Genomic DNA, 115,343 nt, shown 5'->3' with positions numbered 1-115,343 from the left:
ATTCACATAAGCCTGGATTTACGATTGATTATGAAAATGAATTTCCAGGGCAAGTCACTAAAAATGAAGATGAGTTAATTAAAGCAATAATAGCTGTTAATGGTGAAACAGAGAGTGATGATTTGAAACGGCAATTATTTACTGATAAAATATATAAATTTAGAGATGGAAAATCAACGGACCGAGTCTTAGATTTGATTGAGTCAATTATAAGAGGTTAAGGAGAATAAAATGGTTAAATCTAGAGTGGCAGAAGATGGAAGGCAAATAAAACGTGGAAACAAAAAGAAGAAGAGAAAAGTTTTAAAAATATTTTTATTTGTACTTTTGTTTTTTATCATAATTTTAGGAGCTGTTGGTGGAAAAGTTTATTTTGATTTGAAAACAGCCGTAACGAAGGCTTATGTGAATCCGCCAACGCAAATGACCTCTATTTCCTTAAAAAAGAAAGAGCCATTTACGACGGCAATTCTTGGAATAAGTAAAATTGATGGGAAAGATGTATTGGTGTCGGCAAATTTGGCAGCAACAAACCCTCGTTTACAACAAACAACCGTTATCAATCTTTCTACAAGTGCCATACTTCCAGACAAACAAACCTTATTAACTCTCTATAATTCTAAGGGAGAAGCTGCGGTTATTAAAGAAATGGAAAAACTACTTCAGGTTAAAATTAATAAATTTGTAGGAATGAATTTCGATCAAATGGGAGAATTAGTTCAAGCGATTGGTGGCGTATCCATTCAAAATGCTAATGAATTTTCGGCACAAGGATTTAAATTTCCTCAAGGGACAGTTGCTTTAAATAAAGCAGAGGAAGTGGCAGCATATTTTACTTTGTTAAATGCTGGAGATACTAAAAAAGCTTTTGCACGTCAGCAAGAAGTAGTGATGGCAGTCGTTAGCAAACTCAAAAGTCCACGTGTTTTAATTAGACATTATGGTCAAATTTTGACGGCATTCCCTAAGGTTTTTAAAACAAGTTTTAACTTTGGAAATGTTAAGGCTTTAGCATTAAATTACCATGGAGCAATAAGGATTAAAAAAATTAATATCCATAGCGATAAAGTGGAGGGACAGTCAGAAGTGACGACAATTTCACAAGCTAATCTTGATTTGGCGAAAATACAATTTCAAGAAAGTTTAAAATAAAAAGAAAAAAATCATTGGACAAACATCTAATGATTTTTTTATGACATCTATTTAGTAGAAAATGCAATTTTTGACAAAAAAATTGTATTTTTTTAACAGCTTTGACTGCCCTTTTTGGAAGAGTTTATGTATAATAGAATTAGTTAGTTTTGCTATTGATATAGCAGCAGAAATGGAGAGATATAATGCCTAAAAAATTTGGTCGTATTCATCTTGTTGTAATGGACTCTGTCGGAATTGGTGCTGCACCAGATGCTGACAAATTCTTTAATCATGACGTTGAAACGCATGAAGCAATTAATGATGTGAACTCAGACACGATTGGTCATATTTCAGAAATTCGTGGGCTTGATGTGCCTAACCTTCAAAAATTGGGTTGGGGAAATATCCCGCGCGAAAGTCCGCTCAAAACGGTTCCAAAAGCTGATAAACCAGCAGCATATGTCACTAAACTAGAAGAAATTTCAAAAGGTAAGGATACAATGACTGGGCACTGGGAAATTATGGGCTTAAATATTCAAACGCCATTCCCAACTTATCCAGAAGGTTATCCAGAGGATTTACTTGAAAAAATTGAAGAATTTTCTGGCCGTAAAATCATTCGTGAAGCAAATAAACCTTATTCTGGAACAGCAGTCATTGAAGATTTTGGTCCTCGTCAATTGGAAACTGGTGAGTTGATTATTTATACTTCAGCAGACCCTGTTTTGCAAATTGCGGCACATGAAGATGTCATTTCTCGTGAAGAACTTTATAAAATTTGTGAATATGTTCGTTCAATTACCCTTGAAGGGTCTGGAATCATGATTGGCCGAATCATCGCTCGCCCTTATGTTGGAGAAGCTGGAAACTTTGAACGAACTGATGGACGTCGTGACTATGCTTTGTCACCATTTGCTGAAACAGTTTTGGAAAAACTTTATAAGGCTGGAATTGATACTTATTCAGTTGGGAAAATTTCAGATATTTTCAACACAGTAGGTGTGAAATATGATATGGGGCATAATCATAACGATATGGACGGGGTTGACCGTCTGCTTAAAGCAATGACAAAAGCTGAGTTTACCGAAGGATTTTCTTTCACAAACTTAGTTGACTTCGATGCTAAATATGGACATCGTCGCGATGTTGAAGGTTACGGAAAAGCAATTGAAGACTTTGACGGTCGTTTGCCAGAAATCATTGATGCAATGAAAGAAGATGATTTGTTGATGATTACTGCTGACCACGGAAATGACCCTTCATACGTAGGAACTGACCATACTCGTGAATATATTCCACTCGTGATTTTCTCTAAATCATTGAAAGACCCTAAAGTTTTACCAGTGGGACATTTTGCTGATATTTCAGCAACTGTTGCCGAAAACTTCTCTGTTAAGAAGGCTCAAACTGGTGAATCATTCTTGGATGCTTTGGTTTAATAGGAAAAAATTTCTGTCAGTAAATTTTACTGACAGAGTTTAGAAAGATTTATTTATGGCTAAGAAAGCATTTTGTCAGTCGTGTGGAATGCCAATTGCTGATGATTCTTATAAGGGAACGCAAGCAAATGGAGAGTTTTCAACAGACTATTGTATCTATTGCTATATGCAAGGACGATTTGTCCAACCAGAACTTACTTTTGCTGAAATGGTTGAAATTGGGCGAAAAGGTTTAGATAATAATTCAATGCCCAAAATGCAAAAATGGCTTTTCAAAAAGCTTTATCCAATGCAACTCAAAGGTTTGAAACGCTGGAAAAATTAAGTTCTTAACTTACTGATGGAAATTCTGTCAGTAAATTTGATAATTATATTAAAAGAAAAGGAAATTAAAAATGCCAACACCACATATCGAAGCTCAAAAAGGCGAAATCGCAGATAAAATTCTCTTACCAGGAGATCCACTTCGCGCAAAATTTATCGCAGAAAACTTCCTTGAAGATGCTGTGCAATTTAACCAAGTTCGCGGAATGCTTGGCTTTACTGGAACTTACAAGGGCCATCGTGTTTCTGTTATGGGAACAGGAATGGGAATTCCTTCAATCTCAATCTATGCTAATGAATTAATTACAGAATACGGTGTAAAAAGATTAATTCGTGTTGGGACTGCTGGTTCTGTAAATGAAGATGTTCATATTCGTGACCTTGTCATTGGGCAAGCAGCTGCGACAACTTCAGCGATTATTCGTAATGATTTCCCTGATTTTGATTTCCCCCAAATTGCTGATTTTGATTTGCTTGATAAAGCATATCATATTGCAAAAGACCTTGGAATTACAACTCACGTTGGAAATATTCTCAGCTCTGATTTGTTCTACGGTGGACCAGATGCAGTTAAAGTTGGAAAACTTGGTGTGAAGGCTGTTGAAATGGAAGCTGCTGGCCTTTATTATCTTGGGGCAAAATATAAAGTTCAAACTTTGGGAATTATGACAATCTCTGACCATATTTTGACTGGAGAATCAACAACTTCTGAAGAGCGTCAATTGACTTTCACAGATATGATGAAAGTTGGTTTGGAAACTTTGATTTCTGAATAATTAGTTAAAGTTCTGTCTTAATGACAGGACTTTTTTATTTATTATCAATAAAAATGCATTTAATCATCTGTGCTTAAAAAATTTTGATATGATGGAATAAACTAGGAAATTAAATTTTCCTTCAAACAAAGGAGAAAAGATGACTTACGAAGATTTTATCAAAGAAGCAGGATTGGCAAGAGAAAATTTTAGGTGGGCTTGGGCATTTTGTAATGAGGTTGATGGTCCAATAACTGAGCCAGAATTGGCTGATAAACTTTTAGATTTAGTATTAGAAGGAAAGAAAAGTGCGACGGCTAGCGCTGTAGCTGAATATGGTGAAGATGAACCATTCCCTTCAGTTGATGGAAAATTTGATATTTTACTAGATGGAAAAGGTCAACCAAGAGCTGCTATTACAACTTCTAAAGTTTATGTGCGAAATTTTTTTGATGTCAGCGCTGAGCATGCTTTTAAAGAAGGAGAAGGGGATCAAAGTTTAGACTACTGGCGGAAAGTGCATAAAGACTTTTGGAGTGACTTAAAAGTATATAGTCCTAATATGGAAGTGCTTTGCGAAGAATTTGAAGTTCTTTACCAAAACTAAAAGTAGTAAATAAAAATTGTTGACTATTTTTTTAGTCATGCTATAATTATTTTAAAATTATGCTTTATGAAAAGAGAAATAAAATGGAAGAAATACTTATTGTGACTACAAATGAAGTGGCTGGTTATCGAATTACTGAAGTATATGGTGAAGTTTTCGGATTAACAACGCGTTCAAGAAATTTATTTTCAAGTGCCGGTCAACAGATGAAAACTGTTGTAGGTGGCGAAATAAATGGTTATACAAAACTTCAACATGAAACCCGTGAAACTTCGATTGATCGTATGAGAGAGGAAGCTAAAGCCAAAGGAGCAAATGCAATTGTTGCGATGCGTTTTGACTCATCGACTTTCCAAAATATTGATTCTGTCGCTGCTTATGGAACAGCTGTTAAAATTGAAAAAATCTAAAGGCTAGCGAAAGCTAGTTTTTTTATTTCCGAACAATTTTTAGTTAAGCCTGCCAAAAGAAATACTATTAAGGGAAAATTCCTTCATTTTTTGTTAGAATAATATTAAAATTAGTATAATTAAACTCAAATATGAGAAGCCTTTAGAGGAGAATTATGAAAACGGATATTGAAATTGCTCAAGCTGCTGACATTCAACCTATTACCAAAATTGCTGAAAAGATTGGACTATCATTTGATGATATCGAACTTTATGGTAAATACAAAGCTAAAATTCCTTTAGAGGTTTTAGATAAATTTGACCAACAGTCTGAAGGAAAACTTGTTTTGGTGACATCAATTAATCCCACACCTGCTGGTGAAGGAAAATCGACAGTTACTGTCGGTTTGGCTGATGCATTTGCAAGACAAGGTGAAAATGTAATGGTGGCCTTGCGTGAACCTTCTTTAGGGCCCGTTATGGGAATTAAGGGTGGAGCTGCTGGTGGTGGTTTTGCACAGGTATTACCAATGGAAGATATTAATCTTCATTTTACAGGGGATATTCATGCGATTACAACTGCCAATAATGCTATTTCGGCATTTCTTGATAATTCGCTTCATCAAGGAAATCCGTTAAATATCGACCCAAGAAGAATCATTTGGAAACGTGTTGTTGATTTGAATGACCGTGCCCTTCGTCATGTCACTGTTGGACTTGGTGGCCCTTTAAATGGTGTGCCCCGTGAAGATGGTTTTGATATTACAGTAGCCAGTGAAATTATGGCGGTTTTATGTTTGGCAACTTCAATCAGCGATTTGAAAGAACGTTTAGGAAAAATTGTTCTGGCTCAGTCTTATGACCGTAAACCTGTAACCCTTGGTGATTTAGGGGTTCAAGGGGCTATTGCGATGCTCCTGAAAGATGCACTGAAACCAAACCTTGTTCAGACAATTGAGGGAACGCCAGCTTTGATTCACGGTGGGCCTTTTGCCAATATTGCACATGGTTGTAATTCTGTTTTGGCAACGAAAACAGCCTTAAAACTATCGGATATTGTCATTACAGAAGCTGGGTTTGGAGCTGACCTTGGTGGTGAGAAATTTTTAGATATCAAAACTCGTCAGCTCGGAAAACAACCTGATGCGGTAGTAATTGTGGCTACACTTCGTGCACTTAAAATGCATGGTGGCCTTGATAAAAAAGAATTGACTAAGGAAAACGTAGAGGCTGTTAAAAAGGGCTTTGCTAATTTAGAACGTCATATTAAAAATATGCAGAGTTACGGTTTGCCAGTAATTGTGGCAATTAATGAGTTTGCATCAGATACTAAATCTGAAATTTCAGCATTAAAAGAGCTGACAGAAGCATTGGGAGTTCCAGTTTCATTGACCCAAGTCTTTGCTAAGGGTGGTGAAGGTGGTTTAGATTTGGCCGAAAAACTGTCAGGAATGTTACAAGAAAAATCTGATTTTAGCTATCTTTATGACCTAAAAGAGCCATTATCAGCTAAAATTGACAAAGTTGTGACAGAAATTTATGGCGGTTCCAAAGTCAATTATTCACCAAAGGCTAAGCGTCAGATGAGAGAAATTGAAGAAAATGGTTGGAATGATTTGCCAGTATGCATGGCTAAAACTCAATATTCATTTTCAGACCAACCAAATCTTTTAGCGGCGCCAGAAGGCTTTGAAGTTACAGTTCGTGAACTACTTCCAAAAATTGGAGCTGGATTTATCGTTGCTCTTTTGGGGGACGTGATGACAATGCCAGGGCTTCCTAAAAATCCAGCAGCTTTAAAAATGGATGTCACTGATGATGGAAAAATCTCAGGATTATTTTAGAAATGAGTTTAAGTGGTTTTGTTACGTAAAGATTAAATGTAAATTTTTTCGGTAACAAATTTACAAAAAATTAAAAGCTTGTAAAACCGCTTGTCAGGCGGTTTTTTTGTGTTATACTTGCTAACAATGTTGAAAAAAATAATTATTTCTGCAGCGCTTCTTACAAGTTTTAGTGCTGCCCTGATTGCGAATCCTGCAAAAGCAGATTCAGTATTTGATGATAATAAGGCACAAAGTTCACTGACAGATTTGGCAGCAGCAACAAATTCACTTGATGTTTTAACAAAAACAATGAATGATACTGTCAGTGCCGTTTCAAAAGTAGAAAAAACACAAAGTGCTGCTAAAGAAGTTCAGACACGAGCTGACAAACTTGTCAGTACAGCCAAAAAATATTTAGGTGTTCCCTATGTTTGGGGTGGAACTACACCAGCTGGCTTTGACTGTTCAGGATTCACAAGTTACGTCTACAGAGAAGTTTTAGGTAAAGAAATTGGTCGTACAACTTGGGACCAAATTGCAAGTGGAAAACAAGTCGGACTTGACCAAGCCAAAATTGGAGATTTGATTATCTTTTATGGTGGAGACCATGTGGGAATTTATCTTGGAAATGGCCAAGTGATTCATGCACCACAACCTGGTGAGTCAGTTAAAATCAGTTCAGTTACTGATATGTCGGCTGATTTTGCATTAGAGTATTAAATATAATAGAAGGAAATAGCATTTATTGCTATTTTTTTGTTATTCTTATAGCTAAATCTGGCTATAAGTTTTTTTTATGGCAAAGGACTTAAGTTCGTGTTAAGATAGGTCTATCAAATTTTTAAAGGGGAACTTTTATGAGAACATCACTAAAGGTCACATTTGCCGCTCTTTCACTTATCGCTGCTGGAACTTTGGTTGCATGCTCATCAGGTTCAAAAGATTCATCAGATAAAGCAACATCTGTTGTGATTGCGACAGATGGGGCAACAAAGCCATTTACTTATTCAGATAGTCAAGGAAATTTAACGGGTTACGATATTGAGGTTGCTCGTGCGGTTTTCAAGAAATTGCCACAGTATAAAGTGAAATTTCAAGTGACAGATTTTTCTGGGATTTCACCAGGGATTGATTCTGGCCGTTACCAAATGGGTGCTAATGATTTTGGTTGGGAAAAAAGTAGAGCTGAAAAATATTATTTCTCATCACCACTTTCAAAATCAAACAATGCAGTTCTTGTGAAATCTGGGACTTATAAAACTTTGGCAGATTTGGCTGGGAAATCGACAATTGGTAATCCAGCATCAAATTATACAAAGTCAATTCAAGATTGGAACAAAGCCAATCCAGATAAAGAAATCAAAATTAGTTACTCAGCAGATTCTACTTCAATTAACACAAGATTCACGCAAGTTGAATCAGGAAAAATTGATTTCATGCTTTATGATAAGATTTCTTTAGAGTCTGCAGTTAAAGAACAAGGTTTTGACAATCTAAAAATTGAAGATATCAGTATGGATACTGGTGATGCTGAACATGACGGTTATGAATATTTCCTCTTTGGCAAAGATTCGCAAGGTAAAAAACTTCAAAAAGATGTGAATGGAGTTTTGGCAAAAATGCAGGCTGATGGTAGTTTGGCGAAAATTTCCAAGAAATATCTTGGTGGGGATTTCGTGCCAAAAGCAGAAATGTTTAAGTAAATTTTACTGACAAGAAATTTAACCTAAAATCGAAGAGCTGTCAGTAAAATATTTGTCTCTTGACCAATCAAAATTTACTGACAGTTCAGTTCGTAAAAAATAGGAGAAAAAAAGACCAAAATTTTGTATAATAGTAGAAGTGATGGTCAGGTAAAAAATCGAACTTATAAGTAAATGTAAAAATATTAAATAATAAGTTCAATAAATCCGAATAAACTCTGTCACTTTTTTACTGACAGAGTTTTCCCTATTAGAAAAATAAAAAATATGAAAAAAAATAAAAAAATAATTCTTGGGATTGTCTTGCTTTTGGCTTTAATTATTTTGCCAGCTCTTCCCTTTCTCTTAATCAAAGGTCAGTATAATTTTCATGACTTTTGGACCATGTTTTTCACAAAGATTTTTAGTTGGTCAGCATTTGTAGATGCCTTTTTACCAATTATAAAAATGATTTTGTCGTCTCTTGAAATGACAATAATTGCCATGGTCTTTGGGTTACTTTTAGGACTCATTCTTGCTTTGGTTCGTATTAATAAAATTCCAATTTTGAATCAATTGCGTGCTTTGTTTGTTAGTTTCATTCGTGGAACCCCTATTTTGGTACAATTATACCTTTCATATACAGGGATTCCATTGATTTTAAAAGCAATCAATATGAATTATGGAACGAATTTTAATGTCAATACAATTCCAGCTATGCTTTTTGTCATTGTTGCTTTCGCACTCAATGAAGGAGCTTATAACTCGGAAACAATTCGTGCTGCAATTCAATCCGTTGATAAAGGACAAATCGAAGCAGCCAAATCACTCGGAATGACAAACTTCCAAGTTTTTATGCGTGTGACTTTACCTGAAGCAGCAACCGTTGCAACGGCTCCTTTAGGAAACGCTCTGATTGGACTTTTGAAATCAACTTCACTTGCCTTCGTTGCAGGTGTGGTAGAAATGACAGCTCGTGCTCAAATTATTGGGGGCTCAACCTTCCGTTTATTTGAAACTTATTTAGCCTTAGCTTTAGTTTACTGGCCAATTTGTATTATTTTTGAACTCTTAATTCGTGGATTAGAGCGTAAATTAGACGTAAGAATGCCAAATGACAAACGTAAAAATCGTGCACAAATTTCATTGAGCAAAAACCCATTTAACCAAGCCTAAGGAGGACGATAATGATTAAAATTACAAATATAAGTAAAACATTTTCGGGTAATCAAGTTCTCAATGACATTAGCTTGGAAATTGAAGAAGGAGATGTTGTTGCCCTTATTGGCGCTTCTGGTGCTGGTAAATCAACCTTTCTCCGGGCTTTAAATGATCTTGAAAGACCAGATAGTGGTCAAATTGAAATTGATGACTTAAAGATTGATTATTCGATAATCACAAAGCAAGAAGTACTTGAACTTCGCAGAAAGACTGGAATGGTTTTTCAACAATTTAATCTTTTTGAACGTCGGACTGCCCTTGAAAATGTAATGGAAGGGTTGATTCAGGTTAAAAAATTATCTAAGGCGCAAGCAAAAGAGATTGCCGAAGCTGAATTAGATAAGGTTGGTCTAACTGACCGGAAAGATTACTATCCAAAATTTTTATCAGGTGGTCAAAAACAAAGGGTTGGAATCGCTCGTGCTTTAGCGATGCAACCAAAACTTTTACTTTTAGATGAACCGACATCTGCCCTTGACCCTGAATTAGTTGGTGAAGTTCAAGAAGTAATTTTAAATGCAGCTCAAAATAAACAAACAATGGTTCTTGTCAGTCATGAAATGGACTTTGTTTATAATGTTGCAACAAAAGTGCTTTTTCTTGAACAAGGGAAAATCATTGAAGCGGGAACTCCTCAAGAAGTTTTCTACTCACCAAAAAATCCTCGTACACGAGAGTTTTTATCACGTCATGTCAAGAATTTAGAGGTTAATAACTAAAATGATGATTTTACAGTTTTATTTAAAAGGTCTATTAATTTCAGCTATCTTTGTTTTATTGGTAGGTGGATTATATGCGTTCACTTACCTTGTGCGAAATACGAAAAAACCGTGGACTGAAAGAAGAAATCGAATTTTTGATTTAATTTTAGTTGGTATTTTAACGACGCCTATCCTGAGTTTTGCTGTTTTAGGAGTACTTGTAATACTAAGAATTCGTGGACTTTGATTTTTATTTATGCTTTAAATAAATCTAATTAATGGAAAAATATCGTTTGACAATGTAAAATGGTGCTATAAGATTTTAGATATTAGAAAAAAGAGTTTTTAGAACTAATAAAAAAGGGCTCAAGTTTGCTGAAATGCTAGCTTGAGTTTATGAATTTAAGGGGAGTTCTTTAGCTCTTAGAAAAGGGATTAAAAATGACAGAAAAGAAATATGATGTTGTCATCATTGGTTCAGGCCCTGCGGGAATGACTGCAGCGATGTATACTGCACGTTCTGAAATGAAAACTTTGCTTTTAGAACGTGGTGTTCCTGGTGGTCAAATGAATAACACAGCTGAGATTGAAAATTATCCTGGCTATGAAACAATCATGGGTCCTGAACTTTCAATGAAAATGGCTGAACCTTTGGAAGGTTTAGGCGTAGAAAATGCTTATGGTTTTGTGACGGCTATTGAAGACCATGGGGATTACAAAAAAATTATCACAGAAGATGATGAGTTTGTCACTAAATCAATTATTATTGCGACAGGAGCTAATCACCGTAAGCTTGAAATTCCCGGTGAGGAAGAATATGGAGCTCGCGGAGTTTCCTACTGTGCCGTTTGTGATGGTGCTTTCTTTAGAAACCAAGAAATTTTAGTTATTGGTGGTGGTGACTCTGCTGTTGAAGAAGCTCTCTACTTGACTCGTTTTGGTCAATCAGTAACAATTATGCATCGTCGTGATAAATTGCGTGCACAAGAAATTATCCAACAAAGAGCTTTCAAAGAAGAAAAAATCAACTTTATTTGGGATTCTGTTCCTATGGAAATTAAAGGGGATTACAAAAAAGTTCAATCCGTTGTTTATAAAAACGTTAAAACGGGTGAAGTAACTGAAAAAGCTTTTGGTGGAATCTTCATTTATGTGGGACTTGACCCAGTTGCTGAATTTGCTGGTAATCTTGGAATTACTGATGAAGCCGGTTGGATTATTACCGATGACCATATGAGAACAAGTCTACCTGGTATTTTTGCCGTAGGTGATGTTCGTCAAAAAGATTTCCGTCAAATCACTACAGCTATTGGTGATGGAGCGCAAGCAGCTCAAGAAGCTTATAAATTTGTAGCTGAACTTGATTAAAATAAAAAAATTACTGACAAAATCGTCAGTAATTTTTTATTAAAGGATTCGGAATGACTTTTAATCGAAAATATGGTAAAATGTAAGTAACGCAATTTTGAAAAAGGAGATTAGGTTTATCGCCTAAGTAATTTATAAGACTATGGAAAAAGTAATTTATGACATTTTGCTTGTTGCAATGCTTGTAGTTTCAGCATTTATTATTGTAGCGATTTTCATGCAACCTTCAAAACAAGATGGAGCAGCAGATGCTTTTTCGGGTGGAACAGGTGAATTGTTTGAACGTCGTAAAGCGCGCGGTTTTGAGGCAGTGATGCAGCGTTTTACAGCAATCATGATTGGCTTATGGCTAGTTATTGGATTTGCTCTTGTTGTTTTATCAACACGTTAAAATTGCGGGCTGAAAACAGTCCGTATTTTATTTTCTTATAAATGTTTTTCTAATTGCGTCAAATGTTTAGTTGTCCAAATTGTCAGTGGTAGAATTGATTCTATCAGTCAAAAATGTCTGATAAAATGATTAATACCACTGATAATCTCTTAAAATATTAGCTAAAAAATCAAGTTAATATTTGAAACAAAAAAAGAAAGGGGCTTTTTGTCCAATTTTTGTGGTCAAAAAGTTCATTGAGAGAATATAATGAGTATTAGAGAAGTAATCATGGACTATCTTGAGAATAGTTCAAAAAAAGCACTGTCAGTAGAAGAATTGTCAGTTGCGTTACATATGAATAAGGCTAAAGATTACAAAGTATTTGTCAAAACTTTAGCTTCACTAGAAGCCAAGCATTTGCTTAATTTTACTGCAAAAGGTAAAGTTGAACTAGCCAAAAAAGAAGAGGCAAAAGTTGTAATCAGCGGAATTTTCCGGGCCAATGCAGCTGGCTTTGGTTTTGTCAGCATTGATGCTGAAGAACCAGACGTTTTTGTCGCAAGAGGCCAAACGGCTTTCGCCCTTGATGGTGACGAAGTTTTTATTGAAATTGATAAAAATGCCAATGCGCTCAAAGGAACTTCTGCTGAAGGGCATGTTGTCGAAATCATTCGCCATGACGTCCATCAGGTTGTTGGAACTTTTGTAGCTTTGAATTATGATGAAAAAGAGCAAACAGGACTGATTGGTTTTGTTAAATCTCGGAATAAAAAAATCCCTTATCGTGTTTATTTAGGAAATGAAGGATTAATTCCTGAAAATAAAGCGATTGTTCGTGTTGAAATCACTCATTATCCAGATAAGGAATTTCCACAGACAATGCAAGGATTAGTCACTGAAATTATTGGTCAAGCAGATGACCAAGGAATTGACGTTTTGGAAGTTTTGGCTTCAATGGATATTGTTTCTGAATTTCCAAAAGAAGTTTTAGACCAAGCTGAAGCTGTTCCAGAAGAAGTTCCAGAAAATGAAATTGTGGGACGGGTCGATTATCGTAATGAAATCACTTTTACAATTGATGGAGCAGACGCAAAAGACCTTGATGATGCTGTGCATGCTAAACGTTTGGAAAATGGAAACTATGAATTAGGAGTACATATTGCGGACGTTTCACACTACGTCACTGAAAATTCTCCATTAGATAAAGAAGCTTACGAACGTGGAACTTCTGTTTATGTGACGGATCGAGTAGTTCCAATGCTGCCCGAACGTCTCTCTAATGGAATTTGTTCATTGAATCCTCGAATCAATCGTCTAACACAGTCTTGTGTCATGGAAATTAGTCCTGAAGGTCGAGTGATCAACTATCAAATTTCTCAATCAATTATTAAAACGACAGAAAGAATGACTTATGATGCCGTTAATCAAATGATTGCAGGAGATGAGGCAGCACTTGAAAAATATGCTAAAATTGCAGATTCTGTAAAAATAATGGTTGAACTTCACCATATTTTAGAAGCCATGCGTAAAAGACGCGGGGCCATTGATTTTGATACAGTAGAAGCTAAAATCATTGTCAATGAAAAAGGACTGCCAATTGAAATTAGAAAACGAACACGTGGCATTGCTGAGCGAATGATTGAATCATTCATGCTTGAAGCGAATGAAACAGTCGCGACACATTTTGAAGCGCATGGTCTGCCTTTTATCTATCGGATTCATGAACAACCAAAAGCTGATAGATTGCAACGTTTTATTGATTTTGCAGCAACTTTTGGAATGCAGATTGAAGGAACTTCAAATGGTATTGATCAGAAGGTTTTACAAGCTTTCATGAAGAAAATTAAAGGTCAGCCTGGAGAAATGGTCTTGTCAACTATGTTGTTACGGAGTATGCAACAAGCGCGTTATTCAGAAAACAATGAGGGGCACTTTGGTTTAGCTGCGGAAAATTATACGCACTTTACTTCACCAATTCGTCGTTATCCCGATTTGTTGGTTCATCGATTGATTCGTGAAATTGGTGAGGGAAAAACATCAGCTAATATTTTACAAAAATGGGAAGATAAAATTCCTGAAATTGCAGAACATTCTAGTCATCGTGAACGCCGGGCGGTTGATGCTGAACGTGAAGTTGAAAAAATGAAAAAAGCCGAATTCATGGAAGAACATGTGGGTGAAGAGTATGAAGGGATTATTGCTTCAGTTACCCGTTTTGGAATGTTTATTGAACTTGAAAATACGATTGAAGGTTTAGTTCATATTTCAACCCTTAAAGGTGATTATTTTAATTATCAAGAAAGAATGTTGGCGCTTATTGGCGAACGAAGTGGACTTACCTTTAAAATTGGTCAGCCTATTAAAATAAAAGTTGTCAAAGCTGATAGAATGACTGGGGAGATTGATTTTGAATATCTACCCTCAGAATTAGATTTGATTGATAAAGCAGCGAAAGCGAAGAAAAAACCTGATCATAAAGGTCGCAAAAAATCAAATCAATCTCTTAAGGTTAAATCAGTAGCGCCAAAATCTACTGACAAATCTGCTAATAAATCAAAAAATGGCAGAAGAGCTGACGAGAAATCTGAATTTGATAAAAAGAAAAAGAAATTAGCCAAGAAACCATTTTACAGTAAAGCTGCTAAGGGCAAATTTACTGACAAAAAAGATAATGGCAAAAAATTTACTGACGGAAGAAAAAAGCCACATAAAAGAGGCTAAAATTTGAGAGAAAAAAATATGACAACTTTGAATTTAGAAAAAACAGCCTTGGTTATTATTGACCTACAAAAAGGAATTGCAGGGCGTGAGGGATTTGCTCCTTATTCTGCACAAGAGGTTTTAGCTAAAAATAAAGAACTTGTAACAAGTTTAAAAAATACAGGCGCTTTAATTGTTTTTGTTCACGTCAAAAACTACGGTGGCGAAACTTTAAAACCAAAAACTGACAATCCAGCTGTTGCACAAGGACAAATTCCGACAGATTTTGCTGATTTTGTCATGCCTGAAGCTTATGATAAAGAATATAATAATGTCATTCATGTCGCTAAACATAACTGGGGCGCATTTTACGGCACGGATTTAGATGTCCAATTACGTCATCGTGGAATTGATGAAATCCTCTTGACTGGAATTGCTACAACGATCGGTTGTGATACTACGGCCCGTGAAGCTTTCCAGCATGGTTATCAAGTTATTGCTATTGAAGATGCAATGACAGATTTTAATGGGCAACTCCATCAAGGAATTGTTGAGGGAATTTTCCCACGCCTTGGACGAGTTCGCTCAACACAAGAAGTTTTAAAAATGATTGAAGAAAGTAAATAAGTTTGGGACAAATATTTTACTGACAGACTGTTTAGGAGTGGCTGTCAGTAAATTTTCCTAGAATTATTTAGTGAATAATATGAAAAATCGCTTAAAGTTAATTGGAAAAATCCTTGTCAGCATTATTTTAGTATTTGCTCTGATTATTGGGTCTTATATCATCTATGTTTATGCACAATATCATCGCCTTCCTAATGATATGAAGCAGACAATTAAAAATCCTCAAACTCAGCAAGTTGAGCTGGGGCAAACCTATAAAATGATGACTTTTAATATCGGTTATGGGTCTTACCCTCCTTCTTTCAATTTTTTCATGGATGGTGGGGATGATGTGCGAGCTTATAGTAAATCTGCTGTCAAATCTGCAATTCAAGAAGATATCAGACTTATTAATAAAGAGAAGCCAGACTTTGGAAATATTCAAGAAATTGATTGGCAAGGAGATCGCAGCCAACAAGTAAATGAACCTCAAATGGTTCGTGCTGTCCTTCCCGATTATACCAGTGTTCTGACACAGAATTACGATTCAGCCTTTCTTTTTTATCCGGTGACCAAGCCAATTGGAAAAGCTAAATCTGGAATTATGACTTATTCTAAATATGAAATTGAAAGTTCAACAAGATATAAGTTGCCTATCGAAACTAATTTTAATAAATTTTTTGATTTAGACCGAGCTTTTTCTGTCAGTATTTTGCCAATTAAGAATTCAGATAAAAAATTCGTCATCTTTAATACACATCTGTCAGCATTTATCACTGACCAAAAAATTCAAAAACAACAATTATTGACTTTATTTGATGAGATGAAAAAGTATGTTTCTAAAGGAGATTATGTCATTTGTGGGGCTGATTATAACCATGCCCTAGCTGGTAAAGCTCATCCAGAATTAACATGGATGAAGGAATTTCCCACGGAAAATTTGACAAAAGGAATGCGAGTGGTCGCACCAACCAATGCCCCAACTGTTCGTTCACTTGATTATGCCTATGATAAGAAAAATCCCAAAAATACATTTGGAATTATTGACGGATTTCTTGTTTCAAATAATATAAAAGACTTAAAAATACAAACCATTGATAACCAATTCAAATCATCGGACCACCAGCCGGTCGTCATGGATTTCTCTTTGGAAAAGTAAAAAAAGCGCTAAGCGCTTTTTTATTTTACTTAAACATAATTCCCAGTAACAACGTAAGGGCAAGAGAAGCATTAAATAACATCAGATTGTCAATTTGAAGGTGGAAAGTCTCTGATTTACTTTGTTTGGCTCTAAATTTTTTAATATTAGGAATAACTTTCAGGGCAATGACGCTCATTAATAATGACCAAATTGGTAAAATTCCCAAAGCAATGGCAATTAAAATACAAAGTCCAGCAAATAAATATAGTCCAGTAAATACTTTTAAACTGAGTGGAATCTTTAGATAATAAGGTAAAGTATAACGCTCATTGCGAATGTCCTGTTCTAAATCGCAAATATTATCAGAAAACATAATATTAAAATTTTGAACGAAACACATCAGACCGACTAGAAGGATTGGTAAAAGAATTTTAAAGTCCCAAGTCCATGTCATGGACCAATTCCTGTCAAAATTAATGAAAAAATAGCCTTTATCATAAGAATTAATATAGACAGCAAGGAAAAAACCAAAGAACCCTTCGCAAAGACCCGCTAAAATTTCGCCCAAAGGAAAACGAGAAAAAGCAAAAGGACCATAAGTATAGAAAATAGCAATTAAGAAACAAAGTCCACCAATTGGTAAAATCGCAAGATTAGTCAAGGAAAGAACAATGAGTCCAACGACTACATCAATCGCTAAAAGTGCCAAACAAATGTTTAAAGCAAGTTTAGGATTAATCGATTTAGCAACGATAATATTCCATTTCTTATACTCAGGATCAAGTGCTTTTTGATAATCCATCAGATTATTCCAAGCCGAAACAAAAAGATTAATGCTTGCTAAACCAATAAAAAATAGAAGCGTAGGCCAAAAATGAAAACTTCCAAAGTACCAAAAGGCAAAAAGACAGCCAGCAATCGGTGATAATAATGCTGCGGGTAAGGTTTGAATACGTGTAAAATTAAAAAAAGTTTTTAAAGTCATGATAAGCTGATTATAGCAAAAACTAGCCAATAAATCATGAATGATTTTGACTGACAGAGCTGTCAGCAAAAGTTTATTTTACTGACAAGAAAATTGACTGAAAATTTAAATAAAAATGTTATAATAGGATAAAAATTTGAATGGAGAAACAAAATGCGCGCAGTTGTAACAGTAGTAGGAGCAGATAAAATTGGGATTGTTGCTGGAGTCACAGCAACATTGGCAGAACTTGAAGCAAATATCATTGAAATTTCACAAACCTTGATGAGTGGAGCTTTTACCATGATGATGGTAGTTGAAACACAAAATAGTGATTTTTCAGCCTTTCAAGCAGAACTTTCAAGAAAAGGTGAAGCCTTGGGTGTCAATATTCATGTTCAAAATGAAGCAATTTTTAACGCCATGCACAAATTATAATTTACTGACAGAAAAAAATTAGCCAATAAATGACTTTTATTTAAAAGTATTTTTACTGACAGCACGAAAAAAATTTCTGTCAGTAAAATTTTAATCAAAACTAAGGAAATTAAATAATGGATATTCAAAATATCAAAGAAACAATTGCGATGATTGAAGAACAAAATTTCGACATTCGCACAATAACAATGGGAATCAGTCTTCTTGATTGTATCGATGCTGATATTGATAAAGCAGCTGAAAAAATCTATCAAAAAATTGTCAAAAAAGCAGGAAAACTTGTTGAAGTAGGTAACGAGATTGGACATGAACTCGGTATTAAAATTGTTAATAAACGTGTTTCTGTAACACCCATTGCAATTATTGGAGCAGCAACAGCTGCTGATGATTACACACCACTTGCTCTTGCGATGGACCGTGCAGCAAAAGAGATTGGCATTGACTTTATTGGTGGCTATTCTGCTCTTGTGCAAAAAGGTTATCAAAAAGGTGATGAAATTTTGATTAAATCAATGCCTAAAGCCCTAGCAGCAACTGAGCGCGTCTGTGCTTCGGTAAATGTTGGTTCAACTAAAACAGGTATTAATATGACAGCAGTTCGAGATATGGGTGAAACCATTAAAATCATGTCTAAAGGTGATAAATGGCTCAATGCCAAACTTGTTGTCTTTGCTAATGCCGTTGAAGACAATCCATTTATGGCAGGAGCTTTTCATGGAGTTGGGGAAGCAGATACGATTATCAATGTTGGAGTTTCAGGACCTGGTGTAGTTAAACGTGCTCTTGAAAAAGTCCGCGGAGAATCTTTTGATATTTTAGCTGAAACCATTAAAAAGACAGCTTTTAAAATTACAAGAATTGGTCAACTTGTTGGTCAAATGACTTCAGAAAGACTTAATGTTGAATTTGGAATAGTTGATTTATCACTTGCACCTACACCAGCAATTGGCGATTCGGTTGCACGCGTTTTGGAAGAAATGGGACTTGAAACTGTTGGGACTCATGGAACAACAGCCGCCCTAGCCATGCTTAATGACGCTGTGAAAAAAGGCGGAGTTATGGCAGCTGAACGTGTTGGTGGACTTTCAGGCGCCTTTATCCCAGTTTCAGAAGACGAAGGAATGATTGCCGCTGTCAATTCTGGGGCATTGAATATTGAAAAATTAGAGGCCATGACTTGTGTTTGTTCAGTTGGCTTGGATATGATTGCAATTCCTGAAGAAACACCGGCATCTACCATTGCAGCAATGATTGCTGACGAAGCCGCCATCGGGGTCATTAATCAAAAAACGACAGCAGTACGGATTATTCCAATGGGCAAAGAAGGCGAACAAATTGAATTTGGTGGACTTTTCGGTGTAGCACCAGTTATGAAAGTAAACAAAGCGTCGTCAGCAGATTTTATTGCTCGTGGCGGTCAAATTCCAGCACCAATTCATTCATTTAAAAACTAAAAATACTTTTAAAATTTAGCTCCTAAACATTTCTAAAAAATGATGAGCGCTTCCAAAAATGATATAATGGAAGAAGTGAAAAAATACGGAGGTTATTTTATGGCTTACAAAGTGAATTTTAAAGATTTAGAAACAGTTGGCTTGGAAACTTCGCCGGTAGCCGATTCTTTAGCAGGTTTACGAGCTAATGAAGCACGTTATTTTTGGAATAAGTATAAATTTGAGTATCTCACATATCCAGCTCATGAAAAAGCCGACGAAGTCGCTTTGTTTGAGAAAATTTTACTTGAAGAACGTAATTTAAAATTTTCAGCAAAAATACTCGAAGTTGCTATCTATGAAAATGATGAACTCTATTGGCCTGAATTCTATTACGAAGACGGTATGGTTTTAAATCTGCTCTATGAAAAAGTTGGACAAGAGGGCAAGAAACCAAAACGGGCAGTTGGAATAAAGTTGTCAGTGGGTATGGAAATCCCCAAAGAACTTGAGGGAAAATTCAAATTTGCACGCCAACGTTCAAAACTCGCAGGTGAGATAAGAGGTTCCTACTTTACAATTAAACAGGAATGGCTGTAATTTTCTATATAGATAGAAATATCCTATCGTAATTTTTTTGTTAGAATCAATAAAAAGGGAGTAGAAATGGTAAATATTTATTTAGTTCGACATGGGAAGACAATGTTTAATACAATTGGCAGAGCGCAAGGTTGGTCTGATACACCTTTAACTGCGGCAGGAGAACAAGGAATTATTGAACTTGGTCTAGGCTTCAAAGAAAAAGGCATTAAATTTGACCGAGCTTATTCATCTGATTCTGGACGTACAATCCAGACAATGGGTTTTATCTTGGCTAATTCTGATAATGAAGGAATTCCATACACTTATGATAAAAGAATCCGTGAGTGGTGTTTTGGTTCATTTGATGGTGGCTATGACGGAGAACTTTTTGATGGCGTTTTACCAAGAATATTTACCGAAACTGGAAATCATCATACCGACGAATTTCCTCCAGATGAAGTAATTGCTAATGCGATTTTTGAAGTTGATACTGCTGGCTGGGCTGAACCATGGGAAAAACTTTCAGGACGTATCATGGATGGTTTTACAGATATTGCCAAGGAATCTGAAGCAAAAGGGGCTAAAAATATTGTTATTGTCAGCCATGGAATGACCATTGGAACTTTTGTAAAACTCGCTCACCCAGAACTCCCTCGTCCACATGGTCTTGATAATGGTTCTGTCACTCATTTAAGTTTTGAGGATGGAAAATTTACCATTGGAAAAGTTGGAGACATGTCTTATCGAGAAATAGGGAGTGAAAAGTTAGCTAAAAAATGAAAAGAAGAATAACATTTAGTTTAATCGTGCTTGTTCTTTTGATCGTTTGTGCTTTGGGATTTATTTTTATCACCAATGATAAGTCAAATTCAACAAACGAATCATCTAAAAAAACAAGTATTTCGTCATCTAAAGAGGCGGCAAAGAAAAAGGATTTACCTGACGCTAAACAATCAGATTGGGATTTAGTATTGGTGAGTCGAAAATCACCTAAAGATGAAATGAACCCAACACTGGCAACCGTAAATGGGATTCAAGTTGATCAAAGGATAGCATCAGCGGTTCAACAATTTTTAGCAGCAGCCCAACAAATATCACCAGCTGAACATTTAATCTCAGGTTATCGGTCAGTCTCATATCAAGAAGGGCTTTATCAATCTTATGTCCAAGCAGAAATGAATGGTCAAGGAACAGTAAATTCAAGTGGAAATCCAATTTCAGAAGAAGAAGCGATAAAAAATGTACAAACTTATTCTCAGCCGCCAAGAAGTTCAGAACATCAAACAGGATTAGCGATTGATATGAGTAATATTGATAGCCTAAATGAGAGTCAATATGCAAAACAAGTTGCAGCAATTGCTCCCAAATATGGATTTGTTCTTCGTTTTCCAGAAGGGAAAAAGGCAGAGACAGGAATTGGTTATGAAGACTGGCATTTTAGATATGTTGGTTTAGAAAATGCTAAATATATGACCGAACACAATCTTACTTTAGAAGAATATCTAAAACTATTACCAGCATAAAGGAAATGAAATCATGCTAAACCGAACCAGACTTCTACTCTATGTTAATGTTGCTCTATTTATTTACAGTGTCTCGGAAATGATTAAAGTTCTCCTTGTTCATAATAATTTCTTTAGTCAATTTTTTAATAACTTATCGACAAATATAAAAACATTAACGACTAAAATTTCGTCAACAATTACGAGTTGGCAAAGTTTAATCTATTTATTGATTTTTGCTTTATTAATCTTTCTATTATTGAAATTTTGGCGTTTTACTTTTATACTTTTAGAAATTATTTCGGCACTTTTGATTATAGATTATGCCATACTTTTCATTCAACATGAAGTAAAGTATGAAAGCCTCTTTGTCATTGCTGTAATGGTAATTACAGTCATGAATATTTGGCAAACATCCAAAGATTCCAATCTTTTATAAATGAAATTAGCACTCTAATAAAAAGAGTGCTAATTTTTATGTCTTTTTGCTTGACAAGGTATAAACAAAGGGTTATAATAAATTTGTTAGCACTTAGAGATGAAGAGTGCTAAAACAGAAAAAAGCTTGTAGATACTAAACAGAAGTCAAAGGCTCAAGAAATTTTTGAGCTTGCGAAAGAAGTTTTGCCGAACTTCTTATCTGTGGAGAAAGGAGTAGTCATGATTACAGAACGTCAAAGACAAATTTTAAATTTGATTGTTTCTCTTTATGCCAAAGAGCATACGCCAATCGGTTCAAAGTCGCTCCTTGATAGTATTCAAGCTTCTAGCGCTACAATCCGAAACGACATGAAAGTTTTGGAAAAACTAGGCTTGATTCAAAAAGAACACACCTCAAGTGGACGTGTTCCAAGTGTTTCAGGTTATAAGTATTTTGTAGAAAATGTCATCCAGTTAGATGAATTTAGTCAAAATGACTTATTTAAAGTGATGAAAGCTTTTGATGGTGATTTTTATCGCCTATCTGACCTGTTTAAAACAGCAGCTAAAAGTTTATCAGGACTCACTGGTTTGACAAGCTTTGTTCTTAATGCTCCCCAACGTGACCAACAATTAGTTTCATTTGAAATGGTCATGCTGGATAGTCATTCAGTACTTTCAGTTATAACATTAGGGACTGGTGAAGTAAGAACAAATCAATTTATTCTTCCAAAATCGATGACCGAAGCTGATTTAGCAGTCTTTAGTAATCTAGTTAAAGAACGTCTGGTTGGTAAAAAAGTGATTGATATTCACTATACTTTACGAACAGAGATTCCACAGATTGTTCAACGTTATTTCAAAGTTACGAGTGAAGTTCTCCAACTCTTTGTATCAATTTTTGATGATTTGTTCAAAGAACGGCTGACCGTCGCTGGGCGTAAAAATATCTTTGATTATGCAACTGACAATCTTGCAGAATTATATAAACTCTTTAGCGATGATGAACGGATGCTTCATGAAATTCGCGAGATCACTAATAACGATGAAATGCGTGCCGTTAAATTTGACAATGACGAAAAATACATGAAAAATTTAACGATTATTTCGCAAAAATTTGTTATTCCATATCGCGGTTTTGGTACTCTAACAGTCGTTGGACCTGTAGAAATGGATTATCAAAGGACGTTATCAGTTCTTGACTTAGTTGCTAAAGTTTTAACTATGAAGCTGAGTGACTATTATCGTTATCTTGATGGTAACCATTATGAAATTAGTAAATGATAAAAAAGTTATTTAAAAAAGGAGGGCCTATGTCCGAAGAAACTAAAGAAGAAATCAAAAATGAAAAAGTTGATGAAGAAGTGACTGAGGAGTTAACAGAGGAAGCACTTGAGGATATTGTTGAAGAAGAAATCAACGAACTTGATGAAGCACAAAAGTTAGCGACTGAGTGGGAAAATAAATTCCTTCGCGTTTCTGCAGAAATGCAAAACGTACAACGTCGTGGAAATGAAGAACGTTTGCAACTTATCAAATATCGTTCACAAGATTTAGCAAAAAAAATCTTATCTTCACTAGATAATCTTGAACGTGCACTTGCTGTTGAAGGATTAACGGATGATGTAAAAAAAGGCCTTGAAATGGTCCAAGAAAGCTTGATTTCAGCGCTTAAAGAAGAAGGCGTTGAAGAAGTTTCTTATGAAAGTTTCGACCATAATCTTCATATGGCTGTTCAAACTGTTCCAGCTGATGATGAACATCCAGCTGACAGCATCGTGCAAGTTTTCCAAAAAGGTTACCAACTTCACGAACGTTTACTTCGTCCAGCAATGGTTGTCGTAGCACAGTAAATTAAAAAATAAATTGACCGCAAAGTCTTTAAACTATTCATAAGTAATAAGAAATAAAGGAGATTTAATAATATGTCTAAAATTATCGGTATTGACCTTGGTACAACAAACTCAGCAGTAGCAGTTCTTGAAGGAACTGAATCAAAAATTATTCCAAATCCAGAAGGAAATCGTACAACACCTTCAGTTGTAGCTTTCAAAAATGGTGAAATCATTGTCGGTGACGCTGCAAAACGTCAAGCGGTAACTAACCCAGAAACAATTATTTCTATTAAATCAAAAATGGGAACATCTGAAAAAGTTTCTGCAAATGGTAAAGAATATACACCACAAGAAATTTCAGCAATGATTCTTCAAAACTTGAAAGCTACAGCAGAAGCTTATCTTGGAGAAAAAGTAGAAAAAGCAGTTATCACTGTACCTGCATACTTTAATGACGCTCAACGTCAAGCAACTAAAGATGCTGGTAAAATTGCTGGTCTTGAAGTAGAACGTATCGTTAACGAACCAACAGCAGCAGCTCTTGCTTATGGTCTTGATAAAACAGATAAAGATGAAAAGATTCTTGTATTTGACCTTGGTGGTGGTACATTCGACGTTTCAATTCTTGAACTAGGTGATGGTGTCTTTGATGTTCTTGCAACTGCTGGTAACAACAAACTCGGTGGTGATGATTTTGACCAAAAAATCATTGATTGGATGGTTGCCGAATTCAAGAAAGAAAACGGAATTGACCTTGCCCAAGATAAAATGGCTTTGCAACGTTTGAAAGATGCCGCTGAAAAAGCGAAAAAAGACCTTTCAGGTGTAACAACTACTCAAATCAGCTTGCCATTCATCACAGCTGGTGCTGCTGGCCCTCTTCACTTGGAAATGGCTTTGACTCGTGCTAAATTTGATGAATTGACACATGATCTTGTTGAAGCGACACGTCAACCAGTTCGCCAAGCCCTTTCTGATGCTGGCTTGTCAACTTCTGATATTGACGAAGTTCTCTTGGTTGGTGGTTCAACTCGTATCCCTGCTGTTGTTGAACTTGTTCGTCACGAAACAAACAAAGAACCAAATAAATCAGTAAACCCTGATGAAGTTGTTGCTATGGGTGCAGCAATTCAGGGTGGTGTGATTACTGGTGACGTTAAAGATGTTGTTCTCCTTGACGTTACTCCACTTTCACTTGGTATTGAAACAATGGGTGGTGTCTTCACAAAATTGATTGACCGTAACACAACTATCCCAACTTCTAAATCACAAGTCTTCTCAACTGCTGCTGATAATCAACCTGCTGTAGATATTCATGTCCTTCAAGGTGAACGTCCAATGGCAGCTGATAACAAAACTTTGGGTCGTTTCCAATTAACAGATATCCCTGCAGCACCACGTGGTATTCCACAAATCGAAGTAACATTTGATATTGATAAAAATGGTATTGTTTCTGTTAAAGCTAAAGACCTTGGTACACAAAAAGAACAAACAATCGTTATCAAATCAAACTCAGGTCTTTCTGATGAAGAAATTGATAAAATGATGAAAGATGCTGAAGCAAATGCTGACGCTGATGCAAAACGTAAAGAAGAAGTTGATACACGTAATGAAGCTGATGCTTTAGTTTTCCAAACTGAAAAAACTTTGAAAGACCTTGAAGGAAAAGTAGAAGAAGCTGAAGTTAAAAAAGCTGAAGAAGCTAAAGAAGAACTCAAAAAAGCGCTTGAAGGTGAAGATATTGATGATATCAAAGCTAAATCAGAAGCACTTTCTGAAATCGCTCAAAACCTCGCTGTAAAACTTTATGAACAAGCAAATGCAGCTCAAGGTGAAGCTGGACAAGCAACTGATGCTCAAGAAGCTCCAAAAGATGATAATACATTTGATGGTGACTTTGAAGAAAGCAAATAATAATTTATAAAAGCACTGATTCTTTTTTCAGTGCTTTTTTTTATAAAAATTGGACAAAATAGACATGTTGTCTAAAAACTATTTCAGATTCTTGCAATCATTTTCTTCTTGTACTATGATGAAATTAGTAAGAGATTGGAGGAGAATTAGAAGTAAAGAGACTAAAAAATTTAGTCAAACTGATGTTGTTTAGATTAGAGGAGGTTAATTATTATGCGTTATACAAATGGAAATTATGAAGCTTTCGTTCACCCAAGAAAACCAGAAAATGTTGATCAAAAATCAGCTTATATTATTGGGGCAGGCCTTGCAGGGCTTGCAACAGCAGTATTTTTAATTCGTGACGGTCAAATGTCAGGGGACCGTATTCATATTTTAGAAGAGTTACCGTTGTCAGGAGGTTCTCTTGACGGTTCCTTTATTCCACATGATGGTTTCGTTGTTCGTGGTGGACGTGAAATGGAAAACCATTTTGAATGTCTTTGGGACTTATTCCGAACAATTCCGTCATTAGAAGTGGACAATGCATCTGTTTTAGATGAATTTTATCGAATTGACCGGGATGACCCAAATTCATCTAACTGTCGTATTATCCATAATCGTGGTGAACGGGTTGATGATGATGGAAAATTTACCCTAAGTCCAAAAGCTCAAGAAGAAATAATCAAATTATTCATGACTAAAGAAGAACTACTTGTAGGTAAAACAATAGAAGTTTGCTTTACTGATGAGTTCTTCGAATCAAATTTTTGGCTTTATTGGTGTTCAATGTTTGCTTTTGAAAAATGGCATTCAGCTATTGAAATGCGTCGTTACATTATGCGTTTCATCCACCATATTGAGGGGTTACCTGATTTTTCTGCCCTAAAATTTACAAAATATAATCAATATGAATCGCTAGTAAAACCATTAATTTCATACTTAAAAGATCATGGAGTTGATTTTAAATATGGAGCACAGGTTGAAAATGTTGAAGTTGACTTTTCAAATGGCAAAAAGGTAGCAAAAGCTATTGTATTTGCTGACAAAAAAATAAAAGAACTGACAGAAAATGACTTAGTTTTTGTCACAAATGGTTCAATTACAGAAAGTTCAACTCAAGGTTCACCAACACAAGCCGCTCCGAAAACTAGTGAACTTGGTGGCTCTTGGAAACTTTGGCAAAATTTAGCTAAACAATCAGAAGAATTTGGACATCCAGATGTTTTTTGTAAGGACATTCCAAAAGAAGCTTGGGTTGTATCAGCAACTGTCACTTGGAAAAATTTAAAGATTCAACCTTATTTTGAAAAATTAACACATCGTCAATTGCGTTCAGGAAAAGTTGTCACAGGAGGAATTATTACTGTTAAAGATTCAAATTGGCTCCTTTCATTTACAACTCACCGCCAACCTCATTTTAAAGAACAAAATGACCAAGAAACAGTAACTTGGGTTTATGGTCTTCTTTCAAATACACCTGGGAACTATATCAAAAAACCAATTGAAGATTGTACAGGTGAAGAAATCACTCAAGAATTACTTTATCATTTAGGAATGCCAGAAGAAGAAATTGAAGTATTTGTTAAAGAAAATACTAATACAATCCCAGTATATATGCCCTTCATTACTTCTTATTTCATGCTTCGTGAACCAGGGGATCGCCCTCTTGTAGTACCTGAACAATCAATCAATTTAGCGTTTTTAGGAAATTTTGCGGAAACTGAGCGTGATACAGTCTTTACAACCGAGTATTCAGTCAGAACTGCGATGGAAGCTGTTTATCAATTATTAAATGTTGATCGCGGTGTTCCGGAAGTCTATGCTTCGGCTTATGATTTACGAACTTTAGCAAGTTCAGCCTACTATCTATCAGATAAGCAAAAATTAGAAGATTTAGAGCTCTCATTTATTAAAAAACAAGCGCTCAAAGTTGGACTTAAGAAAATCAAAGGAACATATATTGAAGAACTTCTAGAAGATGCGGGTCTGATTTAAAAATTAAATGAAGTCACAAGAAATAGCGAAGGAGCAACCTTCGCTATTTTTGATACAATTATTCTTATGATTGAAGAAAATTTATACCAAGAGCTTGTTGAAATTAGACATTATCTTCATGCCCATCCCGAAATATCAGAAAAAGAAGTTGAAACGACAAAATTTATTCGTCAAAAATTAGCAGATTGGCAAATTGAAATAATAGATAGTCAGCTTAAAACAGGACTTGTTGCAAAAATTGGCTCAGGAAAACCGATTATTGCGCTAAGAGCAGATATTGACGCCTTACCTATTCTAGAAGAAACAGGATTAGAATTTTCCTCTGTAAACAAAGGAGCAATGCGTGCTTGTGGTCATGACTTACATATGACTAGTCTTTTAGGAGCTGCTAAAATTCTAAAAGAGAAGGAAAGTCAGTTTAGTGGGACAATCAAACTTATATTTCAACCTGCCGAAGAAATTGGCGAAGGAGCCAAAGAAGTTCTAAAAACAGGATTAGTTTCAGATGTTCAAGCTTTCATTGGCTACCATAATATGCCTACTTTGTCAGCTGGAGTAATTGGCTTACGTGAGGGTGGAGTAATGGCAGCCGTTGAACGTTTTGAAATTTTAATAAGAGGTCAAGGAAGTCTTGCGGCATATCCGCAAGAAGGTCAAGATTTGATTTTAGCTAGTGCTGCGATCGTTCAAAATCTACAACAAATTGTTTCTAGAAATATTTCACCACTGAGAGCTGCTGTTGTATCTGTCACACACATTGAAGCCGGAAATACTTGGAATGTTTTACCAAACAATGCCCGCTTAGAAGGGACAATAAGAACTTTTGACAATGAAGTACGTTCCTTAACAAAGAGAAGATTCAGTCAAATTATCGAGGCCACTGCAAAAGCTTATGATGTTGAACTAGAGATTAAATGGTTAATGGAAGCGGACCTCACGTTCAACGATTTCGAGTTGACAGATGTTATCAGGAAAAGAACCGAGCAATGGCATGATAAAGTGGTATATCCAGAGCCATCAAGTGCGGGGGAAGACTTTGCTAATTATCAAAAGCGAGCTCCAAGTGTCTTTGCTTTTATAGGTTCAAATGAACAAGGGGCCTCTGGACTTCATTTTGCTGATATGGTCGTTCAAGATGAAACTCTAAAAGTTGCTGTTGACTACTATTTGGAAAGCGCTCATCAATTACTTGAACATTTTAAATAAAAACTATTATTAGATAGTTTTTTATTTTTGAGTTTTTTTGGAAGAAAATGATAGTTAATGATTGATTTTGAAAGATAAAGGTGTTATAATGATTTTTGTAAACGAATTCAGGAGATGGAAATGTTAGCAAATGAAAGAAAAAGACGGATTGTTGACTATCTAAAATTAAAAAGAAGAGCAACGATTGAAGAACTTCTTACGTTAATGGATTGCTCTATATCGACGCTTAGGCGAGATTTGAATGAATTGGAAAAAGAAAAATCTTTAAGACGAGTTCATGGTGGTGCAGAACTTACACAAGACTTATCGGAAGAATTAAGTATTTCCGAAAAAACTTCCAAAAACATTCAAGAAAAAGAAGAAATCGCTCAAAAAGCATTATCGAAAATTAAAGATGGGGATATTATTTTTTTAGATGCTGGGACTACAACTGGTATCTTAGCTGAACTTATCAATCAATCTCATCTTTATTTAACGATTGTAACCAACTCTGTCAGTCATTTGGCAAAATTAACAGATGACCGATTAATCGTCTATCTGCTCGGTGGACGAGTGAAAAAGGTAACAGATGCAATAATTGGGAGTCAGGCTTTAGAACAACTTTCTGCTTATCAATTCAATAGTGCTTTTGTTGGAGCTAACGGCTTTGACAATGAACACGGAGCAATGACGCCAGACCATGAAGAAGCAGCAATAAAAGGACTAGCAGTCAAACAAAGCCAGAATGCTTTCATATTAGCCGATTCTTCTAAATTAGGACAAATGAGTTTTGTCAAATTTGCTAATTCTGAAGAAGTTGAATTAATTACCGAGAACAATTAGCGTTTGTTTTTAAATGAATCGTGTGAAAAAAATTTCACTAAAAGTTAGTATTTGCAAACCTACGTCTTACATAAAGGAGAATTATGATTTATACAGTAACACTCAACCCAGCACTTGACTACTTCATGAATTATGAAGAGTTAGCACTTGGTGAGGTGAACCGAACAGGGAAAACACAGATTTCAGCAGGTGGTAAAGGAATTATGGAAAGTCGCATGCTAAGTCTTGTAGGTGCCAAAAGCAAGGCACTAGGCTTTCTAGGTGGATTTTCTGGTCAATATATTAAAGATTTCTTAAATGAGAATCAGATTGATTCGGATTTCACAGAAATAGAAGATTTGACAAGAATTAATGTCAAGCTGAAAAGTCAGGAAAACGAAACAAGTCTTGATGCGGCTGGACCAAAACTTCAAGAAAGTGAAATTAATCATTTTCTTGAAAAATTTGATCATTTGAAAGAAGATGATATCGTTGTCTTTGCAGGTACAATCCCTAAAAGTCTTGGTGAAGATTTCTATGAGCGTTTGATTGCTAAAGTCCAAAAGCAAAAAGCAACTTTTGTCATGGATGTTGATGGTCAAAAATTACTTGATTCGCTTCCTGCTCATCCCCTACTCATTAAACCAAACCGAGAAGAACTAGAAGCAATCTTTGAAACAAGCTTCAAAAATAATGAGCAAATCATTCCTTATGGTCAAAAACTTTTAGAAATGGGTGCTCAAAATGTTATCGTATCAATGGCTGGTGATGGAGCACTCCTCTTTACAAATGAGAAAGTTTATTTTGCTCAAGGGATTAAAGGAGAGTTAAAAAATTCTATTGGTGCTGGTGATTCGACCGTTGCAGGATTTTTAGCTGAATATAGCCAGTCTAAAGACCCGCTATTAGCATTTAGACAAGCAATCGCTTGTGGAACTTCAAAGGCATTCTCAGATGATATGCCAAGCCGAGCATTTTTGGAAGAAATTTATAAAAAAGTTAATATTTCAGAGGTGAAATGATGGAAATAAAAGATTTACTTAAAACAGAGGTTATGATTCTTGACCTCCAAGCAACTAGCAAAGAAGCCGTTATTGATGAAATGGTCAATAAATTAGTTTCTGAAGGTTATGTCAATGATTTCGCAACTTTTAAAGCAGGAATTATGGCCCGTGAGGCACAGACTTCAACCGGACTTGGCGACGGAATTGCAATGCCTCACAGTAAAAATACAGCGGTAAATGAGCCAGTCGTTCTTTTCGCAAAATCAAAAGTTGGTGTTGACTATGCCGCATTAGATGGACAACCTGTCAATCTTTTCTTCATGATAGCAGCACCAGATGGTGCTAATGATACTCACTTGGAAGCTTTAGCACAACTTTCAACTTATCTTCTTAAAGACGGTTTCCAAGATCGTTTGAGAAAAGTTGAGTATCCAAGAGAGGTCATTCAGCTTTTTTCTGAAAAACAAGAAGAAATTAAGACTGTTGAAAATGCTGAACATTATATTGTAGCTGTAACGGCTTGTACAACGGGTATTGCTCATACTTATATGGCTGAAGAAGCGCTTAAAAAACAAGCCTTGGAAATGGGCGTTGGAATTAAAGTTGAAACCAATGGTGCGCGTGGAATTGATAATAAATTAAGTGCAGCTGATATCCAAAAAGCAGATGCTGTTATTGTGGCTGCGGATAAGAAAGTTGAAATGAATCGTTTTGCTGGTAAAGAAATGGTTCAAGTTCCAGTTGCACATGCCATCCGAGATACGGAAGAATTAATTAATCGTGCACTTTCAGGTAAAGCACCAATCTATGAAGCAGACGGATCTGATGAAGTAAAAGAAGAATCATCTGGTGGATTAGGAAAAGCATTCTATAAACACTTAATGGGTGGGGTTTCTGCAATGCTTCCATTCGTTGTTGGTGGTGGGATACTTATTGCTCTTGCTTTCTTGATTGACCAAGCAATGGGAGTTCCTCAAAGTCAATTGGCTAATCTAGGAGTTTATCATCCTTTAGCAGCTTACTTTAAAAATGTTGGTGGTGCAGCTTTTGCCTTTATGTTACCTGTTCTAGCTGGTTTCATTGCCAACTCTATTGCTGATAAACCTGGTTTAGTTGCTGGTTTTGTCGCTGGTTCTATGGCATCTTCTGGTCTTGCATTTGGTCATTTAGATCCTGCTAAAATGATTCCGTCTGGTTTCTTAGGAGCCCTAGTTGGTGGTTTCCTTGCCGGTGGTGTCATTATCCTTTTACGTAAAGCTTTTGCAAAACTTCCTCGTTCACTTGATGGAATTAAAGCTATCTTGATTTATCCATTAGTTGGAACATTTATTACAGGTTTCCTAATGCTCTTTGTCAATATCCCAATGGCAGCAATTAATACCGGTCTCTCTAACTTCTTAGCGAGTCTATCAGGAGCATCTGCCCTTGTACTTGGTTTAGTTGTTGGTGGAATGATGGCTATTGACCTTGGGGGTCCAATTAACAAAGCTGCTTATATCTTTGCAACTGGTACTTTAGCAGCAACAGTTTCAACTGGTGGTTCAGTAACAATGGCTGCCGTTATGGCTGGTGGGATGGTTCCACCACTCGCAACTACAGTCGCTGTTATCTTGTTTAAAAATAAATTTACTAAAGAAGAACGCAATGCTGGTTTGACAAATATCGTTATGGGACTTTCATTCATCACTGAAGGGTCAATTCCGTTTGGTGCATCTGACCCCGCACGCGCAATTCCATCATTTATGATTGGAGCAGCAGTAGCCGGTGGTTTGACTGGTATGGCAAACATTAAATTGATGGCACCACATGGTGGAGTCTTCGTTCTCGCTTTGACAAACAATCCTTTACTTTATCTCTTGTTCATCTTGATTGGCGCAATTGTTTCAGGCCTATTATTTGGTGCATTGAAAAAAGCAAAATAAAAATGAATGAGAATAATAAGAGCGGTTTAATACCGCTTTTTTTGATATAATAGAGGAAGTAAACTGGGGGATTGGGAGAGATTATTTTGAGTTTTATTGCACTTTTTGAGCTGGCGCTTTTTTTCCTTAATGTTATATTATCCTTTGTCATTATTTTTAGGGAAAGAAAATCAACAGCGGCAACTTGGTCATGGCTCTTTGTAGTTAATTTACTGCCTATCATAGGCTTTATTTTATATTTACTCATTGGACGTGGCATTTCGCATTATCGTATTTTTAAAGACCGAAAAAGGTTTCAGTTGGGTTTTGAAAAACAATTAGAACATGCTGAAAAATCTTACACAGATCGATTATTTATTAAAAAAATGAGACAAAATCATGTAATTGGTCAGTTGATTCATATGCTTTATGTTGAAGAAAAATCAATTATTTCAACAAATACTGGTGTGAAAATCTTCAATGATGGACGTCAGAAATTTAATGCTCTGATTGAGGATATTAATAAAGCAAAACATCATGTTCATATGGAATATTATATTTTTCGGATGGATCGAATGGGTCATGAAATCTATGATGCTTTACTTGCAGCTGCAAAACGAGGAGTCGAAGTTAAACTTTTAATTGACGCTTGGGGTTCAAATAAATCAAAAATGTCTAATTTTAAAGAACTTCAGGAGGCTGGTGGGCATGTAGCGCAATTTTTTCCATTAATTATGCCTTTAGTTAATCCACGAACAAACTATCGTTTATACCGTAAAATTGTAGTTATTGATGGAATTATTGGATACACGGGTGGATTTAATGTTGGTGATGAATATGCTTCAATTACAAAGAAATTTGGCTATTGGCGTGACAATCATTTACGTTTGACTGGTGATATTGTTTATAGCCTACAACATCGTTTTATTTTAGACTGGAATTCTCAACATCATTTTGAAGTGACCGAGGGAGAGCCTTATTTCCCAGATTCGATTGTTGAAGGTCATGTAGCGACTCAACTTGTGACTTCGGGACCAGATGAGGACAAGGAGCAAATCAAATTAACTTACATGAAGATGATTTCGGGTGCAGAGCGAGAAATTATCATTCAAACCCCTTATTATATTCCGTCTGATGCTTTACATGAATCTATAAAATTAGCATTGTTATCGGGTGTACAGGTTAAATTATTGATTCCAAATAAGCCGGACCATCCACTGGTTTATTGGGCGACTTATTTCCATGCTGCTGATTTAGTTAAATATGGCGCGAAAGTTTATACTTACGAAAATGGATTTGTTCACTCTAAAACATTAATTATTGATGGAGAGTATGCCTCAGTTGGGTCAGCTAATTTAGATTATCGAAGTTTGCAATTATGTTTTGAAGCTAATGTTGTTATCTATGATTATGACATTTCTCAAAAATTACGAAATGATTTTATGAAGGATTTGAAATTGAGTCGTCCATTAACTTTAGAGCGTTATGAAGAACGTTCTAAGTTAGTTCGTTTTAAAGAAGGTTTAGCTCGTTTAATTGCACCAATGCTCTGATACCTATTATTAAAAATTGAAGTAGTAAGATTTATTGAAGAAAAAATTTAAAAGAGTAAGATGAAAATGGAGGAGAGAAATGGAGAATAAACTCAATATTGTGATTATTACAGGGATGTCTGGGGCAGGTAAAACGGTTGCCATTCAATCCTTTGAGGACATGGGTTATTTCACGGTAGATAATATGCCACCAAATTTAATTGAAAAATTTGTGGGCCTTTTGAATACACCAGATAATAAGATTGATAAAGTTGCCTTGGTTGTCGATATGCGTTCACGCGCTTTCTTTGAAGATATTCAAAGTATTGTGACTGAATTGACTGATAACGGGTCTGTTAATTTCAAACTTTTATTTTTAGATGCAAATGATACTGAATTGGTTTCAAGATATAAGGAAACTAGAAGAAGTCATCCTCTTGCTATTGATGGTAGAACGCTTGATGGAATTACTAAAGAACGTGAAATTTTAGCTGATTTAAAAAATCTTTCAGAAGTGGTTATTGATACAAGCGAATTGACTCCAAGAAATCTTCGAGCAAGAATTTTACAAAAATTTGCTTCTAGTACGGAATCTACATTTAGAATTGAAGTTATGTCATTTGGATTTAAGTATGGCTTGCCTTTAGATGCCGATTTAGTCTTTGACGTCCGTTTCTTGCCAAATCCGCATTATATTGCTGAATTACGTGATAAAAACGGAACAGATAAAGAAGTTTATGACTATGTTATGGAACATCCACAGTCGGAAGAATTTTATGAAAATTTGATGAAAATGTTAGTTCCAATTCTTCCAGCTTATAAAAAAGAAGGTAAATCAGTTTTAACAATCGCTTTTGGTTGTACGGGTGGTCAACACCGGTCGGTTGCTTTTGCTGAAAGAGTCTCTGCGGCTTTGAAGGATAAATGGCATCTCAATGTCAGTCATAGAGATAAAGACCGTAGAAAGGAAACGGTAAATCGTTCATGAGCAATCCAAAAGTTGTAGTTATTGGTGGAGGAACTGGAATTCCAGTTGTCTTAAAAGCACTTCGTAAAGAAAAAATTGATTTAACGGCTATTGTAACTGTGGCAGACGATGGTGGGTCTTCTGGGCGAATTCGTTCAGCGGTGAATATTGCACCGCCAGGTGATTTGCGTAATGTATTGATTGCCATGTCAGATATGCCCAAGTTTTATGCTGATATTTTACAATATCGTTTTGATAAATCTGATGGTGAATTAGCTGGTCATCCTCTGGGTAATCTAATTATTGCAGCAGTTTCTGAAATGCAGGGTTCAACTTATCGTGCAATTCAAACATTAGCTCAATTTTTTCATGTGGAAGGGAAAATTTATCCTTCGTCTGATGCCGCGTTGACCTTACATGCTGTTTTTAAGGATGGTCATGAGGTCTTAGGTGAAAGTCATATTGCTAGCTATAAGGGATTGATTGACCATGTTTATTTAACTCAAACAGCTAGTGGTGATAGTCCAGTTGCGTCCAAAAATGTAGTGAAATCAATTATGGAAGCAGATACCATTGTCTTGGGACCTGGCTCACTTTTTACTTCGATTTTACCTAATATCGTTATTCCAGAAATCTGCGAGGCTCTTTGGAAAACCTCGGCTAAAATTGTCTATGTTTGTAATATCATGACTCAGCGTGGGGAAACAGAACGTTTTTCAGATGCTGACCATGTTCGAGTATTAAATGAACATATTGGGGCAAAAGTGATTGATACTGTCTTGGTGAATATTCAAGAAGTTCCTGAAGAATACATGAATACGAATAAATTTGATGAATATCTGGTTCAAGTTGACCATGATTTTGAGGCATTAAAAGCAGAAGAGGTCAACGTTATCTCTAATAACTTCCTTGAACTTCGTGACGGCGGAGCCTTTCATAATGGTGAAGCTGTTGCTAAAGAAATTGTCGCAATTTCACAAAGGCAAGAGTTTAGACATTAAAAAATTTACTGACAGAGTGTTTGTCAGTAAATTTTTATAAGAAAAAAGTCTGACAGAAAGAATAGAGCAGGGAAAAAATATCCTGTCCTGTATAGAAAGAATTATGAGTTTCACAAGTGATGTAAAAAAAGAATTAACAAGTAATTTAGCAACAACTGGAGCACTTTTGGCACTTGTCAGAATGAATGGCTCTGTGGGTATTTTTAATGGATTAACTTTATCGATTACGACTGAAAATGCTGGAACTGCTAAATATATTTATCAAATGTTAAGAGAACTCTACGATGTTCATGCTGAAATTCGTGTTCATCAAAAGACTACGCTCTCTAAAAATCGGGTTTATACGGTTTTTATAACTGAGGGTGCGAGTGAATTATTAGATGAATTAAGTTTAGCAGATTCGTTGATGTTGGATAATGGTGTGCCAGAATTTGTTAAAAATGATGAATTTATCAAAAAGGACTATTTACGAGGAGCTTTTTTATCGGCAGGCTCTCTCCATAATCCTGAAAAAGGTGAGTATCAGTTATCAATTGCTAGTGTATATCAGGAACATGCGGAAGATTTACAAGAAATTTTTCGAGATTTTGGTTTAAATGCGCGCGTTATTGAAAGGAAAAATCGCTGGATACTCTATTTATCAAAAGCTGAAGAAATAATGGATTTCTTGACTTTAATTGGAGCGATGAAAGCAAGATTGAAATTTGAAGAGGCGAAGATTATGCGTGAAATGCGTGGTTTAGCTAATCGGCAGTCCAATTTTGAAAATGCTAATATTGCTAAATCAGTTATGGCGGCTCAAGAAGCAATTAATGCTATTCAATTTCTTAATGAGAGAAAAGAATTAGAACAACTTCCAGAGAATTTAAAGGAAATTGCTCGTGTACGTCTAGAAAATCCTGAAGCAACAATTAAAGAGTTGGGAGAGTTGCTTGAACCCCCTTTAGGGAAGTCTGGAGTAAATCACCGACTTAGAAAACTTGTTGAACAAGCTAATGAGTTAAGAAAAATTGAGAATTAAAAAAACTAGCTAGATATTCTTGCTAGTTTTTTTATACTTTGTCTTATTTCCACCCATTGAGGAAAAAACGAGAAACGATTTCAGCTTTTTCTATAAGTAAATTCATTGATAAACCTTTCATTCCTGAATTGAAAATACTTAAAATCAGAAGAAAATCTTCTTGGCTATAATCACTAGAAATTTTTCCTTCCGCCTGGCCTTTTTGAAAAAGTAATAGATAAATCTGCTTCTGTAAAGAAAGGGCATCATCATCTAGTAATTCAGGACGATTTGTATATTGAGTCATCATGTTTTCTGAAAAAATCGGCTGATAATGTTCAAGTTGCTGAATTTTTAATTGAAGAATTGCTTGATAAGTCTGATTAAAATCTAAATTACTTTCAATAAGAGTTTTAATTTCCATAGACAATTGATTGAGATTTTGCCTAATAACCTGGTTAATCAATTGATTTTTGCTATGAAAATATTTAAAGAGTGTCACTTTTGAAACGTCTGCTTTGTGGGCAATTTCGTCAACGGTAATTTCTCTAATTGTTTTTTGGTTTAATAAGTGAAAAGTGGTTTCTAGAATCGCTTTTTTCTTTTTTTCTGTTTGATTCATAAAAGTTCCTTTCAACTTGATTGGATTGGGTATTTACTATCAAAAATTATAGCTTTTTTCTTGAACTATTTCAAATGTAAGCGTACAATATGAACTATAAGTAATAATTCAGTACATTTTATGATAATAGAGGATAAAATTCAGGAGGAAGAAAGATGGATAAGTTAGTTGAGGTAAAAGGACTTCAAAAAAACTTTGGTCAATTTCAAGCCTTAAAAGATGTTTCTTTTGAGGTAAATGCTGGAGAAGTTCTTGGCTATATTGGCCCTAATGGTGCTGGGAAATCAACAACAATTAGAATTTTGCTTGGAATCATTCGAGCGACCCAAGGAAAAGTTCAAATTTTTGGTAAGGATGTCTGGCAAGATTCAATTGAGATTCATAAAAAAATTGCTTATGTTCCAGGGGATGTTTACCTTTGGCCAAATTTATCTGGCGGAGAAACGATTGATTTATTTTTAAAACTTCATGGAGCAATCAATCAAGAAAAACGAGACCAATTAATTAAAAAGTTTGATTTAAATCCTAAGAAAAAAGTTCGTTCTTATTCTAAAGGAAATCGACAAAAGATTGCGCTCATTGCTGCTTTAGCAACTGAGGCTGAGCTCTATATTTTTGATGAGCCAACGAGTGGTTTGGATCCACTTATGGAAGCCGTTTTTCAAGAAGAAGTAAAAGCACTAAAAGCTGCTGGCAAAGCAATTATTTTATCAAGTCATATTTTATCAGAAGTTGAAAAATTAGCTGATAGGGTAGCGGTGATCCGAAAAGGAGAGATTGTTGAAACAGGCACACTTGATGACTTGCGACATTTGACCAGATATCAGTATAAAGTTGAAACGGAGCAAGAAGCAGTTGGCTTAAAAGAATTATCTTCTGTTCATGATTTATAAATTAAAGAGAATGAAGCGACATTTCAAGCCGATTCAGATGCAATAGATGAAATTCTAAAAACACTCTTACTTTATGGAGTAAAGAAACTTGAAGCTACACCGCCAACACTTGAAGACCTGTTTATGCGACATTATCAATAGGGGGCTTACTATGAAACAACCACTTTATAATACAGGAGTTTTATTTAAGACTTTGATAAAAAGGGATTGGCTTAAGTTAGTTTTCTGGATTTTAGGCATGCTTGCTTTTGCTGCTTCAGGGGCAGGGAAAATGGAAGTTGCCTCGAATCCGGCGACGGCTAGTACTCTTTATACAATGTTTGTCAAAAATCCAGCAATGGTCGGATTATTTGGACCAACTCCAATAAATAATCCAACTAATTATAGTCTGGGGCCGATTTTTGGTCAAACCATGACTTTAATTACGGGGCTGACTTTCGCTATCATTTCGATTATTTATGTTGTTAAGCGAAGCAGAAAAGAAGAAGATGATGGGATTACAGAACTTTTTCGGTCTTACTCTATTGGAAAATTGGCAAATACGACTGCTTTGGTCATGGAACTTTTGCTCTTACATTTAATAATGGCTGTCTTATTAGCTCTTTCAATAGAGGCCCAAAACGTGGCTGGCTTGAATCATTTAGAAAGTAATTTTCTATTTGCTTTCACAACAAGTGCTCAGGGTTTCCTTTGGGGAATGTTTGCTTTACTTTTCGGTCAATTTTTCTCTGAAGCAAGTACAACTAAAGGGATGACATTCGGTTTACTGGGTTTGTTATATATTGTTCGAATGCTAACAGATGTAACAAATCTTTCCATAGGTTGGTTCAATCCTCTGTCTTGGTCTTATCTAGCTTTTCCTTATGTTAAAGGTCATGAAAATTGGTTAGCTGTCTTTTTGACTTTTCTCTTAGCTTTTCTAATTTTAGGAATATCCTATATTCTAGAGCTTAAAAGAGATGTGGGAGTGGGGTATTTTCCCGAAAGAAAGGCGCGACTTCATGGGAAAAAGGGACATTTCGGATTTCCGGGTCTCGTTTTGAATCTTGAAAAAAAGATGATTATCGGTTGGCTTTTGGCAAGTTTTGTTCTGGGCTTAGTTTATGGTTCAATGTTTGGACAAATGGACCAATTTATTTCAAGTAATAAAACCGTTAAGGAGCTTTTTGTTGGGAATGAAACGGCAGCGAGTGCGATTAGAGGAAACTTCATGGTCACTCTGTTTTCGATATTGTCAATCTTAATCGCAGCGTTTGGTGTAATTTTACTGACAAAAATGGTGAGCGAGGAAAGAAAAAATCGTCTGGAAGCTCTTTATGCTTTACCACTTTCACGACTAAAAGTGTATTCCACTTATTTACTGACAGCTATTCTGTCAGTAATTTTAGCTCAGTTTTTAGCGCTTTTTGGAATATTTATTGAACTGTTGGGTAATAAAAATGCTTTGAGCTTCTTAGAAATTATGAAATCTGGCATGATTTGGCTTGTTGCTGTCATATTTGTTTTAGCAATACTTAGTCTGTTACTTGGGCTTGTGCCTCGTTTGGCAGAATTAATTTGGGTATATCTTGCTTTCTTACTTTTTATGACTTATCTTGGAAAATTATTATCTTTGCCAAAATGGCTTGAAAATTTAAGCATTTATAACTATATTACTAAATTGCCAGTTGAGAAAATGAATCTTCCTACCGTTTTATTCATATTAATTTTATCTGTCTTATTAATTTTACTTGGCTTTGGAGCTTATAGAAGACGCGATTTAATCACGGGGTAAAATAAATAAAAAAGCTATCATAATTGATAGCTTTTTTTTATGAAAATTGATATTTTATAGATTACTTTCAAAAGTGTAAGAATAGTACTTACTAAGTATAGTAAAATAAATATATATAAATTAAGATTTAGGGGAGAATTATGAAAAAAATTATTATTTTTGCTGCTCTTGCAAGTGTATTTACATTTGGCGCTTTTAATTATCTAAAAAAAACGGGGAGTGAGCTGGGAGTCTTGGCCACTAAAGCAGTCACACCTAAAATATTGAATCCTAAAAACAATGAAGTAAATGAGAAAAGTTTAAATAATTTTGCGAAGAATACCCATATAATTATATCGTCACCTGATAAAGAGAAGGCGATTGATGAGGTGGTAGAAGAAGAGTTAAATAAGAAAGATAATAAACTGAATAAGGGTGAATTATACGCTCTATATAATAATTCAACTGAAGCATTGGAAAATACTAGCCGTTCAGTTGCAGATTTTATGAATGATATATTAGGAAGTAAATAGCGAATAGCTTGACTTTTAAATTGTAAAATGAACAACAAAATATCGTATAAGCCTGATTTTACAGTATTTCTTAGTATTAATAAGAAATTTATGATAGAATGAATGAGTTATTTTATAAATACGCTTTCAGGAGAAAAATTATCATGATGAATCCGGCAGAAATTTTATCTGCGACCATTCACCACGGTCAGGAAAAAATTAAACGTCCATTTTTAGAAAAAGCTGTGCTTGGTTTTATTGGCGGAGCAATGATTTCCTTTGGTTATTTACTTTATATTAGAGTAGTAGCTTCCGTTGCTGAGGAATTAGGAAGTCTTGCGAGCTTAATTGGAGCAAGTGTCTTTCCAATTGGCTTAATTGTTATCTTATTGGGAGGTGGTGAGTTAATCACTTCAAATATGACAGCTGTATCAACTTCATTATTTGCTAAAAAGGTAAGTTTGAGTGATTTGCTTAAAAATTGGTTGATTATTACTTTGTTTAATGTGATTGGAGCAATTTTTGTCGCTTTCGTCTTTGGGCATCTCGTAGGATTGACTGGTACAGGAGATTATAAGACGGAACTTTTGAGTTTGGCTCAAGCAAAGATTAATGCGAGTTGGTCACAAGAATTTCTATCAGGGATTGGTTGTAATTGGTTTGTTGGTTTAGCTATGTGGATGTGTTATGGAGCTAAGGATGCGGCAGGGAAAATATTGGCTGTTTGGTTTCCAGTGATGGCTTTTGTTGCGATTGGTTTCAACATAGTATTGCAAATGCTTTTGTTATTCCTGCAGCAATTTTTGAAAATGGAGCGAGCTGGCTAGATTTTGCTCATAATTTCTTGTTTGTTTATCTTGGAAATCTCTTAGGTGGATCAATTTTTGTAGCTGGTTTTTACAGTTTAGGGTATCGTAGACAGGCTAGAGAACAAGAAGAACTTAAAAATCAAGAATAAATAAAAAAAGTTACTGACAGAAAGTCAGTAACTTTTTTTTTAACTGATGATAACGATTGTACCAAATCTCGACGTACTCTTTAGAAAAAGGTCCTTTTTCATTGTTAATCCAGTCAACAAGAATTTTGACATTTTCTTTTAGAATATGATCAATTTCTTTTGGATAGTGCATTTTGCGGCGGTGGCGTTCATATTCTTCAACATCGAGTAATTTTTTTTCTCCATCTTTGAAGACCTTCACGTCAAGGTCGTAATCAATATATTTCAGCGCTTCGTTATCGAGGACGAAGGGGCTCGCTAGATTGCAGTAGTAGCTAACGCCTTCCTCACGAATCATAGCAATGATGTTAAACCAAAACTTTTTGTGGAAGTAAACAATAGCAGGTTCGCGTGTCACCCAACGACGGTCGTCAGATTCTGTCACTAATGTGTGATCGTTTACTCCAATAATTGAATTTTCATTTGTTTTTAGAACCATCGTATCGCGCCAAGTGCGATGAAGATTCCCATCATGTTTATAGCTTTGAATCGTGATGAAGTCGCCTTCTTTCGGAATTTTCAAGGCTATTCTCTCTTTCTCAATTCAAAGTTCTCATCTATTAATATACCATTTTTTAAATGAAATTTACAGTAAAAATGTTTAGTTTAAGCAATAAATTACTAATAATTGTTCGGATTTTTTTATTTTTATGTAGTAGAACTGTGTTTTTATACTATCAAGAAATATTAGTCATCCAAGTCAAAAATTGTCAAGGCAGACTGAAATTCTTCCCGCAAATGGGCTTTACGAAATTTTAACCAATCGGAACTTTTGCGGATCGCATTGTATCTTTTGCGCAAATGCCAGTTTTCGGCAATTTGATACTGCGGATATTCTTCTAAAAAGTGATTAATCATCTGCCACTCATAAGGATAGCCTAGTGGATGAGCGTGATAGAGGACTTTATCAAAAGTTAATGGCAGGCGTCTTTGATGAAGATGACCAAAAACAACATCACTGATTTTGGGAAATTTCTTAAAGGTTTCATGAAAATGTTGCGAACCTAAGTAGGCATTAAATCGAGCAAATTTTTCATAACGAGTATTAATGATAAATTGCTGATGAGGAACGAAATGAGTACTGACAATAATTCTATCAATCTTAGGATTTGCTGATAGTTCTGTCAGTAACTTTTCTAATTTCTGTAATTCAAGATTTGTTATCTTGATATCATCAAATTGACGATGAATTTTTCTATCAAAATAAAATGAATTTTTAAAAGCTATGATTTTTTTTATATCAATTTTTCCAGTCATGAAAGAATAATCATACCAACCGTGGAAACTGACAAAAGCAGTAGAAGCAAAATTTTTTACTTGAAAATTACTGACAGAAATTTCTTCTTCAGAAAGACCAACCATATCGTGATTTCCAAGATTGTAAGTGACTGACAGCTCTGTCAGTAATTCTATTTGCTTGAAAAATGGTTCGGAAATTCCGTGAAAATCATTTGAAATATCACCAGCAAAATGTAAATCTGTAATCTTTAAATCCTTTAAAAGAGACAGAAAAATATCAATTTCTTCTTGAGAAAAATGATTAGAATCCATATGAAAATCAGAAATCACAGCCAAGCGTCTTTTTTTAGTCATAATAAAATTATAGCATGTGATAGAAGTTCTATCTAATAAATAAATTTTTGATGAATCATTATCTATTGAATAGCTTACTTTAGGCTTATAAGTAGTGAATATGGTATAATGCTACTATGGAATTATCAGAAATTAGAAATTTACTTGAAGGATATGCTGAGAAGATTAATGGCTTTCGGGAATCATTAGATCTTGAGCGTTTGGAAGAAGAAATAGCTCTTTTAGAAAACGATATGGCACAACCTGAATTTTGGAATGATCAAGCAGCGGCTCAAAAAGTGATTGATGAATCAAATGCTTTGAAAGCCAAGTATGACAATTATCAAGCGATGAATAATATGCTTGAGGAAGCGCAAACGATGCTTGAGATGCTTCAAGAAGAAGCTGACGAAGAGATGCAAGCTGAGTTAGAGGAAATGACAATTGCGCTCGGTCAAAAAATTGAATCTTATGAGCTTGAAATTATGCTCAATCAACCTTATGACCATATGAATGCTGTTCTTGAAATTCACCCAGGTTCTGGGGGAACAGAGTCGCAGGACTGGGGCTCAATGTTGATGCGGATGTACACTCGTTGGGGCGAAGCACATGGATTTAAGGTTGAAATTCTCGACTATCAAGACGGAGATGTTGCCGGATTGAAATCAGTTGCCCTTCGATTTGTTGGACGAAATGCTTATGGTTTTTTGCGAGGAGAAAAAGGAGTACATCGTTTAGTACGTATTTCACCTTTTGATTCAGCCAATCGTCGTCATACTTCATTTACCTCAGTTGATGTGATGCCTGAGTGGGACGATTCTATTGAAGTAGATGTTCGTGATGCCGATGTTAAAATGGATACTTTCCGTTCGGGTGGAGCTGGTGGACAAAATGTCAATAAAGTCTCTACTGGTGTGCGTTTGACTCACATCCCAACGGGAATTGTTGTGCAATCTACAATGGATAGAACGCAATATGGTAACCGGGATAAAGCGATGGCTATGCTGAAATCGAAACTCTATCAATTAGAAATGGATAAAAAGCAAGCTGAAGTTGATGAACTTCGTGGTGACCAATCAGAAATTTCTTGGGGAAGTCAAATTCGTTCATACGTATTCATGCCTTATCAATTAGTTAAAGATACGCGTACTGGTTATGAAACTGGACAAATTTCAAATGTGATGGACGGAGAATTGGACGGGTTTATAAATGCCTATCTCCGTTGGAACTTGTAGATTATAAATTAAAGTTTCGTATGTTTGAAATGTTTACGAAACATTAAAGTTATTAATGAAAAGGTTATAAAATAAAAGTGCCACCTAAAGCACTTTTATTTTGATATAATTATAAGAGTTCAATTGATGGATTCATTCTATGAAGTTGTCAGTAGGGCTAAAAGTTCTGTTATTTTAGAAAAAAGAAAAGGTACGTGTGTGCCCGTTTTCTTGTTTTTTGAGAGCAGAATTTAAAAACATCCATAGTGATTAAAAAAATGGATTTTACGGACGAGTCCTAACGTTTGTTAGGACTTGGAAGAAAAATCTAGCATAGGAAAGGTACTATGAGTATTATAAAATTAAGCAATGTTTCCAAGAAATATTCTAATGGAACAACGGCTTTGCGTAATATCTCGCTTGAAATTGAGCCGGGAGAATTTACCTATATCGTTGGTCCATCAGGAGCCGGGAAATCGACCTTTATCAAACTACTTTATCGTGAATTAAAGATTGACCGTGGTTCTGGAACAGTTGCGCAATATGATTTATCTAAATTAAAACGTCGTGATGTGCCAATGCTTCGTCGCTCTGTTGGAGTTGTTTTCCAAGACTATAAACTTTTGCCAAAGAAAACTGTTTTTGAAAATATCTCTTACGCCATGGAAGTTATTGGGAAAAGTCCTCGTGAAATTAAAAAACGAGTGAATGAAGTGCTTGACCTTGTTGGTCTGAAACACAAAATTCGTTCATTTCCAAATGAACTCTCAGGTGGGGAACAGCAGCGTGTAGCAATTGCTCGTTCAATTGCCAATGCACCAAAAGTATTGATTGCTGATGAACCTACAGGGAACTTAGACCCTGAAAACTCTTGGGAAATCATGAATCTGCTTGAAAAAATTAATCTTCAAGGGACAACCATTTTGATGGCAACCCACAATAGCCAAATCGTTAACACTTTAAAACATCGTGTTATCGCAATTGAAAACGGACGAATTGTCCGCGACCAAGAGGAAGGAGTTTACGGCTACGATGATTAGAAATTTCTTCAAACACCTTTTGGAGTCGCTCAAAAACTTAAAACGTAATGGTTGGATGACAGTTGCGGCTGTTTCATCAGTAACAATTACTTTAGTTTTAGTTGGACTTTTCCTTTCAGTTATCTTGAATACTTCAAAAATATCTAATGGGATTGAAAACAATGTTCGGATTGTTGCCTACATGAAATTAGATGTTCATGATCAAGAGACAAAAATTCAAGATCCAAAAGATAATAAAAAAACAATCAATAATCCTGACCACCTGAAGATTTACGATTCAATCAAAAAAGTTCCTAATGTAAAAACTGTTACTTTTTCAAGTAAAGAAGCTCAGTTGAAAGGACTAACAAAGGCCTTAGGAAATAACTGGAATCTCTTTAAAGGTGATGCCAATCCACTTTACGATGCTTATATTGTTGAAGCTGATAAACCAGCAAATGTAAAATCAGTCACTTCAAAAATATCAAAACTTTCAGGAATTGAAAAAGCTACTTATGGTGGTGCAAATACTGCAAAACTTTTCCAAATTGCTCAGGGAATTCGAACTTGGGGAACTGCAGCGGCTATTCTGTTAATTTTCGTTGCTGTCTTCTTGATTTCTAACACCATTCGAATTACTATCCTATCAAGACAACGTGAAATTCAAATTATGCGTCTGGTTGGGGCTAAAAATGGTTATATCCGTTGGCCTTTCTTCTTGGAAGGCGCTTGGGTTGGACTTTTAGGTTCAATTATTCCAGGACTTATTGTTGCTTGGGCTTACCGCCTTGCTTTTGTTAGCTTGACACCAAGTCTTCAATCACAAAAGCTTGAAATGTATGCGACAAATCAATTCATTCCTGCAATAGTTGGATTGATGGCCGTGATTGGTATTTTGATTGGTTCATTTGGAGCCCTCTTATCAATGCGTCGTTTCCTTAAAATTTAATAAAAATAAAAGAGAAGTTAAATCTTCTCTTTTTTTTGCTAAAAAAAGCTGTCAGTCAATAAGTTTTTACTTATTTACTGACAGACTCTTAAATTTGTTTAATTAGATCTCATAATCTTCATCAGACATGGCTTCCACTTCACCAAGAAGGTATGAATTACCAACTTGTGAGAAGAAGTCGTGGTTTGATGACGAAGTTGAAATTCCATTCATAACCACTGGGTTAACGTCTGCTGCGGTATCAGGGAAAAGTGGATCTTGTCCAAGATTCATCAAAGCTTTATTGGCATTATAACGCAAGAAAGTTAAAGCTTCATCAGTCCAACCGACTTTGTCATAAAGTAAATGCGAATATTTTTCTTCATTTTCATAAAGTTGATAAAGCAATTCATACATCCAATCACGGAATTCACCTTGCTCATCTTCAGATAACTCATTAAAACCAAGTTGGAATTTGTAACCAATATAAGTACCGTGAACTGACTCATCACGAATAATTAATTTAATAATTTCCGCTGAGTTAATCATTTTGTTATTTCCAAGATAGCGCAAAGGGGTATAGAAACCAGAGTAGAAGAGGCAAGTTTCAAGGAAAACAGAAGCCACTTTCTTTTGCAAAGGAGTACCAGATTCATAAATTTTATTGATGATTTCGGCTTTTGTTTGCATATAAACATTGGTATCTACCCAATTAAAAAGTTCTTCAATTTCTTTTTTCGTGTTTAGAGTTGAAAAAATTGTTGAATAAGACTTTGCATGAACAGATTCCATAAATTGAATATTGTTGAAACAGGCAATTTCTTGAGGTGTTCTTGCATCATGTTTGAGCACTTCAGCACCATCAACAGATTGCAAAGTATCAAGCAATGTCAAACCAGCAAAGGCCTTAGCAAAGGTATCACGTTCCAATTGAGGAAGTTTACGCCAATCATCTAAATCGTTAGATACAGGAACACGAGTATCTAACCAAAATTGACTTGTTAATTTTTCCCAAGTATATTTGTCAATAGAATCCTCAATAGAATTCCAGTCAATGGCACTGTAATAAGTGGGGACAGTAAGATTTTCAGTTTCAGACATATTTTAAGATATGAGCCTGCTTTAAAAAGGGCAAACTCAATTCCTTTCTCTCATTTATTTACTGACAGAAAATACTGTCAGTATTTTTAGCTTAGTCATAAATTCTGTCAGTAAATTTTCACTTACCAACGAAGCTGTCAGTAAAAATAGGGACTCATTAGACCAAAAACTTTCGATAATTTATCAAAAGTTAATGTCAATAATCGTTTTAGAACATTTCGCAAATGCTTACCCCATTTTCATTCATTGACGATACTTTAATGAATGAAAACAAGTAAGAAAATAGAAAGTCCGTCTTAGCGGCTTCCGTAGAAGCAATAGATGCTTTAGCACCAATGCTTCTGTTGTATTAAATAACGCAACTTTCACATTGGTTAGCACCGACTTCTTCTTGGTCGTCAGTAAATGTACGAATGTAGTAAATTGTTTTGATTCCTTTTTTGTAAGCATAGTTACGCAAAATAGACAAGTCACGAGTTGTCATTTTATTATTTGCCACTTTCCATTCATAGAGACCTTCAGGTAAAGTTGAACGCATAAATAAAGTGAGTGACAAACCTTGGTCAACATGTTCTGTAGCAGCTGCATAAACGTCAATTACTGCACGCATATCTGTATCATAAGCTGATTTGTAATAAGGAATTGTTTCAGTGGCAAGTCCAGCAGCTGGATAATAAATTTTCCCAACTTTCTTTTCTTGACGTTCTTCGATGCGATTGACAATTGGGTGAATAGAAGAAGAACAGTCATTGATATAAGAAATAGAACCATTTGGAGCCACTGCCATACGATATGAATTATAGAGTCCAGAAGTTTTTACTGTGTCACGTAAAGCAGTCCAATCCTCGATTGTTGGAACAGCAATCCCTTTGAAAAGTTCTTGAACTTTAGGAGAGACAGCTGCAAAATAATCATGTGTTAAATATTTATCAAAATAAGAACCATCAGCATAGGCAGATTTTTCAAAATTCTTGAAGCTAGACCCTTTTTCAACAGCTAATTTATTTGAAGCCACTAAAGTATAATAGTTTAACAACATGAAATAAACACTAGTAAATTCAACGGCTTCTTTGCTGTCATAATGAATTTGATTTTGTGCTAAGAAAGAATGTAAGCCCATTGCTCCAAGCCCAATCGCATGCATTTCATCATTACCTTTACGAACAGTTGGAACAGTATCGAGATTTGAAGTTTCGGAGATGAAAGTTAAAGCGCGAACCATTGCTTCGATAGAAGTTCCAAATTCATTGCTAGAAGTCATCATATTCAAAACATTAGTTGAACCCAAGTTACAAGCGACGTCAGTTCCAACAACCTTATAAGTTTGGTCATCGTTCAAAACAGAAGGCGTTTGGACTTGCAAAATTTCAGAACAAAGGTTAGACATTGAAATTACACCATCAACAGGGTTAGCTTGATTGACTGTGTCAACATTTACGATGTAAGGATAACCAGATTCTTGTTGAAGTTTTGAAAGTTCTTGTTCAAGTTCACGGGCATTAATCGGTGTTTTACGAATTTCTGGATTGGCTACCATTTTGTCATATTCAGCTGTAATATCGACTTCGGCAAAAGGTTTACCATAATATTTTTCAACAAAATATGGCTCAAAGAGATACATTGTTTCTCCCTTTTTAACCAATTCATAGAATTTATCAGGAACAGTAACCCCAAGAGAGAGTGTTTTAACACGAATTTTTTCATCCGCATTTTCTTTTTTAGTGGACAAGAATTCCATAATATCTGGATGGAATAGTGATAAATAAACAACACCAGCACCTTGACGTTGTCCCAATTGATTGGCATAAGAAAAGGCGTCTTCAAAAAGTTTCATGACAGGAACGACACCAGCTGCCACTCCATCGTAACCTTTGATAGGTGCACCAGCAGCACGTAAATTAGTCAGGTTCAGACCAACACCACCACCATTTTTAGAAAGTTGCAAGGCAGAGTTAATTGTTCGTCCAATTGAATTCATATCATCAGTTAATTGTAGAAGGAAACAAGAAACAAATTCACCACGACGCTTACGTCCAGCATTTAGAAAAGTCGGAGTCGCAGGTTGATAACGACGATTAATCATTGCAAAAGCAAGATTATTAGCTAATTTTTCATCGCCGTCAGCCATGTATAAAGCATTCATTAACACACGATCTTCAAAATCTTCAAGATAGAGAGAACCGTCATTGTTTTTCATGGCATATTGATTATAAAATTTGTAAGCAGCCATAAATGAATCAAAATGAAATTCAAATTTACTCAATTCTTTCCGAAGATTGGTAATGAATTCGGGTTTATATTTTTCAAGAAACTCAGCTTCTAGATATTCTTCTTTAACGAGCCAATTGAGTTTATCGATATATGTATCGGCTTCATAACGATTAGGTTCGACATTTTCTTTAAAAAAAGCAGTAATTGCTTCTTTATCTTTAGCAAGAGGAATGCTACCATTAACGGGAATATTAATCTCGTTATTAAGCTTGAAATAAGTTACATCTTTAAGTTGTTTTAGAGACATAAGTGACCTTTCTTAAAGCGTTCAACCATAAAGAACAGAGGGATGAACTCTAATATTATAATAAGTTCAAACTAATTAATAGAAATAAAAAGTTAAAAATAAAGAGGCTTCACTCATTAAGGTGAAGCCATAAAATCACAGCGGATTTTTGAAGGTGACTTTCGCTCCTTTGTCAAGCTGTGTAGTGAGTTTTTCGACAGCAGCAACATCGGCTGGTGTACCATTAAACTCAAAATCATATAAAAGCGGAATTTGGTATTTTGCAGAGAGTTCTTTAGCAGTAAAAATATAAATACCTGCGAAATTACGATTTCCTGTACCAATAATTCCTAGACAATGTTTATAATTATCATTATAAGCCATAAAGTCAAAAACAGGGTCCATAACATCTATTGATTTAGAAACAGTTGGAGATTCTTCGGCATAACTTGGCGTTATCAAAAGAAAAGGTTCATTCATTTCTATATCATGGTCAGGACTGATTTCGACATTTGGTAAGTTTGTTTTGGAAACAAAGCGACGTGTTTGCCCAGTCACACTGAAATAAGCAAGTTTCATATTAAGCCAACTTTGCTAATTCGCTAGGACGGAAACCAGAGAAGGCAAAGTCATCTTTAGTAATGACAGGTGCAGCACGAAATCCCATTTCAATCACTTTTTCAACAAATTCAGGTTGTTCATCGATATTGATTTCATCGAAGGCAATTTCATGTTCTGAGAGCCATTTTTTGACCATTTTGCATTGCATACAATTGTTTTTAGAATAGACTGTAACCATTTTAAATCTCCTTTGAGGACAAACGTATTTTATTAGTGAGAGTAAAAAGTCTTTGACTTTTTCTCAACTTTTTATAGTCTTATTTTATCGTAAAAAAAATATCTAGTCAAATTAAAGATACTAGATATTGTGTTGAATTATGTAAAATTATAAAAATAACACAACATATTGTGCTATTTTTCTTTTTGTTTTGATAAGTTTAAACCAAATGGGACAAGGGATTCGCAATGATTTTTGATTCTTTTGAGATTTGTTCTATGTCGTAAAATAATAATAATTGCTAAAACAAAAATAATAATTGAGAATAAAAGGTCGTAGGAAGTAAGAATAAATCCGATGCTAGGGAAAATAAGAATTCCCAATAAAGCAAATACAGCACCTATCACACTAGAGAGACTAATCATGCTAAAAAGCCATAGGACAATGATAAAGACAACAAGAAGGTAAATTAAGAAGAGCGGACTAAATCCAAGAATCACACCAGCAGAAGTTGCAACAGCTTTACCACCTTTAAAGCGGTCGAATATTGAAAAAGTATGTCCAATGACAGCAAGAAAACCGAAAATTAGAGGTGAAACACCATTGATATGGAAGAAAAGGGGTAAAAGAGTAGCAAGTGTCCCCTTTAGTAAGTCAAAAGCAAAAACTGAAATTCCTGCCTTTACACCTAGAATTCTAAAAGTATTGGTTGTTCCAGTATTTCCTGAGCCATAGTCATGGAGATTTTTTTTGAAAAAAATCTTGCCAATCCATAAGCCGAATGGAATTGCCCCTAAAAGATAGCTGGCAATGAGAAGAAGAATAATAGTAAGCATAAGTTCTCCGAAGTTTATTTCGTTTAAAATCGATAATCTCTTTTAACTGTACAATTATATCATATTTTTAATAAAGATTACTGACAATATTGAAACATCTTCACTTACTTTTGGAAAAATTCTTACTATTAGATGAAAAAATTGTCAGCAGTCCTTTGACAAAGCTTTCTGAACAAGGTACAATAATCAAGATGAATATTTTTTATTAGCTCATTGTGGATAAAAAAATAGTGATTTAGATAGAAGATATAGGCTTTCGATGAGAGGAAAATAAATGGTAATAGATATTAATAACTATGATGACAGTGCGATTCAGGTTCTTGAAGGATTGGATGCTGTCAGAAAACGTCCAGGAATGTATATTGGATCAACTGACGGAACTGGTTTGCACCATTTGGTTTGGGAAATTGTAGATAATGCGGTTGATGAAGCTTTATCTGGCTTTGGTAACAGAATTTCAGTGACCATTAATGCTGATGGTTCTTTATCAGTAGAAGATGAAGGACGGGGAATGCCAGTTGGGAAACACGCCATGGGTATTCCAACTGTGGAAGTAATTTTTACTATTTTGCACGCAGGTGGTAAATTTGGTCAAGGGGGTTATAAAACTTCTGGTGGACTCCATGGTGTTGGATCTTCAGTCGTAAATGCCCTCTCGACTTGGTTAGAAGTTGAAATTACTCGTGACGGGACTGTTTATCGTCAACGTTTTGAAAATGGTGGACATCCAGCGACAACTTTAGAAAAAATTGGGAAAGCACCAAAGTCTAAAACAGGAACTAAAGTTACCTTCATGCCGGATTCTAGCATTTTTTCGACAACAGAATTTAAATATAATATCATTTCAGAACGACTAAATGAGTCTGCTTTTCTTTTAAAAGAAGTGACGATTAGTCTTGAAGATAAACGAACAGATGAAAAAGAAGAATTTCATTATGAAAATGGGGTTCAAGATTTCGTTTCTTATCTTAATGAAGATAAAGACAGTTTGACTCCAGTTCTTTATTTTGAAGGAAAACAAGATGGTTTTGAAGTTGAAGTTGCCCTTCAATATAATGATGGCTATTCAGAAAACATTCTTTCATTCGTCAATAATGTCCGAACAAAAGATGGCGGAACGCACGAAGCAGGTTTGAAGACGGCAATTACGAAAGCAATGAATGAATATGCTCGTAAAGTAAATTTACTCAAAGAGAAAGATAAAAATCTCGAAGGTTCGGATTATCGTGAAGGTTTGACAGCCGTCTTGTCAGTTTTAATTCCTGAGGAACATCTCCAATTTGAAGGACAAACCAAAGATAAATTGGGTTCTCCTTTAGCTCGTCCAGTTGTTGATTCTTTGGTTTCTGAGAAACTAAGTTTCTATTTGATGGAAAATGGCGAATTGGCGCAAAATTTGATTCGTAAAGCAATCAAAGCCCGTGAGGCTCGTGAAGCGGCTCGTAAAGCGCGTGAAGATTCACGAAATGGAAAGAAATCTAAAAAAGACAAAGGACTTTTGTCTGGTAAATTAACCCCTGCTCAAACAAAAAATCCAAATAAAAATGAACTTTATTTGGTCGAAGGAGATTCTGCCGGAGGGTCCGCTAAACAAGGACGAGATCGTAAATTCCAAGCCATTTTGCCTTTGCGTGGTAAAGTCATTAACACCGAAAAAGCTAAGATGCAAGATATTCTCAAAAATGAGGAAATCAATACAATGATTTATACCATTGGTGCAGGCGTTGGGGCAGATTTTACCTTGACCGACCGTAATTATGACAAAATCATTATTATGACCGATGCCGATACTGATGGAGCACACATTCAAACGCTCTTATTGACTTTCTTCTATCGCTATATGAAACCATTGGTTGAAGCGGGTCATGTCTATATTGCCCTTCCACCACTTTATAAAATGAGTGAAGGAAAAGGCAAAAAAGAAAAAATTGAGTATGCTTGGACAGATGGTGAGTTAGCAGAACTTCGCAAGCAATTTGGTAAAAATGCTAATTTGCAACGTTATAAAGGACTTGGAGAAATGAATGCTGACCAACTTTGGGAGACAACAATGGACCCAGAAACTCGGACATTGATTCAAGTGACCATTGATGATGCAGCTCAAGCAGAGAAACGTGTTTCAGTACTGATGGGGGATAAAGTTGAACCTCGTCGTAAATGGATTGAAAATAATGTGAAATTTACAATGGAAGAAGAAACAGTATTCTAAGTTACTTTCTTTAATAATTAACCTCGATTTTTCGAGGTTTTTTACTTTAATTTATGATGTAAGTATCACTATTGCTCACTTTAGGTGTAACAACAAGCCTATTCGTAAGCCAGCAAAGCTAGCAAGAGAAACTTTGTTTCATTTTGTTAGCTATGATATAATGGAAGAAATTCTAAAAGAAGATAAAAAACGAAAAGAGAAAAAATGCAAAAATCAGCTTTAATTATTATTGATTTGCAAGCATTCATTAAAAAATTAGCGAAAGATGCTGTTCCTTATGGCTGGGATAAAATTATTGAAAATAATCGAGCTTTAATTTCTGCATTTGACCAAAAAAATCAGCCAGTTTATATGGTGACTGTTGAACCAAAAATACTTTGGCAATCAGCTAAAAAAGCTTTTTCACGGATGATTTTGCAAGATGAATTGGATAAAAATCCAAGATTACATCAATTAGTAAAATATGGGCCGTCAGCATTTAAACAATCTGATTATGGCTTAGCTGACGAGTTGAAAAATAATTCTGTCAGTAAAATTTATGTTTCTGGTGTGTCTATGAGTAATGGAGTATTAAAAATAGCCAGAGATGGGGCGGATTTGGGATTTGAAGCGATGATAATTGAAGACGCCTGTGCTGACAGAAAGTTAAAAAACTTCCAGAAAACAAAAACTGACGAAATACCAAAATTTGGGAAATTAATTAAAACAAGAGAAATTATCGAGGAACTGAATAAAAATGTCTGAGAAATATGTCGTATTTGACTTTGAAACTACAGGATTTTCTGCACAAAAAAATGAAATTATTCAAATTGGAGCGGTAAAATATGATGAGAATAATCAAGAGCAAGCTAGATTTAATCAGTTAGTAAAAAATCAACGCTCTTATGTCTCAACTGAAATCACACAATTGACTGGCATAAAACCAGCTGATTTGTTAAATCAACCAACGATTGAAGAAATTTTACCTGAATTTTTAGACTTCATCAAAGGCCATTTATTAGTGGCTCATAATGCTCCTTTTGATATTTCTTTTCTTTATCAGGCCATTATTGATTGTGCCATTACTGATGTTGAGGCTTTTCGTGTCTATGATACTTTGGCAGAAAGTAAAAAGTTATTAACTATGTCTTCTTATGCTCTAGAAAATTTTAAAGACCTACTAGAAATGAATGATTTACGTTCGCATGACGCGCTCAACGACTGCTTAATCACGGCAAAACTTTATCAATATTTACAGAAAATTGAAGAAGTTGAGCTGTCAGTAGAATCAGAAGTTACTGACGAACTCGGTCAGTTAGATTTATTTGGTGACAGCTCTGATGAAATTACTGACAGCCTTCGCAGAAAGTTAAATTTACCAATCACCAAAGCTTTAGTCTATTATCAGCAAAATCTTGAGCGAAAATGGGAACGATTTGAAGTTCTTGGAATTTCGATTGAACGAGAGTACTCCGTAGGTTCGAGTTTAAATATTCGTTTACATAATTCAGAGAAAGTGAAAATTCATTCTGATTTTCTAAAAGAAATGCAAAAAGCCAATTTCGTGACGATTATGGAGGAAGAAAAATGACAGCAATTTGGAAAGAAAAAAGTTTTAATCAACTTACATTAGATGAAATGTATCAACTTTTAAGCCTGCGTACTGCTGTCTTTGTTGTGGAGCAAAACTGTCCTTATCAAGAGCTTGATGGCAAAGACCAAGTAGCCAAACACCTCTGGTTAGAAAATGAAAATGGTCAACTGATGGCCCTTTGTCGCCTACTTCCCAAAGGGATTTCATTTGCAGAGGCTTCAATTGGGCGTGTCCTTGTCAATCCTGAATTTCGTGGACAAAATTTGGGAAGAGGACTCATTGAAAAAGCCTTAGAAGTCCTTAAAGAAGATGGGGAAGAAGCAGTAACAATTGAAGCACAATATTATTTGCGTGATTTTTATGCTTCATTTGGTTTTGTTGAAAATTCTGAACCCTTTTACGAAGATGATATTAAACATGTCAATATGATTTTGAAATTCTAAGATGAAATAATTTACTGACAGCTTTGTCAGTAATTTTTTCACTTCAAATTAAGCTGTCAGTAGATTTTAAAGAGATAAACAATCTTATCAATTTTGACCAATAAATAATTTGTAAGTTTTTTTCGTTTTGATTTTGTGGTAGAATAGAAAAAGTGATTTTATATTGTAGAATGCCAAAAGCAGAGAACTGTCAGTAAAAAATCAAAGATTTATTTATAAATTAGCAAATAATTAATTAAAAAAGTAAACAAATTTTCTAAAAAGAAAGTTAAAATATGTCAAACATTCAAACCTTACCATTAGAAGATATAATGGGTGACCGATTTGGTCGATATTCAAAATATATCATTCAGGAGCGGGCCCTTCCCGATATCCGTGATGGTTTAAAACCGGTACAACGCCGTATTCTTTATTCAATGAATAAAGACGGAAACACATTTGATAAGTCTTATCGTAAATCAGCGAAATCAGTCGGAAATGTCATGGGTAATTTCCACCCACATGGAGATAGCTCAATTTATGAAGCAATGATTCGGATGAGTCAAGACTGGAAGATGGGCGAACCTTTAATCGAAATGCATGGTAATAATGGTTCAATGGATGGTGACCCACCAGCCGCTATGCGTTATACTGAAGCCCGTCTTTCAGAAATTTCAGGCTATCTTTTAGCAGATATTGAGAAAGATACAGTAAGTCAAGCTTGGAACTTTGATGATACTGAGAAAGAACCAACGGTTTTACCAGCAGCTTTCCCAAATCTTTTAGTCAATGGATCAACCGGGATTTCAGCTGGTTATGCGACAGATATTCCACCTCACAATTTGGGGGAAGTCATTGATGCAACCATTCATATGATTGACCATCCTAAAGCTGATGTAGAAAAAATCATGGAATTCTTACCAGGACCAGATTTTCCTACTGGTGGGATTATTCAAGGAAAAGGCGAAATCAGAAAAGCTTACGAAAAAGGAAAAGGCCGCATCGTTGTTCGTTCAAAAGTCGATATTGAACCAATGAAAGGCGGTCGTGAGCAACTTATTGTTACTGAAATTCCTTTTGAGCTCAATAAAGCAAACTTAGTCAAGAAAATTGATGATGTTCGTGTCAATGCTAAAGTGCCCGGAATTGCAGAAGTCAGAGATGAGTCAGACCGTGAAGGGCTTCGGATTGCAATTGAATTAAAGAAAGAAGCTGATAGCCAGCTTGTTTTGAATTACTTGTTTAAAAATACTGATTTACAAGTGAATTATAACTTCAACATGGTCGCAATTGATAATATGACTCCTGTTCAAACCGGTGTCTTACAAATGCTCCGTTCTTATGTCAAACACCGTGAAGATGTTATCGTTAAACGTTCACAATTTGATTTAAATAAAGCAGAAAAAAGACTTCATATTGTTGAAGGGTTGATTCGCATGGTTTCTATTTTAGATGAAGTGGTCGCAACGATTCGTGCTTCAGAAAATAAAGCAGATGCCAAAGAAAATATCAAAGTTTCATTTGGATTTACCGAAGAGCAAGCCGAAGCCATTGTTACTTTACAACTTTATCGTTTGACCAACACCGATATTGTCACTCTACAAAATGAACAAGCTGAATTAGAGCAAAAAATTCTCGAACTTAAAGCGATTATTAACGATGAACGTACCTTGTTTAATTTAATGAAACGCGAACTTCGTGAAGTTAAGAAAAAATTTGCCAAACCACGCCGTAGCGAATTACAAGATGAAGTTCAAACCATTGAAATTGAAGCGAGCGAATTGATTGTGGCAGAGGATACTGTAGTTTCAGTAACTCGTTCAGGTTACATCAAACGTACTTCACCACGTTCATTTGCTTCCTCAGCACTTGAAGAAATTGGTAAACGTGATGATGACGAGCTCCTTTATTATGCCAATGCTAAAACAACTCAACATCTCTTACTTTTCACAAATCTTGGCAATGTCATTTATCGCCCAATCCATGAACTTTCTGATATCCGTTGGAAAGATATTGGTGAGCATCTATCTCAAAGTCTCTCTAATTTCTCAGCTGATGAGAAAGTAATTTTTGTTCAGATTGTGGACGAATTTGCTGGTGAAAATCTACTGGTTGTCACAAGAAATGGACAAATAAAACAAATTGAACGTGAAAGTTTCTCCCCTTGGCGGACCTATCGTTCAAAATCTACTCCATATGCTAAACTTAAAGGAGAAGATGATGAAATTGTTCTAATCACTCCAGTTCAATTTGCAGACCTCATGCTTATTTCTGAAAATGGTTATGCCCTTCGCTTTAATCTTGATGACGTTCCAGTTTTGGGTGCTAGAGCTGCAGGAGTCAAGGCCATGAATCTCAAAAATGGCGATAAAATTAAGTCCGCCTTCTTTGTTAACTCAAATAGTTGGTACCTTTTGACTCAACGGGCATTTATCAAACGTGTTAAGACGGATGATATTCCGGCCACCTCACGTGCTAACCGTGGCCTTCAAGTACTACGAACATTGAAGACAAATAATCATACCGTCTTTGCAGCCGGCTTAATCAATTCAACTGCTGATTTATCAGCATTGACCGAAGAATTAGATTTGTTCAGTCAAGCTAAAGCACCAGCGACAAAAGAAACTGATGAACAAGTATTAGAAGTTATCAGTGAGACTGGCAAGAAATACGATATCAATTTGTGCGATTTATCATTATCAGATCGAACAAGCAATGGACATCCAATTGCTGATGATCTTGAAAAAATTGCAAGCGTAAAAATAAAATAAAAAAAATCAGCTTTGGCTGATTTTTTTATTGTCTTCGACCAATAATATAACGAAAGAGTGCCGCGTAAAGTAGCCAAAGAATAATACAAGCACCAATAATCCAAACCCAAGCATCTTTTTGGTTAGTAAGTGGAAGTGGTACATTCATTCCAAAAAAACCAGTGATGACTGCTAATCCTGCCAAAAGTACAGAAACAATTGTCAAAGTTGTCATATTATCATTCAAATTATTATTAAGGACATTATTATAAGTTCCTGCTAATTGTTCAAGAATTTGAGCATTAAGGTGTGTCATACTGGCAAGCTGTTGTGCTTCGATAATTGCATCTTCAAGCTGCTCTTTTTCAGTTTCATTGAACTGTCTGTAAATACTTTTTGTTTTAAGTTGTTCAAGTAGTAGAGTATTTTGGTTGGCACTAGATACAATATACAGCATTCCCGTTTCAATATCAGAAAGGGCCAACAAATTTTTCTTTGTTGTTTTTTCACGCAACTTTTGATTAATTTCTTCTTTTGATTTATCAATTTGTTCTAAGTAAGGAAAGAAAGCCTCTGAAATCAAAAATAAACTGATGAAAAGAAGATGATAAACTGTTTCTGGTTCATTTTGAAAACAATATTTTTTAATTTGATTAATTAAATATTCATTTTCTGGATGATAAAGAGTAATTAATCGATTTTTTTGTGCTACAAAAGTAATGGGAACCGTCTTATAATGAACTTCTGAATTGAGTAAATCCAGACTATTGAAAATCAGTACAAAGTCTTGACTATCAGGGATGAACTCCGTGTGAGGACGTTCATTTTTATCTTCGGCATATTGAAGCGTTTCTAAGTCAATACCATAAGTAGCAAGTTCAGAAGTATTTCTAAGGTCTTCGACATTAAAAGAAAGCCAAGTGAGTTGAGGGTTTATTTTTATTTCTTGCATGATAAGATATCCTATGTTCTAATAGAGCCATTTTAGCAAAATTGTAATTTTTGAGCAAATAAATAAAAACAAAATTTGATTAATAACTTCTATAATCTGCGCGTGATTTTATTTGATTACAAAAACATTTCTTGATTTTACAATTTGTTTTTCTTGTGATATACTGTTTGAATAGTCAGAATAGTAACATAATTAAAAGTGGGAGATTTTAGCATTGGAAAACAAAAACATCATTTCCGTACGTGGAAGTCAGGTAAAATCTGGCTTTTTAGTAGCGGAATACTTTTAATTTTTGTTATTGGAAGTATAGGATTGACTGCTCAAGCAGACGAAGTCCCTTCTAATACAGAAACAATGACACAAAGTAGTGATGTGACGACTCAAAGCAGTCCTGTAAGTCCAACTGTGAATTCTTCTCTTGCCGCTTCTGACTCGACAACTGAAGAACCAGCAGTAGTATCAAATATGGAAAATACAGCTCAAGTTTCAAGTTCCACAAATATTTTAACTACTGAAAGTTCAACCGTTGATACAAATTCGCCTACTCAATCGAACCAAAACTCAATCGCTATATCATTAACAAAAGCAAGTAGAGAAAGTTCGATAAATGAACCTGCGTCAACGATTGCAAATGAAACTACTACAACAGCAGATGTCACTACTCAAACCACAGCGACACAAGCTCAAACTAGTGATCCAACGACGAGCTTATCATCAGAAAGTCAGTGAAAACCAACAAATCCCTCACAATCAAAAAGTCCAGAAATTACAAATATTCAAGTTACAGGAGCAGTAGATAACAATGCCACAGGTTCTGCTGTTTTTGATGGTGTTAATATCACGCTTCAGGGAAAAGACATTACCGATGATAATCTTCTTGATCCTAGTGGGCTACATTGGTCAGAACAAACCCAAGTCATTGCCATAAAAGGCACAGCTACTGGACAACTCAATCAAGAAAATTTTGGAGTACAAGATGGTCCAATCATTCCCGCTACCACCTATACCATGAATGACGGAGATAGTGGGCGTATTACCTATGTCGGAAAATCGCTCTCTGGTCTTGACCTTGATATGATTTATACAGTAGCATCAAGTGATAAAGACAGTTGGTAAGCCAATGAAGGAGCAGAAGGAATTCCGCAAGGACTTACTTTTACTGGCGAACAAAATATCGCGGAGTCAGGCGGAAATTCTATTGTTTGTCTATACAATGGGGCAAATGCGCTTAGTTTGATTTACCAGATTGTCAAACATGATACGACGACAGAAGTTCCGGTTGTTGCTTCATTTATCACGACAGATATTGACAATGCACAAGGCGTCCAAACAAACCTAGCGAATTTCGTGACCATTTTACCTCAAACGACCAATCTCAAACAAGATGGAGATACTATCTACGACGCTTCGCCGAATTATCCAGGGTTAGATGGTGTGGCTAGTCTTCCTTATGGTGGTTATTTGGGTGCTGGATTTGTTTCAGAGTTCTATTACAATTACTATGCACCAGCACCCGAACGGGCCGATGACAGCTATTTCTTTGCACAAGGTGTTCGTTATGACTTGTTTGGCCCAGCGCTACAAGCTCACATGAACACTCAAATTCGCCAAAATTTCACAGTAAATTATTACGATGAGTTTGGACATAAAATCCAAGAGACTGACCATTATCTTGGATTTACAGGACAAGATTACAATCTTCCTATCCCAACGATTAAGGGTTTTGGCTTTGTGAATTTAACCGAGAATGATGCTAGTAAGAACAACCCTGTCATCAACCTCATCTATAATCATAATTTGCCCACTTATTATGGGAACCACAATAATAATATTTATTATCAAGGGACAGCTTATACGCCTAGTTTCACAATTGGTTACCAGAACATAGGAAACCCTGAGGCAAGTATTACTTACACGCCAGTTAATAATGGTAAGGCAAGTTCTGTCACTCTTCCTCTGATTATGGCTGGCGGAAAAACGGATATTATCTATCCAAACTATAATAGTGTAGCCAATAATAAGACCGTTCCTAATGTCGTATCAGGCGTAGATTACTATTACATGGCAAAGAATTTGGGCATCACAGTAGATCAGGCAAAAGAATTATACTCTGATTTATATGTGGCCTCTACCAGCCTTGAAAAAAATCCTAATGACGGTTTTGCGGATTATTTGGCTGGAGTACACTATGGAGGGTCAGATTTTGGGAGTTTACTTCAAAAACCATTGAATGCACTACCCAATGGACTAAATTATAGTTCTGGAACTAATTATCAGTTCAAGGAAATAGTCGAAAAAGTTTCGACAGTAGATTTATCACACTTAGGCACCTCCATTGCCTCTTATAATCAGAATGGATTAACAGGCATACTAGGAGATGGATTAGCAGGGCTCCCCGTTGGATGGGTAGGAAATCCATATGCTGGAGTGTTTGGTGGAATTTCATTTTTTGAAGCAAAGAATACCAAGCTGATGAGTAATAGTTTGATTGGTGATGTTCTTACTAATATGGGTAACTTTACCACGAAATCAGGAAGCGCAGATGTCAATGCAGATATGGATGCTTATATTTTAACTCACTATCCAGGTTTTGCGAGTCTTTCACAAGCCGCTGCGATGGCTAAGTATTATAGCATGGCTAACCTTAACATGGAAACTCGTGAAACGATTTACCTTCAATCAATGTCAGGTACGAAAGGAAATTCTGGAATACTTTTAGGAAGTGCAGCTCTGGTATTCTTGAGTCTGAGTTCAATGGCTTCTGTGTACGGGCTGGCAGGTCTAGCCAAAGGTTTGAAAGATGGATTTACTGGCAAAGGCGGGGGAATCATTAACAATGGCAAAATGACAGGACAGCTAGTAGGGCAGTTGGTTAAGATAAATATCAAAGCAGCCCAAGGGCTTATGAAATCCACGGCTACTGTTATTATTAAAAATGCAAGTTCTCATGCGATAACCGCAGTGAAAAATGCAGCCTCAGCATTAAAAAATCAAGCGATTTCTCATTATCAAAATGCGACAAAGACAGTTGCACAAGTTTTCAATAGTTTCAAGGCAAAGGCAATCGCAGTAGGACAAAGCGTAAAAACTTTTATCAACCAAGGTGTAAAAACGGCTCAAAAAGCACTCAATACTGCAATACAAGTTGCTAAGCAAGCGGCTCAAAAAGCTGCACAGCTCGCTTCGTGGGTCAGTCAACAAGCAAGCAATGCTTGGCACGGAGTTCAAACGGCCTATCGAACTGTAAGCTCATGGGTGGGAAATGTCTATAATAATTATGTTGCTCCTACTGTCAATTATGTGACCAATGCAGTTTCAAACGTCTATAATCGCTATGTTGCACCCGTTGTTAATACCGTGGTAAATGCAGGTAAGTCATTGATTCACACGGTTGGTGGATGGATCAATTCAGGAGTACATACGGTTGTAAATATTGCTTCCAATATAGGAAAAACGGTTTCCAAAGTGACCAAAACCATAGGAAGTTGGTTCCACTGATGATGAAAAGAAAAAAAGTCATACTGATTTTAACCGTCTCATTTTCATGTCTAGCACTTTTCATTGGTACATTATCATTTGTTGGAGGAAACCTAGGGAAATATTCCATATACTATGCCCAAAATCTTCCTCATGAAACAGGAACAAACTCCGTAATGACTGCTGTATTTAAGCATTTAGGAGATGTTTATATTCCGTACAATTCTTTGGATAATGATGGAAATAAAATGCTAGAAACCGAGGACAAAACCATTCATTATCAAGCAGGAGGAATGTTCAGTCCTACTATGATAACTGTAAAATCTACAAAGGATGGCGATGTCTTGTTATCTTTGCAAAGTGATTCCCAATTTCCATATTGTATTTATGATTTTACAGAAAATACTTATTATGGTTTTAACCGAGCAGGAACTCTCGTTGCTGAATTTATTGATAGCAATACCAATGTTCTAAGTAGTCATCGGGTTTCAGCTTTAAATACGGTTAATAAGTTGCAAAATGAAATGTATGGCCCAATTATTTCTCATAGAAAAGTTCCAAAAATAAACCTTCAATTTATCTATAATTTTGTGAATGAAGGCAAATTCAAATAGGAAAATGGTTCAAGAGCCTATGGTAAAAATAAAAAAGAAGCGTAAAGTTCTAATTATTACGTTTAGCGTTTGTTTCACCGTGAATTTATCCTTGGTTGTGCTATTCCAAGGATGGGTGAATCTTGGAAAATATTCTGTTTATTATGCCCAGCATTTGCCTCATAAGGTAGGGACGAACCGTGTGATGGTTGCGGTATTTAATAATCTGGATGCCATATACATTCCGAATGCTAACTACAATGTTCCATTTGGAGGAGTGCGAGTGAAAACTAGCGAGGGGGATATTGATTATCGCTTTGAAGGATTAAAAATTAATGATATTTCGGTTTTCAAGAAAGGAGAATTATCTTTTAGTTTAAAACCTGAGGCAGGTGGTCTCGATTTAATTGACTTTGTAACTCCATATACATACAATTTTAATTCAAAGGGTGAATTTATTTCTGTGACTTATTCTGAAGAAACGACACCTAAGACAATAAAACCTACGCTACAATATATCATCATTGTTAAAGAAAAATTGAATGAAATGTACGGTTTTATTGTTTCTCATCGGTAACCACCAAAAATAAATTTGCAGTGGATATATAATTTATTCAATTATTGGAGGTTTAATTCATGAATACAGTAAAAAAAGTTGCTAAATCAGTTGGTAATTGGTTTAAGAGTCTATGGTAAGACGTAAAAAGATTGTATTATTTTTGGTTTTCCCACTTGTTTTACTTATTTTATTATTATGGACCTTTCTTTCAATAGAGAAGAATCTCCACGCTTACTCTATTTATTATGCTCAACATGTCCCACATAGAACTGGTACTGACCCTGTTATGTGTGCGGTAATAGATAACTTGGATAATATTTATATTCCGGAACTAAATAAAAAAAGCCATGTGGAGAGGTGGAGAGATGTAGTAAATTTTGTAAGTAATAAAAAGGGCGATATTACATATGATTTTATACAAACTGTAATAAATGTTGAGTTATCCAAAACTGCTCAACTTTCTGTCGGATTCCCTCAGTATAATCCTATTGGACCTAAGGTAAAGTACCAAATAATTTACTCTACTGGAAAGGCTGGAACAAGTTTTTATAACTTTGAACACTCTGAAAGTCAATGTCTATCTTTTGACTTTTCTGGGAGATTGATGTACATATCAAACTTAGATAACAAAGGATTTTATAATTTAAGGAAAAAAACAACAGATTTGAGTTTAAAAAATATAGAAAATTGGAAAAGGGATGCTTATTCAATTATCGTTAAAAAAAGGAAAGTTCCGTCGATAAAGCTTCAATTTCTTTATAACTGGTTGGTTTAATTCATGAATACAGTAAAAAAAGTTGCTAAATCAGTTGGTAATTGGTTTAAAAATCTATGGTGAAAAAAAGAAAAGGGAGGTTTTTAAAAGTATTTTTGTCTATCATCATTTTTATTGTTTTTGTATTATTAATTAGTGGATATGGATACCGAAATTTAAGGGTTTATTCAATATATTATGCACAAAATATTCCTCATAAGTCAGGAACAGACCCTGTTATGTGTGCAGTTATCTTTAATTTATCAAGCGTCTATCTTCCACATGCGGATTGGAGCACAGAAATAGACAGATTCAAAGATAATCAACATTGGGTTCAGTCATATAATAGGTATTTCACATACAATTTTTCTCAATTTGATATAGAATATCACAGGGCAAATCAAGATTTTGTGAGTTTCAGTTGGTATTTTTTTGAGAATACATATAATTTAGTCATTTCTGATAAAAACGATAATATTTACAGGGCCTATGAATTTAATCGTTCGGGTAGATTGTTATCGATTGATATAGGAGATAAGAGTCGAACGATTCCTACAAATAAGGATAAAGAGATTTTATCCTATTGGAAAAATAAACTTTATGGTGATATCGTTCAAAAGAGAAAAAAGCCAATAATCAATCTTCAGTGGCTCTATAATCGGTTAAATTATAAGAGGTTTAATTCATGAGTATGGTGAAAAAAAGAAGAGGTAAGTTTAGAAAAGTATTTTTGCCTATCCTAATATTTATTGTTTCTGTATTAATCATTATTGGATACGGGCACCATAATTTTAGGGTCTATTCAATTTATTATGCGCAGAATATTCCTCATAAATCAGGGACAGCCCCTGTTATGTGCGCCGTAATAGATAATCTGAATAGTATTTATATTCCTAATCTTAATGAAAAAAGTCGTTATGATAATTGGAGAGATGTAGTGAACACTGTAAGTGATAGGACAGGTGTGATTGAATATGATTTTGTGAACAATAGTATTCTGATAGGAAAAACTTTTGAGGATTTAGAGGGGATATCTCCTTTGAATCAGGATAAATTTATCTCAGGTATAAATATGTATACTAGAAAGAAAATTGGATACGTTTTAAATTTCAATATCACAAAAAATAAATTAATAAAAGAATATAAGGTCTATTATAGTAATCAAGGGAGATTTGAAAAAATATTCATTATTGAAAATAACACCGAAAAAGGATTTAGTGTCACGGAGTATAAAAATAATTTAGCAACGATATCCAAACTTCAACAAAAATTATATGGTTCAATTATTCAAAAAAGCCAAGTTCCGTTGATAAATCTTCAAATGCTTTATAACTGGCTGAATTATAAGAGATTTAATTCATGAGAACAAAGGATGAAAATGATGAACAAAAATACACAGAAAACAGATACTACTCCGAAAAAGAAAAGAATTTTGCCATGGTTAATTCCTTTGATTGTGGGGATGATATTTTTATCTCTTGTGATTACCCTTTTTAGTGTTTCCAAAGTAGCGAAAATTTATCATCAGGTAGAAAAACAAGAGTTACTAGACGAGGTAACTCACACGATAAATAATGGGAAAAAGCAACTTGTAACTTCTCAAGGTTCAAATCCATTTTATATAGATATTAAAGCAAGTGAAAGTTGCACAGATACCATTGTTGTAACTTTGATAGTCGAAAATGATTATGTTTCTTATATCAAAAATGATATGCCTATGATAAAAAAATGGATAATAGAGGGAATGGAGAGTGCAGAAGGAATAAAACTTACAAAATCAGAACATCAATGGGTTAAAGAGATGAATTTTAAAATGAGATTTGTTTTAAAGGACAAGACAGGAAAAATTCTTGGGGGCTTTGATTATAAAATTAAATAATATTTAACTATAGTGGACTTTAATAAAGTAGGGTGATGTTCGCTTGTACTATCTGTCTGTGAACTTTTAATGTTTGATTTTAATTTGTTAACTTAAAGAATACGTTTTTATTTCTTGACAATCTTTAAATTTAAATGCTATACTTTAGCTACAATTGAATAAATCTTCAGGGCAGGGTGTAATTCCCTACCGGCGGTATAGCCCGCGAGCTGCTTGCAGCATGATTCGGTGAAACTCCGAGGCCGACAGTATAGTCTGGATGAAAGAAGATAATAAAACCATAATACTCTAGTCAGTATTATGTCTATTTAGCCTAAAACTCTGGAGTGAATTGATACAATTCACTCCATTTTTGGTTTTTTGAGCTGCTTTTTTGCTCAAAAAAAAATAGAAAATTTATCAAAAGACCCTGAAATTTTATTTTAGGGTCTTATTTTTTATTAGAAAGGATGAATAGATGAAAAAAGACGAATACTACATGGATTTAGCAATTGTACTTGCAAAAAAAGGAGGTGGTAATGTCAACCCTAACCCTCAAGTAGGAGCCCTTATTGTCAAAGAAGGGAGAATTATTGGTCAAGGTTATCATGAAAAATATGGGAAAGCTCACGCGGAAATCAATGCTTTTAAGGATTGTAACGAATCTCCCGAAGGAGCCACGCTTTATGTGACCTTAGAGCCTTGTGCGCATCAGGGAAAACAACCCCCTTGTTTTGAAGCGATTATAAAAAATGGAATTAAGCGTGTTGTTATCGGGCATTTAGACCCCAATCCCTTGGTTTCAGGAAAAGGAATTAAAGTAATGAGAGAAGCTGGAATTGAAGTTTCTCTCAATGTTTTAGAAAAAGAATGTGAAGAATTAAATAAAATTTTCTTTTATTATGTTAGTCAAGGGCTTCCCTATGTCATGATGAAGTATGCAATGACTTTAGACGGAAAAATTGTGACATCAGCAGGTCAATCAAAATGGATTACAGGTGAAATTGCAAGACAGAAAGTACATCAAGACCGTTCACGTTTTATGGCAATTATGATTGGTGTTGAAACGCTTATTTTAGATGATCCACAACTCTCTGTCAGGTTGGAAAATGGAAAAAATCCGATAAGAATCATTTGTGATACTCATTTAAGAAGTCCTTTGGCTTCCAAGATTGTTTCCACAGCTACTGAAATTCCAACGATTATTGCTACAGCTGAGTCTGACCCCGAAAAACAAGCTCCCTTTCTTAAAGCGGGTTGTGAAATTATCTTAGTTTCTTGCCTAGAAGGAAGATTGAATTTGAAAGAATTGACCAAAAAGTTAGGAGAAAAGGGGATTGACAGTATCATCTTGGAAGGTGGAGGAACATTAAATGCTTCGGCATTAAAAGCAGGGATAGTCCAAAAAGTTCAAACTTATATTGCCCTTAAAATATTTGGTGGAAAAGAAGCACCAAGTCCAGTTGAAGGACATGGAATCGAGCAACCCAATCAAGCCTATCTCCTAGAAGGGGCTCAAATAACCTATCTAGGAGAAGATATTTTATTAGAAAGTGAGCTTCTTTAATGTTTACAGGAATAATTGAAGAATTAGGGGAAGTGAGTCGCCTGCAAAAAAGAGAAAAATCCTTCAAAATTAGTATCCGTGCTTCCTTGATTTTAGAGGATATGAAACTTGGAGATTCTATTTCAACAAATGGTTTATGCCTGACCGTTTCTGAATTTAATCAAAAAGAATTTACGGCTGATATTATGCCTGAAAGTCTAAATCGCTCAAATCTTGGGACCTTAAATGTGGGTGCCAAAGTTAACTTAGAACGAGCGATGCCATTAAATGGCCGATTTGGTGGGCATATTGTGTCAGGGCATATTGATGGAGTTGGCCAGATTTTAGAAGTAAAAAAAGAAGAAAATGCCATCTGGTTTGAAATCAAAACGAGCTTAAATTTAATGAGATACACCGTCGAAAAAGGCTCGATTACGATTGATGGGATTAGTCTTACAGTTGCTCAGGTTAAGTCGAAATCTTTTAGTGTTTCCATTATTCCACATACGCTCAAAGAAACGATAATGGCAGATAAAAAAGTGGGTGATACTGTTAATTTAGAAAATGATATTTTGGGGAAATATATAGAAAAATTATGGGGCGATAGTAGTTCTTCGATGAAAGAATCTTCAGTAACTAAAGAAAAGCTATTTAACAACGGATTTTTATAGGAGATAAAATGTTCCAATATAATAAAGTAGAAGAAGCACTTGCTGCACTTAAAGCAGGGGAAATGATTATCGTTAGTGACGATGAAAATAGAGAAAATGAGGGCGACCTTATCTGTGCGGCCGAATTTATCAGTCCAGAAATAATTAATTTTATGGCAAGTGAGGCCAAAGGATTGATATGCGCACCACTCAGTGAAACTTATGCTAAGAATTTACAATTAGAAGCAATGGTAGAGAAAAATACAGATAATCATGGAACAGCTTTTACAGTTTCGGTTGATCATATTGAAACTAGCACAGGAATTTCGGCTTTTGAACGGGCCTTAACCATAAAAAAACTTGTTGATGCCGAGAGTTTACCAAGTGATTTTCGTAGACCAGGTCATGTATTTCCACTTATTGCCAAGAAAAATGGTCTTTTTGAGCGAAATGGTCATACTGAGGCTACGGTTGACTTGTTGCGTCTGGCTGGTTTAAAAGAAGTAGGTGTCTGCGTTGAAATAATGGACGAAGATGGAACAATGATGCATAAGGAGAAACTGAAGGAAAAAGCGCAAGAGTGGGGCTTGAAATATATCACAATTAAAGCTATTCAAGAGTATCTTAAGCAAAATGAACTACAAGTAGAACAGGTGACTAGAGCTAAACTACCGACGAAATATGGTATGTTTGATATTTTAGGATTTGTCAATAAAATAAATGGTGAGCACCATGTTGCTTTAGTTAAAGGAGATATTGGTGACGGTCAAGCTATTCTTTGCCGCGTTCACTCAGAATGCTTAACTGGTGATGCTTTTGGTTCTTTGAAATGTGACTGCGGTGGACAATTAGAAGAAGCATTAAAAAAAATAAATGATGAGGGGCGTGGCGTGCTTTTATATCTTCGACAAGAAGGACGTGGAATTGGTTTGATTAATAAACTTCGTGCCTACTCACTTCAAGATGAAGGACTTGATACGGTTGAAGCTAATTTAGCTTTGGGGTTTGAAGAAGATGAGCGAGAATATTCTATTGGAGCACAAATTTTAAAAATAATTGGGGTGAAATCATTGAAATTAATGACTAATAATCCGCAAAAGATTAATGATTTTCAAAAATATGGTCTAGTAGTTGAAGAAAGAGTAGCTCTCCAAATCAAAGATAACCCCTTTGACCTTGATTATTTAAAAGTAAAACAAAATAAAATGGGACATTTGTTTGACTAAAGTAAAATAGAAAGTAAGGATAGAAATATGACAATTATTGAAGGAAATTTAAGAACAAAGAATGCAAAATATGGGATTGTAGTTGCTCGATTTAATGAATTTATCAATGCAAAACTTTTGTCAGGAGCATTAGATGCACTCAAAAGACATGGAGTCCAGGAAGAAGAAATTGATATAGCATGGGTTCCAGGTGCATTTGAAATTCCCATTATTGCCCAAAAAATGGCGACTTCCAATAAATATGAAGCAATTATATGTTTAGGGACTGTCATCAGAGGCTCAACTTCTCATTATGATTTTGTTTGTAATGAAGTTTCTAAGGGGATTGCTCATGTTTCCTTAAACTCTAATATTCCGGTCATGTTTGGTGTACTAACAACTGAAAATAGAGAACAAGCCATTGAGCGTGCAGGCACAAAAGCTGGAAATAAAGGTTTTGAAGTAGCGGTTGGAGCAATTGAAATGGTTGATTTAATGAGAAAGATTGGCTAATTTATCTATAAGTGCATTTATTTAAATGCGCTTTTTATTTTGAAATAGGATAAAAACTGTTCTAGCGAGCTATCAGATTGCGAAATATGCTATAATTAAAGCATGAAAAAACTACTGTCACTTGTTATTATCGTTGTCGGAATTGTTGCTGACCAAATTTTTAAAAATTGGATTGTTGCTAATATTCAGCTTGGAGATACAGAAAAAATTTGGCCTAATGTTCTTAGTTTAACTTATATCAAAAATGATGGAGCAGCTTGGTCTTCATTTTCAGGTCAACAATGGTTTTTCCTTATCTTAACACCGATCGTCTTAGTTGTTGCCCTTTGGTTTTTATGGAAAAAAATGGCACAAAACTGGTATTTTATTGGATTAACTTTAATTATTACGGGTGCTTTGGGAAATTTTATTGACCGAATTCGTCAAGGATTTGTTGTTGATATGTTCCAAACTGAATTTATTAATTTTCCAATTTTTAATATTGCGGATATCTTATTATCTGTTGGTTTTGTTCTTCTTTTCATTGCAATTTTGACAGACAAAGAAACAAAATAAATTGATTAAAAAATCACTGACAGAAAGTTTTATTTAACATTTATAAAAAGGAAAACACACTTGCCTATCATAAAAATTAACGAAGAAAACAAAGGCTTACGTCTTGACAAGGCGCTTGCCAATCAAACAGAATACTCACGGAGCTTACTGACAGAACTTATCAAAAATGATAAAGTATTTGTTAACAGTGAAGCAAAAAAAGCAAAGTATAAAGTAAAAGTAGGGGACAGGATTGAATTTGAAATTCCAGAAGCGGAAGTTCTTGATATTGTTGCTGAAGATTTGCCACTAGAAATCATTTATGAAGATTCAGATGTTGCAGTAGTAAATAAACCTCAAGGAATGGTAGTTCATCCTGCAGCCGGTCATGCTTCAGGGACATTGGTTAATGCAATCATGTATCATATCAAAGATCTTTCAAGCATTAATGGTGTAATTCGTCCAGGAATTGTGCATCGTATTGATAAGGATACGAGTGGTCTTTTGATGATTGCCAAAAATGATAAAGCACACGAAAGTTTGGCAGCACAATTAAAAGATAAGACTAGCAAACGTCGTTATTTAGCGATTGTCCACGGTGAAATTGCTAATGATAAAGGAACCATTGAAGCGCCAATTGGTCGTAATCTTAAAGATCGCAAAAAACAAGCCGTAGTTTCTGGCGGAAAACCAGCCGTGACTCATTTTGAGGTTTTAGAACGATTTTATGGCTATACTTTGATTGCATTACGCTTGGAAACTGGGCGTACACATCAGATTCGTGTACATATGAATTACATTGGTCATCCTGTGGCTGGTGATCCACTCTATGGGCCAAATAAAACATTGACACCTAATAAAGGGCAATTTTTGCATGCTGAAACATTAGGTTTTGACCATCCAACAACTGGTGAGTTTATGGAATTCCAAGTTGATGCCCCTGAAATATTCAATGAACAATTAGAAAAGCTTAGAGAACAAGTTTAAACTTGTTCTTTTTTGTATTTAAAAAAGAACTATATTTACTGACAGACTTTCTGTATTTGTCAGCAAATCAGACTTCAATAAAAGATAGATGATGTATAATAGAGTTACTGATAGTTAGTAGGTTTTTATTAGTAAAAGGAGACTATTATGAACTTTTTTAATCAGATTTTTCATAATCAAATTTTAATGACAGCCATTGTGAGTTGGGCTCTGGCTCAGTTAATTAAAATAATTATCGAACTTATTCGGACACATCGTATTAATTGGCAATTAATTTTTGCAACAGGTGGAATGCCCAGCTCTCATAGTTCATTGGTTGTTGCTTTGGCAACGGCTACTGGATTGAGACAAGGATTTGATTCATCGCTTTTTGCTATTGCTACTGTTTTAGCCTTCGTTGTTTTATATGATGCCCAAGGTATTAGAAGACAGGCAGGAAATCAAGCCAGAATTATTAATCGAATGTTACAAAATGTCGAAAATGCCGGAATCAAAGTAGATAAAAATTTAAAAGAATTATTGGGGCATACACCAATTCAAGTGATGGGTGGAACAATTTTAGGAATAATTGTTGCTTTAGTAATGAATTAAGAAAAAATTCTGTTGCAATCAGAGTCGTAAGCGTTAACTATAGTGTAGTTTATAAATGCGAAGTAAAAAATGAGAAATTATCATCTAAAAATTAAGGTTATTGTAAGAAACAAAAGCCAAGCTATGGTAAAATGGCAATATGAATAATATAGTATTTATTAAGTATAAAAAAGGATTCTGTCTTGCATTAATGATAGGAATCTTTCTTTTAATTAACGGGATTGCTATTTCTTTGACGCAAGTGTGGAACGCAGATCACATCATTGCGCTTTTGTTAGGAAATATTCTTTTAATAGCAGCCTATTTTTATTTTGTTGGAATTTATAAATTATCGAAAAAACTTTTTGACTCGAAGAATAAAAATGAAACTACTGACAAGTCTGTCAGTAAAATTGAGTTACTTACAGACTTGTCAGTAACAAAATATTATCGAATAAGCTTTTGGTTAGTAGCTTTGTTAACTTTTATCTTGCCGTTTCTTTTTATGATTCATGTGCCTGATAGTAAGCATGCTTGGGACTATTTCGTTATATTTAATTCTACGACAGAACTCCATGGTCAATCTTTTGGACTGTTACCTGAAACTGCTTCGCGTTTAGGATATTTTCTTCGTTATCCAAATAATCAATTTTTAGGGATTTTATTTAATCAAGTTTTCTCACCATTTGCAGGAAGTGTTGAACTAAAAATGTGGGTTGTGACAGCAGTGTCTGCACTGTTGACAAGTCTCGGAGTTTTAGCTGGAACCTTAAGTGTTAAGGCTTTGAGCGGGAAAAGACATGCGCTCTTATACAATGTTTGTGCTCTCGGGTTCTTACCTTTTTACGTTTATGGTGCACAACTCTATAGTGATACGATTACACTTCCTTTTGTATCCTTTAGTTTGTTGTTCTTTATATATGCCATTAAATCACAAAAAATAACTCAACAAGTTCTATGGTATTTTTTGGCAACAGTATTGGCAGTTATAGGTTATGAATTTAAGCCAACAGTATTAATTGTGCTTATTGCTGTTTTGATTTTCCTTGGACTTAATAAAAAATGGAAACAACTTTTGCTTTTACTCCCAATGTTTGCTATTTTATTTGTTGGGGGACATTTCATGGTTAAAGCAACTATTGCGACCGAGCCAGCTTTTTCTCAAGAGGCTAATGAACGTCGTAATCTTCCGATGATGCACTGGATTGCTATGTCTTGGTCGCCAACTAATAAAACGGGTGGATTCAATAAGAAAGTGAGGCTTTATTCTGAATCTTTCCCAACTTATGAAGCGAAAAAAGAGGCTGATAAACAACTCTTCATAGACAATCTTAAGAAGATGGGACCTGTCGGAGTTGTGCGACAAATTGGACGTAAGTTGACCTATACTTGGTTATATGGTGATTTGAACAGTTCGTTTTATACTTATCATCATGAAAATAAATTTATTAATCGTTACTTTGATTATTTATCAGGAACCTCATTTTCTTTGGATGGCCCTGGTAATATAACAGGTTGGTTTATGCTAAAGGCTGTTCAAACCCTTTATTGGATTGGCCTAGTTGTTTTGCTGTGGCGTCAAATCTGGCGAATTTTAATCAGCAAGAGAAATTGGTCAAATCCCTGGTTTATTCCAGCTTTGGTCTTTGTTGGATTGAGTTTTTTCCTTATTCTATGGGAAACAAATTCACGTTACCTTTATCAATTTGCCCCCGTTATGATTGCTTTAGCAAGTTTAGGTTTAATAGATAAGCAGTTTAAAAAGAAAAAAATTAAGGAGTGAATATGACTAAGATTCTTTATATGGTCCTGCCATGTTACAATGAAGAACTAGTACTTGATGAAACTTCCGAACGTCTCAAGGCTAAATATGAACAATTGATTTCAAATAATATTATTAGTCCAAAAAGTAGAGTTGTCTATGTTAATGATGGCTCAAAAGATAAGACTTGGGAAAAAATTCAAGGAAAACATAATGAAAATCCGATGTTTAGTGGGATTAATCTCTCAAGAAATCGCGGACATCAAAATGCTTTGCTCGCTGGTTTAATGACCGTGAGAAATTTAGCAGATTGCGTTATTTCAATGGATGCAGATTTGCAAGATGATATTAATGCAATTGATGAAATGCTTGAAAAATTTGAAAATGAGAACTGTGATATCGTTTATGGTGTACGGGATAATCGGGACACTGATACAGTTTTCAAAAGAAGAACCGCTGGAGCTTTTTATAAATTAATGCAAGGTTTGGGGAGCCAAAGTGTTCCTAATCATGCTGATTTTCGTTTAATGAGTCGCCGTGCCCTTGACGGTTTAGCTCAATTTCCTGAACAAAATCTCTTCTTAAGAGGAATGGTTCCTTTGGTTGGCTATAAATCTGATATCGTTTACTATAAACGTGGAGAACGTTTTGCTGGTGAAAGTAAGTATCCTTTGAAAAAAATGATTAGTTTTGCGCTGGATGGAATTACTTCAACATCAGCTGCACCGATGCGTTTGATTTTTTGGATTGGTTTAATTTGGTTTTTGCTAGCTATTGTAGGAGCAATTTATATTATTGCTCGCCATTTTATTAATGGTTCTGACGTTGCAGGTTGGGCTTCGACAATGCTGGCTATTGTTGGATTTGGAGGGGCTAATCTATTAGCTCTAGGTGTAATTGGTGAATATATTGGAAAAATCTTCTTGGAAGTTAAACAACGTCCTCGTTATCTGATTGAAGACTTCATTAACGAAGATTAAAAATGATAAATTATCATTAATTATTCAGAAAAACCGTATGGTTTTTTTGTTTTAAGCTTGTTATAATGAGCAAGTAAATAAAAATTTTTGATTACATTTGCAATTAAAGAAAGGCGAGGTGCCAAATGAGCTACCATGTTTTGATTGTTGAAGACGAACCGAGTCTATCTGATTATGTCAAAAAAGAGTTGATTTTTGAAGATTATCAAGTTTCAACCGCTTTTGATGGCCTTTCTGCTTTGGAAATATTTGAAACTGCTAAGCCTGCTATTGATGTTGTTTTGCTTGATTGGATGATTCCAAAATTAGATGGCTTGACAGTGTTACGTCGAATGAAAAAAATTCAGCCTGATACACCAATTATCTTCTTGACAGCGCGTGATTATATTGGAGATAAAGTCGCCGGTCTTGATGCGGGAGCAGATGATTATATTACTAAACCTTTTGAAATTGAGGAGCTATTGGCTCGGCTGAGGTTGATTTTTAGGAAATGGTCAAATTCTTCTTCCAAGGTCTATGAACTTGATTACTTAAAAGTTGATTTAAGTGCTCATACAACAGAAGTGGCTGGTAAAACAGTCAATTTGACCCAAAGAGAATTTTCTTTGTTAAGCTATTTTTTAGAACATCGTGGTATAGTGGTAAGTCGAGCAGATATTTTGGATGATGTATGGGGCATGGATTTTGACGGTCAGGAAAATACCGTGGATGCTTATGTTCGCTACCTTCGTGCTAAAATTGATTTGCCAAATCATAAATCTCTCATTGAAACCGTTCGTGGTATAGGTTATCGTTTAAATAACGAAAACTGAGAGAGGAAAAGAGGTAGCCATGAATAAAGTGAAAAATAAAGAAGAATTATTAGATGTTAGTTTTAACACAATGCTTCTGGGTAAAAGTATTTTTGCTTTTGTTGAATTTATATCAGGTTTACTTTTAATCTTTGTTCCACTTGATTTAATTAAAGCAACTATTCACCATCTTGCACTGGCTATTTCTCTAAGCTCGTTCTCTACGATGATTACAAATGCAGGAGAAAGGCTGACCAATGATGCTACTTTATTTGCTATTGTATATTTACTTTTACATGGTGCACTAAAGTTGGTGACGTTGGCTCTGCTCTGGAAAAAGATTCTATGGTCATACCCCTTATCAATATTACTTTTAGTTGGTTTTATTCTTTATCAAATCTTTGAATTTTTTAATCATGGGTCAATTTCAATGCTCGTTTTATGTGCGGTTGACGTATTGATGATTATTTTAACCTTATTAGAATACCGTAAGTTAAAAGCACATATTTCAAAAGAGGGCTCATACTCTTCCTTAAAAAATAGTAAAGTAAATTAGCGAATGAAAGAAATAGAATCAAAAACAAGTGCCAAAATTATTACCGATACTTTTGTCCGTATTTTCTTAATTTTTAGTCTGTTGATTACAATCATTGTTTCCGGAATTGTTGCATTTACAAGTTTACAAATCCGTAAGAGTGAGGGAGCGGCACTTTTAAATTCCGTTCAAACGGCAGCAACTAATGGGCAAGTGAATTGGGATGAATTTAAACTTGATAGTGAAAAAGACGAAAAAGCTACATTTGTTCGACTGACAAGTCCTTCAGGTCAAAGAGAAGAGAGTCAAGGAACAACAAATTTTTTAAAATCACGAAAATCTTGGGGAAATTTTAGTCTATTAAGAGATGATATCTTTTTATATAGTTCAAAAACTTCTAAAAATGGAACCAAAGCCGAATTATGGTTGAATATAAATGTTGTAGTTAAATCGATGATTAGAGCTATATTAGTTATTATTGCTGTCATGATTTCCCTCTTTTTCCTTGCTTTGATTTTAATTCAAAAAGCAGCCAGAACGATTAGTCAGCCTTTGACAGATATTGTGGTGGCAACTGATGGAAAGGATGTTAAACAAGTTCCTGTCAGTAAAAATCCTCTTGAAGTTCATCAGTTAAGTCAAAGTTTCAATCGTTTGCTCAATCGACTGAATCAAAAAATTGAAAATGAGCAACAATTTGTCTCGGATGCTTCACATGAGCTAAGAACGCCAGTTGCTGCAATTCGCGGACATGTGAATTTACTCAAAAGACGTTGGCATGAACATCCGGAAATTGTTGATGAGTCACTTTCTTATATTGATGAAGAATCAATGAGAATGAAAGTTTTAATCGAAAATTTACTGACCATTTCTAGAGGAAATCATTTAGAAATAAAAAAAGAAAGAATTAACTTAAGTAAATTTACTGACAAAGTGGTCAGTGAAATTCAACTCGCGCTAAGACAAAAAATAAACTTTGATATCCAAACAGATTTATTTGTCAGCATGGATAAAATGGCGCTATACAAAATTATTATTATCTTTCTTGAAAATGCTGGAAAATATTCACCTTCCAACTCAGAAATTAAAATAAATATTACTTTGGAAAATCATCAAGTTGATTTTCAGGTTGCTGACGAAGGTATTGGCGTTCCAGAAGAAGAAAAAGATAATATTTTTGAACGATTTTATCGAATTGATAAATCTCGTTCAAGTGAAATTCCTGGAACAGGACTTGGTTTGGCAGTTGCGAAGGAATATGCACAATTGAATGATGCCAAAGTCTTTGTTTCAAATAATTCTCCGAAAGGGTCAATTTTTCATCTCCTAATGGAGTCTATAGAAAACTAATTAATTATGAATAAAAAAATCTATTATATTTCGGGTGCTGTTACCACCCTTGCCTTTTTAATTTTAGCGCTCTTTGTTAAAATTGATTTTACTCATGGTCCATTTCCTTTTGATCGACCAATTCAAACTTGGGCTTTTCATTTACAAGGCTCTTCGGGACTCACTTACTTTTTCTCTCATATGACAAATATTTTTGGAGATAAAGGTGGAATAATTGTCGCAGCTCTACTTGCTTTGGTTTTATATCTTCTCTTTAAACAGAAAGAAGCAACAATCTGGTTTGCGGCAACAGTTGTTTTAAGCCTTGCTTTAAATACTGTTATTAAAGTAATTATTGGTCGAGAACGTCCTGATATTCATCGGTTAGCGGCTTTTGCCAATGAAGCTGGGAAAAGTTTTCCAAGCGGACATTCCATTTTTGCAACAATTATTTTTGGAAGTATTTTCTTTATCTGTCTAGGAAAACTTAAAAATCGTTCTTCTAAAATTTTATTAGGCATTTTATGTATTATATTAATTGCATTAGTAATGTTTTCAAGAATTTTTGTAGGGGTACATTATCCAAGTGATACAATCGGCGGATTTCTCGAAGGAATTAGTATTCTATTACTTACTTACCCCACATATATTAAGTATCAAGAAAAATCTAAAAAAACCAATTGATATCAATTGGTTTTTATTAATGTTGAAAATAAATTATACCAATTATCGTCTTTTTGAGTTTTATTAGAAGTTTTATACTTGACAACGACAAATAAGTGTAATATAATGCTATTTATAAATAAATATTAGAAAAATAATTAACTATACCAATTTTAAAGGTGAGTTAAATGGAGCTTTATTATGTGTGGGATTGTTGGTGTTGTAGGTAGTAAAAATGCAACTGATATTTTGATGCAAGGACTAGAAAAACTTGAATATCGTGGTTATGATTCAGCAGGTATTTTTGTAAATGGTCAAGAAACAGCAGCAAAATTAGTTAAATCTGTCGGACGTATTGCAGACTTAAGAGGAAAGTTAGGGATTGATGTTTCAGGAACAGCCGGCATTGGTCACACACGTTGGGCTACTCATGGTAAACCAACGGAAGACAATGCTCATCCACATACTTCAACATCAGGTCGCTTTATTTTAGTACATAATGGTGTGATTGAAAATTTTGTTGAACTTAAAAACGAATTTTTGATGAATGATACTTTTAAAGGACAAACCGATACTGAAATTGCGGTTCATTTAATTGCTAAATTTGCTGAAGAAGAAGGACTATCAACACTTGAAGCATTCAAAAAAGCTCTAAGCTTAATTAAAGGTTCTTATGCCTTTGCTCTTATGGATAGCGAAGATGCAGAAGTGATTTATGTTGCCAAAAATAAATCACCATTATTAATCGGCCTTGGCGAAGGCTACAACATGGTCTGCTCAGATGCTATGGCGATGATTCGTGAAACGTCTGAATTTATGGAAATTCACGATAAAGAGCTTGTTGTGTTAATAAAAGATAATGTTACAGTTATGGATTACGAAGGTAATGTACTTTCACGTGAGTCATACACAGCTGAACTTGATTTATCTGACATTGGAAAAGGAACTTATCCTTTCTACATGCTCAAAGAAATTGATGAGCAACCCGCAGTTATGCGTAAACTCATTGCGACTTATGCAAATGAAGATGGAACAATGAAAGTTGATCAAGACATTATCAAAGGAATTCAAGAGGCTGATCGTATTTATATTATTGCCGCCGGAACGTCTTATCATGCAGGTTTTGGGGCAAAAATGATGCTTGAGTCTTTGACAAATACACCGGTTGAACTTGGTCTTGCTTCAGAATGGGGCTATGATATGCCTTTGCTGAGCCAAAAACCATTCTTTATTTTCCTTTCACAGTCTGGTGAAACGGCTGACAGCCGTCAGGTTTTAGTAAAAGTAAATGAATTAGGACTTCCAAGCTTAACAGTTACAAATGTTCCCGGTTCTACTTTGTCACGCGAAGCAACTTATACAATGTTAATCGGTGCTGGACCAGAAATTGCAGTTGCTTCAACCAAAGCATATACAGGACAAATTGCAACTTTGGCTTTTCTTGCAAAGGCAGTTGGTGAGGCTGAAGGGGAAGTTAAAGCAAAAGAATTTGATTTAGTTAAAGAATTGTCTTTAGTTGCTCAATCAATTGAAGCCACTTTATCTGAAAAGGATGAAATTGCAGCAATTGTAGCTGACTTATTGCCAACTACTCGCAATGCCTTCTATATTGGTCGAAAACAAGATTATTATGTAGCAATGGAAGCTTCTCTCAAATTAAAAGAAATTTCTTATATTCAATGTGAAGGATTTGCTGCTGGAGAATTAAAACATGGAACGATTTCATTGATTGAAAAAGGAACTCCAGTACTTGCTTTAATTTCTAATAATGAAGAAGTAGCAGCTCATACTCGTGGAAATGTAATGGAAACAGTGGCTCGTGGAGCCTCAGCTATCACAATTGTTGAAGAAGGAGTGGCTCGTGAAGATGATACAATTGTTGTCAACCAAGTTCATCCTTATTTGTCAGCAATTTCAATGGTTATTCCAACACAGTTAATTGCTTATTATGCGTCAATGCAACGTGGACTTGATGTTGATAAACCACGTAATTTAGCTAAAGCAGTAACAGTTGAATAAAAGTTACTGACAGAAATTTCTGTCAGTAAAATGATAACTAAAAATAAAAAGTTCTGAGATTCATCAGAACTTTTTTGGTTAATTAATCTTTTGTCAGTTACAAAGACCAGATTTTTCCGTATATAATAGTATGTATGAACTAAGAGAAAATCCGTATCCGATGCAACCTAGGGAACGCTTAGAATTTTTAGGAGAAGAGTGCTTGTCTGATGTTGAGCTGTTAGCGATATTATTGCGAACAGGGACAAAAAAATACTCATCATTAAATTTGGCCTTGGAAATTCTTCAACATTTTGAAACTTTGGATAATTTGCGCAAAGCTTCGATTAATGAACTCAGAGAAATTTCAGGCATTGGACTGGCAAAATCCATTGAAATTCGAGCAATGATTGAATTTGGAAAAAGGATACAAACCACTAATAGAAAACGTTACGGTCAAGTTTTGAGTTCCAGAGAGTATGGCCTGAGTCTTGCTTTTGAAATGCAAAATTTTGAGCAAGAGCATCTTGTAGCGACTTATTTAGATGGTCAAAATCGAATTATTGAAAAAAAGACAATTTTTATAGGGGCGGTTAATCAGGCAACTGCAAGCCCTAGAGAGATTCTTTATCATGCAATAAAAAATCTCTCAGTAGGACTGTTAGTTGCACATAATCATCCCTCAGGAAATTTACGACCCAGTCAGGCTGATAAAATATTTACTGACAAAATAAAAAAATCTTGTGAGGATGTGGGGATCAATTTTATTGACCATATTATTGTAGGGGCTGGTAATTATTTTAGTTTTCGGGAAGAAGAGATCAGAAAGTGAAGGATTATATAACAAACAATCACTTCTCAACTATAAAGAAAAGAAAAAGAACAGTCAATAAAAACTGTTCTTTTATTTTGTACTAATTTAGTTTTCTTGAGCTCCCATGAAAAACTACATAGTAAAGGATAGATGTGCTTTAGATAATGGCTTTATTCTTGATTTTTAATGATTTGTTGTATTTTTGTTGTAAGAAAATTATAACTCCATTAGTAGCTCAATTATTTTATCCTTATCTTTATTTTCTAGCTCTTTTATAATATGGATATAGGTTTGCTGTGTGATAGCCACACTTGCGTGTCCTAGGCGTTTTGAAACAGTCATGATATCAACTCCATGATAGAGGAGAACAGAAGCATGAGTGTGCCTTAAACCGTGTACAGTAAGTGGAGTAGAAATCTTTAGTTTTTCCAATGCATGATCTAATGTATTTTGCAAAGCTGAGAGAGTTATTATTTTTCTATAAGGATGATAACAAACAAAGTCATGTATCGGTTTTATACCCAAACTTTCAAATAATGTTTTTTGCTGTTCTCTAAAATCTTTTAGCAATTGCATACTTTCATCATCTATAACAATATCTCTTATTCCAGCATCTGTTTTGGGCTTTTTGAAACCACCGACTTTGTTTCTGTAATTCCAAGTTCTGTGGCACTTAATGACATTATTATCAAAATTAATATCATCCCATACTAATCCAAAAACTTCACTGGCTCTCATTCCAGTAATTGAAATTATAAACAGCATAGTGGGAGATGAATAGTTTGGATTAAGCCTATTTCTGAAATAATCAACTAATTGCTTGTATTCATCAAAATTTACAAACTTGTCTTGCTCGGCTTTATCATTTCCATTACCTTTAACTACTGCACGAGTGGTAAAATCTTTTTGCAGTCGTCCCTCTTCAATGAGTTGTTGAATAGATGCTCTAACTCTAGTATGAAACCCTTTTGTAGATGCTTTGGCGTGTGTTTCAGCAAATTTATTTAGCACTCTTTGATAAGAAGATGCTGTTATTTCGGAAATTAAAACATTTGGCATATAGGTTTTTAAATATTTTAACGTTTGCTCATAACCTTTATAAGTCATTTCATCAATTGCATTTTTCTTATAAAGTTCCATCCATTCTTTAAAATATTCGGAAATTTCTTGCTTAATGGGGTCAACAATAAATCCTTTTTTTAGTTTGCTTTCAATATCCATTGCTTCAGCTTGTGCATCGGACTTTGTAGAAAAACCACCCTTTGTTAGACGAGGAAGTCCTTGTTTTGTTCTTGATATTGAATACTGCCAAGTTTTCCCACGTTTTTGATATGTAGCCATATTTGCTTTTTACTCCATTTCTATGATAAAATGAGTACAGTAAAAAAGCTTATTAAAAGCTTTTGTACTACTTTATAGTTTAAATCCGCCCTAGCCGTCCAAAGTTTGGGTGGATTTTTATTTATTATGAATTAAATTTAGATTTGCTTGTTATTTGTCCTGTAGCTTTATCATATTGGATAGTGATACTTTGAGTCTCACCTTTGAGCCATGAGATAGAAGTCCAGTTTACTGTAACTATAGTTTGATTACCTATACTTGATTCTGAAGTAGTATCTGGTTTACCAACTTTTGCTTCAATTTCAGCATAAGGAGTACCACCAGAGTAAGACATAGTTCCATCATCGTTGATGTTGGTTTGTGCAGATGTAATAGAATCATAAATTTCTTGTGTCCATCCTGATTTTGGTTTTTCAGAAGAACTAGAAGAACTAGAAGAAATTTTAGCTTGGCTAGAAGATTTAGATGTTGCAGTAGACTTAGAATCTGATGAATCTTTATCTTTGTCTTTCCCGCCTCCTCCAAGTGCGCTACCTATAACAGCTACTACGATTACTACAACAATCCAGAACCAAATTCTTTTATAAATTGGTTTTTTAGCTTTAGGATTTTTTCCATTTTTCATGTGTATTACTTCCTAACCTAGCTTTTAACGAGATTCGAGATATTGCTCGTAGTTTTTATTTAAATAACTTCATGATATTCAGCAGTATACTCTTCAATAACTGATTCGCATATCCACTTAAGTTTATTATTGAGTTCATACGCATCCATGAACTGACTGATATTAATTTCATTTGGTTCTGGTGCAAAATCCCATTTAGAAAGCCATTCATTGAATCTGTAAACTACCATGAATCGGTCAGCTTGTGCCTCTTGCTTACTCCCAAACATTTTAGAATGGCAATTATAATGGGTGTGTCCACAATAACAGTGGCCTAATTCATGAAGAATAACGTTTTCTTGTTCTATTATCGTCAAATCATCTCTGATATAGATAATATTATATTCAGGAAGATACAATCCCTTAATATCATCAATTAATACAACATCATTTTCTGATGGAATGAAATATATAATTTCAGCACCAAGCTCTCGAGAAAGTTCTCTAAGTTTACTCATAAATCGCCTTTATCAATTTTTTCTTTAAGAGTATTTTTCAACAAACGTTTGAAGAATTCTTTATCATTGTCGTTAAGCTGTCCACCGCCATAGGCACTAGCTTTACTTATTTGTTCTTCAAGATATTCATCGGTCAGACGATAATCTTCTATTTGTTTAACTTTATTCTGTTCTTCTTGTTCTTTTAGTTGAACATTTGCAGTCTCTAAAACTATTTTTTGTCTTGGCTCTTCGAGTTGTGAACTAATTTTATTTATTTCTTCTACTATAGGAGACTGTTTTTTTGTTTTATTAGGCATTTCATCTTTAGATATACCTAACAGATACTCTGTAGATATTCCTAGGGCTCTAGCAAAATCATCAGCACGATTCAACGGGAATTCTCTACTAAAATTAAAATATCTAGATATAGCAGATTTCGCCATATCAACTCTTCTAGCTAATTCAGATATGGAAAGATTTTGTTTATTTTTTTCATCTATTAGTATTCTTACAATTTCTTCATTTGTTCGCATGATTTTCTCTCTATAAACTTGATAAAAACATTATACCACTGTTCCCGAAAAAGCACAAGATGTAAACAAAAAAAGTTTTTTTGTTTTTTTTTATAACTTTTCTGTTGACAAAAGAGAACGATAGTGATATTATTGATTTGTTCCCGAAAAAGAACGAAAGGAGAAATGAATATGACTATTGATTTAAACAGAATCAAAGCAGAACGAATCGCAAATGATTTGACACAAGACGAAGTTGCTAAGCGAATGGGATGGAAAACACGAGCCGCTTACGCAAAACGAGAAAACGGCATTGTGTCTATTGGGGCTAATGAGCTTATCAAATTGGCTTCAATTTTTGGATACGATAAAGAAGATTTAGGCATTTTTTTTAAAGCGAATGTTCCCGAAAAAGAACGAAAATAGAAAGGATTCAAAAATGAACGAATTACAGATTACAGAATTAAATGGTCAACGAGTTTTGACTACACAACAAATTGCTGATGGTTATGGAACAACAAATAAAGTTATTAGCAATAATTTTAATAATAACCGGACGAGATTTGAAGAAGGGAAGCATTTTATTTTATTGGTAGTCGCATTAACCAACGTGTTGCGGAAGTAGCTAGAGGATATGGAAAAATCACTCGAGAACAGCGCGGCAAGTTGTTTAAAGATATCAATCAAGGAGTCAAGGTAGTTACAGGAGTATCTACACGAACTCAATTAAGAGCAAAGCATTTTGATACAGTTGTTGATTTCACTAATAACTGGGAGCCTTCCACAGCTACGAAAATGCAACTCAGACAAATGAGTTTCGATTTTGAAGCTTAGAAAGGAAAATCCATGGAACAAACACTTGAAGTACAAGCGACTATTTCAGTTTTAATTCCAGAAGATAAGATTCTTGTAGATAAAGTTGAATATCAAGAGCTTAAAGAAAAAGACTTTGACGGTTGGGTTGGTATGGATGTATTCATAAAAAAATCAAACCGTAGTATTCCAACAGTTTCCAAAGTTTTAAGAAAACCTGATTTAAGAAAAAGAATATCAGTTGAAAACGGAGGTTGGGTATATTACCCAAATGGTAAAGGAGATAACTGGTCGTTTAGGTTTAAAGAAATGATGGATTTTATAAACAAAGAATTTTATCAAAAGTTTTCAGGAGGGAGTAAATAAAATGTTCGGATTTAAAACAGAAGAAGAAAAAGAAATTCTTGCTGATTACAATAATGTAGTCCGTGATATGAAAGAGTTGAAGGACCTGGTAGACCAAATGTCAACTACAATCGCAACACAAGCTCAAATGATTGATACAAGAGATCAATTGCTCGATGAAGCATATTTAAAACTTGAATCAGCCGAAACAGAATTAATTATTCGTCGCAAAAATGATGAATTTCGTCAAAAGTTGGCGGTGATGAAATGAAAAATCAAGTAAAAACAATTAATCATCTTGGACAAGTAGTTTATCAAGAGTCAGTCGAATTTTATAAAGAAAAACTCTCAGTTTACTCAAAAGATTTTCTTCAAAATTCGCTCATCCCTCAGCTTTATGAATGGTCAAATGCTTATAAAGCAGCGGTTGAACTGACAAAATAAAAAAGCCCGCACTGGCATGCGGACTAAGACGTGATGTGTCTTTATATATTTTTATATCTAGATTATATCACGTTTCAACAAAAATAAGAAACGGAGAATTTAAAAATGGCAAATGAATTAGGAATCTTTAGTGTTGATAATTTAAATATGACCACAATTAAGCAATATTTAGATGGTGGTGGCAAAGCAAGTGATGCGGAACTTGTTTTACTTATTAATCTTTGCAAACAAAACAACATGAATCCATTTATGAAAGAAGTTTATTTCATCAAATATGGTAATCAACCAGCTCAAATCGTTGTATCTCGTGACTTTTATCGAAAACGTGCATTTCAAAATCCTAATTTTGCGGGAATCGAAGTAGGAGTAATTGTTCTAAATAAAGATGGAGTTCTGGAACATAATGAAGGAACATTCAAAACTCATGAACAAGAATTAGTTGGTGCATGGGCTAGAGTTCATTTAAAAAACACAGAAATCCCAGTATATGTTGCGGTATCTTATGATGAATACGTTCAAATGAAAGATGGACACCCTAATAAGATGTGGACTAATAAACCATGTACAATGCTTGGAAAAGTAGCTGAAAGCCAAGCGCTGAGAATGGCATTTCCTGCCGAGTTTTCAGGAACTTATGGCGAAGAAGAGTTTCCTGAGCCAGAAAAAGAACCTCGTGAAGTGAATGGTGTAAAAGAACCTGACCGTGCACAAATCGAATCTTTTGATAAGGAAGACTACGCAGCAAGGAAGATTGAAGAGTTGAAAGAAAAAGCTCAATCTCAAAAAGAAGTTGTTGAAGAAACTGGCGAAGTTATTGATGAAATAACAGCGGAGGATTTCTAAAATGAATGAATTTAATGTAACGTTTGAACCAGCAAAAATTGAAGTCTTAGACCGTGAAAAGTTTGAAGAGCAAATTAATTCAATTGCTCAAGCAAACTCTAACCGGCTTGTAACTGTTGAATCAATGGCAGATGATAAAAAAACTCGTGCAGAGCTACGGAAACTTTCAAAATCCTTGAATGATGAAAAGATTCGTATCAAAAAGGAGTATAACCAACCTTTAACAGAGTTTGAAGTTTGGTTCAAAAAGGCTGTAGAAGTATTAGAGAATGCGATTTCTCAAATTGATTCTGGGATAAAAGAAGTTGAAGCAGAACAAAAAGAAGAAAGAAAAAAAATTGTTCATGAATTGTTAATTGAACTGACGGCAGACACAGAAGTAGATTCACGAATCTTTGAAAGCTTTGTGGATGACTGGGCCAAATCTTCAAATTTCAATGACACTAAACCTAAAAAGCAACTTATTGATTCTATTACTTATGTCATTGATGGCGAAAAGCAAAAGATTGCTGAATATAAAGCAAATAAAGATACGATTTCAAACTTTTGTTTTGGAAATAATGTCAGTGATACACCATATATTCGGATGCTTGATAGTGGAAAATCTGTCAGTGAAGTAATGTCAGCAATTTCTGAGGATGTTCTTTTTGAAAAGCAACGTAAGGAAGCTGAGGAAAAACGCAAAGAAGCAGAAAAACAAAGACAAGCTGAACTTGAAAAACAGCAGCAAGAATTTGAAACAAGAAAGCTTGAAGCGTCGTTTAACAACGCTGCTTCGGTATCAACTGAAATCATTCAGAGCGAACCAGAAAAAACAAAATCTAGTCCTGATGAAGAAATTGCTGAAGTTTCTGGAACTGAAATCGTTCAGAAGTATAGAGCGGTAATTGAAATTTGTTTTTCAAGTCTTGAAGAAAAAAATAAATGGAAGCAAGTTATGGTTGATAACGGTTTCGGAGATTTCAAAGCGAAAGAGTTTGGGAAAATTTAACCTATGAGCAAACTGCAGTCCTCACTAATCCTGAGCAGTAGAATTAGAAATAATTCAACTTTAAGCAAGACTACCTTGGGCGGGTAGTTTCGTATTTAGTCAAAGCTGGAGGGTGGCGGAACGAGCCGTAAAGTCAATGAGTATTTAGTGTTTACACATAACCACTCATCGCCAGCTTTTAATTTGAAAAATAAAACTTGAAATAAATCTATAGGAAGGAGAGGGTGTGGCAGATAACAAGAAGTATTACTACATGAGATTAAAAGAAAACTTCTTTGATTCTGATGAAATGATTATCTTAGAAAACATGGATAACGGAGATGGGATTATTTACAGTAACATCTTACTGAAACTTTATTTAAGAAGTTTAAAGTATGAAGGAAGGCTAATGTTCAATGAAAGAATACCTTTCAACCCTCAAATGCTTTCTACAATTGTACGTCATCCAGTCGGTGTAGTTGAAAGAGCTCTTAAAGCGTTTGTTGATTTAGGCCTAGTTGAAGTTATGGATAATGGAGCAATTTATATGCTAGATATTCAAAACTTTATCGGAAAAACAACAACAGAGGCTGATAGGATAAAGGCTTATCGATCTAAAATCAATAAAGAAAAAGGTCTAGTTTCAAATGATACACCAAAGTTAGTACAAATGTACGACAAAAGTACACCAGAGTTAGAGCTAGAGATAGAGAGAGAGTTAAAGATAGAGAAAGAAGTAGAAGCAAGCACAGCTACTTCAACAAATTCTGATTTTCAATACTTAATTGAACTTTATCAAGCAAACTTTGGAATAGTAAAACCAATTCTTTATGATGACTTGAAAGCTGATTTAGAAGATTATGGCCTTGAGCTAATTATTGAAGCAGTCAAACGAGCAGTAAAAAGACAACGAGAATACGGATATGCACAAGGCATTCTAAAATCTTGGAATCGGTCAGGAATAAAAACACTTGAGCAAGCAAAAGCTGAGGAAGTGAGTTTTCAAAATAAGTCTCAAAACAATCAGAATAAATTTCAGCAGCAAAAGCCAGTCAAAAAAGCTCCTGAATGGACTGATGAGGGTAGATTAATTAAAGCTGGTGTCGATACAACTGGAATGACTCAAAACGAAATGTACAAATTAGTTGGAGAAATGGGGTTGCGTAATGGATGACCTCAGAAAGTATTATCTTGAACTTGCTAGTAGAGTCTGTGAGGGAATCACTCCAGACCATTACGACAGATGGCTTAAATGGGCTAAGGAAAATGGATTACTGATAAGCCCATGGATGTTTATTTCATCGATAACTAGTTTGAGTGTTGTAGAAGTATCAAAACGCATCTCTCCTTGGCACATGGAACATGGGAAGCGTGTTGAGGATGAGTACGAAAAAATAAAAATCGTTTAAAAAGGTCAATATATGAAGTTTGAATTTAACTTTCTCAGAAAAGAAATGATAAATGAGAATGATAACAAAGGCACAACTTATGGTTCAAGAATTGCTGCCAATAACACTAAACAGCGTTTAAGACGGATTGCATGTCGAACTGCTCATGAATGGCTAGACCAGTCAGATGAAGTATTTGAGCAATTCCATGAGAAGCACCGTTGCGATGTGTTTGTTGTGCTATATCCTCCTAAAAATTATAGTTATGATCCACCAAACTATTCGCCAACTTCAAAGGCGATTATAGATGGATTGACAGATGCTGGAATATAGAGTGATGATAATAAAAATATTATTCGCAGAACAAGTTTTGAGCATGGTGGACTTTCTGGAGATACAAAGATGTGGAAAGTTGAGTTAGTAGTGAAAGAACTGACAGAATAGCATTTAATCATGAAAATTGCGGTTACATTGAGCGCTTAAAACGTTTCATGGATAATTTATCACGAACTAGACAAAAGCGCTTAGAAGCTAAAATATGAGGTAGGTTATGGAAGTAATCAACTTATCAGATAAAAAACTGGAATCTAAAAAAGACGGAAGATTTAAAGTAACAATTAAGACAATTGAACCTACTGATTCAATCTTGGTGACTTATGACATAGAAGTTAAAGATTATAGTGATGAAGGCGAAGAAGATGGATACGTTTCTATTTATCAGAAATCATACTCTGGAAGTAATCCTGAAAAAATAGCCCAACAGATGGTTGATGGAATAAAAAGAAAAAAAGTAACTAAAATAAAAGTCTATTATTTGGATTGACTAAAATATGAGGTGTTAGTATGACAACGCAAAAAGAAAAAAATGTCCTAGATTTTAAAGACAAGGATATCTTGAAGAATCATAAAGTCGCTGACAAAGACGACGAATGGTTTCACGAACAATGGAAAAATAAACTAAGCGGATTGAAAGAGGCAGGAGATGGCAAGGTTAGAAAAAAATTTATGATGTATATTTCAAAGAGATAAAAATGGGAACTGGTACAAAAAAAGAGCTTTCGAAAATGCTTCTTGTTTCACCTCATTCAGTCGCTGGATGGGTTAAAAATGGAAGAGACAATTCTCCAAAAAAGAACGCAGTCAAAATCGCAGTCGTAAATGAAAAAGCGATGATGGAGAAATATCCCGGTTGGAAGCCCTATGGTGGTTCAAAATCTAAGATTTCTGATGAAATAACCGATCGCGACCGTAGAAAGCACGAAACAAAAGAAGAACGTAGATTGCGAAGAAATATCAGAGCGCAAATGGCAATCGAAGCAGCACGCAAAGAAGAATTAGGATTATAGGAGCAGCTAGATGAAACCAAAATTAAGAGCTTGGGATAAACAAGATGAGCGTATGAGTTATGGAGAGGTTGAATATTTCGACGATAGCATTAATTATCGTTTTGACCATTTCTGTACTGGCGCTGATGAAGACGTTGAATTTATGCAGTCAACAGGATTAAAAGATAAAAATGGCGTTGAAATTTATGAAGGTGATGTAATAAATTATAGGAATTCTTTTAGAAATCCAATGACTGGTTCTGGGTCACTTTCCATAAATAGAGACTTTAAAATAATTTTCAAAGATGGAGAATTTAAGGCAAAAGGATTTGATATACGATTAAAAAATATCCTAAGCTATAGCGAAGTCATCGGAAATATCTATGAGAACCCTGAATTATTGGAAGGAGATAAGAAATGACAGTTGAAAGTTTATTAAAAGTGATTGAAGAAGGGATGACAGTTATTTTAAAAACTGAAAAAAATCGAATCATAGTCCAATTTGAATGTGGTAATGATATTGAAGCTTTCAGTTGCGGTTTCCTTTACAGAAAAATAAAAATTATCAAAATAAAAAATGGTAGAGAACTAATCGCAATCTTGGAGGACACGAAAAATGATTAAAAAAATAAATGTAACATGCGCAAAATGCAAAGAGAATTTCATATTTACAACTGATAGTTCAGTCGTTGATAAGGTTTTAGATGAAGGGCATTATATTTGCTTCACTTGTGAAGATGAAAAAAGTGAGGACACGAAAAATGACTAAGTTTGAAGAAGAATTTAACTACTTGATTGAATTATCAGGAAAAGTATTACTTGGACAAGTAGATGCTGAAACATTTGAAAAAAACAGAATTGCATTTTTTGAAAAGTATGAAACAGACCAACAGCAAGACCTACCAGTCGTGCCTGAAGATGTTGATAAAGCTATTAAATACTTGAAAACTCAGAATAATTTTGCCACATTGAGTGACTTCGATGATATTTTGACAGAAAAAGGCTTTTGGTGGCTGAATCATTTCCAATTTAAAGATAGACGGTTCGGTTTTGGTGGTCTAAACAATAAACTATTTATCCTTTCGCATTTAGCTATTACAGGCTACACAGTCGAAAAACCGCAGATCGAAAAACCGCAGCTGTTCTATATTGCATTACCAAAAGTTTTTGGATTAAGCGATTCAACCAGCGATTCAACCTTCGTATCAAAAGCGGAAAGTGGAATAATCTCAGAATTTACAAAAGGAAAAGATTATGCATTAAAATTAACAGAACAAGAAATCAAGTCAATTGATGAGCGTTACTGGCAGTTTGCTGTGCCTGTGGAGGATGGAGAATGAGTTATTTTATGAGTTGCCAAAAATGTGGCAAAGAAACAATAGGAAGATATGCAACTGAAGATAGCTTGTGTGGTGAGTGCATTTCAGACACTGACAAACTTTCGGTTGAAAAACTCCAAGAAGAATTAGAGAGCTGCATTCAAACGTTGATTGAAGCGAGCGTTGCAGCAACCATCACTCAAGATATTGTTGTTGGAAACCTTGTAGACAGAAAGCTTGCGGACCTAGCTAAAACTCATAAACTTGCAGTTGATTACATCGAAAAAGTAACTGGAAAGAAAATCGATGTTGTACTAGCTGAGAATGCGGCGCTTGAAGCGGAGGAAGATGAATGAGCGATTTACCTAAAATGTTAAGTAAACGAGAAATTGAACTCGAAGAACTTGAAGAGGCAAAATATGTACAGTCTTTACGTGATAATATTGAAAAACTCCAAGAACAGCTTAACACTGCGAAAAAGGCACTGACAGAAATAGACCGTTCAAGGCGTGGTATGCAGTTTAGGAGAGATAGAAATCCTGACGTAGCTAGACAAGCACTCAGAGAGATTGGAGGGACTGATGAGTAAAATATTTTGTATGCACACTCACAAATATATGGATGGTAAAATTCATTTACAAAAGTATACTTGTGCCGACTGTGGAAAAGTTTCTTATGTTAAGTATGAGGAAGTTGAAAAACCTATTTCAAATAAAGAAGCTATGAAGCTTTTGAAAGAACTAGAGGGTGATGAAAATGAGTAGATTAAAGCATGAAGTACGTATCTTGCGAGACGAAAATAATAGATTGCGTGATGATATCAAAAAGATGCGAGAGGACTACGCTTTATATCATAGTTCATTGGTAGAAATTGTTAACTTATCATCATTATCTCCTATGATAAATGATGTTGCTCGAAAGGCACTAGAGAGTACTGGGACTACAGGGTGTCCAGCTGGTCCAATAGGTGTGGATGGATTGACAAAATATGTTCAACCCACAATATGGCATAACACAACTGAACTTGAAGGGAGTGGCGATGAGTGAATTAGAGGAATTTAAAAAAGTCGTAAGTCCTATTGCATACGGATTAGCGTACAAATCGGAGCTTGGAACTACAGAGTATCAACAACTTTATGCTGAGGAAGATGTTGTTAGATATTTTAATAATAAACCACAACTCACGATTCCGAAAAGCATTGCAGATAAACTAGATGATATTTTTATTACATTCATCAGAGAACGACATAATTCTAGTGTTTGGCATTTACTGTGGCGAGCAGAGGAAATAGACTGCGAAATCGGTGAACAGTTATCGGCATTACTACCAGATGAAAATCAAGTTAATGTCGCTATCGCCCACCTTGCAGGCAAAGCCCTCGGAGTTGATTTAGTGAAAGTGGTGGAGGGGATAGATGACAATTACTGAGCAACAATTCTATGACATGCTCAATGTTGATGAACATATGAATTTCACAAATCGAATTCAAGAACTTGTTTTTGATAAAAAAGGACGTGAAGAATTTTACTCTAAAATCTTAAATATCCACCATGACATGAGTGTTGATTTTTTCAGAGATTATTTTATGACTCACTCGGCTGTTTCGTCAAAAGGGCAGCATTATACACCAGATGCAATTGGTAAACTCACAGCATTGCTTGTAGGTGGTTCTGGAGGGGCTGATTTAACTGGAGCAGGAACAGGAACTCTAATTATTCAAAAATGGCAAGATGACCGAATGAATGCAGACTTTTTTAACTATTTGCCGAGTAACTATTGGTACCAGGCATTAGAATTATCAGATGAAGCTGTATCGTTCTTAATCCACGCTTTTGCAATTCGAGGAATGAATGGTGTAATCATTCATGGTGATGCATTGGAAATGGCCGCGAAACAAGTTTATTTCATTCAAAACAGTGCTAATAATCCGATTGGTTTCTCAGAGATAAATGTTATCCCTCACAGCAAAGATGCAATGGAATTTTTAGGGATTCATGAATGGACGGAACAGGCAATTGAACATATTGAAAGTAAATTTCCTGACTGGATTCCACTCATAGAATAAAATAAGGAAAAATAAAATGAAAGTATATGTTTTAACCGCAGATACCTGTGATGAAAATTGGGGTTCATCAATAGAACTTTTCGGAGTATTCTCAACCGAAAAGAAAGCTAATAAACGAGCTAGTGAAATGAAATTAGATTATACTACCATATCTGTTATGGATATTGATGAAAATGAAGAACCAAGCTACTTAGGAGGATATATTGAATGACAGACAAACTAATATCGCTGGTCAATGACTGGTGGGGAGGGATTGAATGAATCCAAGAATAAGTGAACTGTTTGACGAGCTAGACTTTATAACAAGTATAGCCAATAATATACATGCTGGTAGTCTATTTGCTTCTGAAAGTATAAGAAAGAAACTTCTAAGAAAAGCAATTGATAACCTGCGTGAAATAGATGTTATTAGACACTCATTAAACCCACAGATTCCAGAACCTTGGGCTAGTATGAGCGCTGATGAGATTATTAAAGGATTAGGAGTATATAAATGAAACTTTTGTGTAAGCTGTTCGGGCATAAGTGGGAAAATGCACTATATATTCGAGTGTGCAAGCGATGTGAAAAGATTGAGTGGGTTTCAAGTAATTCAGGGCTTGAAGTATATGATAGGAAACTAAACCGCTCAGACCTTGACGAGTCAGAGAACGTGTTCGGGGAGGAAAATGAATGAATTTACTAGATTATGTATTTTTTACGCTTGTAGCTTTAATAGGTGGCGCATTCATGAAGCTGGCTTTAGATTTACTTGTAGCTAAAAAAATTGAAGATATTCAAAATATCAATGACACTGATGAAATTTACAAGAATTTGCATAAAGAAGTTTATAGAATAGTCAAAGGTAAAACTTTAGGGGGTGAAACAAAATATTTTGTAGAAAAAAAGAATGATAATAAATGGATGGCTTTTGAAGGTCTCGGCAAAGAAACAATCGATGAAGCAAGAGAATTGAAAGACTGGCTGATTTCCGAGGATGAACAAAAAATAAATAACACAGTTTTAGAAAAGAAAGTAATAGAATGACAGAAGCTGAAAAATGGCTTGATAAACATATGGATTGAGGTGGAAAGTGGATAGAATCGAAAGCATAACCTACGTTCCTATTGAAAAGAAAAATATAATTTTATCCAATCAAGAGATTTCTTACTCAGAATTTATAGAATTATTGGAACTTAATAATATTAAGATGAGCAAAATAATGTTTTTGAAATTCATGAGAGATCGAAGGATAACTATAGATGAAAAAGGTAAATTTTATAATTTCCCCACAGCATTTTCAATTGAAATGGGAATAATGTTATTATCTTCGACAACAAAAGAGAATGTACAAAAATATATTCCTAAGATAACCATTGAAGGGCAAAAATATTTTATAGAGAAATTCCATTACATGATTGAGGATAAAATTCCGAATGATTTTAGTTGGTATATGAATAATGATATTCGAGGTAATCCAACTTTTGATTATTTTGGTAATCAAGGAACATCTAAAAGTAAAATATATGCGTTCAGAACTGGAAGTAGTAGTCGGATTAAATATATTGAAGACAATATGGATTGAACGCAAAAAAAGCCCAAGCTGACCAAGCTTGAGCGAAATACTGAAGAATACTGCGATTTTTATTTTTGGTCATCAACATTATAGCACACAGACCAATAATTTATTCCAAAATAAAAATGCCCGAATTGACCAAATTCGAGCTTAATAGAACAATGTTTCATGGATAATTTTTATGGTCTAACAAATTATATCATACTGAGCTAGGAACTCGCTAAACTCAACTGGAGGGAAAATAAAATGTTTTATATCACACCAACACCAACGTCATGGATTATCTGGACAATTATTTGGGTAATCGGAGTATTACTAGGTTTAGGATTGTTTATTCTAGGTTCAGTATTACGCGAAAACAGAAAAAATAATGTCGCTTATGGAGTTTTTGTTTTAGTAGCTTTAGTAGCGTTAACTTTAGTTGGACTATCCGGTTCATCATATTATCATAATTATACTAATTCATCGTCATATAACATGGCCAAGAAGAATCTCAAAATTGAATATGATATGAATCAACAGCGTACTATCATTATTAAAGATTATAAGGGAGATGTATTTTATGAATATACAGGTTCATTTTCTTATAAAATGTCTGGTCGTAAAGTTGATTTAACCGATAATAAAACTGGAAATAAGATTTCAGTCTATATGGGAGATAACGATACATTTATTGTTACTGACGCAGGGATTAAAGGAGAAAAGAAATGATTGCAAATATAATTATTTTAGCCTACGTGCTATTCCTGATTCTTGGAATGTTCATTACACCTTACGCAATTGGAAAGCCAAGAAGTCCAATAAGTATTGGGACTGCAACCTTTAATATATTATTTGGGATTGCGTTTCTAATCTCGTTATATTTTAAATTAATTAATTAAACAAAAAAGCCCACTGGGAACGGGCTTCGGCAAGAAGTTTTCTAACTTAATTATACCACAAAAGGAGAATTTGATTAATGGCAGATAAGTTAGATAGAATTATTGGAGATTACGTTAATGGCAGACTTGAAGCCAGAATAAAATCAATTGAAAGCAGATATCTTTATAAGCAAAAAGTAGATAACTTAGGTATTCGTACGGCTTATTCTGGCGGTTCGGAGCCTGAAAGTCATGTTATAAATCAAGAAAAGCTTGAAAATGATGAGGAATTAATCAGATTAAGAGAATTGATAAGACAAATCGACATCTGGTATCTACCTTTGATTCAAGTTGAAAAGGAGGTAATAAGACTAAAATGTGAAGGATATAATGGCAGATACTGGTATCAAGTAATGCAAGAATTGGATGCCCAAGGCTTTGAAGTTCCACAGAAGAAAGCCAAAGCTGCTTACTATAAATTTAGAAATGACATCTACTCTTTTGTTATTCACTTGATTTGAGAGGGACAAAATAGACAAAAAAAGAATCGAAATTGCCCAAAATTGGCACCTCGACCCTTGTTTTTGCTGTTATACTTGTATTATGAAGTAAAAGGCAAAAGCACAAAATATCATAAGTATCGGTTTGAATTTGCTTCATAAGCTTGTTAGGGTTCGACTCCCTTACTTGCTATTATATTTTATTACAGGTTGTCCATTGGGCAGCCTTTTATTGTTGGAAAGGAGTATCAATCGATGTGGCAAAAGGTAAATATGAAGAGTGGCTGACCGCAGAAGGCTTGATACTCCTCGAAGGTTGGGCAAGAGATGGCTTAACTGATGAACAAATTGCAAAAAATATAGGGATAAAGCGGCCTACTCTTTATGAGTGGAAAAAGAGTCATCCTGACATTTCTGACGCCCTAAAAAAAGGGAAAGCAGTTATTGATTACGAAGTAGAAAACGCTTTGCTCAAAAATGCTCTTGAAGGAGATACAACAGCTCAAATATTTTGGCTTAAAAACAGACGTGCTGATATGTGGAGAAATAAAGTTGAAACTAATCAGAAACAACAAAACAGACTGTTGGAAGCCCAAGCTGATGCTGCTGTTGCTAAAGCTAAAATACTCGCTGATAGTGCAAACAAACTTAGTGGTAATATAAAAAATAATGAGTTGCTTAAAGCGTTGGTTGAAGTTCCAATTGTTGAGAAAGATGAAGGTGATTCATTATGATTTCTTTCAGCCCAAAGCAAGCGGAAAACATCAAAGCTGACATCACTGGAATTGAGTTTGAAATGAACGAGGGAACAATTCGTTCAGGAAAGACAAACAGCGATATATTCAAAATGGCTCGTATCTATGCGCAATCGCCTGACCGTGACCATTTAGTCCTTGCCTATAATCAAGAACAAGCTTACCGCATGTTCATTGACGGTGAGGGATTTGGTTTAATGTACATATTTGCTGACAACTCAGAAATTCGTCATAACGAAAACGGAGACCATTTATGGATAAACTTCGGTAAAGGTAATGAAAAACGCATTTATTATAAGGGTGGAGGAAAAGTAAATGCAGTTGGTTCTATTACGGGGATGTCATTTGGAACTGTTGCTTTTCTTGAGTTTAACCTGCTTAATAAAGAAGTGATAGCCGAATCTTTTAGGCGGACGCTAGCAAGTAAGCTGAGGTTTCACCTTGGAGAACAGAATCCACCAGCTCCCAATCATCCAAATCTTGAGTTATTGAATCAGTTTGAAAAGACTGGCACTTATCGCTTTAGACATTGGAGACCGACTGACAATCCTATTCTTACTGGTCAACGTTTAAAAATGTGGGAAGAACAATCTAAAACATCAGATTATCTTTATAAGCGTGACTGGCTAGGACAACGGGTAATGCCAGAAGGTGTTATTTATTCCATGTTTGATGAAGATAAACATATGACCAACCAACTTAAAGGCAGAGTCATTGAAACATTCTTCACAGCCGATGGTGGTCAAGCCGATGCGACGACTTGTGCGTTCAATGTAGTGACCTTTCATGAAGGACAATATTATTTGTACCGCATGGCGAATTACTATCACAGTGGAACAGATACAGGGCAGACTAAAGCAATGTCGGTTTATGCCAAGGAGATAAAACAGTTTGTATCTTGGTGCTATGATAAATGGCAAGATATGCCACATTGGAACCATTTCTTTGTTGACCCTGCTTGTAAGACTTTAAGAGAAGAACTTAATTTAATTGGTATTTCAACAGATAAAGCAAATAACAACAGCAGAGATAAAGTTTCAAGTAATGGTTTAAAAATAGAAGTTGGTATCGAAAGAGTACAGAATGCTTTTGAAAAAGGGATTCTTTTTTTGTATTCGTTAGATGGTAAATATGATCACTATAACTTAATAAAAGAAATAGGTTTATATATAAGAACTCCTAACGGATTACCAGTAGATAAAAATAACCATGCATGCGATGAATTACGCTATGCGGTCAATTATTTCACTGTAGAATACTTAATTTAGGAGGTGGCCAGTGTTTGATTGGTTTAAAAATATGATAAGAAAAGGGGGCGCAAAGGTAGGAATGGTTGAGTCATTAAATAATATTACAGATCATCCGAAAATTTCAGTTAATTCGGCTGAATATCTTCGCATCCAAGAAAACAAAAAAATCTATAAAAATAAATTTGGTGAAGTCAGATATTTAAGTAGCGAAGGTAATTATGAAAAAAGAGACTTCCATTCGTTGAATGTATCGAAAGTTGTTTCTCACAAATTGGCAAAGCTTGTTTTTAACGATGGTTGTTCAATAAGTATTGATAATAAAGATGCGGACAGATTTTTACAAGAAGTTTTTAATAACAATAAATTTCGTAAGAACTTCGGGGAAGAATTAGAAGCAGGTTATGCAATTGGTGGTCTTGTGCTTCGTCCATATTATGATGAAGCAAACAAGACGATTAAAATTGCTTATTGCCGGGCTGATACTTTTTATCCATTAGAATCTAATACAAATGATATTAGTGAAGCAGCAATTGCAACCGTCACTCAAGTCTCAGAAGGTAAGAAAAATATTCGTTATACCTTGTTAGAATTTCATGAGTGGGAAAATGGTAGTTATTTCATTCGAAACGAACTATATCGTTCTGAAAATGAACAGGAAGTCGGAATTAGAGTACCTCTTAATTCATTAGCTAAGTATGAAAACTTACAAGATGAAGTATATATGGAACATTTCACTCGTCCTATTTTTGTTTATATCAAACTCGCTGGGAAAAACAACATTGATGTTTCTAGCCCTCTCAGTCTTGGAATTATTGACAATGCCAAGCGTCAACTACTTGATATAAATGACAAATACGACCAATTCATGAGGGAAATCGAAGAAGCAGGGCGCAAAATATTGGCATCAGATGACTTTTTCAAAGTGCGATATAACGAAGAAGGAATGCCAATTAAACGCTTTGATTCTAAGACTGGAGTATTCCAAAGAATGCGTTCAGATGAACCGTTTATTGATGAGTTTGCCCCTTCTTTGAGGTCCAGCGAGTTCATTTCATCAATCAATTTCATTTTAAGAATTATAGAACTTGAAACTGGTTTTAGCTCCGGAACATTTTCATTTGATGGACAGACCGTGAAGACAGCTACTGAAATTATCAGTGAAAACTCTGAAACTTTCTCAACTCGTTCGGACAATGTTTTGATTGTTGAAGAAGCTTTGAAGGAATTAGTAATTACTATCTTTGAGCTTGCGGATTCTTACGAATTATTTAGTTCTCCTAAAGAATATGGCATTAACATTGATTTTGATGATGGGGTTTTTGAGTCACAAGATTCTAAAGCTGATTACTACGGGAAATTAACTACCTTGCAATTAACATCTCGCAAACGAGCCATTCAAAAAGTGCTTGGTGTGACTGAAGCTGAAGCAAATACAATCATGAAAGAAATCCAAAACGAAGCGGAAGGATTAGATACCGAAACGATTGAAGAAGATAAGCTTGATAGCGGAAGTGATGTTCCAGGATTTGATTAAGGGAGGTGATTTAATTGGCTGTTACACCTTATCAATTAGACTTGTGGAGCAGTAACATGTCTAGCCTTTATCAGTCGCTAGAAGGCGAAATATTGCGTCTAATAATCAAAAGATTAAACGACGGCTCAAGTAACATCGCTGACTGGCAACTCCAAAAGCTAAGAGAGCTTCATTTATTCAATTCTGAAACTGCTGAAATGATTTCTAAAATAACAGGAATATCGGAAAAGAACATCAAGCAAATGTTTAATGATTTAGGCAATTCAACAATTGAAGATATTGACAATTTAGTTGCTTCAGGGCTTCATTTAACACCTTTACCAAGCAATATTGATGAAATAATGAGAGCTTATTATAACCAAGCTTGGGGTGATTTGAATAACTATGTTAATCAGACACTTCTTTCAACTAATTATGGTTATGGCTCAATATTATCTCGCCTTTATACTGACATCATTAATAAAACAGCCGCTGCTTTTAATACTGGAATCTTTACTTTTGAAGAAGCATTAGAAAGAACTGTTAGGCAATGGGCTCAACAAGGTATTAAATCAACTTTTATTGATAAAGGAGGGCATACTTGGTCGATTGAACGCTATGTCAGAACTGTTTTAAAGTCTACAATGGGAAATACTTACAACGAGCTTAGAACTTCAAGAATGAGTGAATATGGAGTAAATACAGTAGTAGTTACAAGCCATATGGGCTCAAGGTTAGCTTGTTCGCTTATTCAAGGGCATGTAGTGGATTTAAGGCAAAATGTTCCTGATAATGCTGAATATAAAAGTATTTATGATCCATATTGGAGAGCTGATTATGGAGAAGCAGGTGGTCATCGTGGCGTTAACTGTCGTCATGCATGGATTCCTTTTATACCTGGAGTAAATACAAATAATCAACCACTATTTGATAAAGCTGAAAATGATAAAGTTGCAGCACTACAAAAGCGGCAAAGAGAGCTTGAACGAAGAATAATAAAGTTCAAAAAAAATAAAATGGTTTCGGAAGCTATGGGAAATAAAGAAGGTGTTCAATCATGGCAAAGAAGTATTACAGCAACTCAAAAAGCAATTAGACAGCTTGTTGATAGCAATGAGTATTTATCAAGGAATTATAAGCGAGAGAAGGTTTATACTCCTTTAAATATTTTGTTGAAAGATTTTAATTATAAAAATTAAGCGTTTGTTACTGACAGACGCTTTTCTTATGCCCTTAGTGGAAAACAAACGTTTATTCCTTTTTCGTTTAGTTTGTAGGTTCGACTCCTACATGGGGCTTAGCTCGCCTAGCTATAAAAGGCAAACAAATCCAAAGCGGGAAGTGTCCGCTATAAAAGACTATGGAGGGAAAGCAATGGATATTAAAGCCATTATCGCAAAGCACACAAAAGAAGATGGAAGTTTTGATTCTGAAGCATTTGCTACAGAAATTAATGCAACTATTCCAAAAGAATTTGTGAGCAAAGAACAATACAGTAAGAAAACAGAAGAAATTGAACAACTCACTACTGACTTAGAGAGCGCTCAAAAATCTAATCTAAGCACAGAAGAGCTTCAAAAACAACTTGAAAAAGCTGTGAATGATGCTAAAGAACGTGAAACTCAATTTAATGCTGACCTTGCTAGTATGCAAAAAACAAATGCAGTAAAACTCGCTTTGAAAGACTCAGGCACTGTGAACAGTGATTTGTTATTTGGTCAAGTCAACATGGATAACGTCATTATTCAAGACGATGGCAAAATTTCAGGACTTGATGAACAAGTAACAATATTCAAAGAATCAATGCCCTATTTGTTTCAAGAAGGAGAAGCTGCAGATAAAACAGAACCAACAATCGTGGCTACCGGTAATCCAAATAGTGGTGGATCTGGTGGAAAAACGATGGTTCAAAAAATTCAAGAAAGATTAGGTGAATAATATGCCAGTAGTATTAGACTCAAAAGACTTAGCAACAATCGACAAAGAATTCAAAGCAGAATTTCAAGTTTGGGATATCTTATCACAGGGTGCAAAATCTATTACTGCAGCTGATTTTGTAGGTACAAAAGAAGTTCGTATTAATAAAATGTCTGGATTCAAAGATGCAACATCTTATAAACGTAACGGAGAAAATGCTCGTAACCAAATCAGCATTGACAAAGAAACTGTAAAATTAACCCATGAAGATTGGTTCGGTTATGATGTAGATCAGTTGGATCAATCAGAATCGGCAGCACTTACCATCAATAATATTGTCACTGAGCATAAACGTTTAGTTACAGTTCCACATCGTGATAAAGTTGCGATTCAAGCACTTTATGACAATGCAGGAACAAAAGTATCTGAGGCATTGACACAAGCTACTATTCTAGATTCATATGATGCAGCAGAAGAGTATATGACTGACCATGAAGTACCTGGCGGTTATGTAATGTTTGTTTCAGCAAAAGTTTATCGTCTATTGAAAAATGCCGATGGAGTATCTAAAACTTTCTCTACAAATACAATGTCAATTGCTGGTATTGACCGAACAGTAGCACAACTTGATGGCGGTGTTCCAATCCTTAAAGTTTCAAAAGACCGTATTCAAGGAATTAATATTTCTAATACAATTAACTTTATTGTGGTTCCTTTAACAGCAATTGCGCCAATTGTTAAGTTTGGTACAGTCGATACAGTACCAGCTTCACAAGACCGCAGCGGATATCGTGATACAATCAAAGGCCTTGATTATTATGATGCAATTGTATTTGATAATGCTCAAGAAGCTATTTATATTTCCGAAACAATTCCACCCGTTGCAGTAGTTGGAGTAACGTTGAATAAAACAACGCTATCTCTCGCAGTTGGGGCAAATGAAACACTGACAGCGACTGTTACACCTACTGGTGCAACTGACAAATCAGTAACTTATAGTTCTGATGATTCAACAATCGCTACAGTAACACCAGTTCAAGGTAAAGTAGTCGGAGTAAAAGCTGGAACAGCACACATCACAGCTACTACAGCAAACGGTAAATCTGCTACTTGTGCGGTAACAGTTACAGCACTATAAGAGAGAGGAGCAAAGACTCCTCTTTTATTTTTAAGGAGGTAAACAATGGCTTATTTAACGTTTGATGAATACACCAACTTTGGATATAAAGCTGTTACTTCTGATGAATTTGACCGTTTAGTTGTTCGAGCTTCTGATGTTGTTGATGTTTATTCTCGACAATTTTATAAATTTCATGACTTGAATACTGATGTAGATTTTAGAAAGTACCAATTTAAAAAAGCTGTTGCAGTTCAACTCGAATATATGGCAACAATCGGGGCTGTTTCAACGGCTGAAATTAACAATCCAACATCTTGGTCATTAGATGGAATAAGTGTTTCAAATGGCAATAATAAGCTTACTGATGATGGAACTTCTATTTCATTAATCTCACAGGATGCTTTAGAAATGTTGAGTGAAACAGGTTTGCTTTATCGTGGGGTATGCTCATGAGTTACTATCAATTACCACCCAAAAGCGCCTTTCCTAATACTATCGAGTATAAGAATAAATCTGGTGAAGATAACTATCATAAGCCGATTTATGACCCATCAAAAATAATTGAAAACGTTTGGTTTAATCTAGCTTCAACTTTTTCTCGTAGTGGCAATAATTCTACTGAGAAAGCTCCTAATTCATCAATTACTTTAGTTAAAAGATACTGTGGTCCATTGCCTAATTTCACTAATGATTCTCTAGTTATTTTTGAAGGTAAGGAGTACAGAATAGTTTTAGCTAAAGAACTCATCTTGAACGGAGAATCAATTGGCTGGAGATTGGAGGTGGTTTAATGGCTATTAAGGTTGATTTGAAGGGAGTAAACCAGAAGCTGTCAAAAGCCAATTTAGACCGTGGACTTTATGCTATGACGAATCAAGCAATGGCAGACATGAACCCTTTTGTACCATTCAAAGAAGGGGATTTGAGACAAAAAGTTCATGCGTCTAAAAATGGTGTGACCTATGAATCTAAATATGCCAAGAGACAATTCTATCTTCAAGGAAGGAAATACTCGACTCCTGGAACTGGTCCTAGATGGGATTTAAAAGCTAAAGCAAAATTTAAAGGTTCTTTGCCAAGAGCATTTAAGAAAGGAGCAGGTATTTAATGGATTTTATAGACCGGCTTTGTGATAGTGTTAATTCTATTCAAAATTTGCCTATTAACTGTTCGCTTGGATATTTGTTATCTAAGGAATGCCTTGTGCTTTATCCTCTGCCAGGAGGACAAGTTGAAAGAGAATTCTATGATGGCATCAAAGACCAAGTGTTAAATTATGAGTTTTCAATGAAGTCGCAAGACCAGCAAGCGATTCAAAGGACACTTTGGTTAATTCAATCTCATTTAGAAGAGCTTTCATTGCTAAACAGTGATGATGGCTCTTTTGATTTTGGAGAAATAAGAATTTCAAATAAGCCCTATATTAACAACGAAGATGAGCAAGGTTACTACATTTTCATACTTGATATACAGGCTGCAATTACAACATTTCCACGAAAGGATAAATAAATGACAAGATTAAAAAACGCACTGCGAGGTCACTTTATTGCACCAGTTAAAACTGCTGGAGAAGAACCAACAGATAAAGATTACTTAGAACTCGCAAAATGGATTTCGGGAGTCACTGATGATACAGACGAAGAAACCGATGATACAGGGTTCTACGATGGCGATGGTACAAAAGAAACAACAGTAACTGGAGTTTCTGGAGCTTATACATTTGAGGGGTTTTATGATTCAGAAGACCCGGCACAAGCTTTAGTGGCAGCAAAAAAATATAAAATTGGTGAAGACCGCAAGGTATGGCATAAAGTTGTATCTGCTGATCGTAAGAAACAATGGATAGGATTAGCAACAATTTCAGATATTAAAGCTGGCGATGGAGATGCGACCGATTATGAAGCCTTTGGTTGCAAACTTACATTCAATCAACTTCCAAAAGAAAAACCGTTCCCCTGATGCTCCCCAGGTGGTAACTGGGGTTATTAATTCAGATGGCTCTATAAAATTAGATTGGAATGCAGTTCTTAAAGCCAAAGCGTATTTGATTCATTATGCGGATGCGAATAAAACTGATCCACATGATGCAAAATATATGGGCTATACTGAAACTAACTCATGGACATTAGCAACCGCACATGTTCCAACACTCGTAACTGGAGATAAGATTTATTTCTATGTCCAAACTTATAACGTAGTTGCACCAAGTGGAACAACAGAAGTTGAAAAAGCTGCAGCTTTACATGATGCAGATAACATTACTGGTTCAGCTTGGAGTACACCAACAATTTTGACTAAAAACTAATTAAGAAGGCTAGGAGCATATTTCCTAGCCTTTATTTTTTAAGGAGAAAACATGAAACCAATTCAATTACGTAGCAATTTTATCGAAGTAGATTTTAAAGATGCTGATGGGACTGTTGCTTTTACAATTCGATTTGACCGTAAAGACGAAAATATTGAACGTTTGTTGAATTTTGAGAAAGAATTTGAAGAACTCAATAAAGATTTTAACGAAGAGACTGCAACGCTGGGCGAAAAGAAAACATATGTCAAAACAGTCGTTGATTCATTTTTGGAACCAGGTTCTTTTGAAAAACTCTATACTTCAAATCCTTCACTTGAAATTGTGATGGTTTATTTATTCCAAATTATTATCGGAATCAAAGAAGAACTCGAAGCAGAAGACCTTAAAGCTCTGGAAAATAAATATCTGAAATAAGGAGACGCTTATGTTTTCTCTTTATGAAGAATTAAATGATGAACACGATGTAAATGGTACAAAATATCCAATAAACGTGTCATTTGACAATATTCTCAACTTGATTGACATGTTAAAAGAGAAAAAACTATCTGACAGATTAAAACTAGATTTCGCTATTAGAATGCTATTTGGCAAAGATACAGAGTTAGTTAAATTGAGCGGAGAAGAACAGCTTGAAATATTTAATTGTATTTTTGAAAAATACGTTATGCAAGGTCAAGTTGAAAAATCTGTAAAGTATGACCGACAAGGCAATGAAATGCCCAGTTATGAAGCTGATACTAAGCAAAACTATTCTCTTAAATACGATGCTGAATATATTTACGCTTCATTTGTTCAAGCTTATGGTATTGATTTAAACGAATATCAAGGTAAGCTTCATTGGTTCAAATTCAAAGCTTTGCTTGGTGGGCTTCCTGAAGAAACGAAGTTCAGACAAGTTCTTGCAATTAGAACGTGGGAAAAACCTTCTAGTGAGAAAAATGCTCATGAAAAAGAAATGAAGAAACTGCAAGAAATTTATGCTCTGCCAGAAGATGAAGAAGAAAGTGAGGTGGATTAATGGCTGATGGAACAATTACTATTGACATCATAATGGATGATGGTTCAGTCAAAAAAGGTCTTGCTAGTATTAATGGGCTTGAAGGAGCAACTAACAAAGCAGGCACAAGCATTAAATCAATGGTTGCTGCTATGGGCCTTGTTAAAATCGCAAGCGCTGCTTTTGATGTTCTTAAAAGTTCTGTTGGAGATGCTGTTTCTCGTTTTGACACTATGCAAAAATTTCCAAAAGTTATGCAAGCTTTGGGATTTAGCGCAGGAGATTCTACAAAATCAATAAAAAAACTTTCTGATGGAATCGAAGGACTTCCAACAAAACTTGATGATGTCGTTTCTCAAACTCAACAATTGACCTCTATTACTGGTGATTTAAATAAATCAACTGATACTGTTTTAGCCCTTAATAATGCGTTTCTAGCAAGTGGTGCTAGTACTGAAGATGCAAACCGAGGGATGATTCAGTATAATCAAATGCTTGCAAAAGGAACCGTCGATTTGCAATCTTGGCGGAGTTTACAAGAAACAATGCCTTTAGGGTTACAAAAGACCGCTGAAGCGATGGGTTTTACTGGTAAAACTGCGCAAAAAGATTTATATGCTGCTTTGCAAGATGGGAAAGTTACGTTCGACCAATTCAATGACCAATTAATTAAATTAGGCACAGGTACAGGTCAGTTAGCTACTTTAGCTAAACAAAATAGTTCAGGTATTGCGACTTCCTTTGGAAACTTACGAAACGCTGTTTCCAAAGGGCTGGCAAATACTTTAACGGTAATTGATAAAGTTGTTCAAGCATTGACAGGAAAATCAATCGCTCAAAATATTGATAGCTTAAAAGGTATCATTAATTCTGCTTTTGGTTCAATAAATAAGTCAATTGAAGGTTCAGTTGGCTTTTTTAATAGTTTAAAAACAAATGTTACAAAAGTTTTTGGAGATATTCAAAAAGCTATTGCTGGTTCGAGTATTGGAGAAGCGCTGAATATTCTCAAAAGTGATTTCTCTGATTTTATTAAATCATTCAATTTCAATGGATTATCCGGAGCTTTTAATTCAATTGGGACTACAATAAGCACCTTGTTTAAATCAATAGATTTTTCAGGTTTAGCAGCCAGTTTTGGAGCAGCTTTGATTGGTCTTCAACAACCCTTAACACAATATGGTTCGACACTAGCAAATTATTGGAAAACAATTTTTGCGAAACTTGGACCAATAGTTTCAAGCACCTTAGGGACTGTTTTAACGCAAATTCCAGCACTATTTCAAGCTTTAGTTAGTGCTGTTGCTCCAATAATTACTCAGATATCTAGCATGATTTCTAAATTAGACTTCAGCGGAATCCAAGCAGTGCTTCAAGCGATAATCCCAGCAGTTGTTAGTGGTTTTCAAACAATGATGGCTATTGTCGGCCCATCAATTCAACAAGTAATTACATCATTTGGAAATTTGTGGAATGCAATTCAGCCTTTACTTACAGTTTTAGCCGGTGCATTAATGCCAGCATTTCAAGTTATTGGCTCATTTTTAGGTGGAGTATTCAAAGGTATTCTTGATGGAGTTTCGTTCGCTTTTGATGCAATAAAGGTAGTAGTTGAAATATTAACTCCGGTCATTTCTTTCTTGGTAGATGTTTTCAAGGCATGTGCCCCAGCATTAAGTACAGTTGGGCAATGGGTAGGTTATGTAATAGGTATGTTCTCTAGTTTAGGAGGTTCTGGCGGATCGCTTAAATCAATACTTTCAAGTGCTTGGGATGGCATTAAGTCAGCTATATCAGCTGCAGGTAATGTTATAGGTTCCGTGATTAACGTTATAAAAGCAGTATTCAGCGCAGTTGGGGCGGCTGGCGGAGGACTAAAAGGAATTCTAAGTGCAGCATGGAGCGGAATCCAATCTGCTATATCAGTCGCAGGTGGAGTGATAAGCGGAATAATTAATACTATAAAGGGAGTATTTAGTGCTTTATCTGGAGCAGGTAATTCTTTGAAAAGTGGTATTTCTTCAGCATGGAGTGCTATTACTGGAGCTATTTCTAAAGCATCCGGAACCATCGGAGGAATTATCGATAATATCAAAGGATTCTTTACAGGATTGACAAATATAGATATTTCTGGTGCTGGTACAGCGATTATGAATGGTTTTCTTGGAGGTCTTAAAGGAGCTTATGAGAATGTGAAAGACTTCATTGGTGGTATTGGTAATTGGATTAAAGATCACAAAGGGCCAATCAGCTATGACCGTAAATTATTGATTCCAGCTGGTAATTCAATTATGGATGGACTGAACGAAGGATTAGGTGATAGTTTTAAAAATGTCCAACGGAATGTCTCTGGCATGGCTGATAAGTTAGCTAGTGGATTTAATTTAAATCTTCCTAAAGTTACTGCTGAATATGCAGTTAGTTCAGCTGGCTTAAATGCTGGAGAGCAATTAGCAGTAAGTCAGCTGAACTCAATTCGTTCGAATATCCAAAGACAGCTTGATAATCAACCGAGCCAATCAGAGTCAAATAATATTGTGTCTCAAGCTTTATCAGCTGTTAAATCACTTGGCGAACACGAAACTGTTCTTGTTATCAATGATAAAGAGCTTGCTAGAACAACAGCTAAAGCAAACCAAGAAGCGCAAAATAACTTAGCAAAAATTCAGACAATACTTTGGGGAGGGACTTCATGACATTTACAGTTAAATTTGGTAATAACTTTCTCACAGATTATATGCGGATCATTGAGGTTCACAGAAATTTAGGCGCAGGAATTGAAAGTACTACAGAAGATAAGATATCTGGTGGTGCTAATTTCATTCGTTCTAGAAGAAATAAATCGACAATTGAAGTAGAATTTAGAACTTTTTGGAAAGATGATATCGCTAATACTCGTAGAAAATTAGCAGAAATAACGAGTACTGAAGTGCCTTTGGAACTTATATTTTCTGATGAACCAAACCTTTACTATCAAGCAATTCGGAGCGGAGAAGTTACCCTAACAGAAAACAAATCAAAGCTTTTTGCTACCGGTACTCTCACGTTTTTAGTACCTAAAGGCTACGCAGAATCAGTCGATACTAAAGTATTGAATAATGATAACTCAGGCGGAGAAAATGGAACCATCATAAATAATGCTGATAACTCAGTTTCGGTATTGATTAATAACAATGGAACCTTGCCTATCTATCCCACAATTAAAGTCACTCCAACATCTGAAACAGGCTATTTAGCCTTTGTTGGGCAAAACGGAATCCTTGAAATTGGTAATCCAGATGAAGCAGATACAACCACCGCTAAAAGTCAAAAGCTAGTCTGTGATTTTAAAACTAAGTCTGATTTTGAAACTAACTTTGTTCCAGATACAAGCTGGACGACTTCATGGCCAACAAATCTTGATGGTATGCCATTAAATAGTACGATTGCTTGGAAAGATGATGGAATTCGAATTGGAGCAATGGCACAATCTTCGCTTTGGAACGCAGGAGTTTTAAGATATGAAGTACCTAAAGATGATTTGGGTAATTATGTTAAAGATTGGCATGCTAATTTCAATACACTATATATTCAGAAAAATCTTGAACAATGCGGCCGATTTCAAATTCATTTTGCGGATGAAAACAAACAGCCTCTTGCTTGCTTTGAAATCTATAAAGGAGGTGTTGGTGAAAATGCAAGTTTGAACTTTTGGCGGATTGGTGGAGATAAAAAATTAAAACATTTCAAAAACCATACATTCTCAGCGACTACTGGAAAACCAGATAAAAATGGGTCTCCACTTTTTGCTGCAAGTCATGGCGGACAGGCTATTGTTAAACAAGGTAATAAGATTTCTTTCTACTGGCGAGCGATGGCTGAAACTTATCTCATGGACGATGTGCCAGCATCTACCAAACTTGCTTATGTTTATGTTGTGATCGGGAAAAGACGATATTATCAAATGGTTGCAGATACAAGTCTTCGCTCATTTAAACTCATGAATCTAAACAATGAGTACACTGTGGATATTCCTAATAAGTACCAACCAGAAGATGAAGTAAAGGTTGATATGGAAAAATCAAAAATCACAGTTAATGACTTAGGGGCGAACTCAGACTATATCACGGGTTCAGAATTCTTTACAATTCCTCCAGGAGCAAGCCAAAGGCTAGATATTGTGTATTCAAATTTCACAACAAGCCCGCCTAAAGTTGAAATCAAGTGGAAGGAGCGAATCTTATAATGTTAATTTCAATTCATGACCATACATTGAAACGAGTTGGTTTTCTTAGTAATGATGACTCTGAAACGCCCGATTTTAAAGATGATAATTTTCATCGCTACTTAGCACAGGGAACCTCTACTTTTGACTTTACTGTAAACAAAATAAAAAATGGAGTGGTTCAAGATTATGTTCAACTGTTAAATGAACGAGCTTATTTCAGCTTTCAGTATGAGGGAGAGGATTTCCTTTTTGATTCTGTCATTGTCGAAGAAGATGATGACAAAATCACTTTCAATTGTCTAAGCCTAAACCTTGAAATGCGAAATGAAGAAGTGAAAGCCTTAAAAAATACAGTAAGCCATAACATTAAATGGTACTTTGACCAATTAGGCCTAATCAATTTTGCAAAAATCTCACTTGGTATTAATCAGGTTAAAAATGATACAAGGGTCATTAATTATGATTCAGAAGACACCAAACTTGCTCGTTTAATTTCAGTCATTCAGAACTTTGATGCCGAATTTGAATTTGTCACAAAATTAAAAAGAGATGGAACGCTTGATAATATCACACTCAATATTTACAAGAAAAATGATGGTGGCGATATTCAAGGAGTTGGTCAAAATAGGAATGATGTGCTTTTATCCTTTGGCGAAAATGTAATGGGGGTTAATCGAAAAGTTGAAAAGTCTCAGATATTTAATTCACTTTATGTCACTGGGAAAGATGGGCTAAGTTGGAAAGACTCCGCTTGGTCAGTCACGAATTCAGAAGGACAAGAAGAATTCTATAAAAGAGCTGGTGAAAGTTACGCTAAAGCCCCACTGTCTGCTCAAATGTTCCCCTCACAGCTTCAATCGTCAACTGGCGATATATTTACCAATAAAAATGCATCAACCGAATATACCACAGTAAATGCCATGTGGGGCTACGCTTTAAGTCAGCTGAAACAATATGCTTATCCATTAGTGACTTATGAAGTGACAGCCACAAGTAACTTGACTGTTTCAAGTACTGGAGACGGTATGCCGCTTCATATTGGAGATACAGTCAGAATTCAAGATAAGAATTTCATTGATTCAGATGGAAATGTTGGATTATTCTTGTCAGCACGAGTGAGTGAACTAGAAATAAGTTTCACTAATCCTACAAGTAACAAAATTATGTTTTCTAATTACATCAAGCTGAAAAGTGAAGTATCTGATGATCTAACTGCTAGAATGCAAGAAATTATCAATGCTAATACTCCTTACCGTCCTGATATCACTTCTACCAATGGCTTGCAATTTAAAAATGGAACAGGAACGACTACATTAGGCGCTCACATCTATTTCGGTTCGGATGATAAAGAAACAATTGCGGATAGTTATTCATGGTCGAAAGACGGAACGGTTGTTGCGAACGCTCAGACTATCACAGTTGATGCCAGCGGAGTTGCGGATAAGGCAGTTTATAGCTTTAAAGCAACGGTTGGCGGTAAAGTAGTCGCAAATCAGTCGGTTACCATCACTAATGTAGATGATGGAACAAATGGACGTTCTGTTACAAACGTTTCTCAAAAGTGGCGTTTGACAACGACTACTGCAACACCAACGCAAGCTTGGTCAGACGCAGGTTGGCTCACTACTCAACCAACAACGACAGCTACTAATAAATATCTATGGTCTATCACTCGAACAACTTTCAATTTAGCACCTTTAACGCAAGATGTTATTGAACAAAAAGCAGTTTATGGTGATAAAGGCGATAAGGGAGATACTGGAAATGATGGGAGAGCAGGTAAGGACGGTGTTGGAATTAATTCAACTACAATTACATACGCTATATCTTCAAGCGGAACAGTTACCCCAACGGCTGGCTGGACTTCACAAGTCCCTACTCTAGTCAAAGGGCAATATCTCTGGACGAAAACAGTTTGGAATTACTCAGACGGAACGAGTGAATCGGGATATACAGTCTCTTACATTGCAAAAGACGGAAACAACGGTAATGACGGAATTGCTGGTAAAGATGGTACTGGAATTAAGAAAACCACAATCACTTACGCAGTCGGAACATCAGGAACAACTGCTCCAGCAAGCGGTTGGAATAGCCAAGTGCCTAACGTGCCAGCGGGGCAATACCTATGGACTAAGACTGTTTGGGATTATACGGATAAGACCAGCGAGACAGGTTATTCAGTTTCTAAATTCGGTGAAAAGGGCGATAAAGGAGACCAAGGCGTCCAAGGTATTCAAGGTGTTGATGGACGTCAAGGGATTCCTGGACCTAAAGGTGCTGATGGAAAAACACAATATACTCATATAGCATATGCAAATAGTGCCGATGGTGTAACAGACTTTTCAACTTCTGATTCTAATCGTACCTATATCGGGATGTATGTTGATTTTAACATCAATGATTCAACTACTCCGAGCGATTACTCATGGACGCTTGTTAAAGGAGCGGATGGAACGCAAGGGACACCGGGCAAACCTGGAGCTGACGGTAAGACTCCATATTTTCACACAGCATGGTCTTACAGCGCAGACGGTACTGATGGTTTCACCACTGTTTATCCGAATTTGAATTTGTTTGAAGGAAGTAAAAAATACACTAAAGATAATCCCAAAATATTATCTTCTAGTGCTACTGATGGTTGGACTACTGTTGATGATGTTATTGTAAAAAATTTAAAAGCAGGAACATATACCATGAGTGCTAAAGCTGATGCACCTTGGACCGTTCATGACACAAGTGGTGCCAAACAAGGTAAGGTTGGACTATGGTTGGTATCGTCAACTTGGGAATTTATATCTTTAGGTGACACAGTTCCTAAAACAATCGAAATTCATAAAGATGGAGATTATTTCGTTAGGATTAATACCTATTCAAATGGAAAGGATATAGAAACTCATAAATTTTGGGATTTTAAACTAGAACCAGGTTCAACAGCTACTCCACACATGCCATCAGCTAGCGAAGCAAAAACTAGCGACTGGCCTAGCTACATCGGTCAGTATTCAGACTTTACGCAAGCTGACAGCACTAATCCATCCGCCTACACTTGGAGTCTGATACGAGGGAATGACGGGGAAAGAGGTCCTCAAGGATTAAAAGGCGACCCTGGAGCAACTGGTATCCCCGGACAACCCGGAGCTGACGGAAAAACAAGCTATCTTCATATTGCCTATGCCACAAACTCAACTGGTACGGTTGGATTTGATGTATCAAATGCGACTGGTAAAACTTATATCGGACAATATACAGACTTTACGAGCGCTGACTCTACAGACCCAAGTAAGTATACATGGAGCTTGATTAAAGGTGATAAAGGAGACCGAGGTAATACTGGACCAGAAGGTCCTGCTGGAAGTAATGGTAACCCTGGTAAAATCGTTTCTGATACTGAGCCAACCACACGATTTAAAGGATTAACTTGGAAGTATTTAGGTACGTCTGACCTTACAGCGAGTGACGGAACAGTTATATTATCTGGCACTGAATATTATTGGTCAGGAACTAACTGGATATTAAGCGAAATAAATGCACATAATATCAATGGTGATAATCTAAATGTTACAAACGGAACTTTTACCGACGGAGTTATTGAAACAAGTTGGAAAAATGGCCCCGTTGCTGGGAGCACGAATATTGAAAAGGACCATTTAATAATTACCCGAACAGATTCCTCTATTAACACAACAAATTCTATTGGTTTGGATAGCACCCAGGGGCTTATCATGGTCTACACCGAGAATTCAACAGGACGAACAATATCAGTCGGTACGAATTTTCAAGGCATGTCCTTAACTGACAGCACGGGAATTTCTGCGAGTATCTCACCAGCCGGTGTCAAGTTGTCCTCCGATGTAAACTGGACTCAAATCGGAAATATCGGTGGACGTAGAGCTGAGTGGAAACGTGAAAACAATCGAGTTACGATGAATATCCACGGCGGTAACGGTGATAGGTTCCCTGTCGTCACGAGCGGCGGAACGCTTTTGGGAATACTTCCAACAAACGCTAGACCTCCAAGCGATATTTCCATGCCTGCTACTGCTCAGGGAGCTGGTGCAACCGCTCAAATTTCAATTAATTCCACGGGAGAAGTGAGGTGTTATCGCTGGGGCGGAGATTCTGTTTATTTTGGTGCTTATATTAGTTATTACGTTGAATAAAGGAGAAACAATGAAAATACTAAAATCAAACATCTTGCAGTATGTAGGAGAGACTGGAACAGCTGATATTCCAACAGGTAATATTAAAGGAAATGTTAATGAAGATGGGTCTTTCAAATTGGAAGTAACTGTTTTTAACGCAAATGAATTTTTCAGTGAGGAAACCCAAAGGATTGAACTAACAGAATTTTTCAATCAAATTTTGGATAAGTCCAAAGAAATAAGTGGTGGAGCAAGTAAAG

130 protein-coding genes, 4 pseudogenes and 1 riboswitch (2 of these 135 running past the window's edge) are annotated in these 115,343 nt (G+C 35.3%); of the genes and pseudogenes, 120 read left to right on the top strand and 14 right to left on the bottom strand.

Annotated elements, in window-relative coordinates:
• The 18 genes from PYW37_RS08060 to PYW37_RS07975 form a co-directional block, all read left to right on the top strand.
• Nucleotides 1-221, top strand: partial view of a CDP-glycerol glycerophosphotransferase family protein gene (locus PYW37_RS08060; RefSeq protein WP_025016647.1) — the 3' portion only. 895 nt of this gene lie to the left of the window's left edge; 221 of the gene's 1,116 nt are visible here — the last part of the coding sequence; the start codon falls outside the window, past its left edge; it ends in the stop codon at nt 219-221.
• 10 nt (nt 222-231) lie between these two features.
• Entirely contained in the window at nt 232-1,152 is a 921-nt protein-coding gene (locus PYW37_RS08055) for an LCP family protein (protein ID WP_025016646.1), read from the top strand.
• Between the two features lie 185 nt (nt 1,153-1,337).
• Nucleotides 1,338-2,573, top strand: a complete 1,236-nt coding sequence (locus PYW37_RS08050) for a phosphopentomutase (RefSeq protein ID WP_004255006.1) — start codon at nt 1,338-1,340, stop codon at nt 2,571-2,573.
• Nucleotides 2,574-2,628: 55 nt separating this feature from the next.
• Nucleotides 2,629-2,898, top strand: coding sequence for a zinc ribbon domain-containing protein (locus PYW37_RS08045; RefSeq protein WP_012897580.1), 270 nt, complete (start codon nt 2,629-2,631; stop codon nt 2,896-2,898).
• 70 nt (nt 2,899-2,968) lie between these two features.
• On the top strand, nt 2,969-3,673 hold the full coding sequence (gene deoD / locus PYW37_RS08040) for a purine-nucleoside phosphorylase (protein WP_004255010.1): 705 nt from the start codon (nt 2,969-2,971) through the stop codon (nt 3,671-3,673).
• A 139-nt stretch (nt 3,674-3,812) separates the two neighbouring features.
• Complete coding sequence (locus tag PYW37_RS08035; RefSeq protein ID WP_025016645.1) at nt 3,813-4,259, top strand: ASCH domain-containing protein; 447 nt, start codon at nt 3,813-3,815, stop codon at nt 4,257-4,259.
• A gap of 83 nt (nt 4,260-4,342) precedes the next feature.
• Nucleotides 4,343-4,669 (top strand): heavy metal-binding domain-containing protein, encoded by a 327-nt coding sequence (locus PYW37_RS08030; protein ID WP_010905638.1) that lies wholly within the window; start codon nt 4,343-4,345, stop codon nt 4,667-4,669.
• Between the two features lie 155 nt (nt 4,670-4,824).
• Nucleotides 4,825-6,492: a formate--tetrahydrofolate ligase gene (locus PYW37_RS08025; RefSeq protein WP_025016644.1), complete on the top strand. Its 1,668-nt coding sequence runs from the start codon at nt 4,825-4,827 to the stop codon at nt 6,490-6,492.
• A gap of 126 nt (nt 6,493-6,618) precedes the next feature.
• Nucleotides 6,619-7,194: a C40 family peptidase gene (locus PYW37_RS08020; protein ID WP_044009640.1), complete on the top strand. Its 576-nt coding sequence runs from the start codon at nt 6,619-6,621 to the stop codon at nt 7,192-7,194.
• Nucleotides 7,195-7,331: 137 nt separating this feature from the next.
• A complete protein-coding gene (locus tag PYW37_RS08015; RefSeq protein WP_023164024.1) occupies nt 7,332-8,177 on the top strand; it encodes an amino acid ABC transporter substrate-binding protein in 846 nt (281 codons plus the stop codon).
• 267 nt (nt 8,178-8,444) lie between these two features.
• Nucleotides 8,445-9,332 (top strand): amino acid ABC transporter permease, encoded by an 888-nt coding sequence (locus PYW37_RS08010; protein ID WP_025016642.1) that lies wholly within the window; start codon nt 8,445-8,447, stop codon nt 9,330-9,332.
• Between the two features lie 11 nt (nt 9,333-9,343).
• Nucleotides 9,344-10,096 (top strand): amino acid ABC transporter ATP-binding protein, encoded by a 753-nt coding sequence (locus tag PYW37_RS08005; protein WP_025016641.1) that lies wholly within the window; start codon nt 9,344-9,346, stop codon nt 10,094-10,096.
• 1 nt (nt 10,097) lies between these two features.
• Entirely contained in the window at nt 10,098-10,325 is a 228-nt protein-coding gene (locus tag PYW37_RS08000; RefSeq protein WP_004255037.1) for a DUF4059 family protein, read from the top strand.
• Between the two features lie 194 nt (nt 10,326-10,519).
• Nucleotides 10,520-11,446 carry a thioredoxin-disulfide reductase gene (gene trxB / locus PYW37_RS07995; RefSeq protein WP_025016640.1) on the top strand — a complete coding sequence of 309 codons (927 nt, stop codon included), beginning with the start codon at nt 10,520-10,522 and terminating at the stop codon, nt 11,444-11,446.
• 142 nt (nt 11,447-11,588) lie between these two features.
• Nucleotides 11,589-11,837 carry a preprotein translocase subunit SecG gene (secG, locus tag PYW37_RS07990; protein ID WP_003130913.1) on the top strand — a complete coding sequence of 83 codons (249 nt, stop codon included), beginning with the start codon at nt 11,589-11,591 and terminating at the stop codon, nt 11,835-11,837.
• A gap of 249 nt (nt 11,838-12,086) precedes the next feature.
• The gene (rnr, locus tag PYW37_RS07985; protein ID WP_025016639.1) at nt 12,087-14,540 is read left to right on the top strand and encodes a ribonuclease R; all 2,454 of its coding nucleotides are present in this window, start codon (nt 12,087-12,089) and stop codon (nt 14,538-14,540) included.
• A gap of 18 nt (nt 14,541-14,558) precedes the next feature.
• Nucleotides 14,559-15,146: an isochorismatase family protein gene (locus PYW37_RS07980; RefSeq protein WP_025016638.1), complete on the top strand. Its 588-nt coding sequence runs from the start codon at nt 14,559-14,561 to the stop codon at nt 15,144-15,146.
• Between the two features lie 79 nt (nt 15,147-15,225).
• Entirely contained in the window at nt 15,226-16,284 is a 1,059-nt protein-coding gene (locus tag PYW37_RS07975; protein WP_025016637.1) for an exonuclease/endonuclease/phosphatase family protein, read from the top strand.
• Between the two features lie 25 nt (nt 16,285-16,309).
• Here PYW37_RS07975 and PYW37_RS07970 read toward each other — a convergent pair whose 3' ends face one another.
• A complete protein-coding gene (locus PYW37_RS07970; RefSeq protein ID WP_025016636.1) occupies nt 16,310-17,251 on the bottom strand; it encodes a UbiA family prenyltransferase in 942 nt (313 codons plus the stop codon).
• Between the two features lie 153 nt (nt 17,252-17,404).
• On the opposite strand from PYW37_RS07970, the gene PYW37_RS07965 reads away from it, so the two are divergent.
• The 18 genes from PYW37_RS07965 to whiA all read left to right on the top strand — a co-directional run bounded on the left by PYW37_RS07965 (nt 17,405) and on the right by whiA (nt 36,764).
• Nucleotides 17,405-17,668: an ACT domain-containing protein gene (locus PYW37_RS07965; RefSeq protein WP_003130922.1), complete on the top strand. Its 264-nt coding sequence runs from the start codon at nt 17,405-17,407 to the stop codon at nt 17,666-17,668.
• 116 nt (nt 17,669-17,784) lie between these two features.
• Nucleotides 17,785-19,122, top strand: a complete 1,338-nt coding sequence (locus PYW37_RS07960) for a PFL family protein (RefSeq protein WP_025016635.1) — start codon at nt 17,785-17,787, stop codon at nt 19,120-19,122.
• 99 nt (nt 19,123-19,221) lie between these two features.
• The gene (locus tag PYW37_RS07955) at nt 19,222-19,701 is read left to right on the top strand and encodes a hypothetical protein (RefSeq protein WP_025016634.1); all 480 of its coding nucleotides are present in this window, start codon (nt 19,222-19,224) and stop codon (nt 19,699-19,701) included.
• A gap of 66 nt (nt 19,702-19,767) precedes the next feature.
• Nucleotides 19,768-20,463, top strand: coding sequence for a histidine phosphatase family protein (locus PYW37_RS07950; protein ID WP_003130927.1), 696 nt, complete (start codon nt 19,768-19,770; stop codon nt 20,461-20,463).
• A complete protein-coding gene (locus tag PYW37_RS07945) occupies nt 20,460-21,206 on the top strand; it encodes a M15 family metallopeptidase (protein WP_025016633.1) in 747 nt (248 codons plus the stop codon). The genes PYW37_RS07950 and PYW37_RS07945 overlap by 4 nt, the downstream gene beginning before the upstream one ends.
• A gap of 13 nt (nt 21,207-21,219) precedes the next feature.
• On the top strand, nt 21,220-21,624 hold the full coding sequence (locus PYW37_RS07940; protein ID WP_017864407.1) for a hypothetical protein: 405 nt from the start codon (nt 21,220-21,222) through the stop codon (nt 21,622-21,624).
• A gap of 221 nt (nt 21,625-21,845) precedes the next feature.
• Entirely contained in the window at nt 21,846-22,889 is a 1,044-nt protein-coding gene (hrcA, locus tag PYW37_RS07935) for a heat-inducible transcriptional repressor HrcA (protein WP_025016632.1), read from the top strand.
• Between the two features lie 29 nt (nt 22,890-22,918).
• On the top strand, nt 22,919-23,458 hold the full coding sequence (gene grpE, locus PYW37_RS07930) for a nucleotide exchange factor GrpE (protein WP_012897593.1): 540 nt from the start codon (nt 22,919-22,921) through the stop codon (nt 23,456-23,458).
• 72 nt (nt 23,459-23,530) lie between these two features.
• Nucleotides 23,531-25,354: a molecular chaperone DnaK gene (gene dnaK, locus PYW37_RS07925; protein WP_010905652.1), complete on the top strand. Its 1,824-nt coding sequence runs from the start codon at nt 23,531-23,533 to the stop codon at nt 25,352-25,354.
• Nucleotides 25,355-25,567: 213 nt separating this feature from the next.
• Entirely contained in the window at nt 25,568-27,331 is a 1,764-nt protein-coding gene (locus PYW37_RS07920; protein ID WP_044009642.1) for an oleate hydratase, read from the top strand.
• A 66-nt stretch (nt 27,332-27,397) separates the two neighbouring features.
• Nucleotides 27,398-28,537, top strand: a complete 1,140-nt coding sequence (locus PYW37_RS07915; RefSeq protein WP_044009643.1) for a M20 peptidase aminoacylase family protein — start codon at nt 27,398-27,400, stop codon at nt 28,535-28,537.
• Nucleotides 28,538-28,657: 120 nt separating this feature from the next.
• Entirely contained in the window at nt 28,658-29,359 is a 702-nt protein-coding gene (locus PYW37_RS07910) for a DeoR/GlpR family DNA-binding transcription regulator (protein ID WP_010905655.1), read from the top strand.
• Between the two features lie 83 nt (nt 29,360-29,442).
• Nucleotides 29,443-30,360, top strand: coding sequence for a 1-phosphofructokinase (gene pfkB, locus PYW37_RS07905; RefSeq protein ID WP_003130937.1), 918 nt, complete (start codon nt 29,443-29,445; stop codon nt 30,358-30,360).
• Nucleotides 30,360-32,264 carry a PTS fructose transporter subunit IIABC gene (locus tag PYW37_RS07900; protein ID WP_023189394.1) on the top strand — a complete coding sequence of 635 codons (1,905 nt, stop codon included), beginning with the start codon at nt 30,360-30,362 and terminating at the stop codon, nt 32,262-32,264. The genes pfkB and PYW37_RS07900 overlap by 1 nt, the downstream gene beginning before the upstream one ends.
• 86 nt (nt 32,265-32,350) lie before the next feature.
• Entirely contained in the window at nt 32,351-33,796 is a 1,446-nt protein-coding gene (gene cls / locus PYW37_RS07895; RefSeq protein WP_044009652.1) for a cardiolipin synthase, read from the top strand.
• Between the two features lie 79 nt (nt 33,797-33,875).
• Nucleotides 33,876-34,763, top strand: coding sequence for an RNase adapter RapZ (rapZ, locus tag PYW37_RS07890; protein WP_012897599.1), 888 nt, complete (start codon nt 33,876-33,878; stop codon nt 34,761-34,763).
• Nucleotides 34,760-35,743: a gluconeogenesis factor YvcK family protein gene (locus tag PYW37_RS07885; RefSeq protein WP_025016630.1), complete on the top strand. Its 984-nt coding sequence runs from the start codon at nt 34,760-34,762 to the stop codon at nt 35,741-35,743. Before rapZ ends, PYW37_RS07885 begins: the two co-directional genes overlap by 4 nt.
• Before the next feature lie 103 nt (nt 35,744-35,846).
• Nucleotides 35,847-36,764 (top strand): DNA-binding protein WhiA, encoded by a 918-nt coding sequence (gene whiA / locus PYW37_RS07880; RefSeq protein WP_012897601.1) that lies wholly within the window; start codon nt 35,847-35,849, stop codon nt 36,762-36,764.
• A 43-nt stretch (nt 36,765-36,807) separates the two neighbouring features.
• Here the strand turns inward: whiA and PYW37_RS07875 are convergent, their stop codons facing one another.
• Nucleotides 36,808-37,365, bottom strand: a complete 558-nt coding sequence (locus PYW37_RS07875) for a TetR/AcrR family transcriptional regulator (RefSeq protein ID WP_023189391.1) — start codon at nt 37,363-37,365, stop codon at nt 36,808-36,810.
• Nucleotides 37,366-37,520: 155 nt separating this feature from the next.
• Here PYW37_RS07875 and PYW37_RS07870 point away from each other — a divergent pair.
• The 4 genes and pseudogenes from PYW37_RS07870 to PYW37_RS07855 all read left to right on the top strand — a co-directional run bounded on the left by PYW37_RS07870 (nt 37,521) and on the right by PYW37_RS07855 (nt 41,481).
• Nucleotides 37,521-38,399 (top strand): annotated as a pseudogene (locus PYW37_RS07870) (ABC transporter ATP-binding protein).
• Nucleotides 38,400-38,409: 10 nt separating this feature from the next.
• Entirely contained in the window at nt 38,410-40,032 is a 1,623-nt protein-coding gene (locus tag PYW37_RS07865; protein WP_023189389.1) for an ABC transporter permease, read from the top strand.
• Between the two features lie 140 nt (nt 40,033-40,172).
• Nucleotides 40,173-40,544: a hypothetical protein gene (locus PYW37_RS07860; protein ID WP_023189388.1), complete on the top strand. Its 372-nt coding sequence runs from the start codon at nt 40,173-40,175 to the stop codon at nt 40,542-40,544.
• A 143-nt stretch (nt 40,545-40,687) separates the two neighbouring features.
• Nucleotides 40,688-41,481 (top strand): annotated as a pseudogene (locus PYW37_RS07855) (formate/nitrite transporter family protein).
• A gap of 10 nt (nt 41,482-41,491) precedes the next feature.
• On the opposite strand, the gene ntdP reads toward PYW37_RS07855, so the two are convergent.
• The gene (gene ntdP, locus PYW37_RS07850; protein ID WP_025016629.1) at nt 41,492-42,043 is read right to left on the bottom strand and encodes a nucleoside tri-diphosphate phosphatase; all 552 of its coding nucleotides are present in this window, start codon (nt 42,041-42,043) and stop codon (nt 41,492-41,494) included.
• Nucleotides 42,044-42,207: 164 nt separating this feature from the next.
• Entirely contained in the window at nt 42,208-43,113 is a 906-nt protein-coding gene (locus PYW37_RS07845; protein ID WP_023189386.1) for a metallophosphoesterase, read from the bottom strand.
• Nucleotides 43,114-43,229: 116 nt separating this feature from the next.
• Here PYW37_RS07845 and prfB point away from each other — a divergent pair, with 116 nt between their 5' ends.
• The 3 genes from prfB to ftsX all read left to right on the top strand — a co-directional run bounded on the left by prfB (nt 43,230) and on the right by ftsX (nt 46,274).
• Entirely contained in the window at nt 43,230-44,327 is a 1,098-nt protein-coding gene (gene prfB / locus PYW37_RS07840; protein WP_025016628.1) for a peptide chain release factor 2, read from the top strand.
• Nucleotides 44,328-44,653: 326 nt separating this feature from the next.
• Nucleotides 44,654-45,346 (top strand): cell division ATP-binding protein FtsE, encoded by a 693-nt coding sequence (gene ftsE / locus PYW37_RS07835; protein ID WP_003130964.1) that lies wholly within the window; start codon nt 44,654-44,656, stop codon nt 45,344-45,346.
• Nucleotides 45,339-46,274 (top strand): permease-like cell division protein FtsX, encoded by a 936-nt coding sequence (ftsX, locus tag PYW37_RS07830; RefSeq protein ID WP_023189385.1) that lies wholly within the window; start codon nt 45,339-45,341, stop codon nt 46,272-46,274. Before ftsE ends, ftsX begins: the two co-directional genes overlap by 8 nt.
• 102 nt (nt 46,275-46,376) lie before the next feature.
• Here the strand turns inward: ftsX and nrdF are convergent, their stop codons facing one another.
• The 5 genes from nrdF to plsY all read right to left on the bottom strand — a co-directional run bounded on the left by nrdF (nt 46,377) and on the right by plsY (nt 51,465).
• Nucleotides 46,377-47,354, bottom strand: coding sequence for a class 1b ribonucleoside-diphosphate reductase subunit beta (nrdF, locus tag PYW37_RS07825; RefSeq protein WP_023189384.1), 978 nt, complete (start codon nt 47,352-47,354; stop codon nt 46,377-46,379).
• A 349-nt stretch (nt 47,355-47,703) separates the two neighbouring features.
• Nucleotides 47,704-49,872, bottom strand: coding sequence for a class 1b ribonucleoside-diphosphate reductase subunit alpha (gene nrdE / locus PYW37_RS07820; protein WP_025016627.1), 2,169 nt, complete (start codon nt 49,870-49,872; stop codon nt 47,704-47,706).
• 135 nt (nt 49,873-50,007) lie between these two features.
• Nucleotides 50,008-50,430, bottom strand: coding sequence for a class Ib ribonucleoside-diphosphate reductase assembly flavoprotein NrdI (nrdI, locus tag PYW37_RS07815; protein ID WP_025016626.1), 423 nt, complete (start codon nt 50,428-50,430; stop codon nt 50,008-50,010).
• A 1-nt stretch (nt 50,431) separates the two neighbouring features.
• A complete protein-coding gene (locus PYW37_RS07810) occupies nt 50,432-50,650 on the bottom strand; it encodes a redoxin NrdH (protein ID WP_012897612.1) in 219 nt (72 codons plus the stop codon).
• Between the two features lie 173 nt (nt 50,651-50,823).
• Nucleotides 50,824-51,465 carry a glycerol-3-phosphate 1-O-acyltransferase PlsY gene (gene plsY, locus PYW37_RS07805; RefSeq protein ID WP_025016625.1) on the bottom strand — a complete coding sequence of 214 codons (642 nt, stop codon included), beginning with the start codon at nt 51,463-51,465 and terminating at the stop codon, nt 50,824-50,826.
• Between the two features lie 274 nt (nt 51,466-51,739).
• On the opposite strand from plsY, the gene parE reads away from it, so the two are divergent.
• The 5 genes from parE to parC all read left to right on the top strand — a co-directional run bounded on the left by parE (nt 51,740) and on the right by parC (nt 58,440).
• On the top strand, nt 51,740-53,674 hold the full coding sequence (parE, locus tag PYW37_RS07800) for a DNA topoisomerase IV subunit B (RefSeq protein WP_023189381.1): 1,935 nt from the start codon (nt 51,740-51,742) through the stop codon (nt 53,672-53,674).
• Between the two features lie 204 nt (nt 53,675-53,878).
• Nucleotides 53,879-54,418, top strand: coding sequence for a cysteine hydrolase family protein (locus PYW37_RS07795; RefSeq protein WP_023189380.1), 540 nt, complete (start codon nt 53,879-53,881; stop codon nt 54,416-54,418).
• A complete protein-coding gene (locus tag PYW37_RS07790; protein WP_003130976.1) occupies nt 54,411-55,244 on the top strand; it encodes a 3'-5' exonuclease in 834 nt (277 codons plus the stop codon). Before PYW37_RS07795 ends, PYW37_RS07790 begins: the two co-directional genes overlap by 8 nt.
• Complete coding sequence (locus PYW37_RS07785) at nt 55,241-55,690, top strand: GNAT family N-acetyltransferase (RefSeq protein ID WP_003130977.1); 450 nt, start codon at nt 55,241-55,243, stop codon at nt 55,688-55,690. Before PYW37_RS07790 ends, PYW37_RS07785 begins: the two co-directional genes overlap by 4 nt.
• A gap of 275 nt (nt 55,691-55,965) precedes the next feature.
• Entirely contained in the window at nt 55,966-58,440 is a 2,475-nt protein-coding gene (gene parC, locus PYW37_RS07780; protein ID WP_003130980.1) for a DNA topoisomerase IV subunit A, read from the top strand.
• Nucleotides 58,441-58,465: 25 nt separating this feature from the next.
• On the opposite strand, the gene PYW37_RS07775 is transcribed toward parC, so the two are convergent.
• On the bottom strand, nt 58,466-59,371 hold the full coding sequence (locus tag PYW37_RS07775; protein WP_003130981.1) for a magnesium transporter CorA family protein: 906 nt from the start codon (nt 59,369-59,371) through the stop codon (nt 58,466-58,468).
• Nucleotides 59,372-59,569: 198 nt separating this feature from the next.
• Here PYW37_RS07775 and PYW37_RS07770 point away from each other — a divergent pair, with 198 nt between their 5' ends.
• The 23 genes from PYW37_RS07770 (at nt 59,570) to radC (ending at nt 81,507) form a co-directional block, all read left to right on the top strand.
• Nucleotides 59,570-60,100 (top strand): KxYKxGKxW signal peptide domain-containing protein, encoded by a 531-nt coding sequence (locus tag PYW37_RS07770; RefSeq protein ID WP_232238884.1) that lies wholly within the window; start codon nt 59,570-59,572, stop codon nt 60,098-60,100.
• A 504-nt stretch (nt 60,101-60,604) separates the two neighbouring features.
• On the top strand, nt 60,605-62,869 hold the full coding sequence (locus PYW37_RS07765) for a MucBP domain-containing protein (RefSeq protein WP_232238885.1): 2,265 nt from the start codon (nt 60,605-60,607) through the stop codon (nt 62,867-62,869).
• Nucleotides 62,869-63,462, top strand: coding sequence for a hypothetical protein (locus PYW37_RS07760; RefSeq protein ID WP_003130983.1), 594 nt, complete (start codon nt 62,869-62,871; stop codon nt 63,460-63,462). The genes PYW37_RS07765 and PYW37_RS07760 overlap by 1 nt, the downstream gene beginning before the upstream one ends.
• A gap of 115 nt (nt 63,463-63,577) precedes the next feature.
• A complete protein-coding gene (locus PYW37_RS07755; RefSeq protein ID WP_025016624.1) occupies nt 63,578-64,018 on the top strand; it encodes a hypothetical protein in 441 nt (146 codons plus the stop codon).
• A 112-nt stretch (nt 64,019-64,130) separates the two neighbouring features.
• Nucleotides 64,131-64,775, top strand: coding sequence for a hypothetical protein (locus PYW37_RS07750; RefSeq protein ID WP_023189374.1), 645 nt, complete (start codon nt 64,131-64,133; stop codon nt 64,773-64,775).
• A gap of 56 nt (nt 64,776-64,831) precedes the next feature.
• Nucleotides 64,832-65,443, top strand: coding sequence for a hypothetical protein (locus PYW37_RS07745; protein ID WP_023189373.1), 612 nt, complete (start codon nt 64,832-64,834; stop codon nt 65,441-65,443).
• Complete coding sequence (locus PYW37_RS07740; protein ID WP_003130987.1) at nt 65,440-66,117, top strand: hypothetical protein; 678 nt, start codon at nt 65,440-65,442, stop codon at nt 66,115-66,117. Before PYW37_RS07745 ends, PYW37_RS07740 begins: the two co-directional genes overlap by 4 nt.
• 18 nt (nt 66,118-66,135) lie before the next feature.
• On the top strand, nt 66,136-66,633 hold the full coding sequence (locus tag PYW37_RS07735) for a hypothetical protein (protein WP_223848636.1): 498 nt from the start codon (nt 66,136-66,138) through the stop codon (nt 66,631-66,633).
• A 158-nt stretch (nt 66,634-66,791) separates the two neighbouring features.
• Nucleotides 66,792-66,908: riboswitch (FMN riboswitch) on the top strand.
• A 182-nt stretch (nt 66,909-67,090) separates the two neighbouring features.
• Nucleotides 67,091-68,179, top strand: coding sequence for a bifunctional diaminohydroxyphosphoribosylaminopyrimidine deaminase/5-amino-6-(5-phosphoribosylamino)uracil reductase RibD (gene ribD, locus PYW37_RS07730; RefSeq protein WP_025016623.1), 1,089 nt, complete (start codon nt 67,091-67,093; stop codon nt 68,177-68,179).
• Nucleotides 68,179-68,829, top strand: coding sequence for a riboflavin synthase (locus PYW37_RS07725; RefSeq protein WP_003130990.1), 651 nt, complete (start codon nt 68,179-68,181; stop codon nt 68,827-68,829). Before ribD ends, PYW37_RS07725 begins: the two co-directional genes overlap by 1 nt.
• Before the next feature lie 8 nt (nt 68,830-68,837).
• Entirely contained in the window at nt 68,838-70,034 is a 1,197-nt protein-coding gene (locus PYW37_RS07720; RefSeq protein ID WP_023164048.1) for a bifunctional 3,4-dihydroxy-2-butanone-4-phosphate synthase/GTP cyclohydrolase II, read from the top strand.
• A 27-nt stretch (nt 70,035-70,061) separates the two neighbouring features.
• Complete coding sequence (gene ribH / locus PYW37_RS07715) at nt 70,062-70,526, top strand: 6,7-dimethyl-8-ribityllumazine synthase (RefSeq protein WP_025016622.1); 465 nt, start codon at nt 70,062-70,064, stop codon at nt 70,524-70,526.
• Nucleotides 70,527-70,628: 102 nt separating this feature from the next.
• Nucleotides 70,629-71,081 (top strand): signal peptidase II, encoded by a 453-nt coding sequence (gene lspA, locus PYW37_RS07710; RefSeq protein WP_023189367.1) that lies wholly within the window; start codon nt 70,629-70,631, stop codon nt 71,079-71,081.
• Nucleotides 71,082-71,141: 60 nt separating this feature from the next.
• Nucleotides 71,142-72,047, top strand: a complete 906-nt coding sequence (locus PYW37_RS07705; RefSeq protein WP_021722538.1) for an RluA family pseudouridine synthase — start codon at nt 71,142-71,144, stop codon at nt 72,045-72,047.
• Between the two features lie 147 nt (nt 72,048-72,194).
• Complete coding sequence (locus tag PYW37_RS07700) at nt 72,195-72,638, top strand: divergent PAP2 family protein (RefSeq protein WP_003130996.1); 444 nt, start codon at nt 72,195-72,197, stop codon at nt 72,636-72,638.
• Between the two features lie 139 nt (nt 72,639-72,777).
• Nucleotides 72,778-74,400, top strand: coding sequence for a glycosyltransferase family 39 protein (locus PYW37_RS07695; protein ID WP_025016621.1), 1,623 nt, complete (start codon nt 72,778-72,780; stop codon nt 74,398-74,400).
• 2 nt (nt 74,401-74,402) lie between these two features.
• Nucleotides 74,403-75,359: a glycosyltransferase family 2 protein gene (locus tag PYW37_RS07690; RefSeq protein ID WP_025016620.1), complete on the top strand. Its 957-nt coding sequence runs from the start codon at nt 74,403-74,405 to the stop codon at nt 75,357-75,359.
• Nucleotides 75,360-75,484: 125 nt separating this feature from the next.
• Entirely contained in the window at nt 75,485-76,171 is a 687-nt protein-coding gene (locus PYW37_RS07685; RefSeq protein ID WP_023164051.1) for a response regulator transcription factor, read from the top strand.
• Between the two features lie 19 nt (nt 76,172-76,190).
• Entirely contained in the window at nt 76,191-76,706 is a 516-nt protein-coding gene (locus tag PYW37_RS07680) for a DUF2127 domain-containing protein (RefSeq protein WP_023189363.1), read from the top strand.
• 3 nt (nt 76,707-76,709) lie between these two features.
• Complete coding sequence (locus PYW37_RS07675) at nt 76,710-78,035, top strand: sensor histidine kinase (RefSeq protein ID WP_044009645.1); 1,326 nt, start codon at nt 76,710-76,712, stop codon at nt 78,033-78,035.
• A 6-nt stretch (nt 78,036-78,041) separates the two neighbouring features.
• Nucleotides 78,042-78,698 (top strand): phosphatase PAP2 family protein, encoded by a 657-nt coding sequence (locus PYW37_RS07670; protein ID WP_025016619.1) that lies wholly within the window; start codon nt 78,042-78,044, stop codon nt 78,696-78,698.
• A gap of 180 nt (nt 78,699-78,878) precedes the next feature.
• The gene (glmS, locus tag PYW37_RS07665) at nt 78,879-80,696 is read left to right on the top strand and encodes a glutamine--fructose-6-phosphate transaminase (isomerizing) (RefSeq protein WP_025016618.1); all 1,818 of its coding nucleotides are present in this window, start codon (nt 78,879-78,881) and stop codon (nt 80,694-80,696) included.
• Between the two features lie 130 nt (nt 80,697-80,826).
• Complete coding sequence (gene radC, locus PYW37_RS07660) at nt 80,827-81,507, top strand: RadC family protein (RefSeq protein WP_021722532.1); 681 nt, start codon at nt 80,827-80,829, stop codon at nt 81,505-81,507.
• 198 nt (nt 81,508-81,705) lie between these two features.
• Here radC and PYW37_RS07655 read toward each other — a convergent pair whose 3' ends face one another.
• From PYW37_RS07655 to PYW37_RS07640, 4 genes are all read right to left on the bottom strand, one after another.
• Nucleotides 81,706-82,830 carry a tyrosine-type recombinase/integrase gene (locus tag PYW37_RS07655; protein ID WP_025016617.1) on the bottom strand — a complete coding sequence of 375 codons (1,125 nt, stop codon included), beginning with the start codon at nt 82,828-82,830 and terminating at the stop codon, nt 81,706-81,708.
• Nucleotides 82,831-82,954: 124 nt separating this feature from the next.
• Nucleotides 82,955-83,455, bottom strand: coding sequence for a hypothetical protein (locus PYW37_RS07650; protein ID WP_025016616.1), 501 nt, complete (start codon nt 83,453-83,455; stop codon nt 82,955-82,957).
• Between the two features lie 59 nt (nt 83,456-83,514).
• Nucleotides 83,515-83,952 (bottom strand): ImmA/IrrE family metallo-endopeptidase, encoded by a 438-nt coding sequence (locus tag PYW37_RS07645; RefSeq protein ID WP_025016615.1) that lies wholly within the window; start codon nt 83,950-83,952, stop codon nt 83,515-83,517.
• Nucleotides 83,949-84,467, bottom strand: a complete 519-nt coding sequence (locus PYW37_RS07640; protein ID WP_025016614.1) for a helix-turn-helix domain-containing protein — start codon at nt 84,465-84,467, stop codon at nt 83,949-83,951. Before PYW37_RS07640 ends, PYW37_RS07645 begins: the two co-directional genes overlap by 4 nt.
• Before the next feature lie 171 nt (nt 84,468-84,638).
• On the opposite strand from PYW37_RS07640, the gene PYW37_RS07635 reads away from it, so the two are divergent.
• The 49 genes and pseudogenes from PYW37_RS07635 to PYW37_RS07395 form a co-directional block, all read left to right on the top strand.
• A complete protein-coding gene (locus PYW37_RS07635; RefSeq protein WP_025016613.1) occupies nt 84,639-84,872 on the top strand; it encodes a helix-turn-helix transcriptional regulator in 234 nt (77 codons plus the stop codon).
• Nucleotides 84,847-85,071, top strand: a complete 225-nt coding sequence (locus PYW37_RS07630) for an ORF6N domain-containing protein (RefSeq protein WP_044009646.1) — start codon at nt 84,847-84,849, stop codon at nt 85,069-85,071. The genes PYW37_RS07635 and PYW37_RS07630 overlap by 26 nt, the downstream gene beginning before the upstream one ends.
• Nucleotides 85,044-85,280, top strand: a pseudogene (locus PYW37_RS07625) (ORF6C domain-containing protein); the annotation flags it as partial. The gene PYW37_RS07630 and the pseudogene PYW37_RS07625, both read left to right, overlap by 28 nt.
• Nucleotides 85,281-85,292: 12 nt before the next feature.
• Nucleotides 85,293-85,625, top strand: a complete 333-nt coding sequence (locus tag PYW37_RS07620) for a DUF771 domain-containing protein (RefSeq protein ID WP_002819829.1) — start codon at nt 85,293-85,295, stop codon at nt 85,623-85,625.
• A gap of 1 nt (nt 85,626) precedes the next feature.
• Nucleotides 85,627-85,875: a hypothetical protein gene (locus tag PYW37_RS07615; RefSeq protein WP_025016611.1), complete on the top strand. Its 249-nt coding sequence runs from the start codon at nt 85,627-85,629 to the stop codon at nt 85,873-85,875.
• Nucleotides 85,872-86,048 carry a putative transcriptional regulator gene (locus PYW37_RS07610; protein WP_032943269.1) on the top strand — a complete coding sequence of 59 codons (177 nt, stop codon included), beginning with the start codon at nt 85,872-85,874 and terminating at the stop codon, nt 86,046-86,048. The genes PYW37_RS07615 and PYW37_RS07610 overlap by 4 nt, the downstream gene beginning before the upstream one ends.
• A 105-nt stretch (nt 86,049-86,153) precedes the next feature.
• Nucleotides 86,154-86,891, top strand: a complete 738-nt coding sequence (bet, locus tag PYW37_RS07605; RefSeq protein ID WP_025016610.1) for a phage recombination protein Bet — start codon at nt 86,154-86,156, stop codon at nt 86,889-86,891.
• Between the two features lies 1 nt (nt 86,892).
• The gene (locus PYW37_RS07600) at nt 86,893-87,882 is read left to right on the top strand and encodes a DUF1351 domain-containing protein (RefSeq protein ID WP_025016609.1); all 990 of its coding nucleotides are present in this window, start codon (nt 86,893-86,895) and stop codon (nt 87,880-87,882) included.
• A gap of 226 nt (nt 87,883-88,108) precedes the next feature.
• Complete coding sequence (locus tag PYW37_RS07595) at nt 88,109-89,035, top strand: phage replisome organizer N-terminal domain-containing protein (RefSeq protein WP_044009647.1); 927 nt, start codon at nt 88,109-88,111, stop codon at nt 89,033-89,035.
• Nucleotides 89,028-89,270 (top strand): hypothetical protein, encoded by a 243-nt coding sequence (locus PYW37_RS07590; RefSeq protein ID WP_025016608.1) that lies wholly within the window; start codon nt 89,028-89,030, stop codon nt 89,268-89,270. Before PYW37_RS07595 ends, PYW37_RS07590 begins: the two co-directional genes overlap by 8 nt.
• A 12-nt stretch (nt 89,271-89,282) precedes the next feature.
• The gene (locus tag PYW37_RS07585) at nt 89,283-89,582 is read left to right on the top strand and encodes a hypothetical protein (RefSeq protein WP_232238886.1); all 300 of its coding nucleotides are present in this window, start codon (nt 89,283-89,285) and stop codon (nt 89,580-89,582) included.
• A 217-nt stretch (nt 89,583-89,799) separates the two neighbouring features.
• Nucleotides 89,800-90,072 carry a hypothetical protein gene (locus PYW37_RS07580; RefSeq protein WP_025016607.1) on the top strand — a complete coding sequence of 91 codons (273 nt, stop codon included), beginning with the start codon at nt 89,800-89,802 and terminating at the stop codon, nt 90,070-90,072.
• Nucleotides 90,073-90,092: 20 nt separating this feature from the next.
• Complete coding sequence (locus PYW37_RS07575) at nt 90,093-90,278, top strand: hypothetical protein (RefSeq protein WP_025016606.1); 186 nt, start codon at nt 90,093-90,095, stop codon at nt 90,276-90,278.
• A gap of 2 nt (nt 90,279-90,280) precedes the next feature.
• Nucleotides 90,281-90,595: a DUF658 family protein gene (locus PYW37_RS07570; RefSeq protein ID WP_025016605.1), complete on the top strand. Its 315-nt coding sequence runs from the start codon at nt 90,281-90,283 to the stop codon at nt 90,593-90,595.
• A 10-nt stretch (nt 90,596-90,605) separates the two neighbouring features.
• Nucleotides 90,606-90,995, top strand: coding sequence for a YopX family protein (locus PYW37_RS07565; protein ID WP_044009648.1), 390 nt, complete (start codon nt 90,606-90,608; stop codon nt 90,993-90,995).
• A complete protein-coding gene (locus PYW37_RS07560) occupies nt 90,992-91,198 on the top strand; it encodes a DUF1125 domain-containing protein (RefSeq protein ID WP_044009649.1) in 207 nt (68 codons plus the stop codon). The genes PYW37_RS07565 and PYW37_RS07560 overlap by 4 nt, the downstream gene beginning before the upstream one ends.
• A gap of 137 nt (nt 91,199-91,335) precedes the next feature.
• On the top strand, nt 91,336-91,914 hold the full coding sequence (locus PYW37_RS07555; protein WP_025017266.1) for a DUF1642 domain-containing protein: 579 nt from the start codon (nt 91,336-91,338) through the stop codon (nt 91,912-91,914).
• Between the two features lie 8 nt (nt 91,915-91,922).
• Complete coding sequence (locus PYW37_RS07550) at nt 91,923-92,249, top strand: hypothetical protein (protein WP_032943792.1); 327 nt, start codon at nt 91,923-91,925, stop codon at nt 92,247-92,249.
• A complete protein-coding gene (locus tag PYW37_RS07545) occupies nt 92,246-92,482 on the top strand; it encodes a hypothetical protein (protein ID WP_133278222.1) in 237 nt (78 codons plus the stop codon). Before PYW37_RS07550 ends, PYW37_RS07545 begins: the two co-directional genes overlap by 4 nt.
• The gene (locus PYW37_RS07540; RefSeq protein ID WP_025017264.1) at nt 92,475-92,657 is read left to right on the top strand and encodes a hypothetical protein; all 183 of its coding nucleotides are present in this window, start codon (nt 92,475-92,477) and stop codon (nt 92,655-92,657) included. The genes PYW37_RS07545 and PYW37_RS07540 overlap by 8 nt, the downstream gene beginning before the upstream one ends.
• A complete protein-coding gene (locus PYW37_RS07535; protein WP_133278212.1) occupies nt 92,650-92,940 on the top strand; it encodes a hypothetical protein in 291 nt (96 codons plus the stop codon). Before PYW37_RS07540 ends, PYW37_RS07535 begins: the two co-directional genes overlap by 8 nt.
• Complete coding sequence (locus tag PYW37_RS07530) at nt 92,933-93,322, top strand: hypothetical protein (protein ID WP_197939425.1); 390 nt, start codon at nt 92,933-92,935, stop codon at nt 93,320-93,322. The genes PYW37_RS07535 and PYW37_RS07530 overlap by 8 nt, the downstream gene beginning before the upstream one ends.
• Complete coding sequence (locus tag PYW37_RS07525) at nt 93,309-93,959, top strand: hypothetical protein (RefSeq protein WP_025017262.1); 651 nt, start codon at nt 93,309-93,311, stop codon at nt 93,957-93,959. The genes PYW37_RS07530 and PYW37_RS07525 overlap by 14 nt, the downstream gene beginning before the upstream one ends.
• A gap of 16 nt (nt 93,960-93,975) precedes the next feature.
• Nucleotides 93,976-94,170, top strand: a complete 195-nt coding sequence (locus PYW37_RS07520) for a DUF7336 domain-containing protein (RefSeq protein ID WP_023164635.1) — start codon at nt 93,976-93,978, stop codon at nt 94,168-94,170.
• A 46-nt stretch (nt 94,171-94,216) separates the two neighbouring features.
• Nucleotides 94,217-94,456 (top strand): hypothetical protein, encoded by a 240-nt coding sequence (locus tag PYW37_RS07515; protein WP_025017276.1) that lies wholly within the window; start codon nt 94,217-94,219, stop codon nt 94,454-94,456.
• The gene (locus tag PYW37_RS07510) at nt 94,453-94,635 is read left to right on the top strand and encodes a DUF1660 domain-containing protein (RefSeq protein ID WP_025017277.1); all 183 of its coding nucleotides are present in this window, start codon (nt 94,453-94,455) and stop codon (nt 94,633-94,635) included. Before PYW37_RS07515 ends, PYW37_RS07510 begins: the two co-directional genes overlap by 4 nt.
• Nucleotides 94,632-94,985, top strand: coding sequence for a hypothetical protein (locus PYW37_RS07505; RefSeq protein ID WP_025017278.1), 354 nt, complete (start codon nt 94,632-94,634; stop codon nt 94,983-94,985). The genes PYW37_RS07510 and PYW37_RS07505 overlap by 4 nt, the downstream gene beginning before the upstream one ends.
• A gap of 46 nt (nt 94,986-95,031) precedes the next feature.
• Complete coding sequence (locus tag PYW37_RS07500) at nt 95,032-95,523, top strand: phage antirepressor KilAC domain-containing protein (protein ID WP_015968427.1); 492 nt, start codon at nt 95,032-95,034, stop codon at nt 95,521-95,523.
• 237 nt (nt 95,524-95,760) lie between these two features.
• Entirely contained in the window at nt 95,761-96,225 is a 465-nt protein-coding gene (locus PYW37_RS07495; RefSeq protein ID WP_023189037.1) for a hypothetical protein, read from the top strand.
• Nucleotides 96,226-96,472: 247 nt separating this feature from the next.
• Complete coding sequence (locus tag PYW37_RS07490) at nt 96,473-96,895, top strand: RinA family protein (protein ID WP_025017223.1); 423 nt, start codon at nt 96,473-96,475, stop codon at nt 96,893-96,895.
• A 236-nt stretch (nt 96,896-97,131) separates the two neighbouring features.
• On the top strand, nt 97,132-97,608 hold the full coding sequence (locus PYW37_RS13315) for a hypothetical protein (protein WP_197939426.1): 477 nt from the start codon (nt 97,132-97,134) through the stop codon (nt 97,606-97,608).
• Nucleotides 97,605-98,897, top strand: a complete 1,293-nt coding sequence (locus tag PYW37_RS07480) for a PBSX family phage terminase large subunit (RefSeq protein ID WP_032943703.1) — start codon at nt 97,605-97,607, stop codon at nt 98,895-98,897. The genes PYW37_RS13315 and PYW37_RS07480 overlap by 4 nt, the downstream gene beginning before the upstream one ends.
• Nucleotides 98,898-98,907: 10 nt before the next feature.
• Nucleotides 98,908-100,413, top strand: a complete 1,506-nt coding sequence (locus PYW37_RS07475) for a phage portal protein (RefSeq protein WP_025017221.1) — start codon at nt 98,908-98,910, stop codon at nt 100,411-100,413.
• 14 nt (nt 100,414-100,427) lie between these two features.
• Complete coding sequence (locus PYW37_RS07470; RefSeq protein WP_025017220.1) at nt 100,428-101,591, top strand: phage minor capsid protein; 1,164 nt, start codon at nt 100,428-100,430, stop codon at nt 101,589-101,591.
• 175 nt (nt 101,592-101,766) lie between these two features.
• Nucleotides 101,767-102,330: a phage scaffolding protein gene (locus PYW37_RS07465; RefSeq protein ID WP_025017219.1), complete on the top strand. Its 564-nt coding sequence runs from the start codon at nt 101,767-101,769 to the stop codon at nt 102,328-102,330.
• Between the two features lies 1 nt (nt 102,331).
• Nucleotides 102,332-103,174, top strand: a pseudogene (locus PYW37_RS07460) (capsid protein); the annotation flags it as partial.
• On the top strand, nt 103,163-103,447 hold the full coding sequence (locus PYW37_RS07455) for an Ig-like domain-containing protein (RefSeq protein WP_255209176.1): 285 nt from the start codon (nt 103,163-103,165) through the stop codon (nt 103,445-103,447). The pseudogene PYW37_RS07460 and the gene PYW37_RS07455, both read left to right, overlap by 12 nt.
• Before the next feature lie 45 nt (nt 103,448-103,492).
• Nucleotides 103,493-103,882 carry a head-tail connector protein gene (locus PYW37_RS07450; RefSeq protein ID WP_025017218.1) on the top strand — a complete coding sequence of 130 codons (390 nt, stop codon included), beginning with the start codon at nt 103,493-103,495 and terminating at the stop codon, nt 103,880-103,882.
• Nucleotides 103,879-104,220, top strand: a complete 342-nt coding sequence (locus PYW37_RS07445) for a putative minor capsid protein (protein ID WP_025017217.1) — start codon at nt 103,879-103,881, stop codon at nt 104,218-104,220. The genes PYW37_RS07450 and PYW37_RS07445 overlap by 4 nt, the downstream gene beginning before the upstream one ends.
• Complete coding sequence (locus PYW37_RS07440) at nt 104,220-104,537, top strand: minor capsid protein (RefSeq protein ID WP_025017216.1); 318 nt, start codon at nt 104,220-104,222, stop codon at nt 104,535-104,537. The genes PYW37_RS07445 and PYW37_RS07440 overlap by 1 nt, the downstream gene beginning before the upstream one ends.
• Nucleotides 104,537-104,938 carry a phage tail terminator protein gene (locus PYW37_RS07435; RefSeq protein WP_025017215.1) on the top strand — a complete coding sequence of 134 codons (402 nt, stop codon included), beginning with the start codon at nt 104,537-104,539 and terminating at the stop codon, nt 104,936-104,938. The genes PYW37_RS07440 and PYW37_RS07435 overlap by 1 nt, the downstream gene beginning before the upstream one ends.
• Nucleotides 104,939-105,388 carry a phage tail tube protein gene (locus PYW37_RS07430; RefSeq protein WP_023189895.1) on the top strand — a complete coding sequence of 150 codons (450 nt, stop codon included), beginning with the start codon at nt 104,939-104,941 and terminating at the stop codon, nt 105,386-105,388. It abuts the gene before it with no gap.
• Entirely contained in the window at nt 105,327-105,734 is a 408-nt protein-coding gene (locus PYW37_RS07425; RefSeq protein ID WP_044009655.1) for a hypothetical protein, read from the top strand. The genes PYW37_RS07430 and PYW37_RS07425 overlap by 62 nt, the downstream gene beginning before the upstream one ends.
• 51 nt (nt 105,735-105,785) lie before the next feature.
• On the top strand, nt 105,786-106,151 hold the full coding sequence (locus PYW37_RS07420; RefSeq protein ID WP_023189897.1) for a hypothetical protein: 366 nt from the start codon (nt 105,786-105,788) through the stop codon (nt 106,149-106,151).
• A gap of 10 nt (nt 106,152-106,161) precedes the next feature.
• Nucleotides 106,162-106,755 (top strand): Gp15 family bacteriophage protein, encoded by a 594-nt coding sequence (locus PYW37_RS07415; protein WP_025017213.1) that lies wholly within the window; start codon nt 106,162-106,164, stop codon nt 106,753-106,755.
• Nucleotides 106,755-109,430, top strand: coding sequence for a tape measure protein (locus PYW37_RS07410; RefSeq protein WP_025017212.1), 2,676 nt, complete (start codon nt 106,755-106,757; stop codon nt 109,428-109,430). The genes PYW37_RS07415 and PYW37_RS07410 overlap by 1 nt, the downstream gene beginning before the upstream one ends.
• Entirely contained in the window at nt 109,427-110,959 is a 1,533-nt protein-coding gene (locus PYW37_RS07405) for a distal tail protein Dit (protein ID WP_059232550.1), read from the top strand. The genes PYW37_RS07410 and PYW37_RS07405 overlap by 4 nt, the downstream gene beginning before the upstream one ends.
• Nucleotides 110,959-115,101, top strand: a complete 4,143-nt coding sequence (locus PYW37_RS07400; protein WP_232238887.1) for a phage tail protein — start codon at nt 110,959-110,961, stop codon at nt 115,099-115,101. The genes PYW37_RS07405 and PYW37_RS07400 overlap by 1 nt, the downstream gene beginning before the upstream one ends.
• 10 nt (nt 115,102-115,111) lie before the next feature.
• Nucleotides 115,112-115,343 carry the 5' portion of a hypothetical protein gene (locus tag PYW37_RS07395; RefSeq protein ID WP_025017282.1) on the top strand. Its footprint extends 5 nt past the window's final position, so the window shows 232 of its 237 coding nt (coding positions 1-232); the start codon lies at nt 115,112-115,114; its stop codon lies beyond the right edge, outside the window.

This window comes from Lactococcus lactis (genome assembly GCF_029023865.1).
GTDB classification, from domain to species: Bacteria; Bacillota; Bacilli; order Lactobacillales; family Streptococcaceae; genus Lactococcus; species Lactococcus lactis.
The sequence above is the reverse complement of the archived record's forward strand: the minus strand, read 5'-3'. Positions and strand labels throughout refer to the sequence as shown.

Coding starts and splice junctions, on each gene's coding strand:
- PYW37_RS08055 (WP_025016646.1), top strand. CDS start 232: ATGGTTAAATCTAGAGTGGCAGAAGATGGAAGGCAAATAAAACGTGGA.
- PYW37_RS08050 (WP_004255006.1), top strand. CDS start 1,338: ATGCCTAAAAAATTTGGTCGTATTCATCTTGTTGTAATGGACTCTGTC.
- PYW37_RS08045 (WP_012897580.1), top strand. CDS start 2,629: ATGGCTAAGAAAGCATTTTGTCAGTCGTGTGGAATGCCAATTGCTGAT.
- deoD (WP_004255010.1), top strand. CDS start 2,969: ATGCCAACACCACATATCGAAGCTCAAAAAGGCGAAATCGCAGATAAA.
- PYW37_RS08035 (WP_025016645.1), top strand. CDS start 3,813: ATGACTTACGAAGATTTTATCAAAGAAGCAGGATTGGCAAGAGAAAAT.
- PYW37_RS08030 (WP_010905638.1), top strand. CDS start 4,343: ATGGAAGAAATACTTATTGTGACTACAAATGAAGTGGCTGGTTATCGA.
- PYW37_RS08025 (WP_025016644.1), top strand. CDS start 4,825: ATGAAAACGGATATTGAAATTGCTCAAGCTGCTGACATTCAACCTATT.
- PYW37_RS08020 (WP_044009640.1), top strand. CDS start 6,619: ATGTTGAAAAAAATAATTATTTCTGCAGCGCTTCTTACAAGTTTTAGT.
- PYW37_RS08015 (WP_023164024.1), top strand. CDS start 7,332: ATGAGAACATCACTAAAGGTCACATTTGCCGCTCTTTCACTTATCGCT.
- PYW37_RS08010 (WP_025016642.1), top strand. CDS start 8,445: ATGAAAAAAAATAAAAAAATAATTCTTGGGATTGTCTTGCTTTTGGCT.
- PYW37_RS08005 (WP_025016641.1), top strand. CDS start 9,344: ATGATTAAAATTACAAATATAAGTAAAACATTTTCGGGTAATCAAGTT.
- PYW37_RS08000 (WP_004255037.1), top strand. CDS start 10,098: ATGATGATTTTACAGTTTTATTTAAAAGGTCTATTAATTTCAGCTATC.
- trxB (WP_025016640.1), top strand. CDS start 10,520: ATGACAGAAAAGAAATATGATGTTGTCATCATTGGTTCAGGCCCTGCG.
- secG (WP_003130913.1), top strand. CDS start 11,589: ATGGAAAAAGTAATTTATGACATTTTGCTTGTTGCAATGCTTGTAGTT.
- rnr (WP_025016639.1), top strand. CDS start 12,087: ATGAGTATTAGAGAAGTAATCATGGACTATCTTGAGAATAGTTCAAAA.
- PYW37_RS07980 (WP_025016638.1), top strand. CDS start 14,559: ATGACAACTTTGAATTTAGAAAAAACAGCCTTGGTTATTATTGACCTA.
- PYW37_RS07975 (WP_025016637.1), top strand. CDS start 15,226: ATGAAAAATCGCTTAAAGTTAATTGGAAAAATCCTTGTCAGCATTATT.
- PYW37_RS07970 (WP_025016636.1), bottom strand. CDS start 17,251: ATGACTTTAAAAACTTTTTTTAATTTTACACGTATTCAAACCTTACCC.
- PYW37_RS07965 (WP_003130922.1), top strand. CDS start 17,405: ATGCGCGCAGTTGTAACAGTAGTAGGAGCAGATAAAATTGGGATTGTT.
- PYW37_RS07960 (WP_025016635.1), top strand. CDS start 17,785: ATGGATATTCAAAATATCAAAGAAACAATTGCGATGATTGAAGAACAA.
- PYW37_RS07955 (WP_025016634.1), top strand. CDS start 19,222: ATGGCTTACAAAGTGAATTTTAAAGATTTAGAAACAGTTGGCTTGGAA.
- PYW37_RS07950 (WP_003130927.1), top strand. CDS start 19,768: ATGGTAAATATTTATTTAGTTCGACATGGGAAGACAATGTTTAATACA.
- PYW37_RS07945 (WP_025016633.1), top strand. CDS start 20,460: ATGAAAAGAAGAATAACATTTAGTTTAATCGTGCTTGTTCTTTTGATC.
- PYW37_RS07940 (WP_017864407.1), top strand. CDS start 21,220: ATGCTAAACCGAACCAGACTTCTACTCTATGTTAATGTTGCTCTATTT.
- hrcA (WP_025016632.1), top strand. CDS start 21,846: ATGATTACAGAACGTCAAAGACAAATTTTAAATTTGATTGTTTCTCTT.
- grpE (WP_012897593.1), top strand. CDS start 22,919: ATGTCCGAAGAAACTAAAGAAGAAATCAAAAATGAAAAAGTTGATGAA.
- dnaK (WP_010905652.1), top strand. CDS start 23,531: ATGTCTAAAATTATCGGTATTGACCTTGGTACAACAAACTCAGCAGTA.
- PYW37_RS07920 (WP_044009642.1), top strand. CDS start 25,568: ATGCGTTATACAAATGGAAATTATGAAGCTTTCGTTCACCCAAGAAAA.
- PYW37_RS07915 (WP_044009643.1), top strand. CDS start 27,398: ATGATTGAAGAAAATTTATACCAAGAGCTTGTTGAAATTAGACATTAT.
- PYW37_RS07910 (WP_010905655.1), top strand. CDS start 28,658: ATGTTAGCAAATGAAAGAAAAAGACGGATTGTTGACTATCTAAAATTA.
- pfkB (WP_003130937.1), top strand. CDS start 29,443: ATGATTTATACAGTAACACTCAACCCAGCACTTGACTACTTCATGAAT.
- PYW37_RS07900 (WP_023189394.1), top strand. CDS start 30,360: ATGGAAATAAAAGATTTACTTAAAACAGAGGTTATGATTCTTGACCTC.
- rapZ (WP_012897599.1), top strand. CDS start 33,876: ATGGAGAATAAACTCAATATTGTGATTATTACAGGGATGTCTGGGGCA.
- PYW37_RS07885 (WP_025016630.1), top strand. CDS start 34,760: ATGAGCAATCCAAAAGTTGTAGTTATTGGTGGAGGAACTGGAATTCCA.
- whiA (WP_012897601.1), top strand. CDS start 35,847: ATGAGTTTCACAAGTGATGTAAAAAAAGAATTAACAAGTAATTTAGCA.
- PYW37_RS07875 (WP_023189391.1), bottom strand. CDS start 37,365: ATGAATCAAACAGAAAAAAAGAAAAAAGCGATTCTAGAAACCACTTTT.
- PYW37_RS07865 (WP_023189389.1), top strand. CDS start 38,410: ATGAAACAACCACTTTATAATACAGGAGTTTTATTTAAGACTTTGATA.
- PYW37_RS07860 (WP_023189388.1), top strand. CDS start 40,173: ATGAAAAAAATTATTATTTTTGCTGCTCTTGCAAGTGTATTTACATTT.
- PYW37_RS07845 (WP_023189386.1), bottom strand. CDS start 43,113: ATGACTAAAAAAAGACGCTTGGCTGTGATTTCTGATTTTCATATGGAT.
- prfB (WP_025016628.1), top strand. CDS start 43,230: ATGGAATTATCAGAAATTAGAAATTTACTTGAAGGATATGCTGAGAAG.
- ftsE (WP_003130964.1), top strand. CDS start 44,654: ATGAGTATTATAAAATTAAGCAATGTTTCCAAGAAATATTCTAATGGA.
- ftsX (WP_023189385.1), top strand. CDS start 45,339: ATGATTAGAAATTTCTTCAAACACCTTTTGGAGTCGCTCAAAAACTTA.
- nrdF (WP_023189384.1), bottom strand. CDS start 47,354: ATGTCTGAAACTGAAAATCTTACTGTCCCCACTTATTACAGTGCCATT.
- nrdE (WP_025016627.1), bottom strand. CDS start 49,872: ATGTCTCTAAAACAACTTAAAGATGTAACTTATTTCAAGCTTAATAAC.
- nrdI (WP_025016626.1), bottom strand. CDS start 50,430: ATGAAACTTGCTTATTTCAGTGTGACTGGGCAAACACGTCGCTTTGTT.
- PYW37_RS07810 (WP_012897612.1), bottom strand. CDS start 50,650: ATGGTTACAGTCTATTCTAAAAACAATTGTATGCAATGCAAAATGGTC.
- plsY (WP_025016625.1), bottom strand. CDS start 51,465: ATGCTTACTATTATTCTTCTTCTCATTGCCAGCTATCTTTTAGGGGCA.
- parE (WP_023189381.1), top strand. CDS start 51,740: ATGGTAATAGATATTAATAACTATGATGACAGTGCGATTCAGGTTCTT.
- PYW37_RS07795 (WP_023189380.1), top strand. CDS start 53,879: ATGCAAAAATCAGCTTTAATTATTATTGATTTGCAAGCATTCATTAAA.
- PYW37_RS07790 (WP_003130976.1), top strand. CDS start 54,411: ATGTCTGAGAAATATGTCGTATTTGACTTTGAAACTACAGGATTTTCT.
- PYW37_RS07785 (WP_003130977.1), top strand. CDS start 55,241: ATGACAGCAATTTGGAAAGAAAAAAGTTTTAATCAACTTACATTAGAT.
- parC (WP_003130980.1), top strand. CDS start 55,966: ATGTCAAACATTCAAACCTTACCATTAGAAGATATAATGGGTGACCGA.
- PYW37_RS07775 (WP_003130981.1), bottom strand. CDS start 59,371: ATGCAAGAAATAAAAATAAACCCTCAACTCACTTGGCTTTCTTTTAAT.
- PYW37_RS07760 (WP_003130983.1), top strand. CDS start 62,869: ATGATGAAAAGAAAAAAAGTCATACTGATTTTAACCGTCTCATTTTCA.
- PYW37_RS07750 (WP_023189374.1), top strand. CDS start 64,131: ATGGTAAGACGTAAAAAGATTGTATTATTTTTGGTTTTCCCACTTGTT.
- PYW37_RS07745 (WP_023189373.1), top strand. CDS start 64,832: ATGGTGAAAAAAAGAAAAGGGAGGTTTTTAAAAGTATTTTTGTCTATC.
- PYW37_RS07740 (WP_003130987.1), top strand. CDS start 65,440: ATGAGTATGGTGAAAAAAAGAAGAGGTAAGTTTAGAAAAGTATTTTTG.
- PYW37_RS07735 (WP_223848636.1), top strand. CDS start 66,136: ATGAACAAAAATACACAGAAAACAGATACTACTCCGAAAAAGAAAAGA.
- ribD (WP_025016623.1), top strand. CDS start 67,091: ATGAAAAAAGACGAATACTACATGGATTTAGCAATTGTACTTGCAAAA.
- PYW37_RS07725 (WP_003130990.1), top strand. CDS start 68,179: ATGTTTACAGGAATAATTGAAGAATTAGGGGAAGTGAGTCGCCTGCAA.
- PYW37_RS07720 (WP_023164048.1), top strand. CDS start 68,838: ATGTTCCAATATAATAAAGTAGAAGAAGCACTTGCTGCACTTAAAGCA.
- ribH (WP_025016622.1), top strand. CDS start 70,062: ATGACAATTATTGAAGGAAATTTAAGAACAAAGAATGCAAAATATGGG.
- lspA (WP_023189367.1), top strand. CDS start 70,629: ATGAAAAAACTACTGTCACTTGTTATTATCGTTGTCGGAATTGTTGCT.
- PYW37_RS07700 (WP_003130996.1), top strand. CDS start 72,195: ATGAACTTTTTTAATCAGATTTTTCATAATCAAATTTTAATGACAGCC.
- PYW37_RS07695 (WP_025016621.1), top strand. CDS start 72,778: ATGAATAATATAGTATTTATTAAGTATAAAAAAGGATTCTGTCTTGCA.
- PYW37_RS07690 (WP_025016620.1), top strand. CDS start 74,403: ATGACTAAGATTCTTTATATGGTCCTGCCATGTTACAATGAAGAACTA.
- PYW37_RS07685 (WP_023164051.1), top strand. CDS start 75,485: ATGAGCTACCATGTTTTGATTGTTGAAGACGAACCGAGTCTATCTGAT.
- PYW37_RS07680 (WP_023189363.1), top strand. CDS start 76,191: ATGAATAAAGTGAAAAATAAAGAAGAATTATTAGATGTTAGTTTTAAC.
- PYW37_RS07675 (WP_044009645.1), top strand. CDS start 76,710: ATGAAAGAAATAGAATCAAAAACAAGTGCCAAAATTATTACCGATACT.
- PYW37_RS07670 (WP_025016619.1), top strand. CDS start 78,042: ATGAATAAAAAAATCTATTATATTTCGGGTGCTGTTACCACCCTTGCC.
- glmS (WP_025016618.1), top strand. CDS start 78,879: ATGTGTGGGATTGTTGGTGTTGTAGGTAGTAAAAATGCAACTGATATT.
- radC (WP_021722532.1), top strand. CDS start 80,827: ATGTATGAACTAAGAGAAAATCCGTATCCGATGCAACCTAGGGAACGC.
- PYW37_RS07655 (WP_025016617.1), bottom strand. CDS start 82,830: ATGGCTACATATCAAAAACGTGGGAAAACTTGGCAGTATTCAATATCA.
- PYW37_RS07650 (WP_025016616.1), bottom strand. CDS start 83,455: ATGAAAAATGGAAAAAATCCTAAAGCTAAAAAACCAATTTATAAAAGA.
- PYW37_RS07645 (WP_025016615.1), bottom strand. CDS start 83,952: ATGAGTAAACTTAGAGAACTTTCTCGAGAGCTTGGTGCTGAAATTATA.
- PYW37_RS07640 (WP_025016614.1), bottom strand. CDS start 84,467: ATGCGAACAAATGAAGAAATTGTAAGAATACTAATAGATGAAAAAAAT.
- PYW37_RS07635 (WP_025016613.1), top strand. CDS start 84,639: ATGACTATTGATTTAAACAGAATCAAAGCAGAACGAATCGCAAATGAT.
- PYW37_RS07630 (WP_044009646.1), top strand. CDS start 84,847: ATGTTCCCGAAAAAGAACGAAAATAGAAAGGATTCAAAAATGAACGAA.
- PYW37_RS07620 (WP_002819829.1), top strand. CDS start 85,293: ATGGAACAAACACTTGAAGTACAAGCGACTATTTCAGTTTTAATTCCA.
- PYW37_RS07615 (WP_025016611.1), top strand. CDS start 85,627: ATGTTCGGATTTAAAACAGAAGAAGAAAAAGAAATTCTTGCTGATTAC.
- PYW37_RS07610 (WP_032943269.1), top strand. CDS start 85,872: ATGAAAAATCAAGTAAAAACAATTAATCATCTTGGACAAGTAGTTTAT.
- bet (WP_025016610.1), top strand. CDS start 86,154: ATGGCAAATGAATTAGGAATCTTTAGTGTTGATAATTTAAATATGACC.
- PYW37_RS07600 (WP_025016609.1), top strand. CDS start 86,893: ATGAATGAATTTAATGTAACGTTTGAACCAGCAAAAATTGAAGTCTTA.
- PYW37_RS07590 (WP_025016608.1), top strand. CDS start 89,028: ATGGATGACCTCAGAAAGTATTATCTTGAACTTGCTAGTAGAGTCTGT.
- PYW37_RS07585 (WP_232238886.1), top strand. CDS start 89,283: ATGAAGTTTGAATTTAACTTTCTCAGAAAAGAAATGATAAATGAGAAT.
- PYW37_RS07580 (WP_025016607.1), top strand. CDS start 89,800: ATGGAAGTAATCAACTTATCAGATAAAAAACTGGAATCTAAAAAAGAC.
- PYW37_RS07575 (WP_025016606.1), top strand. CDS start 90,093: ATGACAACGCAAAAAGAAAAAAATGTCCTAGATTTTAAAGACAAGGAT.
- PYW37_RS07570 (WP_025016605.1), top strand. CDS start 90,281: ATGGGAACTGGTACAAAAAAAGAGCTTTCGAAAATGCTTCTTGTTTCA.
- PYW37_RS07565 (WP_044009648.1), top strand. CDS start 90,606: ATGAAACCAAAATTAAGAGCTTGGGATAAACAAGATGAGCGTATGAGT.
- PYW37_RS07560 (WP_044009649.1), top strand. CDS start 90,992: ATGACAGTTGAAAGTTTATTAAAAGTGATTGAAGAAGGGATGACAGTT.
- PYW37_RS07555 (WP_025017266.1), top strand. CDS start 91,336: ATGACTAAGTTTGAAGAAGAATTTAACTACTTGATTGAATTATCAGGA.
- PYW37_RS07550 (WP_032943792.1), top strand. CDS start 91,923: ATGAGTTGCCAAAAATGTGGCAAAGAAACAATAGGAAGATATGCAACT.
- PYW37_RS07545 (WP_133278222.1), top strand. CDS start 92,246: ATGAGCGATTTACCTAAAATGTTAAGTAAACGAGAAATTGAACTCGAA.
- PYW37_RS07540 (WP_025017264.1), top strand. CDS start 92,475: ATGAGTAAAATATTTTGTATGCACACTCACAAATATATGGATGGTAAA.
- PYW37_RS07535 (WP_133278212.1), top strand. CDS start 92,650: ATGAGTAGATTAAAGCATGAAGTACGTATCTTGCGAGACGAAAATAAT.
- PYW37_RS07530 (WP_197939425.1), top strand. CDS start 92,933: ATGAGTGAATTAGAGGAATTTAAAAAAGTCGTAAGTCCTATTGCATAC.
- PYW37_RS07525 (WP_025017262.1), top strand. CDS start 93,309: ATGACAATTACTGAGCAACAATTCTATGACATGCTCAATGTTGATGAA.
- PYW37_RS07520 (WP_023164635.1), top strand. CDS start 93,976: ATGAAAGTATATGTTTTAACCGCAGATACCTGTGATGAAAATTGGGGT.
- PYW37_RS07515 (WP_025017276.1), top strand. CDS start 94,217: ATGAATCCAAGAATAAGTGAACTGTTTGACGAGCTAGACTTTATAACA.
- PYW37_RS07510 (WP_025017277.1), top strand. CDS start 94,453: ATGAAACTTTTGTGTAAGCTGTTCGGGCATAAGTGGGAAAATGCACTA.
- PYW37_RS07505 (WP_025017278.1), top strand. CDS start 94,632: ATGAATTTACTAGATTATGTATTTTTTACGCTTGTAGCTTTAATAGGT.
- PYW37_RS07495 (WP_023189037.1), top strand. CDS start 95,761: ATGTTTTATATCACACCAACACCAACGTCATGGATTATCTGGACAATT.
- PYW37_RS07490 (WP_025017223.1), top strand. CDS start 96,473: ATGGCAGATAAGTTAGATAGAATTATTGGAGATTACGTTAATGGCAGA.
- PYW37_RS07480 (WP_032943703.1), top strand. CDS start 97,605: ATGATTTCTTTCAGCCCAAAGCAAGCGGAAAACATCAAAGCTGACATC.
- PYW37_RS07465 (WP_025017219.1), top strand. CDS start 101,767: ATGGATATTAAAGCCATTATCGCAAAGCACACAAAAGAAGATGGAAGT.
- PYW37_RS07450 (WP_025017218.1), top strand. CDS start 103,493: ATGGCTTATTTAACGTTTGATGAATACACCAACTTTGGATATAAAGCT.
- PYW37_RS07445 (WP_025017217.1), top strand. CDS start 103,879: ATGAGTTACTATCAATTACCACCCAAAAGCGCCTTTCCTAATACTATC.
- PYW37_RS07440 (WP_025017216.1), top strand. CDS start 104,220: ATGGCTATTAAGGTTGATTTGAAGGGAGTAAACCAGAAGCTGTCAAAA.
- PYW37_RS07435 (WP_025017215.1), top strand. CDS start 104,537: ATGGATTTTATAGACCGGCTTTGTGATAGTGTTAATTCTATTCAAAAT.
- PYW37_RS07430 (WP_023189895.1), top strand. CDS start 104,939: ATGACAAGATTAAAAAACGCACTGCGAGGTCACTTTATTGCACCAGTT.
- PYW37_RS07425 (WP_044009655.1), top strand. CDS start 105,327: ATGAAGCCTTTGGTTGCAAACTTACATTCAATCAACTTCCAAAAGAAA.
- PYW37_RS07420 (WP_023189897.1), top strand. CDS start 105,786: ATGAAACCAATTCAATTACGTAGCAATTTTATCGAAGTAGATTTTAAA.
- PYW37_RS07415 (WP_025017213.1), top strand. CDS start 106,162: ATGTTTTCTCTTTATGAAGAATTAAATGATGAACACGATGTAAATGGT.
- PYW37_RS07410 (WP_025017212.1), top strand. CDS start 106,755: ATGGCTGATGGAACAATTACTATTGACATCATAATGGATGATGGTTCA.
- PYW37_RS07405 (WP_059232550.1), top strand. CDS start 109,427: ATGACATTTACAGTTAAATTTGGTAATAACTTTCTCACAGATTATATG.
- PYW37_RS07400 (WP_232238887.1), top strand. CDS start 110,959: ATGTTAATTTCAATTCATGACCATACATTGAAACGAGTTGGTTTTCTT.